The sequence below is a fragment of the Albibacillus kandeliae genome, assembly GCF_003116585.1.
GTDB classification, from domain to species: Bacteria; Pseudomonadota; Alphaproteobacteria; order Rhodobacterales; family Rhodobacteraceae; genus Albibacillus; species Albibacillus kandeliae.
Map to the genome: position 1 here is coordinate 1 of NZ_QEHM01000001.1, position 112,062 is coordinate 112,062.

The following is a 112,062-nucleotide window of genomic DNA, read 5'->3' on the forward strand; positions in this document are numbered from 1 at the left end:
CCCGGGTCTGGCCCGGGACGGGGTGGGTGGCGCGCCCGGGCTTGGCGCCGGGGCCTCGGGTGGTTGGGCGCGCGTTTGGTGCGGGGTCCCGGGGCAGGCCCGGGACGGGGAGGGCAGCGTTAGGCATCGAGGTTCTTCCCGACGATGCGCATGAGGAACATGGCGATGATGTTGGCGAGGATGATGGCGTAGACGCCGCCTGCCGAGCCGAGGCCGACGTTCTGGCTTTCCAGCACGCGCTGGTAGATCAGGTAGGTCAGTGTCCGGGTTCCGAAGGAACCCTGGGTGGTGACGAAGATCTCGGCGAAGACCGCCAGCAGGAAGATGGTCTGGATCAGGATCACGATGGTGATCGCGCGGCTGAGGTGGGGCAGGGTGATGTAGACGAAGCGCGACAGCACCGGTGCGCCGTCCATTTCGGCGGCCTCCAGCTGTTCCGCGTCCAGCGACTGGATCGCGGTCAGCAGGATCAGCGTGGCGAAGGGCAGCCACTGCCACGAGACGATCAGGATGATCGAGAAGACCGAGGCGTCGCTGAGCCAGACGATGGGCTCGGCGCCGAAGAATTTCCAGAGGTGCGCGAAGAGGCCGTTCACGGGGTCCATGAACATGTTCTTCCAGACCAGCGCCGAGACGGTGGGCATGACGAAGAAGGGCGCGATCACGAGGATGCGGACGATGCCCTGACCCCACATGGGCTGATCCAGCAGGATCGCGAGGAGCACCCCGAGGACGATGGTGATGATCAGCACGCCGCCGACGATCCAGAGCGTGGTCAGGACGCTGGGCCAGAAGGCGCTGGAGGTCACGAAGCGGATGTAGTTGTCGAACCCGGCCCAGCCCAGATCGCCACCGCGCAGGGGCAGGTACTTCTTGAACGAGAAGTAGAGGGTCATGATGAGGGGAACGAGCATCCAGCCGAGCAGGAGGATGACCGCGGGGGCCATCATCAGTCGCGCGGCGGATCGGGAATGCCGGGTCGCCATGGTGCACCTCCTCTGGTGACGGACGGACCGTCCGGGGCGGGCGTTTTAAGGTCTTGAAAGAGCCGGGGGCGGCGCGGAGCACCGCACCCCGGCAGGGAGGAAAGCGCTAGTAGCCTGCGGCTTCCATCTCTTCGGCAGTCATGGACTGGGCCTTCTCGAGGGCCTCGTCTGCCGTCTGTTGTCCTGCAAGAGCGGCCGAGAACTCCTGGCCGACCTGGGTGGCGATGCCCGCGAATTCCGGGATCGCGACGAATTGGACGCCGATGTAGGGCACCTCGTCGACTGCCGGATGGGTCGGGTCAGCCGCGTTGATGCTGTCGAGCGTCATCTTGGCGAAGGGCACCTTGGCGTACTCCGGGTTCTCGTAGAGCGAGGTCCGGCTGCCCGGGGGCACGTTGGCCCAGCCCTCTTTCGAGGCCACGAGGTCGAGATATTCCTTGGAGGTCGCCCACTCGATGAACTCCTTGGCTGCGGCCTCTTTCTGGGTGCCTGCGGGGATCGCCAGTGCCCAGGCCCAGAGCCAGTTGCCGCGCTTGCCGAGGCCGGTATCCGGCGCGAGGGCAAAGCCGACCTTGTCGGCCACGGTCGAGTCGTTGGGGTTGGTCACGAAGGAGGCGGCGACGGTCGCGTCGATCCACATCCCGCACTTGCCCTGCTGGAACAGCGAGAGGTTTTCGTTGAAGCCGTTGGTGGACGCGCCCGGAGGGCCGGCTTCGTTCATCAGGTCGAGGTAGAAGTTCAGCGTGTCCTTCCACGGCTGGGTATCGAACTGGGGTTTCCAGTCCATGTCGAACCAGCGCGCGCCGAAGGAGTTGGACATGGCGGTCAGGAAGGCCATGTTCTCGCCCCAGCCGGCCTTGCCGCGCAGGCAGATGCCGTAGATCTCGTTGTCCTTGTCGGTCATCTTGCGGGCGGCGTCCGCGACGAACTCCCAGGTGGGGGCGTCGGGCATTTCCAGACCGGCCTTTTCCATCAGGTCGGTGCGGTACATGATCATCGAGCTTTCGCCGTAGAACGGCGCCGCGTAGAGCGTGCCGTCGACCGACAGGCCGCCGCGCATGGCGGGCAGGATGTCGTCCACGTCATACTCGGCGGGGAGGTCGTCGAGCGCGACCAGCCAGCCCTGCTTGCCCCAGATCGGGGTTTCGTACATGCCGATGGTCATGATGTCGAACTGGCCGCCCTTGGCGGCGATGTCCTGGGTGACGCGCTGGCGCAGCACGTTCTCTTCCAGGGTGACCCATTCGACTTCGTGGCCTGTTTTCTTGGTGAAATCTTCTGTCAGTCCCTGCATGCGGATCATGTCGCCGTTGTTCACGGTCGCGATTGTCAGGGTCTCGGCCATCGCTCCGGTGCCGGCCAGCAATGCCATGGCCGTCGCCGCGCGGAATGCGTGCTTGAGGTACATCCGTCTCCTCCCTTGATTGGATGTGGTGCCGGAAACGCTAGTGGAAAACGCGGCGCGCAGTCAATTTATTTTTTACGCGCGTAAATTTTTAGCTTTCTGCCAGAAAAGGCAACCGCTTAGGCCGAACCGCGCATGACCAGCCGGCCGTCGAACAGCGTGGTGACGCGCGAGGGCGCGCGCTGTCCCGAATCGATCAGGGAGAAAAGGGTCTCGACGCTCTTTTGCGCGATCGAGGTGTAATCCTGCGAGACGGTGGTCAGCCGGGGGCAGGTGAAGCGCGAGAAGGGGTGGTCGTCGTGCCCGGCGACGCGCAGGGTGCAGTCCGGCTCGATCCCGACCTTGCGGCCGAGTTCGAACGCCGCCGAGAGGAAGCCGATGGCGAGGCGGTCGTTGCTGCAGAGCACGGTGTTGGTGGGCAGACGGCCCTCGGAGATCAGCCGGCTGGCGCCGTTGAAGCCGATCTGTTCGAAGTCCCAGCCTTCGCCCTCGACCTGAAGCATGACCGGTTCGAGGCCCAGCCGCTCCATTTTGCCCTTGTAGGCGTTGCGCCGCTTGAAGGCGTTGGGGTTGGGCGGGGTGCGCATCTCGAAGAAGACCGGCGGTTCGCCGGTGCGGCACAGGTAGTCGACGATCAGGCCGATGCTCTGCTCGTTGTCCATGCCGAAGAAGGCCTCGCCCGCGCTCTCGATGCTGTTGTCAAAGAGGACGGTCGGCACGTCGTCGCAGAAGGCCCGGATCTGCTCGCGGTCCGAGAGGCGGCCGAGGGGGGCCATCAGCACCCCGGCGGGCTTGATCGAGCGAAGGCTTTCGATGTTGTTGATCTCCTGCTGCGGGTCGCCGTGCGAGCTGAGCAGGATGGGGCGGAACCCGGTTTCGATCACCAGATTCTCGATGTTGCGGGCGATCTCGGCGAAGAAGGGGTCGGCGAGGTAGGGCACCACGATGCCGACGTTCTTGGTCAGCCGCCGGTTCTGGTTCACCGCGTACATGTTGGGGCGGTAGTCGAACTTCTCCAGCGCCGCCTCGATCCGCTGGCGGGTGGATTCGCGGACGCTCTGAGGATCGTTGAAGTACTTCGAGACCGTCGGGCGCGAGATGCCGCTGACAGTGGCGAAGTCTTCCATGTTCCTGATCTTCGGCTCGTCCATTCTATCCGTGATCTCCCCCGCTGACCTGACCGGCCCTCCCGCCGATCATTTCAAAGATATTTGACGCGCGCAAACTTTTCCAGTTCCCGCACCCGGAGAGAGCGGTATCGGCGCACGCAGGGAATGAAAAGGGGGCAGTCGCCGGGGGCGCCTCAGGTGCGCGGAGCGCTGCGCCGGGTCTGCGAGGGGCTGTGGCCCGACCAGTTGCGGTAGGCGGTGGCAAAGGCCTCGGCGGTTTCGTAGCCCGCGAGCCGGGTGGCCTCGGACACGTTCGCCCCGGCGCGCAGGGCGGCATCGGCGCGGGCGAGGCGGAGCTGGCGCAGGTAGACCATGACCGGCAGCCCGTGGGCGCGCCGGAACAGGCGGCGGGCCGAGGACACGCTCATCGCGCCCGCACCGGCGATGTCGGTGATCGAGGCCATCGGGCCGGGGCGCAGGGCATGGGCCTCCATCCGGGCGAGGCTGGTCTGTTCGCGCGGCGAAAGCGCCTCGTCTTCCTCCAGCAGGCGCTGGAGGACACCGTGGGCCTGCGACATGCCGAAGCTTTCCAGCGCCATGATCTGCGAGGGCGTGAGCCGTCCCGGACCGGGCTGGAGCGCCATCAGGGCTTCGGCCGCGGCCTCGTCCGGGGGCAGGGCGGACCATTCGCGCAGCAGCACGTCGCGCTTGCCCATGAGGCTGTCGCGGGTGACGCCGCGCGCTTCGAGAAAGTCCCAGGACAGCACCACGGCGATGTTGCGCAGCCGTTCGCCCGCGGTGCCGCGCCGGCAGAAGCGCGCGGGGCGGCGCAGGGCCGTGAGCGCAAGGCGGACCGGGGCGTCGGGCGCGCGGGACAGTTGCAGCGGCATGCCGTCGAGTTCGGCGTCGATCCGGCCTTCGAGCACGTAGTGCAGGATCACGTTTGCGGGCCGCGTGACGGTGGTTTCGAAGTCGGAGACGGTGACCGCGTCGAAGATCTTGACCGTCATGCCGGAGGGCATGTCCGCACGGGCCCGCTTGCCCGCCAGAACCACCTGTTCCATCGGCTGGCGCGTGCCGAAACCGGAGTCGACGGGCGAGGCCGGGGCGATATCGGACAGGCGGATCTGTGAGGTCATGTGGCGGTTTCCCGGTGAATTTGGCGCGCGCGAGCAGAAATCTGGCGGGTTCGAAAAGGTTCGGACGTGGCGGAAACCGTGTGCACCTCATAAAAGTATATAAAAATAGTCAGAATATCAAGGAACGGAAATGGCGAACCACGCGCGTACTCCCCTCCATCTTGCCCTGCTGGCGAGCACGGCCCTGGCCGGCCCCGCGCTGGCGCAGGATGCCGTCGATCTGGAACCCATCATCGTCAAGTCGTCGAGCTACGAGACCGAGGACTCCGACAGCTATGCGACCGATCTGATCTCGGTCGGCGAGAAGGCGGCGGTGAGCCCGCGCGAGGTGCCACAGTCGACCACCGTGATCACCAACGCCCAGATCAAGGACGGCGGTTACACCGCGCTGGAGGAGGCGCTGGCCGACGCTCCGGGCATCATGATCCTGAACAACGACGTGGGCCGCTCCTCGATCTTCTCGCGCGGGTACGAGTTCGACTATCTCTACTTCGACGGTCTGCCCGCGCCGGTGAGCTCGATCTACGGCACCCAGCCCGACCTTTCGATCGTCGACCACGTCGAAGTGCTGAAGGGCCCCGCCGGCCTGTTCATCGGCACCGGTGAGCCGGCGGGCGCGATCAACATGCGCCTCAAGCAGGCGACCTCGGTCGCCCGGAAGGGCTATTACACCTTCTCGGCGGACTCGAACGGGCAGTATCGCGGCGAAGTCGACGTTGCGGGCGCGCTGAACGAGTCGGGCACCGTGCGGGGCCGGGCTGTGGTGGCCTATGGCGACGGCGACAGCTTCATCGACATGTCCGAGAACGGTGTGACCTCGATCTACGGTACGCTGGCCTGGGACATCTCGCCCGACACCACGCTGACCTTCTCGCTGAGCCACATGGAGCGGGACATCTCGCCCTACAACGGCCTGCCGAGCTATGCCGACAACTCGCTGATCTGGACCGATGTCGACGCGACGACCGCCGCCGACTGGAACCAGTTCGACAACGAGACCAATGACGCCGTGCTGGCGCTGGAGCACCGTTTCGCCAATGGGACGCGGCTGAAATTCTCGGCTCGGCAGTCCTATCAGGACGCGGATTTCCTCTATGCCTACTCGGGCTCGGCGGCGGCCTCGGACAACACCATTTCCAGCCTGCGCTGGCTGGGGCGCGACTTTGACCAGGACAGCCTTGCGCTGGACGTGCACGCCGACATTCCCTTCTTCCTCGGCGGCTGGGAAGCCAATGCCATCGTCGGTGCAGACTGGCAGAAGGTCAGCAGCACGGCCTACCAGGCTTCGGGCGTGATCTCGGGCTCGTGGGATCTGGATGACTGGGACGTGTCCGACGTGGCGCGCCCGGACGTTTCCTACACCTCGCGGACCGATACCGAGACGACCTCGAAGGGGATCTATTCGCAGCTTCGCCTGAAGCCGAACGACGCCCTGACGCTGATCGGCGGCGCGCGGGTCAGCTGGTATGAAGGCACCTCGACCGCCTACAGCGTGAGCTCGGGCACCATCACCGGCACCACCAGCGAGGACAACTACGACGTGTCTGGCCATGTCACGCCCTTCGCGGGCATGACCTATGACCTGTCGCCCTCGACGACGCTCTACGCGAGCTACTCGGAGATCTTCATCCCGCAGTCCGAGGTGGATTCCGGCGGCAGCCTGCTCGATCCGGTCGAGGGGCAGCAGTACGAGATCGGCGTCAAGGCGCGGGTCTGGAACGCGGTCAACGTCTCGGCGGCGCTGTTCGATCTGACAGAGGTCAACCGCCCGGTGGCCGTGGACGGCGAGAGCTACTACGTGGCGGGCGAGGAAGTCCGTTCGCGCGGGTTCGAGGCGGAAGCCTCGGGTGAACTGCTCGAGGGGCTGCACGTCGCGGCGGGCTATACCTACACCGACACCGAGTACCTGAACGGCACCAGCGAGGGCGAGATCTTCTCGACCTACACGCCGGATCACATGCTCAAGCTGCAGACCATGTACGACATTCAGCAGGGTGCGCTGGCGGGCTGGAGCGTCGGGGGGCGGGTGACGGTCATGTCGTCCTTCTCGTCCCGCGGGATCGAGGCGCCGGGCTATGGCGTGGTCGACCTGATGACCAAGAAGTCGCTGGGCAACGGCGCGCTGGTGCGCCTCGGTGTCTCCAACCTGTTCGACAAGGACTACTATGCCCGCGTCGGCAGCACCTCGGTCTTCAACTTCCGTGGCGCGCCCCGCACCTTCGAGGTCGCCTTCAGCAAGGCGTTCTGAAGACAGCGGAAAGATCAGAGCCATGGCGGATGCCACAGCCGAAACAGGAACCGGAGCCGGTGGCGGAGACGCCGCCGGTTTCACGTCTTCAACTGCCCGTGGGCTTGGAACCGCTTGGGCGCCTGCCGGGGTCACGACCTTCGACGTTGGCCCAGAGGATGCGCCTTTCCGCGTGCTCGTCGCCGCTCCGACCGCGCCAGCCCCGCCCGAGGGGTACGGGTTGATCGTGGCGATGGACGCCGCCTGGACCTTTGGCACGCTGCGCGATGTCGCGGGGCTGCTGGGGGCGGGGCGGGGTGATGCCAGCCGGCCCACGGTGATCGTGGGCGTGGGCTGGCCGACCGATACGCTGGGTGATTTCGAGCGGCGAGGGCCCGACCTCGTCGGCGAGGCCGGGGAGGGGCCGGGGTCTGCGGCGACCCTGCGGGTGGTCGCGGAGGAGATCCTGCCGCGCGTCGCCAATGCCTTGCCGCTGGACCCGTCGCACCGGATGTTGGCCGGTCACAGCTTTGGCGGGGCCTTTGCCCTGCGCGCGCGGGCGCAGCGGCCGGGGCTCTTCAGCCACATCGCGGCGGGCAGCCCGTCGATCTGGACCGATCCTGAGGGATTCTTTGCCACGGCGGCGCCGGACGGCCCCGCGACGCTGATTGCCGTGGGCGAATACGAGGCGGGGGACGCGGCAGAGGCCGCCGGTGCAGATGCCGACCGGGTGGAGCGCCTGCGCGACCGCGACATGTGGGGGCGCGCACATCGCATGTCCGAGGTGCTGGGCGCGCGCTTTGTCGAGATACCGGAGGCCGGACACGGGCAGGCCATCGCGCCCTTCCTCGCGCGCGCGGTGGAGTTCCTGTGGAACGGCTGACCGCCGCGCTCAGTCCGCCGGTTCGGTGCAGGCGCGGCTGAGGGCTTCCACCGCCGCGTCGAGCGAGGCGGTGGGGCGCGGCGCGATGAGGACGAGGCCGGTGGGCGCAAGCCCCGGCGCAGGGGTGATCTCGTGCCGTGCGCCGACGGACTGGACGAGCACGGTTTCACCGCTCTCGGCGTCTTCGACGAGGCCCTTCACGCGGTGCACCGTCTCGGGCAGCGCGTCGAGCGCCGCCTTGAGGCGCGGCAGGTTCACCGGCGTTTCGGGGTTAAGGGTCGCCGTCACGAAGATGTCGGCGTGGCTGCCGTGGTAACCGGGGGCGGTCGGCGACGGGGACGCCTGACCGATCAGCAGGGCGTTCGGGATATTGCCGAACTGGGTTTCGACCAGCCGGGCGCGCGGCGCGACCAGCGCCAGCCACGCCTGCAGGTCGTCGGCCTGATGTTCGTAGAGCAGGTCGGTCTTGGTCAGCGCGATGAGGTCGGCGCTCGCCAGTTGCTGGCGGACGAGGTTTCCCACGTACTTGTCCTGCGCGCGCTTGCGGACGGTTTCGGCATCGGCGGCGACGACGATGGCGTCCAGCCGGAAGCCGGGCCAGTAGCCCACCGTCATGGCGATGCGGGCGGGATCGGCGACGCCGCTGGCCTCGAGCAGGACATGGTCGGGTGGCTGCGGCAGGGCGGCGACCGCGTCCAGCGCGGCCCCGAGGTCATCGCCGATGGAACAGCAGACGCAGCCGTTGGCGAGTTCGACCACGGGCGAGTCGGCGGCTTCGATCAGCCGGGCGTCGACGTTCACCGCGCCGAAGTCGTTCACCAGAACGGCGAGACGCAGCGGGCCGGGCTCGGCCAGCCGCCTGTTGACGATGGTGGTCTTGCCGGAGCCGAGGTAGCCCGAGAGGACCGTGACCGGGATGCGCGGGGTCATGAGGCGATGGGGAAGGGGGTGCCTTCGAACACGGTGCCCCAGATCGGGATGTCGCGCAGGGCGGTGGGGTCAACCGCGAAGGGGTCCTGTTCCAGCACGGTGAAGTCGGCCTTCTTGCCCGCCCGGATCGAGCCGACCTCATCCTCCATCCCAAGCACATAGGCAGCGTCGATGGTGATGGCGCGCATGGCGGCCTCGACCGAGATGCACTCCTCGGGGCAGAGCACCGCACCGCTCTCGGCGATGCGGTTCACCGCGACCCACGCGGAGTTCAGGGGCATGGCCGGGGCCATCGTGAAATCCGAATGCAGGGCGAATTTGACGCCCGCGCGTTCCAGCGAGCCGAGCCGCGCCATCTGGCTGGCGCGCTCGTACCCGATGGATTTCTGCCAGTAGGCCTCGCCCAGTTCGTGCACGTAGTAGACGTTGGCCGAGACGATGGCGCCGAGATCCTTGATGCGCTGGACCTGCTCGGGGTTCGACACGCCGAAATGCTCGATGGTAAAGCGGTGGTTGAAGCGCGGCTTTTCGTCCTGCAGCTTTTGCAGCACGTCCAGCGCCAGTTCCAATCCCATGTCGCCGGTGCAGTGGACATGGATCTGCTTGCCCGCCAGCCAGAAGGCGCGGGCGTAGGTCTCGAAGGCTTCGGGCGCCATCAGCCATTCGCCGTGGTGCCCGTCGATGAAGCCCGGCCCGCGCATCTGCATCAGTTCGGCGAAGAAGCCGCCGTCGGTGAAGAGCTTGATGTTGTTGCCGAAGAACATCTTCTCGGTGCTGCGCTCGGCATATTCCGCGACGCGCCGCACGTCTTCCTCGGGCGAGCCCTCGAAGTTGCCGCGCTGCAGGGCGCGGGGCACCATCTTGGTGCGGAAGGGCGTGTCCTTGGCGCCCATCGTCATGCTGAGCACCTGCCATTCCAGCTGGTCGTTCATCAGCGGATAGGCCAGTTCGCCGATGGTGGTGTGTCCGCCGAGGTGGACTGTGCGCTTAACCAGTTCCAGCCCCTTCATGTAGCGCTGCGGCGCCAGCAGGACCTTGTTCATCGCCTGCACGGCGACGGCCAGCCCGGTTTCAAAGAACCGCCCCGAGGCGAGGTCGATCTGCGGGTGGCGTTCCAGGTCCTCACGCGCGGTGCCCATCCAGGCGATGGCCGCGTCATTGGCGATGATCTCGTGAAACGACCGCTGCCAGACAAAAATCGGCTTGGTCGCCGAAATGGCGTTCAGCGCCTCGCGGTCGACATTGCCGTGCCAGATGCGGTGAAAGCCCCAGGTCACCACGATCTCTTCGTCCGCGCCCTCGTTCGCCACCACCTCGGCCAGCCGCGCGAGGTAGGCCTCGTGGCTGGTGACGGGCGCGCAGGTGCGGTCGGGCAGGACCCATTCCATCGCGGTGATGAAGTGACAGGGCAGGAGGGTCGCGCCCAGTGTCGGGTGCAGGTGCGGGTCGATGAAGCCGGGCATCAGGACATGCCCGGCAAAACGGTTGTCGATGCTGTGGGGATGGGCGTCGAGCCAGGGTTTCAGCGTGTCGAGCGTGCCGACCTCGACGATGCGCCCGTCACGCACGGCGACCGCGGTGGCCTCCGGCATGGGCGCGTTCATGGTGATGATCTTTTTCGCGGTAAAGACGGTGATCTCGGACATCGCGCGGTTCCCTGTCGGAGGATGGTCAGTAGTTGGCGTTGCTGAAGGACCAGGCGATGATCGCGTCGACGGTGCCGGGGTTGTGGCACCAGTGACGGCCCTTGCCGGGCAGTTGGAAGCTGTCCCCGGCCTCCAGCAGGATGGTCTGACCGTCGATCCTGAGTTCGAGCTGGCCGGACATGACGATCCCGCCTTCCTCGCCCTTGCGCTCGCGGCCTTCCTCGCCGGTGCCTGCCCCGGGGGCGAAGGTGGTCAGCACCATCTCGAGACCGCCGGTCAGGTGGGGAGAAAGAAGCTCCTCGCGCACGCCCGACTGGCTGAGGTTGATCTCGCGCCGGTTGCCCCGGCGGACCACGAAATCGGCCTCGGGCGAGTCCTCGGGGGAGGGGGCGGAAAAGAACCAACTGATCGAGACGTCGAGGCGGCGGGCGATCTTGTCGAGGGTGTCCAGCGTGATCGGGCTGACGCCGCGCTCCAGCTCGCTGAGGTGCCCGACGGAGCGGCCGATGGCGTTGGCCAGTTCGGTGAGGGTGAGCCCGCGCGAGCGGCGCAACTCGCGAATCTGGCGCCCTACCGGCTCGCTCGGGCTCTTTTCGAACCCGGCGGCAAAGCTCTTCTTTTCCACGGCTGATTTCATGTTTTTGCCCTGTTTTTCAGATGATTTCCGCTCTTGTGAAAAATTTGTTGCATTTTTTCAGGCTCACGGCAAGAGTTGTGAAAATCAGAGGGCAAATTTTCAGACAACGATAGCCCTCACCACATCCAGCAAGGGAAAACCCATGTTCCAGAGACTTTCCAGAACGTTCCTAGGCGCTTTGCCTGTCGCCCTCGCGCTGTCGGTGGGGGCTGCGCCCGTCGCCCATGCCGAACCGAAGGCGGGCGGGACCCTGACCACCTTTACCTCGGGCTACCGGACGCTGAATCCGGCGGTGCAGTCTGGTGCTTCAACCGGCAGTCCGGGCTCGCAGATTTTCGCGGGGCTGGTGACGGTCGGGCAGGACTACAAGATCCAGCCCTACCTGGCGAAGGACTGGGAGGTCTCTGCCGATCAGCTGACCGTGACCTTCAACCTCGTCTCCGGGGCCAAGTTCCATGACGGTGCGCCGATCACCGGCGAGGACGTGAAATTCTCGCTGGAAACGGTGAAGGCCAACCATCCCTTTGGCGCCGCGATGTTCGGCAATGTCGGCGAGATCGACGTTCCTTCGCCCGAGACGGTGGTCATTCACCTGAACCAGCCGGTTCCGGGCCTGCTGCTGTCGATGCAGCCGCTGCTGATGCCGATCCTGCCCAAGCACGTCTATGGCGACGGGCAGGACATCAAGACCCACCCGCGCAACATGGAGAACGTGGTGGGTTCGGGCCCCTTCAAGGTCGAGGAGAACAACCCGGCGGAGCGCCTCGTGCTGGTCAAGAACGAGGACTTCTTCATCGAGGGACGGCCCTACCTCGACAAGATCGTCTACCCGATGGTCAAGGATCCGCTGACGCGGGTGCTGATGCTGGAAAAGGGCGAGATCGACTTTGCGCCCTTCTCGGGGATCCGTCCGACCGACGTGGCGCGGATCGAGCGGGCCGAGGGCGTGAATCTGACCACCGACGGCTATGACGCCATCGGCTATGTCCATTACTTCGAGATGAACCTGCGCAACGAACCTTTCAGCAACCGCGAGGTCCGCGAGGCGCTGGCTCATGCCATCGACACCGGGTTCCTGTCGAAGGTGATCTTCGGAGGCAAGGCCGTGCCGGGCACCGGGCCGCTGCACACCGGCAACCCGTTCTACTCTGCAGACGTGCCGATGTACGAGCCGGACATGGACAAGGCCGCCGCGATGCTCGACGCCGCTGGCTACCCGGTGAAGGACGGTGTGCGCTTTTCCTTCGTGCTCGACGTGCCGAGCTGGGCGCCGCAGGCGCATGTCCCGATGGCCGAGTACATCCAGGCGCAGCTGGAAAAGCTGAACATCAAGGTCGAACTGCGCAAGGCGCCCGATTTCGGCACCTGGGTCCAGCGGATCAGTAGCTGGGATTACGAGGCGACCATGAACGGGTCGTTCAACTACCCGGACCCGACCATCGGCGTGCACCGTCACTTTGACTGCGACAACATCAAGAACGTGATCTGGGCGAACACCGAGGGTTACTGCAACCCGGAGGTCGACAAGCTGCTGGATGCGGCGGCGGTCGAGGTGGACTTTGACAAGCGCAAAGCGCTCTATGCCGAGCTGCAGAAGACCATCCAGCAGGACCTGGTGTTCATCTACATGCCGCAGGACTTCTCTGCGACGGTCTACAGCGACGCGGTCGGCAACATGCCGGACACGCCCTTCGGTGCGCTGGCGCCGATGTATGACACCTACCTCGACAAGTAACGCGACCCAAGGGAGCGGCCGGCGCGGCCGCTCTCCAACACGGCAAACGGGAGCAGGGACCTTGATCAAGGGCACTCTGGGCAAGACGGCGAACACGGTGATCCTGCTGATCGCCGTTCTCGTCCTGAACTTCGCGATGATCCACGTCGCACCGGGAGACCCGGTAGAGGCGCTGGTGGGCGAGATGGGCGGGGCCACAACCGAGCAGATCGCAGAGCTGCGCGCGCAGTTCGGATTGGATCAACCGCTCTACGTGCAGATCGGCAAGTACCTCTGGAACGTGGCACAGGGCGACCTTGGCTATTCCTATTACTACGACCAGCCGGTGACCTCGCTGATCCTCGACCGGATCGGGCCGACGCTGCTGCTGGTGACCACGGCGCTGTTCTCGGCCATCGTGATCGGCACCGTGCTTGGCGTCTTCTCGGCACAGCGGCGCAACTCGCTGCTCAGCCATCTTGTCACGGTGCTGTCGCTGGCCGGGTTCTCGGCGCCGGTGTTCTGGATCGGCATCATGCTGATCCTGCTGCTTTCGGTCGCCATCCCGATCCTGCCGATCTCGGGGATGACCAGTTCGGAAGTGCCGGAGGGCACCTTCTGGTACATCCTCGATGTGGCGCACCACCTTGTCCTGCCGGCGCTGACGCTGGGGCTGATCTATCTTGCCTTCTACAGCCGCCTGTCGCGGGCCAGCATGATCGAGGTGCTGCAGACCGACTATGTGCGCACCGCGCGGGCCAAGGGGCTGCCGCGGCGGATGGTCATCTACAAGCACGCGCTCAGGAACGCGGTGCTGCCGGTCGTCACCTTTGCCGGGCTCCAGTTCGGGCAGGTGATCTCGGGCGCGGTGCTGGTCGAAACGGTGTTCGCCTGGCCGGGCCTTGGCACGCTGGCCTTCGATTCGATCCTGCGCCGCGACACCACCACGCTGCTTGGCATCCTGTTCTTCTCGGCGCTGATGGTGGTGGTGATGAACATCCTCACCGACATCGTCTATCGCCGCATCGACCCGAGGATCAAAACCGCATGACACTGGTCGAACCCTCCCGCGCGCGGACCGCGCCGCCGCCCCCCAAGGCCGTGTCGCCGGGCCGGCAGGTCTGGCAGATGTTCCGCCGCAACCATTCGGCGATGGCGGGGCTGTTCATCCTGCTGGCGATCATCCTGATCTCGCTGGTTGGCCCCTCGCTCTACACGGTCAATCCGCGCGAGATGGTGTGGATGCCGCTGACCCCGCCGGGCCAGTCCGAGTACGTGCTTGGCACCGACTACCTCGGGCGCGACCTGCTGGCCGGGCTGATCAACGGCGGGCGGGTGACCATCACCATCGGCGTTTTCGCCGCCGTGCTGACCGTGCTGATCGGCGTGACCGTAGGGGCGATGGCGGGGTTCTTCGGCGGGCGGGTCGACAACCTGCTGATGCGCGTGACCGAGTTCTTTCAGGTGCTGCCGAACCTGCTGTTCGCCATGGTTGTCGTCATGCTGTTCGGGCCGACGCTGGTGAATATCTCGGTGGCCATCGGTATCGTGTCGTGGACCTCGACCGCGCGGCTGACCCGGGCCGAGTTCCTGCGCATTCGCGAGATGGACTACGTCAAGGCCGAACGCTCGATCGGGGCGGGCAATGCGCGGTTGATCTGGAAGGTGATCCTGCCGAACGCCGCGCCGCCGCTGATCGTGGTGGCCGCGCTCTCCATCGGCTCGGCGATCCTGTTCGAGGCGGGGCTTTCCTTCCTCGGGCTCAGCGACCCCAACGCCATGAGCTGGGGACGGATGATCGGCGACAACCGGCCCTACATCCTCGACAGTTCGTGGGGCGTGACCTTTCCCGGCCTCGCCATCTTCCTCACCGTTCTTGCCATCAGCCTCGTCGGCGACGGCCTGAACGACGCCATCAACCCGAAACTGAGGCAGCGGCAATGAGCGCCCCCCTTCTTTCCGTCCGCGACCTCGAGATCTCGTTCCGGCTGGGGACCGAGGAAACCGCCGTGGTGCGCGACCTTTCGTTCGACCTCGGCGAGGGCGAGACGCTAGGCATCGTGGGCGAATCCGGCTGTGGCAAGAGCATCACCGCGCTGTCGCTGCTGGGGCTGGTGCCGAACCCGCCGGGGCGGGTGTCGGCCGGGCAGATCCTGTTTCAGGGTCAGGACCTTGTCGGCGCGTCCGAGGAGCAGTTGAACCGCATCCGGGGCAACGAGATCTCGATGGTGTTTCAGGAACCCATGACCTCGCTGAACCCGGTCTATACGGTGGGCGAACAGATCGCCGAGACGGCGCGGGTGCATTTCGGCAGTTCGCGGGCGGAGGCGTGGGATCGGGCGATCGAGATGCTCAAGCTGGTCGGCATCCCCTCGCCGGAGCAGCGCGCGCACAATTTTCCGCACCAGCTGTCGGGCGGGATGCGTCAGCGGGTGATGATCGCCATCGCACTGGTCTGCGAGCCGAAGATCCTGATCGCGGACGAGCCGACCACGGCGCTGGACGTGACCGTGCAGGCGCAGATCTTTGACCTGTTCCGCGAGCTGCAGGACAAGATCGGTGCGGCGATCATCCTGATCACCCACGACATCGGTGTGGTGGCGCAGATGACCAACCGCGTCATGGTGATGTACGCGGGCCGCAAGATCGAGGAGGGACCGGTTGCCGGGTTCATCCGCGACCCGCGCCATCCCTACACGCGCGGGCTGATCTCGTGCATTCCGCGCCTCAGCATGTCGCCCTCGGACATGCCCGATCCGCTGTTCGAGATCCCGGGCGTGGTGCCCGCGCCGCGCGAGCTTGGCGCGCCGGGCTGCGCCTTTGCGCCGCGCTGCCCGCACGCGATGCAGCGCTGCCGGGTGCAGGACCCGGCGCTGTCGCGCATCGGGGAGGGCCGTGCCGTGGCCTGCTGGCTGGAAGAGGAGGTGGCGGCATGACGGCTCTTTCGGTTCGTGACCTGAAGGTTCATTTCCCTGCCGGCAAGGGTAAGGTCGTCCACGCCGTCGACGGGGTCAGCTTCGATATTCCTGAGGGCACGGCCTTTGGTCTGGTCGGCGAGAGCGGGTCGGGCAAGACCACGGCGGCGCTTGCCTGCGCGCGGCTGGTGGAGGCGACGGCGGGCGAGGTGCGGCTGGGCGAGACGGACATCACCACGCTGGCGGGGGACGCCATGCGGCGGGCCCGGCGCGATATCCAGGTGGTGTTTCAGGACCCCTACGCCTCGCTCAACCCGCGCGAGCGGGTGGGGGCCATCGTGCGCCGTCCACTGGACCTGATGAAGGTCGGCACCCCCGCCGAGCGCGAGGCACGGGTGGACGAGCTGTTCGCGACGGTCGGGTTGCGCCCGGACCAGAAGGCGCTGTTTCCGCACCAGTTCTCGGGCGGGCAGCGGCAGCGCATCGGCATTGCCCGCGCGCTGGCGACGCACCCCAAGCTGATCGTCTGCGACGAGCCGGTCTCGGCGCTGGACGTGGCGATCCAGGCGCAGATCCTGAACCTGCTGGCGCGGCTCAAGGCCGAGATGGGGCTCTCCTATCTCTTCATCAGTCACGACCTAGCGGTGGTGCAGCACCTCTGTGACCGGATCGCAGTGATGTACCTTGGCCAGATCGTCGAGACCGGGTCGCGGCGTGAGATTTTCACCAGCCCCATGCACCCCTACACCATGGCGCTGATCTCGGCGGTGCCGTCGCCGGAAACCGGGCTGGCCGGGGTCGAGCGCATCCGGTTGCAGGGTGATCCGCCCAGCCCGATCGCTCCGCCGCCGGGCTGCCGCTTTGCCGGGCGCTGCACCTTTGCGACCGACCACTGCAGCAAGGTGGCGCCGGTGCTGACCGCGACGGGAGGCAACCACGCGGTGGCCTGCCATAGGGCGCAGGACGCCGAGGTGGCGGCTGCCCGGAATGCACTGGTGCAGGGCGCGCCCTCGGGGTGACCATCGCCGCCACCCTGCCAATCCGCTAGAACAGACAGAACCCAATCCCGCCCCGCGATGGGAAGGAGACAAGACCCATGACGAAACCCATTCCATCGCAGGCCAGTGCCGTGATCATCGGCGGCGGTATCGCCGGCTGCTCGGTCGCCTATCACCTGGCCAAGCTCGGCTGGACCGATGTTGTCCTGCTGGAGCGCAAGCAGCTGACCAGCGGCACCACCTGGCACGCCGCCGGGCTGATCGCGCAGCTGCGCGCGACCAAGAACATGACCCGGCTCAGCAAGTACTCGCAGGAACTCTATGGCGAGTTGGAGGCCGAGACGGGCGTTGCCACCGGGTTTCGCCGCAACGGGTCGATCACCATGGCGCTGACGGGGGAGCGGCGGGAGGAGATCCTGCGGCAGGCCTCGATGGCGCGTGCCTTTGGCGTCGAGGTGGAGGCGCTGGGCGAGAGCGACCTGAAGGGGCTTTACCCGCACCTGAACACCGAGGGGTTCGCGGGCGCGGTCTATCTGCCGAAGGACGGGCAGGGCGACCCGGCCAACATCGCGCTGGCGCTGGCCAAGGGCGCGCGGATGCGCGGCGCGACGGTGCAGGAGCATGTGAAGGTCACCGAGGTCCACGAGACCATGAAGGGCGGGCAGCGCGCGGTCTCGGGCGTCTCGTGGGTGGCGGAACAGACCGGCGAGAGCGGGTTCATCGCGACTGATTTCGTGGTGAACTGCGGCGGCATGTGGGCTGCGGAACTGGGTCGAAAGAACGGGGTGAACGTCCCGCTGCAGGCCTGCGAACACTTCTACATCGTGACCGAGAACATCCCCGACCTGGCCCGCCTGCCGGTGCTGCGAGTGCCGGATGAATGCGCCTATTACAAGGAAGATGCGGGGAAAATTCTGCTGGGCGCCTTTGAGCCCGTTTCGAAACCCTGGGCCAAGCACGGTATCCCCGAAGATTTCTGTTTCGACCAGCTGCCCGAGGATTTTGAGCATTTCGAGCCGATCCTCGAAAAGGCGATCAGCCGCGTGCCGCTGCTGGAGAGCGCGGGGATCCATACCTTCTTTAACGGTCCCGAGAGCTTTACCCCCGACGACGCCTATCATCTAGGCGAGGTGCCTGAGGTGCGGGGCTACTACGTCGCCGCCGGGTTCAACTCGGTCGGCATCCAGTCCTCCGGCGGGGCTGGCATGGCGCTGGCGCACTGGATGGAGCATGGTTATCCGCCTTTCGACCTCTCGGACGTCGATATCCGCCGGATGCAGCCCTTCATGGGCAACCGCACCTTCCTTGTCGAACGGGCCAAGGAGACGCTGGGCCTGCTCTATGCCGACCACTACCCTTACCGGCAGAAGGCCACCGCGCGCGGCGTCCGCCGCTCGCCCCTGCACGAGGCGCTGCTGGCGCGCGGGGCGGTGATGGGCGAGACGGCGGGGTGGGAGCGGGCCAACTGGTTCGCCGCCGAGGGGCAAAAGGCGGAATACGCCTATTCCTGGAAACGGCAGAACTGGTTCGGGAACTCCGCCGCCGAGCATCGCGCGATCCGCGAGGGCGTGGGCCTCTACGACATGACCTCCTTTGGCAAGATCATCGTCGACGGGCGCGATGCCGAGACCTTCCTGAACCACGTCTGCGGCGCGCAGATGGCAGTGCCGCCGGGGCGCATCGTCTATACCCAGTTCCTGAACGAGCGGGGCGGGATCGAGGCGGACGTGACCGTGACGCGGTTGAGCGAGACGCGGTATCTTGTCGTCACGCCTGCCGCGACGGTGATCCGCGAGATGAGCTGGCTGGAACGTCACCGGGGCGACCACGCGGTCGCGCTGGTCGACGTGACGGCGGGCGAGGGCGTGATGGCGGTGATGGGGCCGAAGGCGCGCGAGGTCCTGAGCGCCGCCGCGCCCTGGCATGACTGGTCGAACGAGGCACATCCCTTCGGATCCGCGCAGTCCATCGACATCGGGCTGGGGCAGGCGCGGGCGCATCGCGTGTCCTACGTTGGGGAACTGGGGTGGGAGATCTACGCTCCGACCGATCAGGCGGCGCATGTGTTCGAGACGCTGATGGCGGCAGGCGAGGGGCACGGGCTGACCCTCTGCGGGCTGCACGCGATGGATTCCTGCCGGATCGAGAAGGGATTCCGCCACTTCGGCCATGACATCACCGAGGAGGATCACGTGCTGGAGGCGGGGCTCGGCTTTGCGGTGAAGACCGAGAAGCCGGCGTTCATCGGGCGTGATGCGGTGCTGCGCCGGCGCGAGGAGGGGCTGACTCACCGGATGGTGCAGTTCCGCCTGACCGATCCCGAGCCGCTGCTCTACCATGCCGAGCCGATCCTGCGGGACGGGCAGATCGTTGGCTATCTCTCGTCGGGCAACTACGGGCATACGCTCGGCGCGGCGGTCGGGCTGGGGTACGTCCCTTGCAAGGGCGAGGATGCCGCCGCGCTGCTGGCCTCCGGCTACGAGATCGAAATCGCGGGCGTTCGGGTGGCGGCCGAGGCGTCGCTGCGCCCGATGTATGACCCTTCGGGGGCGAGAATGCGCGGCTGAGGCATGGCCCCGAGCCGGGCAGATTGACTATTCGGAGCCCTTATCTATAAGGGCTCCAGCAAGAGAGTGTCCTCAGCCAGCCAACAACGGGGACGCCCTTGTCTTTTCATCCCAGAATGTACGCCGATATCAAGGGGTACGATGTGCTCGGCCAGCCGAGGCATCTTGCGCTGAGCGAGATGATGATCGACGTCTGGACGGTGCAGGGCGCGGCGCGGACCAGCGGGCGCTATGTCTCGATGCATCCCCGCTTTGTCACCATCCTCGATGGCGCGCGGCTGGTGCTCTCCTGTGACAAGGTCGGGCCGGGGCGGCCCTGTGGCGCCTGTTTCGTTCCCGCCGGGGTCGAGCTCTGGGGGCAGTCGGAACGGCCCGGTGCGCTGCGCCACGTGGACATTCACCTGCCGCTGCGCCGCCTGCGCGGGATCGTGGCACCGGGCACCCCGCTGGACCGGCCCGTGTTCCTTGAAGATGCCCAGCCGCTGCGTGCGGTGGCGGCGCGGCTGGCCGAAGCCTGTGCGCCGGGGCCGGGCAGTGCCGAGGCGGAGGCGCTGGCCGCGGAACTGATCCGGCAGCTGTTTCACGAGCAATACGATACGGCGCGCGTTCCGGGGATCACGGCGGCGACGCTGGACCGGCTGCGGACCCACGTGCAGGGCAACCTGAACCGGGGCGTCTCGGCCGAGGCGCTGGCCGATGTGGCCGAGCTGTCGCGGACCCATTTCAACCGCCTGTTCCGCCGTGCGACGGGGCAGTCGCCCTACCAGTGGGTGATGGCGCTGCGCATCGACGCGGCCAAGGACCGGCTGGCGCAGGGCATGCCGCTGGCCGAGATCGCCGGGCTGACGGGCTTTTCCGACCAGGCCCATTTCACCCGCGTCTTCAAGTCGGCGACAGGAGTCACGCCGGGGCGGTGGGGCGGAAGCGGCGCCCTGCTGCCGGGAGCGGGCCGGGATGGGCGGAATCTTCAAGACAATCCTACCTGACTGTTTTTATCAACTACCCTGATCTGCGGCCCGCCAAGGGGGGTGTGGCTGCCGTATACAAGGATAAGAACATGATTGGAGACATTCGCAGCCGCCGCCTCGCGCTGCGCCTGCCGCTGCACGCCATCCTTCTGCTCAGCGCATCCGGCGCGGCGATGGCGCAGACGTCCGACGACGTGGTCGAGCTCGAACCCATCCAGATCCGGGTGCAGGAAGATGCCACCGGGCCGGTGGGGACCGACCCGAACCCGCCGACCGTCACCGGCTCGAAGGTGCCGCTGCGGGTCAGCGAGATCCCGCAGTCGGTCTCGGTTCTGGGGCGCGACGATATCGAGGTGTTCGACGCCAAGCGGGCGAGCGAGGCGCTGAGGTACACGGCCGGCGTGACGACGGATGTCTTTGGCGACGACGAGGATTACGACTGGCTGCGGGTGCGCGGTTTCCAGGCTGACCAGACCGGGGTCTACCTCGACAACGCCCAGAACCTCGCCTTTGCCTTCGGCTCGTTCTTCATCGACCCCTATACGATCGAGCGGATCGAAGTGCTGCGCGGGCCGTCCTCGGCGCTCTACGGCGGGTCGAACCCGGGCGGGATTATCAACTATGTCTCCAAGCGGCCGGGCGGGCACGTCGGCGAAGTCACCCTCGGGGCCAACGACGCGGGTTCGGGCTGGGTCGAGTTCGACATGGGCGAAGACCTTGCCAACGGCAACGCCTATCGATTCACCGGCCGGGTCGAGGGCGGTGACAAGTACGACGACCTGAACACCGGGTTCCGGGGCACGCTGGCGCCGTCCTACAAGTTCACGACGCAGAATGGCACCGAGGTCACCCTGCTGGCGAACGTGCACATCGCGGACGAAAAGCACAACGGCAGCACCTTCCTGCCGTACTATGGCACGGTCGTTCCGACCGAAGAGTTCGGGTACATCGACCCCGACGCCAACTTCTCGGACCCCGACTGGGACAGCTACAGCCGCAGGCAGGCGACGCTCTCGGCCGTGGTCGAGCACGAGTTCGACAACGGGTTCACGTTCACCGGGGTGGGGCGCGTCGGCGTCGCGAGCATCGAGGAAAGCTATTACTATCCATACGGTTACGCGGGCTATGCGCTGGAGCCCTCCGACAGCGACGGCACGCTGAGCCTTGTCGCCTTCGAGCATGACACGCTGGTCCGCACGGCTCAGACCGACCTGCGTTACTACGGCACCGTCCATACCGGGGCGCTGGCGCACAACCTGCTGTTCGGCCTCGATGCGCGGACCTACAAGATCGACGAGACGCAGGCTTCGGGTGGCGGGACCAACACTGTCGTCGGCACCACCGCGCCGGGCGATCCGGGGACGCTGTTCACCTACAAGGACGCGATCACGCGGCAGCAGCAGACCGGCCTCTACGTGCAGGACCAGATCCGCTGGGGCGACGGCTGGATCGCGACCGGCAACCTGCGTCACGACTGGGTGCATACCGAGCAGGAAGGCACGACGAGCTTTGACCGCGACGACAGCGAGACCTCGTGGCGGCTGGCGCTGGCGAAGGAGCTGGGGAACGGGGTCACGCCCTACCTGACCTATTCGAGCTTCTTCAATCCGCTGATCGTCTCGCCCTCGGACGGGGTGACCGAGCCGGAGTTCGGCAAGCAGTTGGAACTGGGTTTCAAGTGGGCGCCCGAGGCGGGCAACTTTGCCCTGTCCGGCGCGCTGTTCCGGATCGACCAGAACAACGTGGTTGCGGGGACCTTCGGGGCCTACAACCAGCTGGGCGAGGTGCGCATGCGCGGCTTTGAACTGGAGGGGCGCTATGACTTCGGCAATGGGTTCAAGCTTGCCGGTGCGCTGACCTTGCTGGACCCGGAGATCACCGCCGACAGCGATGTGACACTGCGGGGCAAGTCGCCGACGCTGGTGCCGGATGTCGAGGTCGCCGTGCGGGGCAGCTATGACTTTACCGGCGCGCTGGACGGGCTGCAGGTTGCGCTGGGCATCCGTCATCGCGGCGAGAGCTTTGCCGATGCTGCCAACACGCTCTCGGTGCCGAGTTCGACGGTCTACGACGTGTCCGCGCGCTACGATTTCCGCAATGGGCTGAGCGGGCAACTGGCGGTGACCAACCTCGCCGACGAGCAGTATGTCACCGGGTGCCAGACCGCCTATGTCTGTTCCTACGGCTCGGGCCGCGAGGTCAGCCTGTCGGTGACCAAGACGTTCTGAAGCCTGCCGGTCTGAGCGGGCCGGGGCAGAGAGAGGGGCGCAGCCAGCGGGTTGCGCCCCTTTTCGTTGCGCTCAGGTCCGGGTGATGCGGATCTGCCAGCAGTTGTTCCGCGCCGAGCGCAGGTCGACGAAAGCGACATCCTCGCGGTCGAGGAGGGAGCCGGCGTAGGCGTCGATCTCGTCTCGCGGGGTGATGCGGCCGGTGCCGTAGATGATGCGCTGGTCGGCCGAGTAGGCCTTGAGCAGGTAGTCCGGCGAGACCACGACATCGGGCAGGCCGGTGCCCTTGGGCGCGCAGCTCTCGGCGCAGAGAAAGATCGGCCCGGTTTCCGCGTAGGGCTGGAGTCCGTCGAAGGGCCGGTAGGCCAGCACCAGCATCTCCTCTCCCTCGGGAATCATCTCGAGGCAGCAGCGGCAGGGCGCGCCGCCTTCGCTGAGTTTGCGCTCGGGCGGGTTGCCGTAGGCATCTGCGGCCCCGGCGCGATAGGCTTCGGCCTGGGCGACTGGCATTCCTCGGTAAGTGGGCATTTTTCGCACTCCTTCAGTGATCTGCGCCTTGGTCGCATGGACGGATGTGGTCGGGCGACCCGAATGCTGATCAATGCGCAGGGAGAGGTGGGGAGATGGGTAAATATATGAATTAACTTATTAAATCATGTTGTTGCCCAGCATTGGAGCGGTTTCATTCAAAAATTACGAAATTTCAGATTGTTTTATAAAATGTGTTGACGCAGCGTTTCGGGCTCTTCTAGGCTCGCCTCAGGTTGCCCGCCGGACGGGCTGGACACGAATTCTACAGGAGAGGTTCATCATGAAGATTGCGGTACTCGGCGGCGGAAACGGCTCGCTGGCAGCGGCCGGTGATTTTGCGCTGGCGGGGCATGACGTCCGCCTGTGGCGCCGGAGCGAGGGCGACGTGGCTGAACATGCCAAGACCGGCAACACCATCACGGTGCGCGATGCCGAAGGCACCCGCACGGGCGAGATGGCCCTGGTGACCTCCGACCTCGCCGAGGCGATGAAGGGGGCGGAGCTGATCCTCTGCCCGATCCCGGCCCATGCGCATGAAGACCTCGCGCCCAAGATCGCGCCCTTCTTCGAGCCGGGGCAGGTGATCTACCTGCCGCCCGGCACGCTCGGCAGCCTGATCTTCGCCTTTGCTGCCGAGAAGGCGGGCACCGCCGAGGGCGTGGCCTTTGCCGAGACCGGCACGCTGCCGTGGCTGGTGCGCAAGCACGGCTTCTCGGAGGTGGTGGTTTCGACCCGCGCCGTGCGCCTGCCGACCGGCGTCTACCCGCTGTCGCTGAAGGATACGGCGCTCAAGACCATCGACGCGGCCTTCCCGGGCGTGATCGAGGATTGCGGCGACGTGCTGTCGGCTGCGCTGATGAACGCCGGGCCGATCATCCACCCGCCGCTGATCATTATGAACGCGGGCCCGCTGGAGCATTTCGAAGCCTGGGACATCCACAACGAGGGCACGCAGGCCTCGGTCCGCCGCACCACCGACCAGCTGGACGCCGAGCGGGTTGCCGTGCGCGAGGCCTTTGGCTATGGCGCGCCGCACTTCCCGCTGGCGGACCACTACCGCGACGGCGAGATGTGGATGTATGACCGCAAGAGCCGGGCGAACCTGAAGGACTCCGGCGACTGGCGCGAGAAGATCGACCTGACCGCCCACCGCTACATGATGGAAGACACCAAGCTGGGCCTGTCGCTGCTGGTCTCGATGGCCGATGCGGCGGGGATCGACGTGCCTGTGGCGCGGTCGCTGATGACGCTCGGCGGCGCGATCAATGGCGAGGACTTCCTCGAGACCGGGCGCCCGCTGGCCAAGCTGGGCCTTGGCGGCAAGACCGCCGAAGAGCTGAAGTCGATCGCCGCCGGAAAGGTCATGGCATGACGACGCCCGTCGCCTGCCTTGGCGCGGGGCGGATGGGGCGGGGCATCGCCATCGTCTTTGCCTACGCCGGACATCCGGTCGACCTGATCGACTTCAAGGCGCGTTCGGCCGAGGACTTCGACCGGCTGGCCGCCGAGTCGATGGAGGAGATCCGCGAGACGCTGGGCATGATCGCGCGGTTCGGTCTGTTCGATGGCTCCGCCGTCGACCAGATCGCCGCCCGTGTCCGGGTGGTGCCGCAGGCCGATGCGCCCGCGGCACTGGGCCGGGCAGGGGTGGTGTTCGAGGCGGTGCCCGAGGTTCTTGGCCTCAAGCAGAAGGCGCTGGCCGATGCGCAGTCGCACATGGCGGCGGACGCGATCCTGGCCTCGACCACCTCGACCATCCTGGTGGACGATCTGGCACCAGCCCTGCCGCGCCCGGCGCAGTTCCTGAACTCGCACTGGCTGAACCCGGCCTTCATCGTGCCGCTGGTCGAGATCTCGGCCGGCCAGCAGACCGATCCCGAGGTCACCGCGCGCCTCTCTGCCCTGCTGGAGAGCGTGGGAAAGGTGCCGGTGCCCTGCGCCGCCAGCCCCGGTTTCATGATCCCGCGCATCCAGCAGGTGGCCATGAACGAGGCCGCCCGCATGGTGGAAGAGGGCGTGGCCACGGCCGAGGACCTTGAAAAGGCGATCCGCTATGGTTTCAGCTTCCGTTTCTCGGTGCTGGGCCTGCTGGAGTTCATCGACTGGGGCGGGGGAGACATCCTCTACCACGCCAGCCAGTACCTCTCGAAGGCGCTCGACAACGACCGCTATGCCGCGCCCGAGGTGATCGACACCAACATGCGCGAGGGACGGATCGGCCTGAAGACCCGGCAGGGGTTCCTGAACTACGAGGGCATGGACATCGCCGCCTATCGCGAGGCTCGCCTCTCGGCGCTGATGGACCGTCTCAAGGCCGAGCAACTGGCCCGACCGCCGGTGCTCGATACGTCCACGAGCGGGGCAGCCTCGGCGTGAATTTCGAAATTTCTCCGGGTTTTGCAAAATACTGTTTGACAGTTCGCGGGCCCGGCGAAAACAATCGGGACGTCAAGACCATCTCCGCGCCGACGGCGCGGTCATAAGCCGGCAAACGGCACCTTTCTCCAACAGGGAGTGAACGCATGTTCAACACTGAAAGACTCCGCGGCGTTCTGGCCGCGACGGCCCTCGGGCTCCTCGGCGCCACCAGCGTTCAGGCAGAAGACGTGCTGCGCGCCGTCACCGCCTTTCCGACGCCGATGTTCTGGTCGCAGGACTTTGCCAAGTTCGCCGAGGCGGTGAACGAGAAGGGCAAAGGCGTGATCCGCATCGACATCGTCGGCGGCCCCGAAGTGATCCCGCCGCCGCAGCAGATGGATGCCGTCAGCCGCGGTGTCATCGACATGCAGTATGGCCCGGCCACCTATCACCTGGGCACCGCTCCGGAGATTGACGCGCTGGTCGGCTCGACCGTGACGCCCGAGACCTTCCGGTCCAACGGCGGCCTCGAGCTGATGCAGAAGATCTTTGGCGAGCGTTTCAACGTCCGCCTGATGGCGATGGCGCAGTCCGGCCTGCAGTTCCACGTCTGGACCGTGGACCAGCCGACCATCGGCGAAGACGGCAAGGTCGACCTCAAGGGCATGCGCCTGCGGTCGCAGCCGATCTACAATGCCTTCTTCGAGAGCATGAACGCGGTGCCCATGTCGGTGCCGGTGCCGGACGTCTACACCGGTCTCGAGCGCCATACCTTCGAGGGTATCGGCTGGCCGGTCGCGGGCGTCATGGACTTTTCGTGGGACGAGTTCCTGAAGTACCGGATCGACCCGGGCTTCTTCAACTCGGACCTCGTGGTGGTGATGAACCCGGCCAAGTACGACGGTCTGAGCGACGAGGCCAAGGCGATCCTCGACGAGGTTGCGGCCGAGTACGAGATCGGGTCGCGTGACCGCCTGGCCCAGACCACGGCAGACACCGACAAGGCGGTGCGCGAAAAGGGCATCGAGATCATCACGCTGGAAGGCGATGCGGCCAAGGCCTACCTCGACACCGCCTTTGACAGCGCATGGTCGCGGCTCAAGGCGTCGGGCAGCCCCTACTACGACGAACTGCGCGAAAAGTTCTACAAGTAAGCGGCATCGGGGCGGTAACGTCCCGCAGATTACCCGCGGCGGGCCGCCTCATGCGGCCTGCCGTCCTGTTCCTGCTACCGGAAAAAGGCGAGATGAGGATCTACGACCGAGTCATCACCGGGCTGGCCGCGCTCGGAGCGCTCAGCCTGCTTTACATCACCTGCGCGATCGTCATCGACGTGATCCTGCGCAACACCGGCTCGGCCCCGTTCCAGTCGACCTCTGCCGTTTCGGAATACATCCTGATGTTCTCGACCATGTGCGCCGCGCCCTGGCTGGTGCGCGAGCAGGGGCACGTCACGGTCTCGGCCTTCACGGGCCAGTTGCCCCCGCATCTGCGCCGTGGCGTCGGCCTGCTGGTTCAGGCGGTGTCGGTGGTGACGCTGGCGCTGCTGGGATGGCGTGCCGGGGCACTCGCGCTGCAGAAGTTCCAGGCCGGAACGGTGGACATGCGCTCGATCAGCATCCCGAGCTGGGTGCTCTTCGCCATGCTCTGCTTTGGCCTGACCCTTTCGGCCATCGAATTCCTGCGCCAGTTGCTGCGCGGACAAGTCTACAACGGCGACGCAGGGGGCGCATGACATGACCTGGATTGCCGCCTCGCTGTTCCTCGTCGGAGGACTGCTGTTCCTGATGTTCCTCGGCCTGCCCGTGGCCGTGGCCTTTCTCGTGATCAACATCGCCGGTGTGATCGTCTTCATGGGCGGTCTCGTGGGCATCGACCAGCTGGTCGCCAATGCCACCGACAGCATCACCACCTTTGCGCTGGTGCCGGTGCCGCTGTTCACGCTGATGGGGGAGATCCTGTTCCACTCGGGCCTCGCGGCGCGGGTGTTTGACGCGCTCGACATGTGTTTCGGCCGGATCCGTGGGCGGTTGAGCTATCTCACCGTCGCAGGGGGCACCATCTTTGCGACCCTCTCGGGGTCGTCGATGGCCAATACCGCCATGCTGGGATCGACGCTGATGCCCGACATGATCAAGCGGGGCTACAAGCCGCATATCATCATGGGGCCGATCATCGCGACCGGCGCGGTCGCCATGATCATTCCGCCGTCCTCGCTCGCGGTTCTCCTCGGGTCGCTGGCCCGGATCGACGTGGGGGCGCTGCTGATCGCCGGGCTGGTGCCGGGGCTGATCCTGATGGCGATGTACGTCATCACCATCCGCATCACGCTGGCCCGCGATCCTGACGCCGCGCCGTCCTATGCGGTGGAGCGTGCGCCGCTGGGCGCCATCCTGAAGGCGCTGGCGCTGAACGTGCTGCCGATGGGTCTGGTGATCTTCTGCGTCATCGGGCTGATCCTGATGGGCTGGGCGACGCCGACCGAGTCCGCCGCCTTCGGCGTGCTGTCGGTGCTGATCCTGACTATCGTCTATCGCAAGCTGTCGCTCTCGGTCATGACCAAGGCGATGATGGGGACGCTCAAGGTGTCGGGCATGATGCTGATGATCATCATCGGTTCCACCACCTTCTCGCAGGTGCTGGCCTTCTCCGGCGCCTCGTCGGGGCTGATCAGCTATGCGACCGGTTTCGGCCTCGGGTTCTACGCGATGCTGGCGGCGATGCTGGTGGTGCTGATCATCCTCGGGATGTTCATGGACCAGCTCTCGATAATGATGCTGACCCTGCCGATCTTCATGCCGCTGGTGAGCGTCTATCAGTTCGACCCGATCTGGTTCGGGGTGATCATGCTGCTGGCGCTCGAGATGTCGCTGGCGACGCCGCCCTTCGGCCTGCTGCTCTTCGTGATGGCGGGGGTTGCGCCCAAGGGGACGACGCTGGGCCAGATCGCCCGCGCGGTGCTGCCCTACCTGCTGTGCACGCTGGTTCTGATCGTGCTGCTGGTGGCGGTGCCGGGGATTGCGACCTGGCTGCCTTCGGTGATGCGCAACTAGGGGGTCAAGCCACCGGCTGCGCCATGTGCAGCTTTTCGATGACCTCGCCGGTGCGGTGGAGGCTGCGGGCGAAAAGATCGACCGCCTCCTCCTCGCGCCGGGCGACGGCATGGTCCGCGATCTGCCGGTGTTCGGCCATGTAGGACTGCTTGAGAAAGGCGCTGCCCGGCGCCTCCGAGAAGAACGGCCAGCGGTAGCGGTGGGTCTGCTGGTAGAGCTGATCCGAGTAGTGCAGCATGTAGTTCGACCCGCTCGCGCTGATCAGGGCGTGGTGGTAGGCCTTGTGCCGGTCTTCCAGCTCGGCCCGTTCCTCCTCGGTCGCTTCGCGGGTCAGCGCCATGGTGCGTTCGAAGGCGCGGGTGAGCGCCAGCATCGAGCCCAGCACCTCGGCCTCCCAGTCGTCGCCGCCGCGCCGGATCGAGCGGCGCAGACCTTCGCAGTCGATCAGCATGCGGGTCTCGATGGCGTCCCACATTTCCTCCATCGAGAAGGTGGCGACGCGGAACCCGCGCGAGGCGAAGTTGTCGACCAGTTGCTCGCTCTGCAGCCGGTTCAGTGCCTCGCGCAGCGGTGTGAAGCTGAGGCCGTAGCGTTCCTTGAGGCCCTGCAGGCGCAGGGGGGTGCCCGGGCGCAGATGGCCCTTGAGGATATCCGAGCGGATGCACTGGTAGGCGTGCTGGCCGAGCGTCCCTTCGGTGGGGCGTTTCGGGGCCGGTGGCGGCATGTCGCCCTGCTGCTTGGGTTTGGCCAAAGAGATTACTCCGCAATTTCGAAAATCTTAGTCGTCTTCGCGATGGGGAGGAACCGGAACCTGCGAAAAATCTGCATTCCCCCGCGGTTCACGGGGTGGGCGTGGCCTTTGCGCCCAAGCGGATTGCAGGCCTAGCGCCAGAGGTGCGAGGCGCTGGCGAAGAGGCCCTGCAGCTTGGAGAGCGTCCGGTTGGCGAGCCCGGGATGCGGGATGCGGCCGGTGGCGAGACATTCGACGATGACCTCGACGGGGCAGGGGTGCCCGTTTTTGGGATCGCGGTAGCGCGGGTAGTCGATCAGCGCGGCGTGGACCAGTCCGGCGAGGGAGGGGCGGGCGGTGCGGCGCGGGGGGATCGGGCCGAGATCGTCGGTTAGGCCCCAGCCGGCGTAGAAGGGGGCGCCGAGCGTCGTCACCCTGACCCCGCGCAACAACGCCTCGAACCCGAGCAGCGAGGTCATGGTCCAGACCTCGTCCACCGCGCCCAGCAGGGTGGCGGGGTCTGCCGCAGTCAGCACCATGTCGGCAGCCCCGGCCCCGGTAGCACCGGTCCGCAGCCCGGCCTCGACGTCGGGGTGGGGTTTGTAGAGGATCACCGCATCGGGGCGGGCCGCCCGCACGGTTTCGAGCAGGGCCTCGTTGGTCCGGACCGTGCCTGCGCCGGTCAGGATCGACTGGTCGTCTTCCACCTGGCCGGGGACCAGTACGCGGTGGCCCTGCGGCAGGTCGGGCGGCGTGCCGCCGAGGTTGTACTTGCTGAGGCCCTTGTCGGTAAGCGAACGGATCAGGCGCTCGGCTCGGCGTTCCTGTGCCGCTGTCAGCGTTGCGCGCCGGGTGATCAACTCTTCGAGGCGGCTGGGGCCGGTCGGATCGTAGTAGATGCCGATGTCGTCGGTCACCAGCGAGAGGGGCGGCACCAGTTCCGCCCCGAGCCCGCGCGAGCGCAGGAAACCGTCCTCGACCCGCGTCGCGCCGGCGTGGTCGCCGGTGGCCTTGCCGGCCCAGACCATGCGGGGCCGCCCGGTGGCATCGGCCTTGGCGTTGTCGTCGGTGAAGATCACCCGTTTCTGCTGGCCGAACATCTGTTGCAGCGCGGGGCGTTTCCACAGGCGCATGCCGCTGGCGACCCAGCCGCGATGATCCTCGCGCCATGCGCGCGCCTCGGCCTCCATCGTGTCGAGCGCGTCTTCCAGCTCGCACAGGCGGTCGCAGTAGGGGTCGTACCAGACCGGGTAGAGCATCATCGCGGCGGCGAAGAGCTGGGGCCGGGTCAGGCGACGTTCGCGGCGCGGCACCGGGTCCTCGTCCTGGGTAAGGCCCCAGCCGGCGTAGAAGGGCTGGCCGAAGACGCGGGGCCGGTGACCGGCGAGGATGGCCTCGAAGCCGAACTGCGAGGAGAGCGTGTAGACCGCGACGGCGCCCTCAAGCAGGGTCCAGGGGCTGACGGGGTCGTCGTAGAGGGTCACGCGGCGGTTGGCATCCTCCGGTCCGTAATAGCCGGGCCGGAAACCTGCGCGCGTTTCGGGGTGGGTCTTGATCAGGATCCGCGCGCCGGGGTTTTCCTCCTGCGCAAAGACCAGCATCTCGCGGAAGCGGGCGTCGTCTCCCCGGCTGGCGAGCACGGAAGCATCGCCGCGGGTCTGGTCGACGACCAGAACGTAGCCGGGTTCGGGCACCGGGGTGGCGGGATCAAAGCCGCTGTACTTGCTCAGGTGGGCCTCCTGCATCCGCGCGATGGCGTCGCGCGCACGGTCGAGCAGCGCGGTGTCGTCCAGCGGGGCGGTGGCGAGCAGGGTTTCGAGGTCGGAGGGCACGGAGGCGTCGAAATGCACCCCGCGCCGGTCGAGGTGCAGCCCGATGGGCGGCTCACCGGCACGGCCGGGGTGGAGCGAGCGCAGGAAGGCATCCTCGACCCGCAGCACCGGCGCGTTGCGTTTCTCGGCGACGGAGAGGCCCCGGTGCGCCGTCGGGCTGTTGCCCCAGACGCCGACCATGTCGCCGGGACCGGGGAGGCCGAGCCGCAGGCGGTAGCCGGAGAGTTGCAGGATGCGGCGCACCCGGCGCTGGGTCAGGAACCCGCCGTTGTAAACGAAAAGCCGGGAGCTCTCGCCCCCGGCCATATCGTTTTCCGCGCCGCGCAACGGATCAGTTGGTCAGGCTGTCGATGCTGGCAATCGGCGTGACCGCGCCCAGCAGCAGCGAGATCGTCTTGGACCACTGCGCATAGGGCGCTTCGGTCACGTAGAGGGTGTCGCCGTCCCGGATCACGAAGTCACGGGCAAGGAACAGGCCGTTGGGTTCCTTCAGGTTCAGCACGTAGATCATGCGCTGTGCACCCTGCAGGTCACCCCGGCCCAGCACCTGGTTGGCGATCTCGGCGGGTTCGTTGCGCATGACGAAGACGCCCGTCGGGTCGGAGGTGGTGGAGACAAGGCCGCCGACCTGCGCGATGGCTTCGAGCGCGGAGAGGTCCTGGGACTCGAAGGGCACGCGGGCCTGCTTGCTGGTGGCGCCGAGGGCGGTGAACGAGCGAGTATCGGTCTCGACGAGGATGCGGTCCCCGGCACGGAGCGCGATGTCGAGCGAGGGGTTGTCGTAGAGGTCCTGGAACCAGATCTTGCCGCGCTGGCTGCCCCGGATCACCGTGATCTCGGCGATCTCGGGCTCAATGGTGACACCGCCCGCCTTGGCCAGCATGGCCGAGAGCGTACGGGTGGGGCGCTCGATCGGGTAGACGCCCTGTGCGCCCACGGAGCCGACGAGCGACACGGTCGAGCCGTCACCGGCGACGCGCCGCACCTCGACCTGCGGGTCGGGGGTCTGTTCCTCGAGCTGCGAGGTGATGATCTCGCGCAGCTGGTTCGGGGTGTTGCCAGAGGCTTTGACGCGGCCCGCATAGGGCACGAAGATGAAGCCGGAGCTATCGACCTGCACTTCCTCAAGCGGGGTGGAGTTGCCGGTGCGTCCGGTCAGCAGCCCGTCATCGACGTTTTCCCAGATGGTCAGGCCAAGAATGTCGCCCGGCCGGATGACATCGGAAGTCAGCTGCGCGGCGCCGGTGAAGTCGCTGGAAAACCCGAGGGCAGGAACGACGGCAGTGGCCCGCGTCACCCGGTCGTTGACCGTGACGATGAAGGAGTCGCCTTCGCGCTGGACCGAACCGGCGTAGATCTGGCGCTTGTTCGGCCCGACCTGAGGCAAGCCGCAGCCCGCCAACAGCGCGATGACTGTCAGCGTCACGACGGACTTCGCCCATCGGTTTTCTTGGAAAATCACTGCCCGGTCTCCTCGACCTGTTTTTCTGCCTCGGTGTTTTTCCGGTATCCCTATCGGATTCCTGAGAAAAAAGCTAGAGGCCGGGCTGGAGGCGGTCAGTTCACCACGCGCAACTGTTGCCGCGGCGCCGCTGTGCCGGATTTCAGCGCATCGTAGGGATCTTCGGGCGAGAGCATCATGTCGACCACGAGGCGCAGGAGCTGGCGCCGCCCGCGCGAGGAGTAGTAGCCGCCGGGCACCTGGCTGGTTTCCAGCAGGTAGCGGCGATAGTCCTTGTAGGCCCGCATGTCGGGGCGACCGGCGCCGCGGAAGAAATCGGCGAGCGGCTGGGTCGAGACGAACTCGGGCTTGTCGTAGACCGCGCGGCCGAAGACCTTGAGCGGGATGCCACGCCACAGCACCTGCTGGCCGGCGGTGGAGTTCACTGTGACCGCGCTGCGGGCGTCGTTCAGAAGCTGCGCGAGCTTGCCGCCACGGACGTAGTGCACTCGGCCCTCGAGCCCGTGTTGGCGGGCGAGGCGGCGCGCCTCTCGGCGCAGGGCGACACGGCCGTTCTCCAGCGGGTGGGCCTTGATGACTAGGTGGTGGTGCTGCGGCGCGCCCGTGGCAAAGCCCTCGAACACCACCGAGAGGAAGTCGGTCATGCGCGAGAAGGGCGAGTGCTGCTGGAACGAGCTGTCGTGTTCGAGCTGCAGCAGGGCGAGGTGATAGGGAAAGCCGCCGTTGCGGATGCGCCGGGTCGCGAAGCGCCGCTCGATCCCGTGGAACGGCATCAGGAGCAGGCGCTGGAGGTAAAGCTGGAACTCGCGCGTCACCGGGAGCTCCCGGTGGGCGCGGAAATTGCGGAAACGCCCGTTCCGGAACATGACGAACCAGTGGTAGAGCGCGCCGTAGAAGACGTGCTGGCGCATGTCGCCCCAGTGCGACGGGGGCAGGGGCGCCTCCAGATCGGACTGCGCCAGCGCCTCCTGCATGTCGGCGATGCTCATGTCCATGAGCCGCGAATTGCCGTTCGAGCCGTCGCGCTCGTAGGTGATCCAGTAGGGGCGCATGTAGCCTTCTTCGAAGACATGCACGCGCAGACCCAGACGGCGGGCGGCGGCGACGGCCTCGGCGTGGATCGGTCGGGTGTCGCCGTAGAGGACGATGTCACTTACCCGGCGCTCGGCAACGATGGTTTCGAAGGTGGCGGCCCAGTTCTCCGGGCTGCCGGTATAGGGGATGAAGCTTGCCCGGTCGGGCCAGAAGGCGCGGTCGCCCGCGTTGAACCCCACGCGCCAGACCTCGGCTCCGGCGGCCCGCAGCATCCGCCCCAGGGACTGGAAGAAGGGCCCGTGCGGCCCCTGCAGGAACAGGTAGACAGGCTGACTGTTGGCGGTCGCGTTCATCATTTCTGCTCGGGTTTGCTCGGTTTGCCCGGGATTGTTTCCCGGATCTGTACTGCCGTTCTAGGGCGAAACTATGACCCGAGAGTGGAAATGACGCAATATCTGGGGCTTGCGGCGAAACCGCCCCGGGACTAACTCAGAGAGGAAGCCAGGTCAGGAGCCAGACCCATGTTCACCGGGATCATCACCGACATCGGCACCGTTCGCGCGGTCGAGAAGCAGGGCGACCTGCGCGCGCGCATCGCCACGTCCTATGACACCGCCAAGATCGATATCGGCGCCTCCATCGCCAGCGACGGGGTCTGCCTTACCGTGGTCGACCTCGGGCCCGACTGGTACGATGTCCAGATCAGCGCCGAGACGGTGTCGAAGACCAACATCGGCGCCAATGGCTGGGCCCCGGGCCAGAAGGTCAACCTGGAACGCGCGCTGAAGGTCGGGGACGAACTGGGCGGGCATATCGTTTCGGGCCATGTCGACGGCGTGGCCGAGGTGATCGACATCCGCGACGAGGGCGACAGCTCGCGCTTTGTCTTCCGGGCTCCCGAGCATCTGGCGCGGTTCATCGCGCCCAAGGGCTCGGTGGCGCTGAACGGCACCTCGCTGACGGTCAATGACGTGGAGGGGCGCGATTTCGGTGTGAACATCATCCCGCATACCAAGGAAGTGACCACCTGGGGTGCGGTGAAGGTGGGCGACCGGATCAACCTGGAGATCGACACGCTGGCGCGCTACGTCGCCCGGCTGCAGGAGGTGATGGCATGAGCGGGACGACCCCCGGCATCGGGCACAACAACGGGCCCAGCATGGAGCGCGGACAGGTCTGGCGCGCCTACCAGTGGCGCAAGGCGCAGAAGGAACTGATGCCTAACACCATCCCGCTGATGGTGGTGAAGATGCGGCTGCGCCGTGCGGCCGAGCTGGGGATGGACTACAAGGCCTATGCCCGGATCCGGCAGGCGACGGGGCAGGACATCATGGGCCTGCTGTTCTCGTCGAACGCGCTGCGCATCATCGGCGACGGGGCAAAGATGCCCGAGGCAGAGGCCCGGGCGCTGGACGCGGTGAAGTCGGCGCAGAAGCTCTCGCTGGTGCATCTGCCGAACCGGCCCGGCCCGGTGCTGCAGGCCAACCCGGTGCTCGACGCGACCGAGGCCGCGCCCCGGTTCACCGACAGCTGGAGCGACATGCGCGTGCGGCTCGAGACCTTCATCCGGTCCCGGCGGCTTCCGGGCAACCAGGTGGTGATCATCGGGGACGCGCCGCTCGAGTCCGAGTGGATGGCAGCGGCGAAGGCGGCGGGATACTTGCAGGCCAACGAATATTTCGGCAGCCAGGCGGGTTGAACGGCGCCGTCGGTTAGCGGCCGTTTTGTGGATGTGAAAAAGGCCGGGGCAGAACCCCGGCCTTTTCGTTTCATCAGCTCTTGCGAGGGGCCTTGGGCCCGTCGTTTCAGCCGCGGGCGTTGCCGACCAGTTTCCAGACGGCGGGCAGCAGCAGGGCGGCCAGCGCCAGCTTGATCGCGTCGCCGATCAGGAAGGGGGTCAGGCCCCAGGCCAGGATCGGCTTGTCCCAGCCGTAGAGCTGGCCGAGCCAGAGCAGGCCGGGGACATAGATCAGCGCGTTGCCGATCAGCATCGCGGCGGCCATGCGGGTGACCGAACGGTCCCAGCCGCGGGCGGCCAGTGCGCCGAGGGCCAGAGTGGCGAGCACGTAGCCGACGAGGTAACCGCCGGTGCCGCCCATCATGTAGGTCAGGCCAGCGGCTTCGGCCGACGAGCCTGCGAAAACGTCAAAGCCCAGGGCGCCGACCAGCATGTAGCCCATGATGGTGACGAGGCCGAGCCGCGCGCCGTAGGCGGCGCCGAGGGTCAGCACGGCGAAGGTTCCCATGGTGATCGGAACCGGCCACATCGGGACCTTGATCTTGGCCGCGATGGCCAGGATGGCGATACCCATCACCACCAGGGCAGCCTGTTTCAGGCGCAGCGCCAGGCCGGTTTTGGGGCCAAGGACCTCGCTCAGCACGCGGTCGGTTGCAGCAAGGGACATGTCGGTTCTCCTGATTGTTCCTCATCCTCGGCGGACTTGATGCCCCAGATGCGGCGGCGCGGCAAGCGGGAACCGGGGCGGGTGGCGCCTTGCTTGATACAGGTCAAGGCGGCGGGGGCGGGCCTGCGTCAGGGTAGGGGCGACTCGACCTTGCGGGGCAAATTCAAAGGAAAGACGGCATATCATGGGGTTCTTCTCGAAAATCATCCGCAGCGCGGACCTGACCAAGGGCATGGCGGACCGGCTGGGCCTTGACCTGGGCACGATGGTGACCCGGCACGGCGAACCGGCGGCGCTGGGCTATCGCGGCGCGGTGATGCGGTGCAGCGCCTGCACCCAGCAGTCGGCCTGCGCGGTGCTGCAATCGACCAATACCCATCTCGACCATGCGCCGGGATACTGCCGCAACCGGGCCGATTTTGCCCGCTTCGACCGTTACCTGAACGGCTGAGGTCCGTTGGGGGGCGTGCCGGCCTCCGCATCGGGGGCGAACGTGCTGATCATGGCATAGTTCTTGCGGGGGCCGGTCACACGCCACGTGGTTTCGAACCGCGGCCACTGGCCGAAGCGGTAGCGCACCCGGTAGGTATCGGGCGCGCACCAGTGTTCGGCCCCGCCGCCGCCGGGCGGAACGTGGTGAAACAGCCGCCCGTCCTCGAACCAGACGCTCAGGTCCGGCTTCCAGAGATAGCGCCGCTGGGCCCTGATCGGGGGTTGCCCGGCGAGGTGGAGAAAGCCTTCCTCGTGGTAGGCGAGATCCGCGCCGGACGGGGTCCATTCCGCGATACCATCGAAGCGCGCCTGAGGCTGTCCAGCCTGGAGGATCCGCCGCGCGATGGTCCAGCGACCGGCGAAATCCGCCAGGACCCGGGGGCGCAGCCCCTCGACCCCCTGTATTTCCGGGGCATTCCGCCTCAACACGCCTCTCCCGACCTTGCCGCTTGGCCGCCACCGGTTTATGAGGCGGCTCATACCTCCCAATCACAAAACGGTGCCGCTGCCAATGATCCCCCGCTATTCCCGCCCCGACATGGTCGCCATCTGGTCTCCGGAAACCAAGTTCCGCATCTGGTACGAGATCGAGGCCCATGCCTGCGACGCGATGGCCGATCTGGGCGTGATCCCGCGCGAGAACGCCGACGCGGTGTGGAAGGCCAAGGACGTGGAATTCGACGTGGCGCGCATCGACGAGATCGAGGCGGTGACCAAGCATGACGTGATCGCCTTTCTGACCCACCTTGCCGAGCACGTGGGCAGCGAGGAGGCCCGTTTCGTGCACCAGGGCATGACCTCGTCGGACGTTCTGGACACCTGCCTGAACGTGCAGCTGGTGCGCGCCTCCGACATCCTGCTGGACGGCGTCGACAAGGTACTCGCCGCGCTGAAGAAACGCGCCTACGAGCACAAGGACACCGTTCGCGTGGGTCGTTCGCACGGCATTCATGCCGAGCCGACCACCATGGGCCTGACCTTTGCCCGTTTCTACGCCGAGATGGACCGCAACAAGAACCGGCTGGAAAAGGCCCGCTGGGAAATCGCCACCGGCGCGATCTCGGGCGCTGTCGGCACATTCGCCAACATCGACCCCGCGGTCGAGGAGCATGTCTGCGAGAAGCTGGGCCTGCGCCCCGAACCGATCAGCACGCAGGTGATCCCGCGTGACCGCCACGCCATGTTCTTTGCCACGCTGGGCGTCATCGCTTCCAGCATCGAGAACATCGCCATCGAGATCCGCCACATGCAGCGCACCGAGGTACTGGAAGGCGCCGAGTTCTTCTCGATGGGGCAGAAGGGCTCCAGTGCCATGCCGCACAAGAAGAACCCGGTGCTGACCGAGAACCTGACCGGTCTGGCCCGCCTTGTCCGCATGGCGGTAATCCCGGCGATGGAGAACGTGGCCCTCTGGCATGAGCGCGACATCTCGCACTCCTCGGTCGAGCGCGGCATCGGGCCGGACGCGACCATCACGCTGGACTTCGCGCTGCACCGTCTGGCCAGCGTCGTCGACAAGATGCTGATCTTCCCCGAGAACATGCTCGACAACATGAACAAGTTCCCGGGTCTGGTGATGTCGCAGCGGGTGCTGCTGGCGCTGACGCAGGCGGGTGTAAGCCGCGAGGACGCCTATTCGATGGTGCAGCGCAACGCGCTGAAGGTCTGGGAAGAGCGGCTCGACTTCCGCGAACTGCTGCTGGCGGACGAGGAAGTGGTCAAGGCACTGGGTGTCGAGGCCATCAACGAGAAGTTCGACATGGGCTATCACACCAAGCACGTGGACACGATCTTCAAGCGCGTGTTCAAGGACTGAACAGGTTGCGCCGCCATCTCGGCGGCGCACCGCACGCTTTCGCGAGGCCGGGTGAAAAGCGTTTGAGAGTGATCCGAACCGGGGTAGCCTGTCGTAAGAAGAACAAGATCAGGACAGGATCAACCCTCGGAGGTACTCTCAATGACCCTCAAGACAGTTCTTTCGGCCCTCGCACTCTCCCTTATTCCCGTCATCAGCTATGCCCAGTGCTCTGGCCACGAGCAGCAGGCCCAGTCCTGCGCGCAGGGCTTTGTCTGGGACGTCGAGCAGCAAGCCTGCGTTGATCGCGCATCCAGCTGAACCTTTTTGCGAGGTCGTACGACTAACAGTTATCCCGGCCCCGGAACTTGGTCTTGACCTGCATCCGGGACCGGGCTGAGTTGAGTTACGCTTTTCAGGAGATACCCATGCGTTTCGTTCTTGCCCTCGCCCTCGCAGCTGCCCCGGGCCTCGCCTTTGCCGCCGGTGGTGGCGGGTCCGAGCCCAAGCCGACCGAAACCACGCAGAAATGCGAAGGCACCCAGGTCTGGGATGAGAAGACCAAGACCTGTATCGACGCCAAGGATTCACGGCTCGATACCGATACCCTCTACGGGGCCGTGCGCGAACTGGCCTACGCCGGTCGCCTCGAGGATGCCCAGGGCGTGCTGCGCGCGATGCCGGACCAGACCGACGACCGTGTCATGACCTACTGGGGCTTTACCCACCGCAAGATGGGCCACCTGACGCTGGCCAACATGTTCTACGAGCAGGCCATCGAGAAGAACCCGAACAACATCCTCGCCCGTTCCTACATGGGGCAGGGGTTTGTCACCGAGGGCCGCGTCGAAGAGGCCATCGCACAGTGGCGCGAGATCATGGCGCGCGGCGGCGAGGGCACCTGGGCCGAGGCCTCGCTGCGCGAGTCGATCCGGACCGGGATCACCTACAGCTACTGATCGTCTTTCAGCCTTTCTTTACCCGGGCTCGGGTAAAGTGCCTGTCATCCCTCTAAGGGCAGACAGGCAAGGGCGGTCACATGCAGGGCGACGGCGGTATTCCGGGTCTCCCGGCGATGGCAGGGCAGTTCGGCGGGGGCGCAACAGCAATGGCTGCGCCCCCCAGCACGCTCGACCGGCGGGCCAAGGCCGCGATCGTGGTGCGGCTGCTGCTGAACGAGGGCGCGGATCTTCCGCTGGAGGATCTGCCGGAGGAACTTCAGGCCCGGCTGACCCACCAGATGGGCAGCATGGGGCTGGTGGATCGCGCCACGCTGGATGCCGTGGTGGAAGAATTTGCCGACATTCTCGAAGGCGTGGGGCTGTCCTTTCCCAAGGGCATCGCCGGGGCGCTCTCGGCGCTGGATGGCAAGATCAGCCCGCAGACGGCGGCGCGCCTGCGCAAGGAAGCGGGCGTGCGGCAGTCGGGCGATCCGTGGGAGCGGTTGCGGAGCATGCCGGTGGAAGACCTTGTGCGGATCGCCGAACAGGAAAGCACCGAGGTCGCGGCGGTGCTGCTCTCCAAGCTCGACACGCCCCGGGCGGCGGAACTGCTGGGCAAGCTGCCCGGCCCGCTGGCGCGGCGCATCACTTATGCGGTGTCCCAGACCGGGTCTGTCACGCCGGACGCAGTGGACCGGATCGGCCTCTCGCTTGCCGCGCAGTTCGAGGACAAGCCGCCGGCGGCCTTTGCGGACGAACCGGGCGCGCGGGTTGGCGCGATCCTGAACGTTTCGGCGGCCAGTACGCGTGACGACATGCTGACCGGGCTGGAGGAGACGGACGCGGCCTTTGCCGAGAGGGTGCGGCGCAACATCTTTACCTTTGCCCATATCTCGGTGCGGGTCCGGCCCAAGGATGTGCCCGTCGTAGTGCGCGCGGTGGAGGCCGACACACTGGTGACCGCGCTGGCCGGGGCCACGGACGAGCAGACCTCGGGGGTGGCGGAATTCCTGCTCGGCAACATGTCGCAGCGGATGGCGGATAACCTGAGAGAGGAGGTCGGCGACCGCGGCAAGGTCAAGCCGAAGGACGCGGAGGCGGCGATGAACGCGGTCGTGGGCGCGATCCGTCAGCTGGTGGAACAGGGCGAGATCGAGATGGTCGACCCCGACGAGTCCCTGGAAGAGGACGCCTAGGCACCGCGTGACGATGGACAGGGCGGGTTTTCGCCCCTATCAGACCGGCATGACAGTGAACGAGATGACGGTCGGCGGCCCGCGAACGACGGGCGGCGCGACATGACCCAGGCCGTTGTTCCGGCCCGCAATACCCGTGCGATCCTGATGATGATCGCCGCGATTTTCTGTTTCTCGGTCATGGACATGAGCGTGAAGGGCCTTGCCCCGAGGGTGGGGGTGCTGCCTGCACTCTGGGTTCGCTACGCGGGGCAGATGCTGCTGGTGCTGGTTCTTGTAGCGCCGCGCCTGCGCAGCGTCGCGCGGACCGAACACCTGGGCATGCAGCTGTTGCGCTCGGTGCTGATCATGATGGCGACGGCCTTTTTCTTTCTGGGTATCAGCCTGATCCCCCTGACCGATGCCTCGGCGCTGATGGCGACCAACCCCGTCCTGATCACGCTTGGCGCGGCGCTGTTCCTGGGGGAACGGCTGGGCCCGCGCCGGATTGCGGGCATCGCGGTTGCTGTGACCGGGGCGCTGGTGATCATCCGCCCGGGCAGCGACGTCTTCTCGCCCGCCGCGCTGCTGCCGCTGGCGGCGGCGGTCAGCTATTCGTCCTACGTGCTGCTGACCCGGCGTCTTGGGCCGGGCGAGGATGCCTGGACCTCGCTGTTCTACACCGGTGCCGTGGGGGCGGTGGTACTGACGCTGGTCATCCCCTTCGTCTGGCAGCGCCCGGATGCCATCGCGCTGGGCCTGATGGGCCTGATCGCGGTCTTTGGAACCGTTGGCCAGCTGGCGCTGATCCGCGCCTTCAGCGAGGGGGAGGCGGCGATGCTGGCGCCCTTCGCCTACCTCAATCTCGTCTTCGCCGGCTTCTGGGGCATGACCCTCTATGGCGAGGTGCCCGACCTGTGGACCGTCGCCGGTACCCTTGTGATCGCGGGGGCCGGTCTCTATGTCTGGTACCGCGAAACCTACCGAGTGACCTGACGCCCTTGCCCGCAGAACTCTCACAGCTCTCGACGCGCCAAAAGGCCGGGTACTACTGCTCGAACCTGCTGTTGCGCGGTCTGATCGGTGCGGCCCTGCTGGTGCCCTACAAGGCGCGGGTGCCGATGATGGGCTGGTTCGTCTCGCGCATCCTCGGGCCGCTGGCGGGCGGGCGGCGGCGCGTGCGCGCCAACCTCGCGATGGTGTGCCCGGAGATGCCGGAGGACGAGGTCGCGCGCATGTGCATCGCCGTGCCCGACAACGTGGGGCGCAGCCTGATCGAGCTTTACTCCGGTCAGCAGTTCATCGACCGGGTGAAGAACTCGCCGATCAGCGGACCGGGGCTGAAGGCGCTGGAAGAGGCCCGCGCGGCGGGCCGCCCGGTGATCCTGATGACCGGCCATTTCGGCAATTACGATGCCGCGCGCGCTGCGCTGGTGGGGCGGGGCTTCGAGATGGGCGCCCTCTACCGGCGCATGGCCAATCCCTATTTCAATGAGCATTACGTGCGGCGAATGAGTGCCATCGCCAAGCCGATGTTCGAACAGGGCCGCCGGGGCATGATCGAGATGGTCCGCCACCTCAAGGAGGGCGGGATCATCGCCATCGTGGGTGATCTGCACGTGCAGGGCGGCACGCCGATCGACTTTTTCGGCAAACCCGCGATCACCTCGACGGTGCCCGCCGAACTGGCGCTCAAGCAGAAGGCGGTGATGATCCCGGTCTACGCCGTGCGCCAGCCGAGCGGGCTGGACTTCGAGGTGGTGATGTTCGACCCGATCCCGCCGAGCGACCCGGTCACCATGACCCGCGCGGTGAACGAGGGTCTCGAGGCGCTGGTGCGCCAGCACATGGACCAGTGGTTCTGGGTCCACCGCCGCTGGAAGGCGTGACCTAGGCCGGAACGCTGCGCGCCGAGTGGTCCTGCCCCATCAGGGCCGCGTCGAAGGGGTAGGAGATCAGGTTCTCGTAGCCCGTCTCGGTGATCAGGACCTGCTCTTCCAGCTTGATGCTGAAGCTGCCGCCGACCTCGCCCACCGCCGCCTCGACACAGAGCACCATGCCTGGCTCCAGCGGGTAGTCGTAGGCCCCGGCGACCGCGTTGTCGGGATAGACCAGCAGGGGCCACTCGTCGCAGAGGCCGACGCCGTGCATGAAGCAGCCATATTTCTGGGCCTGGAACCGGTCGTCGAGCCGGTGACAGTTGGCGATGAGGTCGGGGATCATCGCGCCGGGCTTGAGCATTTCCATGTTGGTCATGATGTGCTCGTGGGCGTGGCGCATGGCATAGACCATGTCGGCAGGCGGCGCCGCGTCCCCGATCCACCAGCTGCGCGAGATGTCGACGCAGATGCCGTAGCTGCCGATCAGGTCGGTGTCGAAGCTGACGATCTCGTTCTGGTTCACGATGCGGGGGCCGCATTCCTGAAACCACGGGTTGGTGCGCGGCCCGGAGGCCAGCAGCCGGGTTTCGATCCATTCGCCGCCGCGCCGGATGTTCTCGGCATGGAGCACGGCCCAGATGTCATCCTCGGAGGTATTGCCCAGTGGGACGTTGGTGCGGGCATAGGCCTCCATCGCGGCGACGGCGGCCTCGCAGGAATGGATGGCACAGCGCATGGCGAGGATCTCGTCGGGGCCCTTCACGGCGCGGGCCTTTTCGGTCACTTCCTCGCCCTCGAAAATCTCGAACCCCTGCGCCTCGAGCGCGCGGAGCCCGTGCAGCATCAGCTTGTCGGCGGCGAGCCGCATGTTGCCGGGGGAATGTTCGGCCATCAGCACCCGCACCTCGTTCGAGAAGGCATCGGCGGCCACGTCCACCTTGTCGCCCCGGTCGAAGTAGAACAGGTCGGCGCCGGAGCGCTGTTCGCGCACCAGCGGGTTGAAGGTCGAAAGGAAGGGCGAGTTCTTGTAGTCCCAGAGCACCATGTAGCCGTCGGCGCAGAGCAGCAGGGCGCGGAACGGGTTATGCGCGTTCCAGAGCTGCATGTTGGTGCTGTCGGTGGCGTAGCGGATGTTCAGCGGGTCGGTCAGCAGCAGGCCGCCATAGCCCCGGTCCACGATGAAACGGGTGAGGCGTTTCCAGCGGTATTCGCGCATGGCGGGCAGGTTCGGCAGGGTCAGCCCGGCCTCGGCCCATTCGCCATAGGCCAGCCGGGTCGGGCCGATCTCGATGCGGTCGGCGTCGTTCGGCGTGCCGTCGCCCAGGGTTGCGCCTCGGGTCGGGTCGATCTTGCGGCTGTCGCGGTAGGGCTGTTGCATCCGTCTGGTCCTGCTGGTTTTTCACCATCTTGGGCAGGACGCTGCGGCACGGCAGGCCCGTTACCGACGCTTTCGTCGTTTTCCTGCCGACAGCTGCGCCGGGCCGTGCTAACCGATGGCCATGACGACGATCCTGCAATCCTCCATTCCCTACGATGTCTCCGACCTTCGCCGGCTGCCGGCGGTCCAGCCCCTCGACATGGCGGACTGGCTGATCGAGGACGATGCCTTTGCCGGGCAGATGGCCCTGCGCGACCAGTTGCTGGCCGAGCGCCGCGAAGCGGTGCTGGCGATGGACGAGAGCGTGCGCCCGGCGGCGGAAGAGCTGCTCGACATGGTTCTGGAGCGGGTCTACCCCGGTGCGGGGGCACGGGTCATCCGGCGCGATGGCGTCGAGGTCGAGATCGACCGGGATGCCCCGCTGCTGACGCTGGGGCGGCTGGTGCAGGAGGATTTCAACCTGCTGGACAAGGTCGGCGACGAACATGTCCTGAAGGGGTCGGTGCTGTGCTTTCCGGCGGGCTGGACGCTTGCCGAGAAGTTCATGAAACCGATGGTGCGCATTCACCAGCCCGTCGCGGTCTATGACGAGAATGTCGCCGCACGGGTGCAGCGGCTGTTCGACGGGGTACAGCCGGACCGACCGCTGTGGCGGTTCAATGCGCTGTGGTACACGCGGCCCGAACTGTTCCTGCCGCGATCCGAGACCGACAAGCGGCACAAGGTCAGTCCCGAGCTTGCCTCCTACCTGCGCAGTGAAAGGCAGTCGATCCTGCGCCTGCCAAAGACGCGCGTGGTGGTCTTTTCCATCCATACCTTCGTGATGGCGCGCGGGGCCGTGACCGGCTCGCCCGAGCTGTCGACGGTCGCCTGACCCTCTGACCGGAACGAGATCGCCCCGGCGAAGTTTTTCGCCGGGGCGCCACCTGTTGCCGGTAGGGAGGGAGTCAGAGCGGTAGGTGGTGTGCAACCTTTTCGAGGGCGCCGGAGCCGATCACCATCGAAACGAAGCCGGTGAGTGCCAGCACATGCGTGTTGAGCCGGAGATCCTCGCCCTTGATCAGGTTGACGGCGGCCATCGACACGGCGACGGGGCCGGAGAGGAAGGCGAGCATCCCGGTCATGCCCCAGATGGCGAGGCGCTGGACGTCGCTTTGCGTGTCCTCGTCATCCTCGTTGGCCGGAACCAGTTCCTGAAAGGCGTGCTGGCTGCGGAAGGCGGCGCGCAGCCCCTCGTGCCCCATCAGGCGGATGTTGCGCGGCTGCGCTGCGGCGCGCACCGGCGCCGGTGTCTCGTCGGGGTGCGACGGCGCCACGGCACCGGGCGAGATGTTCGAGAAGGCATCGAGGAACTGCTCGGTGGTGAGCAGCGTCAGCGGGTCGAGCCATTCGACCATGCTGACATCGAACTGCTCGGTCATGCGGTAGAGCATGACAACGAGAAGCAGCTCGGAGATGTCCGGATCGTCGCGCAACGGATCGGCCGGGGTCAGCTCGATGGTCACACGCCACTGCCGCTGCGGATCGCGCTTGGCGTTCGGTGCGGCGGCCGCAAAGCCGGGAAGGGTGATGCCGCGCTGGCCGTGGTCGCCGATCGCCATGCTCTGGGTCAGCGAGAGGTGCGCGCGGTAATGCGTTGCCGTCACCTGGGCATCGCGGATGCCCTGGCGGTGCTTGCGTTCGACCGGATGGCCGTAGTCTTCCATCGTCGAGGCGACGATCTTGATCAATCGCTCGATCACGCTGTCTTCGCGTCCGAGGACGATAAGACCGCCGTGATACGTGTTGTCCTGAGTCATGGTCCCACCCTTTGGTGCGTTCTGCCCGATGTGGATAAGTTTACTCAGAAAGATGGGTGAATCTTTGTCGGATTAGGGAAAGTTTGCGGCATTTAGGGACTGGCGTTGAATTGGAGAAATACTGGAAACAGCCTGTTTGCCTGTTTCTGACGGTAAATATGGCGATGATCTGTCCGTACTTTGGGTGAATTGTGGCATCGGCGGGGAACAGCCGGTGAATCCTGCCACAATCCTGTTCGATTCAGGACGGGCAAAACCGCCTGCTTCGCGGTGCTGAAACGGGTGTGAAAAGAGGGCCGGATGGCCCTGTCGCGGGGGCCGTTCCGATGCCTAGTCGGGCATCTCCACCCCGTCGATTCCGTTGGAAAAGGCGGATTCGATGACCTTCTGGGGGATGTTCAGCAGCGGCAGGCCGACCCAGAGGAACAGGCCGATCGCCACGAGGATCATCCAGGAGGGGAAGGCCCCGGAGCTGGTCGGTGCCGCGACGCGGGACGAGGCCGTCTCGGGGAACAGCCAGTCCTCTTCGGATTCGGTTGAATCGCTCGATCCCTGCGTCGCGCCATAGCCGGGATGGGCGAGGAAGATACGCTCTGGCACCGAGCTGCCGGTGGCCGGCGGGGCGGACCAGAACGAGGCGATGATCTGTTCGTGCGCGGTATCGTGACGGATGTAGAGGGTCAGCCCCGGCACTTCCGTCAGCCTGTCGCCATCCTCGAGCGTAAGCCGCCCCCTCATGTGTTCGTTGAGCAGGGTGTCGAGCAGGAGCAGCCGCATCGAGTTCGGCACGTCGGTGGGAATGCCTTCGAGGACCAGCGTCTTGCCGATCAGCAGGCGGGACTGGTGCGCGATCATCCCCGAACCCGACTGGCCGTAGGGCCCGGTGCGTTCGCCTACCGGGGCGGGGTGAACCAGCATGGCAGGGGCGAGGGCGGTGCCGAAGCCCGAGATATCCTCGGGCATCAGGAACCTGTCGGACGAGCAGACATGGGCCGCCTTGCAGGCCGCGGCGGCATGCACCAGCTTGATGAGGTTCTGCAACGCCTCGACCCGCACGGTGATGTCGACCGGGGTCGGGGGCGCGAAGGCGACCGGGGTGGGGCCGTCGCCAACCGAGATCTGCACATGGGCGCGGTTGTCGCGCAGCATGGTCGCGATGTCGGCGGGCTCGGCCATCGGGGCCGCGAGAGCGCGTTCGAACCCGGCCTCGCCCAGCGGACCCTCGTGCAGCGCGATGGAGGCGTGCAGGGTTTCGTTGCTGAACAGGGCAAAGCGGTCCGAAGACATCGGGCTGAGCGCGAGGGAGGGCATGCCGAGGCGGCGCAGGAGACCGTTCAGGGTCAGCAGAATGCGATCGAAATCCAGGCCCGGAAGAGAGGCGTAGATCAGGTTGGCCTGGGTCGTGACTTTTTGGTTCGACATCTCGCGCGGGGCCCGGAAATGGTAATAACGAAAGGGTTTTTGGCGTCGCGACAGGATGCCCCCGAAAGATGGCAAGCATGGGGCAAATCGGGGCGTCCCAGCAGAAAATATGCGACTGGCAGATATCTGCCGATGTCCCGCGCCTTGGCGTTTGGGCAAAAGAAAAGGGCGGGGAAAACCCCGCCCTCGTACCGTCCGTTCGGACCGGCTGTTACTCGCGGTTGCCCATGAGCTGCAGCAGGAACATGAACATGTTGATGAAGTCCAGGTACAGGTTCAGCGCACCCATGATCGCAGCCTTGCCCAGCCACTCGCTGTCGCCACCGTGGGCGTGTGCGAGGTAGGTGTTCTTGATGTTCTGCGTGTCATAGGCGGTCAGGCCGGCGAAGATCAGAACGCCCAGCACCGAAATCGCGTACATCATCATCGGCGACTGCAGGAACAGGTTGACCAGCGACGCCACGATCAGGCCGATGACGCCCATGATCAGGAAGCTGCCGAAGCCGGACAGGTCCTTCTTGGTGGTGTAGCCCACCAGCGACAGGCCCGCGAAGGCGATAGCGGTGATCAGGAAGACCTGAGCGATCGAGTAGCCGGTGAAGACCAGGAAGATCGAGCTGAGCGAGATGCCCATGACGGCGGCAAACGCGTAGAAGACGAGTTGCGCGGTCGCGGCCGACATGCGGTTGATCCCGGCGGAGAAGCCGAAGACGAAGAGCAGGGGGGCGAACATCACCACCCATTTCAGCGGCGAGGCGTAGAGAGCGTAGCCGAGACCGGTCAGGTACTCGTTCGCGCCGATCTGGTATTCGGTCGGCGTGGCGCTGACGGCAAGGCCGGACAGTGCCCATGCGGCGGCGAAGGTGATCAGCATGCCCACGGACATGGTGCCGTAGACTTTGTTCATGTGGGCGCGCAGCCCTGCGTCGATATCCGCACCGCGTACGCCAGCCGTTGTCCGGCCTGCTACGCGGGTCGTGTCAAATTGAGCCATTGGGGTCTCCCTTCCAGACAACGAGGGCCGGGGGCGGCTGCCACCCGGCGATCATCGCAAATATCGGGGGGGATTGTGGCCAAATCAAGAGCTTGCGTAACAAATAAACGCAGTTGTTATCGTTGAAAATTTTCAAACGAAACGCCCCGCAGATGCGGGGCGTTCAAAGTGGGCAGTCAATCATTGTGTTTGACCGCAATCAGTTACGCCAGCCGGTCGGTGCGTCCCAGAAGGCGCGGCGGGATTCGGCAAAGGCTTCGCCGCGGGTGATGCCGATGTCGTGCAGGGCGGCGGAGTCGAGCTTGCCGAGGGTCTGACGCTGGCGCCAAACGCCGTAAAAGTGGCTGAAAAGCGCGATGAGGGAGGCGCGGCGGACGGTCTTGCGGCCGCGTGCGATGGTATGGGCCATGATGGTTTCCTTTTTCAGGTCGTGATGTGTTGGGGGTCGTGAATCAATTTCCTTGATGTATATGGAGAGTTGTGGTTCATTTTGAAAACGAATGTTTTTGAAATCATACATCAAGGATCGTGATGATGCGGAATCTCGATGTGACCACCCTGCGCTCCTTTGTCGCCGTTGCGGATTACGGTGGTGTGACACGCGCTGCCGGATTCCTGCACCTGACCCAGTCCGCCGTATCCATGCAGCTGAAAAGGCTTGAGGAATTGCTCGGCGTGGACCTGCTGGACCGCTCTGGCCGGGGCATTGCGCTGACCGCCTCGGGCGAGCAGTTGCTGACCTACGCGCGCCGTATGGTTGCGCTGAACGACGAGGTGATCGGCCGCCTGACCGATCAGGCCTACGAGGGTGAAGTGGTGCTGGGCGTGCCGCACGACATCGTCTACCCGGCGATTCCCCGTGTGCTGCAGCAGTTCAACGCCGCTTTCCCGCGCTTCAAGGTGCAGCTTGTCTCGTCCAACACGCGGGCGCTGAAGGAGCAGTTCGCGCGCGGGGAATGCGACCTCATCCTTACTACCGAACCCGAGCGGATGCCCGGCTCGGAATGCCTCGCGGTGAAGAACCTCGTGTGGGTCGGCGCCATCGGCGGCTCGTCATGGCGCAAGAAGCCGCTGGACCTTGTCGTCGGCAGCCACTGCATCTTCCGGGGTCTGGTGCTCCGGGCGCTCGACAATGCCGGGGTCGAGTGGAACATCGCGGTGGATTCGGAATCGGACCGCACGCTGGAGGCTACGGTCTCGGCCGACCTCGGCGTGCAGGCGTTGCTGGAAGGCACCCAGCCGCCGCACCTCGAGGTGGTCGACCACGGGGGCACGCTGCCGACGCTGCCGCAGCACTACATCAACTTCTACGGCGGTGACACCGGAGGCGAGGTGCGCGAGACGCTGGGCCGTCTGCTGCGGCAGGCCTTTGACGAGAGCCATCGCGCGCGCCTCAAGGTCGCGGGCTGAGGGCGGTTCAGGCCGCGTAGAAGGTGGCGGTGGCCGTGGCGACGATCTTGCCGCTGTCCTCTTCGGTCATCTCGGCGCGGCAGAAGGCCAGCGAGCGACCCGAGCGTACCACCTCGGCCCGGCACAGGATCGCGCTGCCCCGGCCGGGGCGCATGAACTGGGTGTGCAGGTCGGTGGTGGCATAGAGGCGAAGCTCTCCGGCCTGGGCGATGGCGGCCAGAACCATGACAGTATCGGCGAGCGCCGCAAGGGCCTGCCCCGAGACGATCCCGCCGACGCGGGCGAGGTGCTCGCCCAGCGGCATGCGCACCAGCGCGTGCTCGGCGTCGATGGCCAGCACCTCGGGCTTGAGCGCGCGCACCCAGTCGGCAAAGTTGTCTTCCAGAATCTTGTGGGCCTCGTCCGGCGTCATTGCGTCCCCTCCTGTGGTCCGCCGCAAGCTAGCGGCGGTTTGGGAGTGTGTCGACGGGGCAGGGGCGGGTCACGCTATTTCGGCGCGGTGAGGGGGGCGGGCGTTGCCTCGATCACGTCTTCGCCGCTGCCATCCTCGATGGGGATCTCCTCGTCCGCGCTGGCGCTGGCGGCAATGGCTTCGGTCTCGTCGGGCACCGGCTCGGCCTCTGGCGCCGGTTGCGGCGCATGGGCGTTCTGGCAGTCGAGCACCGCCTGAAACGCGCTGCGCGAGCCCTTGAGCGTGAAGACCCCGAGCTTGGTGTCGCCGTAGGACCAGCTCATCCGCATCTCGCGCTGGAATTCCTCGATGAAGGTTTCGGCCTTGTTCATGGAGGCGTCGATGAGGATGTTCAGACCCGGCGAGTCATCCATGTGTACTCCGCGCATGTCGAGCGTCCAGGGCTCCTCGTCGCCGAACATGAGGGTGACCGGGTAGGTCACGTCGGGCTCGATCGATTCCCAGCGGTCGTCCAGGACGGTCAGGTCGAGGGCGGGCTTCTCCTCGCGGGTGTCGAACCCGATAAAGAAGTCGGTGTGATCGAAGCGTGCGTAGGCGAGGCAGCCCTCGGTGGCCGAGTAATAGCTGATGTCCCAGTTGCCGATGACGGACCAGCGCTCGGGTGCGGCGACCGAAGGGACCGCGAGACAGCAGAGCGCCAAACCGGCGGCGCAACGAAACAGAAAGGCCATGAACCCTCCGCACTACAGGAACCAGGCATCGACTATGTCCGATTATCGGTCTGGCGGAAAGGCCGGGGGGCGGGCTCAACCTCGGGCTGTGGTGCGGATTTTCGCTTTGATTTCTTGATTATGCATTAAATATCAATGTGTTGAATTTTGAGATGGCCCCCGGAGCAGCGGCGGACTGCCGCGCGGGATCTGATCAAATTTCGGAAACAATCGGCTGGGTTCGCCGGTCATCGTATGGCCAAACCGCACCAAGGCGCTCTCGCGCCTCTGCGGGAATGCTTTTCGATCAGGGGGTTAGCCCTCGCGCTGCGGCGTCCAGTTCTCACCCATCGCCACGATGCAGGAGGTGCCGTTGGCGTAGGTGACGATCAGCGTCCAATTGCCGGTGGGCCCGGTCCAGACCTCCATGATCTGCTCGGGATCGCGGATGCCGGTGGCGCTGCGATGCGCCTCGTACTGGCGCTGGAGTCGTTCATGCAGGGCGGGGGTGGGCTCGCATATGACTTCGGCGATGGGCGAGCGCGCCTGCGCCGCCACGCCGAGGAACGAGAGGATCAGGGCCATGCGGATCATGCTGCGAACGTAACAGATTCATGACGAAATGTATATACCTTTGCTATCGTTTGTAGGCGCATGGAGCTGCTTGTGGGCGGTTGGCGCAAATGGTATACTATCGCATACAATTAACCTTCTCAGAGGTAGGTGATCATGAGCGGAACCGATTGGAGCCCCGCGAGCTATGCCCGTTTCGGCGATCTGAGGCTGCGCCCGGCGCTGGACCTTCTGGCGCGAGTCGGTGATCTGCCACAAGGCGCGGTCTGCGATCTTGGCTGTGGCAACGGGCCGGTCGGCCCGGCGCTCGCCGCTCGCTTCGGCACCGAGCGTGTGCTGGGCGTCGACAATTCCCCCGCGATGCTGGAAGTGGCCCGCAAGACCGGGGCCTACGGCGCGCTGGAGGAGGCGGATATCGCCAGTTGGACGCCCGACGCGTCGCTTGCGCTGATCTACTCCAACGCGGCGCTGCAGTGGCTGGGGGATCACGAGTGCCTGCTGCCCCGTCTCGTCGGACTGCTTGCGCCCGGTGGCACGCTGGCGGTCCAGATGCCGCATCAGAACCCGGCGCCGTCGCATCGCCTGTGGCACGACCTTGCCGCTGATCTCTTTCCGGGCCGTTTCGACCCGGCGACCAGCCCGGGGATCCTCGCGGCCGAAGACTATGACCGCATCCTTGCGCCGCTGGGCACGCTTTCTCTCTGGGAAACCGAGTATTTCCAGCGGCTTCCTGCGGCGGAGCAGGGGCACCCGGTGCGGCACTTCACGATTTCCACCTTCGCCCGCCCGGTCCTTGCCGTTCTGGACGAGGCGGAGCAGGCGCAGATCATCGCCGCCTACGACGCGGCGGTCGCGGCGCATTATCCATGCGCGCCAGACGGCACCGCGCTGTTCCCGTTCCGGCGCCTGTTCTTTACGCTGGACATCGGCTGAGGCACGGGGTGGACTGCGGCCTATCCGGTGAAGGGGGCCCCAATGTCAGTCTATCGCAAAACCCAGTATCTCGCAGAGGTGACCTGGCTGGGTCATGTCCCGGCGTCGAAGGATTCGCTGAGGGCCGAGGCGGTCGAGACGCTCGACCTTGGCTTTGCCGGTGACCGGGGCGCGCGGCACGAGGGGGAGAACCGCCCCTCCTGTTCGCGGGTGACCATGCTCTACCCCAAGGGTACCGAGATCAGGAACGTGCGCCAACTGACCATCCTGTCGGCGGAAGAGATGGCGGATATCGCCGAGGGGGTGGGGCTCGACGTGCTGGACCCGCGCCTGCTCGGGGCGTCCATCGTGCTGAAGGGAATACCGGACTTTACCCATGTTCCGCCCTCGTCGCGCCTGCAGGCGCCGTCGGGGCTGACTCTGACCATCGACATGGAGAACCTGCCCTGCCATTTGCCCGCGCGCGAGATCGAGGCGGACGAGCCGGGGCACGGGAAGGCGTTCAAGTCCGCGGCCAACGGGCGGCGGGGGGTGACCGCATGGGTCGAGCGGCCGGGTGCACTGGCGCTTGGCGACAGGCTGGAGCTTTTCGTGCCGGCCCAGCGGGGCTGGGAACCGGAGCTCTCGCTCGACGTCTGAGGCGGGTTACTCCGCCGGGGCCTGAACCGGCTGCAGGGTGTCCGACAGCGGCCGCTCGATCATCAGCATGGCCACCGCGCTGGCGACGCAGGCCAGGACCGCCGAGGTCCAGAACACCGGGTGCAGGGCGTTGGAAATGCCGTCGACCACGGCCTGACGGGTCACGTCGTCCATCGCCGCGATCTGTTGGGCGCTGAGGCCGCGCGGATTGACGCCCGGCAGCACGTGGCCCAGATGCCGGCTGAGACCGGCGGCGAAGAGCGCCCCGAAGGCCGAGGTTCCGAGCGAGCCGCCGATCAGGCGGAACATGTTGGCGCTGGCGGTGCCGATCCCGACCATCGAGCGGGGCACGGCATTCTGGATCGCGGTCACGCCGACCCCCATCACCGGCCCGATGCCGAGGCCGGTCATCAGCATGAACAGCACGATCAGCGCGCCATGCGTGTCGGGGCCGATGGCGGCCATGCAGGCCATCGCGACGGCCAGCAGGAGGGTCGAGAACACGGGCAGGTACTTGTAGCGCCCGGTGCGCGACATGAACTGTCCCGAGAGGGTGGAGGCCGTGATCAGCCCGAGCATCATCGGGAAGACGAACATGCCGGAGGTGGCGGGCGAGACGCCTTTCACCACCTGCATGAAGAAGGGCACGAAGGTGATGGTCGAGAACATCGCCGTGCCGATGATGAAGCCGACCGAGTTCGAGACCACGAAGTTGTTGATGGTGAAGAGGCTCAGCGGCAGGATCGGTTCGACCGCGCGCCGTTCGGTCAGGATGAAGGCGACGAGCGCCAGCAGCGCGGCGCCGATCATGGCCAGCATGGTGGGGCTGGACCACGGCAGCATGCGCCCGCCGGTGCTGGCGACGAGGACCAGCAGTGCCAGCGTCAGGGCGAGGCAGAAGGCGCCCTGCACGTCGATGCTGGGCCGTCCGCGGGGCGGGGCCTTTTCAAGGATCACGGTCAGGATCCCGAGGACGATGGCGCCGATCGGCAGGTTCAGCAGGAAGATCCATGTCCAGTGGAAGTGCTGGACGATGAAGCCGCCGACCAGCGGCCCGATCACGGTCGAGACGCCGAAGACGGCGCCGAGCGCGCCCTGAAAGCGGCCACGCTGGCGGGGCGGCAGGACGTCGGCCACGGTTGCCATCGAGACGACGATGAGGCCGCCGCCGCCGATGCCCTGAACCGCGCGTCCGGCGACCAGCATCCAGATGTTGGGGGCGGCGGCGCAGATCAGCGATCCGAAAAGGAACACACCGATGCCCGATTGCAACACGATCTTGCGACCGAAAAGGTCACCCAGCTTGCCGAAAACCGGCGCTCCGACGGTGGCGGCGAGCAGGTAGGCGGTGATGACCCAGGTGATCTGGTCCAGCCCGCCAAGCTCTCCGACGATGGTGGGAAGGGCGGTGGTGACGACCGTCTGGCCAAGCGAGGCGAGGAAGAGAGTTACGGCCACAGCGCCATAAACAAGGCGGATTCGGGTCCAGTCGAGTGCGGGGGCGTCGGAATTGGCGTCCTGGGACAACGTAATATCCTTGGGTCAAATCGTGCCCGAGACTGCCCGGTCTTGGGCGCCGGGGGTCTCGGGCGTCGCTATGAGGGGAAGTCACTGTTGCGACACTCCTGATATCTGCCACGTACAGATGTATGTCAACTGCATGTATTGTGCTTTGCTCGCTTTTCCGTGATGATGGGCAAAATAGCGCTCTAGGAGTCCACGATGCCCAACCGAGACGTCGCGATGACCGAGTTCCTGTCGCATGCAGGAATCACGAGCGAGACCACTGCTGCTGCCCTCGATATCGACGGGGTGATCCAGCGATGGCGACGCAGGGTCATCAAGAGGGAGTTGGGCAGTCACGCGCTGCGCGCGCTGGAGCTGGACAGCGAGATCGACCTTGCCCAGCTCGACGTGCTGATCGCCATCTGGGCGCCGGCCAACGAGTTCGGCGAGGACCAGGGGCGCGAGACGATGATCGCCACGGTGGCCGAGCGGCTGGGGATCGACCCCTCGCGCGCGTCGCGGCTGGTCAGTGACCTGATCGGCAAGGGCCTTGCGCGGCGGGCGGTCAGCCAGCAGGACGCGCGGCGGACCATCGTGGAACTGACTGCGCGCGGTCATGCGATCGTGACGGCGGTGCGGCATTTCAAGTTCCTCGTGATGGGTGAATTCCTCTCGGGCTGGACGCAGGAGGAGATCGACACCTTCCTGCCGCTGTTCGAGCGGTTCAGCGCATGGGCCGACGAGGCCGGGGGCATCGGGCCGGAGCGCTTTCCGGAGCAGGTTGGTGAGATCGTCGAGAGCCTGCGCCTTGCGGGGGCGGAGAGCGAACGCTCGGCCTGAACGGGCGCACACCGCCGAATGTGAGGGACGCATCGTCGGGGATGTTCCCTTTTCGTTTCGCCTGACCTACATCTTGCATCATGGTCATGGTTCCCGAGGTCATCAGTCAGTGGTTTGCCGGGCGCGGGTGGGAGATTCATTCCCATCAGCGTGAAATGCTTGCGCGGGCGGAGGAACCGGCCACGCTGCTAATCGCGCCGACGGGCGGGGGCAAGACGATGGCGGGTTTCCTGCCGACCCTTGCGGAGCTTGCCCTTGATCCGAAGCCGGGCCTGCACACGCTCTACGTCTCGCCGCTGAAGGCGCTTGCCGCCGACATCAAGCGCAACCTCACCACGCCGGTCGAGGAGATGGGGCTGGCGCTGCGGATCGAGGACCGCACCGGCGATACCTCGGCGACCCAGAAGAAACGCCAGAGGGTCGATCCGCCGCATATCCTGCTGACCACGCCCGAGAGCCTTGCGCTGCTGACCTCTTACGAGGATGCGCCGCGCATCTTTGCCGGGCTGAAGCGGGTGGTGGTGGACGAGATCCACGCGCTGGCCGAGAGCAAGCGGGGGGACCAGCTGTTCCTTGCGCTCGCGCGGCTGCAGCGGCTCTGCCCGGATTTGCGGCGCGTCGGACTGTCGGCCACGGTCGAAGACCCGCCCGCCATCGCGCGACTGCTGGCGCGTCACCCGGACCGCTGCGAGATCGTCGAGGCCGATCCGGGACCGGCCCCGGATATCTCGATGCTGGTGACGGAGGAGCGACCGCCCTGGGCCGGGGGCGGGGCGGCCTATTCGATTCCGGCTGTGCTCGAGCAGGTGCGGCGGCACAAAACCACGCTGATCTTTCACAACACCCGGGCGCAGGCCGAGATCTTCTTTCACAACCTGTGGCTCGCCAACGACGAGGGGCTGCCCATCGGCATTCACCACGGCAGCCTCGACCGCGCCCAGCGGCAGCGCGTGGAGGCCGCGATGGTGCGGGGCGAGCTGCGCGCCATCGTCTGCACCGGGACGCTGGACCTCGGGATCGACTGGGGCGATGTGGACCTGATCATCCAGATCGGGGCGCCCAAGAACGTGAAGCGGCTGGTGCAGCGGATCGGCCGGGCCAATCACCGTTACAATGCGCCGTCCAAGGCGATCCTGGTGCCGGCCAACCGCTTTGAAGTGGTGGAGTGCGTAGCCGCGCTGGAAGCGGTGCAGGCCGGGGCGCTGGACGGGGACCCGAGGGGGCCCGGTCCGCGCGACGTGCTGTGCCAGCAGATCCTGATCACCGCCTGCTCGGGGCCGTTCGATGCCGACGCGCTCTATGCCGAGGTGATCACCTCGGGGCCTTTCGCCTCGCTCACCCGGCCCGAGTTCGATGCCTGCCTCGATTTCTGTGCCACGGGTGGCTACGCGCTTGCCGCCTACGACCGCTGGCAACGGCTGTTGCAGCGTCCCGACGGCCTGTGGCAGCTGCGCGACCCGCGCGCGGCGGCACGCATTCGCATGAATATCGGCACGATTCAGGATACCGACACGCTGAAGGTGCGCCTGCGCCGCAACCGGGGCGGCAAGCCGCTGGGAGAGATCGAGGAGGGGTTTGCCGCCTCGCTGACGCCCGGAGATACCTTTCTGATCGGCGGGCAGGTCGTGCGCTACGAGGGGCTGTGGGAGATGACCGTGGAGGTCACCCGGCGCGCCGACAAGAAGCCCAAGATCGCCACCTTCATGGGCACGAAGTTCGCCACATCGACCCAGCTCTCGGCGCGCATCCTCGACATGTTCGCGCAGGAGCGCTGGCCGCAACTGCCCGCGCATACCGCCGAATGGCTGGCCCTGCAGCGCGAGGTGTCGCGCCTCCCCGAGCGGGGGAGGCTGCTGATCGAGAGCTTTCCCCATGATGGGCGCGAACACGTCTGCGTCTATGGCTTCGCCGGGCGCAACGCCCAGCAGACGCTGGGCCTGCTGCTGACCAAGCGGATGGAGGAGATGGGACTTGCCCCGATGGGGTTCGTGGCCACCGACTACGCTACGCTGATCTGGGGTCTCGATGCGCTGACCGACCCGGCGCCGCTGTTCGACCGAGCGGCGCTGCGGGACGGGCTGGAGACATGGCTTGCCGGTAACGCGGTGATGAAGCGCACCTTCAAGGCCAGTGCCACCATCGCCGGACTGATCGAGCGCAATACGGGCGGGCAGAAGAAGAGCGGGCGGCAGGCGACCTTTTCCTCGGACATCCTCTACGACACGTTGCTTAAGTACGACCCTGACCACCTGATGATGCAGATCACCCGCGAGGAGGCGCGGCGGGGTCTCGTCGATTTCGGGCGGATCGAGGAGATGCTGGACCGGGTCGGCCACCGGGTCGATCACCTGCGTCTGGAGCGCATCACGCCGCTGGCCGCGCCGCTGTTGCTGGAGATCGGCAAGGTGCCGGTGGCGGGGGCTGCGGATGAGCGTCTGCTGGCAGAGGAAGCCGCGCGTCTGCTGGATACCGCGGGGATCGTGGATCTGGCGCCGGGGGGCTGAAAACTCTTGCAAAACACCGCGCGCTCGGCAACGAACACAGCATGAACACCTGTCAGATCACCCTCGCCGGGGCCGAGCTGCTGGCCCTCGGGTCCGGCGCGCTCTGGTGGCCGGATAAGTCGCTGCTCTGCGTATCGGACCTGCATTTCGGCAAGTCGGAACGCATCGCCCGGCGGGGCGGCGCGGTGCTGCCACCCTATGACACCCGCGATACGCTGAACCGGCTGGCCGCCGACCTGCTGGCCACCGGCGCCAAGACGGTGGTCTGCCTTGGCGACAGTTTCGACGATCTCGACGCCGCCGCCGGGCTGGCCGAGGAGGAGCGGCTGTGGCTGGTGCGCCTGCAGGCCGGGCGCCGCTGGGTCTGGATCGAGGGCAACCACGATCCTGGTCCGGTCGCCCTTGGGGGGACGCATCTGGCCGAGCTGCCGCTGCCGCCCGTGACCTTCCGCCATATCGCGCGGCCCGGGGCCAGCGGCGAGATTTCGGGGCATTATCACCCCAAGGCGCAGGTGAAAACGCGGGCGCGGACGATTTCGCGGCCGGCGTTCCTGGTCGACAAGGACCGGATCGTCATGCCGGCCTATGGCACCTACACCGGCGGGCTGCGCAGCCACGACGCGGTGCTGACGACGCTGATGCGGCGCGAGGCGCTTGCGATCCTGACGGGGCCGCAGCCGCAGGCCGTGCCGATGCCGCGCTGAAACGGGGGAGAGGGATATGGACGAGAACCTGAAGGCGCGGATCGAGGAAAGCTTTGCCGCGCAGACGATGATGCAGACGCTGGGGGCCGAGGTCGCCTCGGTCACGCCGGGCGAGGTGCAGATCACCGCGCCGATCCTGCCGATCGCCCGGCAGCAGCAGGGGTTCGGCCATGCGGCGCTGACCTTTGCGCTAGGGGATACGGCTGCGGGCTATGCCGCGCTGACGATGATGGAGCCGGGGCGCGACGTTCTGACGGCCGAGATCAAGATCAACCTCATGAACCCGGCGCGCGGTGCGCTGCTGCGGGCGACGGGAAGGGTGATCAAGCCCGGCCGCCGGCTGGTGGTGGTCAGCGCCGAGGTTCATGCCGAGGACGAGAACGGGGCCGAGACGCTGGTGGCGCTGTTGCAGGGGACGATGGTGCCGGTCTGAGGGACGCACACGAAGAGGCGCGCCCCGCAAGGAGGCGCGCCACTATCGCTGTCGGTGCCGTTATTTGACGATCAGCTCGTCCTTGACGAACATGTTGGCCCAGGCCCGGTCGATCAGGTCGGGGCTCATCTGGTAGGGCAGGCCCTCGAACTCGCAGATGGCGATCATCTGGTCGATCAGGAAGACCGGCTGATAGTTGGCATAGACGTTGCCGATGGTCGGGTACTTTTCCTTCAGCAGGTGCACCAGCGCGCGTTCGTCCAGCGGCATCCCCTTCTTGCGCGCGACCAGCGCGAAGATCTTGAGGAAGTCCTCCTGGCTCGGCCCGTCGATCTTGATCTTGAAGAAGATCCGGCGCAGTGCGGCCTGGTCGAAGATCTCGTTCGGGTGGAAGTTGGTCGAGAAGATGACCAGCGTGTCGAAGGGCACCTCGAACTTCTCGCCCGACTGCAGGCCGAGGATGTCCTTGCCCTCTTCCAGCGGCACGATCCAGCGGTTGATCAGGGCCTGCGGCGGTTCTTCCTGACGGCCAAGGTCGTCGACGATGAAGATGCCGCCGGTCGACTTGAGCTGCAGAGGTGCCTGGTAGGTCCGCGCGGTGGGGTTGTAGACGAGGTCGAGCATCTTGAGCGAGAGCTCGCCCCCGGTGACCACGGTGGGCCGCTCACAGCAGACATAGCGGCTGTCGAACCGCTTGGCCCGGCGCAGCGAGGTCATGTCCTCGCGGACCTCCTCGACGGCGGTGTGAACGATGGGGTCGTAGACGGTGATCACCTGGCCCGAATACTCGATGGCGCGCGGCACGTAGATCCGGTCGCCGAGCGCGTCGCGGATGCCGTTCGAGATTGACGACTTACCGTTGCCCGGGGGGCCGTACATCAGGATCGAACGGCCGGCGCTGACGGCGGGGCCGAGGTGGTTCAGAAGGGTGGGCGGCAGCACGAGGTGGCCCATGGCGCGGGTCAGCTGCTCGCGCGTGATCTGGATGTTGCGGATCGACTGGCGTTCGACCTGCTCGGAGTAGACCTCGAGCGGCACCGGCATGGCGCCGAAGTATTCGGACTGGCTGAGCGCATCGAGCGCACGGGCCTTGCCCGCGTCGGTCAGCTGATAGCCCATCTCGTTGCCGGAGTTGGCGTTCAGCGTGCCCATCGCCTCCAGCAGGCGCTGTTCGCGCGCCATGTCGATCAACTCCTGTGTCACGGGAATCGGCAGGCAGATGGCGTCAGCGGTCTCGCTCGCCGTGGTGGTGTTCTTGCGGAACATGGTCTTCAGCAGGATATCCCGCATCATGACTGTGGGCAGGCGCATTTCCTGCAGGTTGCGCGGCGGCGGGGGCGCCAATACGCCGCTGGCTGCAATGTTCATGGGGCTCTCCGGCTTCCTTGCGTCGCAAGGGCCTTCCTGCTGTGTCTTGATGGTTTTTTTATGGCCGGGGGAGGATTTTTGCCGCCCGTTTCCGGGGAGGCGGGGGCTACCTGCCGTAGATCGCGCCAAGGATCAGGTAGAGGCCGAGCGTGCCGCCCAGCGAGAAGCCCATCGGGAACTTCCAGCCCATGTGCCAGCTTTTCCAGCCCGGCGCGATGCGGCGCAGCGGGGTGTACTTGACGAGGCGGTGGGTGGCGAAGGCGGCGAGCAGGTTGGCGGCAAAGAGCGCCAGCAACAGCCGCAGGTCGCTGCCCGCCACGAAGGGCGCGGCGGCGGCGAGGAACTTGGCATCGCCCGCGCCCATCGCGCCACCGGCGCTCAGCAGGAACCCCAGTGCCAGCACGGCGACCATCTGGCCGATGCGCCAGCCGTAGACGGGCAGGGGCAGGACGAAGAGGCCAACCACGACAAAGACCGCCGCGAGCAGGATCACGGAGGGGTTGGTGATGCGCATTTCGCGCAGGTCGGTGAAGCAGACGTAGAGGCAGATCGGGAGGCAGAACGGCAGAAACCACCGTGCCGAAAGCACGGTGATATGCATCAGGCCCTGATGGCCCGAGAGCTCCTCGAAGGCGCCCATCGGGTCAGGCGTTTTCCAGAGCCTGCAGGGCCCTCACGGCCTCGTCGAAGTGCTGCGGGTTGGTGTCGATGGCTTCGCGCAGAAGCTGCTTGCCGGTTTCCACGTCGCCCTGCTTGATCGCCGAGAGGGCGAGCGTATGCAGCAGGTGCGCGCGCTCGTTCTGGTCCATCGGGATCACCGGGATGGTGTAGTTTCGCTGGGCGCCACGGGCCAGAACGAGGTTGTTCTTGGCGGTGTAAAGCGTCGGATCCTGCCGGACCGCGTCGCTGAACAGGCGTTCCGCGTCGGCATAGGCGCCGCGGGTCAGCTTGGAGTAGCCCCAGTTGTTCATGACACCGGCGGGCTGGGTGGTGAGCCCCACGGCGGTCTCGTAGAAGCTGTCGGCGGCCTTCCAGTTCTTGTTGGCGTCGGCGACCATGGCTTCGAGCTTGTAGCGCTTGAAGGTCTCGTAGGTGGGCGGAACGCTGTCGAGCGTCGCCTCGGCATCCTTCCAGTCGCCGTTGCGGATCAGCGCATCGGCGTAGTCGACCTTGTCGGCGTCGGTGACGCCGTTCATGCCGACCACCTTTTTCCACGCGATCGCGGCCTCGGTGTTGCGCTTGGCGCGCACCAGAGACACGGCAAGGCCGCGCTGGAGGTCGATACGGTCGGGGGATTCCTTGGTCGAGCGGGCGAAGTAGTTCACCGCCTCGTTGGGATCGGCCACCGTCAGCATCACCTCGTTGAGGTTGTTGGCGTCGACGACGTTGACCTCCTGAAAGGCCTTTTCGACTGTTTCCTTGCCATCCTCGGCGCAGCCGGACAGCACAAATGAACCCGCAACGATTGCTGGAATCAGGAAAATCTGGCGCATTTTTGCGTCCCTTGCTGCTCTTGCCTCAATACTGGCTTTTCTTCAGCAGGTAGTCTCCGCTCCCGCGCTGAACCAGTTTATAGTATGCCTCTTCGGGCTCAGTATTAGCAGGATTTTCAATTTTTGCGAGCGCTAAGCGCAAATTGTCACGGATTGAGTCACTTTGGCCATTGTCCAGCGCGTAGGCCTTGTGAAAGAGCTGCCGCGCTTCGAGCACCTTGCCCTGTTCCATCAGCACAACGCCGAGGTTGTTGAGCGGCGCGGGCCAGTCGGGGGCGTCCTCGACCGCGCGGCGCAGCAGTTTCTCGGCCTGACCGAGGCGGCCCAGACCGAGATTGGCGGTCCCCATACCACTCAGGATCTCGGGCGTCATGCCTTCCTTGAGCGCGGCGCGGGTGAAGGCGTCCATCGCCAAGTCGTACTCGCCCGCCTGCATCAGGCGGTTGCCGACCTCCACGCCGCTGACGGTCTCTCCGCGCGGGTCGACGCCGGGCGCAAAGGGCCCCCTGTCGCCCACGTCGATACGGTCCGGCACACAGGCAGAGGCCGCCGTCAGGACGGCGGCCAGCAGCGAGGCCAAGGCCAGAGGGTGCAGGTGCACACCCGATGTTTGCATGGGTTACTTGCTCATGTTGCCCAGGTTCGCGATGCCATTCGCGGAGGGTCCGACAAGGATGATCAGCAGCGGCGGCACCGTCAGCATCATTGTGGCGAGGGTCATCTTGGTTGGCAACTTGTTTGCAGCTTCCTCGGCGCGCATCACGCGCTTGTCCCGCATCTCGCTGGCGAAGACACGGAGCGCTTCGGAGATCGAGGTACCGAAGGTGGCCGACTGGATCAGCACGGTCACGAAGGACGAGATGTCCTGCACGCCGCAGCGTTCGCCCATGTCGCGCAGAACGGCGGATTTCTCCTTACCGGCCTTCATCTCGTAGGCGACCATCTCGAACTCGTCGGCGAGGGCGGGGTAGGAGGCGTGCAGTTCGCGCGCCACCCGCACGATGGCCTGGTCCAGCGACTGGCCGGCTTCGACGCAGACCAGCAGCATATCGAGCGAGTCCGGGAAGCCGCGGGTGATGGCCTCCTTGCGCTCCTCGATGCGGCGGGTGATCCAGTATTTCGGCAGGTAGTACCCGGCGCCACCTGGGCCGAGGATGTACATCATGGTCTGCTGGGTATCGAACTCCTTGCCGCCCGCGAGGTAGGTCACGTAGACCAGACCCGCGATCAGGCCGAGGACACCGAGGACGAACTGCGCGAAGTGGAAGAAGCGCACGGCGTCCTTGGACTGGTAGCCCGCCTGGCGCAGCTTGAGCTGCATTTCCGAGAGCTGCTTGACATCCTTGGGTTCGAGGAAGGTCGCGAACTTCTGAAGCTGTTCGTTGCGCCCGCCCTGACGCAGACGCTCCTTCTGGGGGCGCGTCTTGTCGTTGTCATTGGCGCTGCGCTTGAGTTTCTTCAGCGGATCCTCGGGCTGGTTCATCATCAGCGCGAGCACGCCCAGCACCATGAACAGGCCGAGCACGCCCATGATGATCAGCGGGCCGAAGGGGCCGAGCTGGCCAGTCAGGAAGGTATTGATGTTCTCGAGGAAGCCCATGGATTTCTCCTCACACCTTGATGTTGGTCAGCACGCGCATCACGATGAGGTTCAGCGTCAGCAGGATGCCCACGACAAAGCAGGCGGGGATGAAATAGGGGTGGTCGATCACCTCGTCGTAGTAGCCCGGGTCGTTGACCAGGATCACGGCGAGGCAGAGCAGCGGGAAGGCCGACAGGAACTTGCCCGACCACTGCGCCTCGGCGGTGATGGCCTTGACCCGGCGGAACAGGCGGAAGCGGGCACGGATCACCTTGGCGAGGCCCGCGAGGATCTCGGCGAGGTTACCGCCCGACTGCTGCTGGATGGTAACCGCGACCGAGAGGAAGCGGAGATCCTGCATGTCGAGCCGTTCGGCCATGTCCTTGAGCGCCTCGCCCACGTCGCGGCCATAGGCGGCCTCGTCGGCAATGATGCCGAACTCGGTCGCCAGCGGATCCTCGATCTCCTTCGAGACGATGGTGATCGCCGAGGAGAAGGGGTGGCCGACGCGCAGGCTGCGCACCATCAGTTCGACGGCGTCGGGAAGCTGTTCCTCGATCATGCTCATCCGCTTCTTGGCCTTCTTGTTGACCCAGAAGTAGATGCCGCCCGTGCCGATCCCGACCGAGGCGATCAGGCGCAGGGCGACCGGGGCCTCGGTTCCGATGGTGAGGCCGAGGAAGGCAAGGCAGGACACGCCGACCATGAGCATGATCAGCTGGCGCGGGGTAAAGGCGATGGCGGCCTTCTGGGCGCGGTCCGCCAGCAGGGAATAGAGCGGAATCGAGCGCGCCGACATGTGCTGGCGCATCTCCTTGCGGAGTTGTTCCAGCACCTGTTCGCGCCCGGTGCCCTTGTCGAGCATCTCGAGACGCCGGTTCACGCGGCTGTTCAGGCTGATGGATTTGCCGAAGGCCACCAGGTAGACGCCTTCGACCAGGACGATGACCCCGATGAAGATCAGGCCATAGATGATTGGTTCAGCAGGGATTTGCATCAGCGATGATCCATTACGGTGGGTTCGTAGATCGAGGCGGGGAGGTCATAGCCCCACATGCGGAAGCGTTCGGAGAAGTTCGAGCGCACGCCGGTGGCGGTGAAGTGGCCGATGATCTTGTTGTCCGGGGTCAGTCCGACCCGTTGGTACTTGAAGATCTCCTGCATCGAGATGACGTCGCCTTCCATGCCGGTGATCTCGGTGATCGAGGTCATGCGGCGCGAGCCGTCCTGAAGGCGGCTGGCCTGCACCAGAAGGTTCACGGCCGAGGAGATCTGAGAGCGCATGGCCTTCAGCGGCATGTCGACACCGGCCATCGCGATCATGTTTTCAAGGCGGGAAATGGCGTCGCGCGGGTTGTTGGCGTGGATCGTGGTCATCGACCCGTCGTGGCCGGTGTTCATGGCCTGCAGCATGTCGATGACTTCCTCGCCGCGCGTTTCGCCGACGATGATACGATCGGGACGCATCCGCAGGGCGTTCTTGAGACAGTCTCGGGGGCTGACCTCGCCCTTGCCTTCCACGTTGGGCGGACGGCTTTCCATCCGGCCGACGTGCACCTGCTGGAGCTGAAGTTCCGCGGTATCCTCGATGGTGAGGATGCGTTCGGAGTTGTCGATAAAGGAGGACAGCGCGTTGAGCGTGGTCGTCTTACCCGAACCGGTACCGCCAGAGACGATGATGTTGAGGCGCGTGGCCACGGCGGCTTGCAAATATGCAGCCATTTCCTCCGTGAAGGCGCCGAAATTCACAAGGTCGTCGATGCCGAGCTTGTCTTTTTTGAACTTTCGGATGGAAACCAGCGATCCATCCACAGCCACCGGGGGCACCATCGCGTTGAAACGCGAGCCATCGGCGAGGCGGGCGTCGACGTAGGGGTTGGATTCATCGACGCGACGGCCCACGGCGGAGACGATTTTGTCAATGATCCGAAGGAGGTGGCGCTCGTCCTTGAAGGTAACGTCCGAGAGTTCGAGCTTGCCCGAGCGTTCCACGAAGACCTGGTGCGGGCCGTTGACGAGAATATCGTTGACCGTGTCGTCCTGCAGCAGGGTTTCGAGCGGGCCGAGGCCCGTCACCTCGTCGTAAAGTTCCTTGTTCAGCGTCTGACGGTCATCGCGGTTCAGGACGATGCCCTTTTCCTCGAGTAGTTCGCCCGCGATCGAGGAAATCTCGGCGCGGAGTTCCTTTTCGGTCGCGTGTTCCAGTGCCGCGAGGTTCAGGTTGTCGAGCAGCGCGCGGTGCATCTCGAGCTTGATCTCACCCATGCGCTCCTTGCGCTTGCGTTCCTTGTCCATTGCGTTGGGCTGTGCGGCCACGGCGACGGGACGGCGCAGCGATTGCTGGGCCGCGGTTTGGATCTGGGGCGCGGCCGCGGGAGCGGCGGCGGGCTTGGCATCCGCGATATTGGCGACCTTGGCCGGGGCGGGCTTGGCCGGGGCAGAGGCGGGTTTCTTGTACTTCGAAAACATCTGGAGCTCGCCTTGCTGGGTTAGGCCGCCTGGGCCTCGTTACGTCCGAGTTCGTGCAGGGATTGCGCCAGCTTGGCGATTTCCTTGCGCAGGGGGTTCTTGGAGGCTGAGGAGGCCAGCGGGAGGCCGTGATCGGCGCCCTGGACCACGGGCTTGCCGCCGTCCGGAAGCTGGAGGTCGATCGAGATCCCGAGGGATTCGGCCATCCGCTTGACCCGGCTCTTGCCCGAGAGGTCGGTGAACTTGGGTGCCTTGTTCAGAGCAAAGCGCAGCTTGTTGAAGGGCAGGTCCTCGGACTGGAGCGCCCGCTTGAGCCGCAGCGCGTTCTGGGCCGAGCGCATGTCGAGCTCGATCAGGGCGAAATAGACGTGGGCCGCCTGCAGCACCGTTTCCGACCAGTGCATCAGCGCCGTCGGCATGTCGATCACCACGTAGTCGAAGTGGGCGCGCGCCATGTCGATGACCCGCTGCACATCCTCGGGGGTGATCACGTCCAGCGGCACGAGGTCGGCGGGCGAGGTCAGCACGTGGAGCTTGTCTTCGTAGCTCAGCAGGGCCTGGCCGAACATTTCGGCGTCGAGGTTCTCGCTGTCCGAAAGCATCTCGAAGACGACTTCGCGGCGGGGCAGGTCAAGGTAGGTGGACACCGCGCCGAACTGGAGGTCGAGGTCGATCAGACAGACCGAGGGCGCGTTCTCCTTGGTAATGTTTGCCAGTTCCCAGGCGAGGTTGACGGCGAGGGTCGTGGAGCCACAGCCACCGGCGAGCCCGTGGGTGACCAGAAGGGCGCCTTCCTTGGATGCGCCGCTACTCAGCCGCGTGGTCGCGTGGCCGGCCTCGGAGGGGGCGTGGGTATCTTTCTTGAGGCGTTCGATGGCGGACTGCAGCTCGCGCTCGGGGAGCGGGTAGGGGACGAACTCGTCGGCGCCCTTGCGCAGCAGCTGATGCAGTGCGGCCGGGGTCACATCCTCGGCGATGAGAATCACGCTGATGTGCCGTGCCTTGGCCTGCGAGATGATCTCGCCCATCAGGACGAGGTTGTCCTCGTCCTCCCCGTCGATCGCAAGTGCGATGAATTCGAGCGTTTCCGCCTCGGGTTGGCTGAAGAAAGCCAGCGCTTCGGCGAATCCGAGGTCGCCCCAGCTTTCGCCAAGTGCTGTTTCCATGTCCTCGATCAGGAGATCGAAGTTCTGGACGTCGCGGCTGACCGTGCAGGCGACGATCGGATTGGTTTCGGGTTGCGGCATTCCGCTGCTCATTGCCTTCATCCTTTGTTCCAAGGGACGCAAGGACGTGCGGGCAATGTTAGAGCGCCCTCCACCCGCTTCGTTCAGCGTCTTCGACGTGGCGGCTGTTGCCGGTCACACGTCGCCCGTTGGAGCGAATTTGCAGGGTAATCTGGGCAATAATTGGGCCAGAAATAACCAATTGTAGGGAAGGGGGCGACGATGCACCCCCGGTCCACAGGTTATTCTTGCGACTGGAGGCCGTTGCCGCTGGAAGACCCGGTGAGGGTGCTCACCGTGGTCGCGCTTTCCACGTATTCGCGGTAAACGATCTGTGCGTATTTCCCATCCAGAACAGTGGGATGGCGCTGAACGAAGCCCGAGACCTCGGTCACGGTGCGGCGATTGCGCCGTTCGCGGTCGGGGGTGTCGATCACCGGGCGGGTTTCGCCGTAGGAGACCAGCGCCTCGAGTCGCGAGCGGCTGATGCCGCGCTGGGACAGGTAGGCGACGACCGCATTGGCACGGCGCTGGCCGAGGCTGCGGTTGTAGGCGGAGCTGCCGACCTTGTCGGTGTGGCCGTAGACCCGGAAGCGGACCTCGGGGAACTGACGGATCCAGTTGGCCTGACGGTCGAGCGCCAGACGGGCGTCGGCGTCGAGGAAGGCGCTGTCGAAGTCGAAGTTCACCGTGTCGGGAACCTCGGCCGCAAAGCGCTGGCCCAGGCTGACGGCGTAGTCGAGCTCGCCCCGCATCACCAGCTCGTTGTTCTGCGTGGCGTTGCCGAAGCTGTTCATGTCGAGGTTGTGGCCGGCTTCCTGGTCACAGCCAGCGAGGGCGGTGGCCAGTACGGCGAACGTGATGATCTTGCGCATCTGCGGGTCCTTCCGCTCAGTCCAGAACATAGCCGTAGGAGCCGCTGAAATCCTGCTTGGCCACCTCTCCCACGGCACCCGTCGAGCGGGCACGCTGGGAAGTCTGGCCGAACAGGAACAGATCCTTTTCGCTCGGCGGTTTCACACGGTCGGTGGGCAGGGCGAAGGCTTCGCCCCGGGTGGGAGAAACAAGATGGGCGGTGATGATGATCACCAGTTCCGTCTGGCTGCGTTCGTAGGCCGAGCTGCGGAACAGCGCGCCCAGAACCGGCACATCCCCGAGCCAGGGCAGCTGGCCGACCGAGTCGAGGAAGTTGTCTTGCATCAGGCCCGCGATGGCGAAGCTCTCGCCGTCACGCAGTTCCACGGTCGACGAGGTCTCGCGCCGGGTGAAGGCGTCGACGCTGAAGCCGTTGTAGGTGACCGCATTGGTCGGGTCGAGCGAGGAGACGGCGGCCATCAGTTCGAGGTTGATGACGTCCTTGTCGACCACGCGCGGGGTAAAGTTCAGCTCGATGCCGAAGGGCTTGTACTGGATGGTGACGCTGTTGTCGTCCTGTGCCACCGGGATCGGGTATTCGCCACCGGCGAGGAACTTGGCCTCCTGCCCCGACAGGGCGGTGAGGTTCGGTTCGGCCAGGGTGCGGACCACGCCTTTTTCTTCGAGCGCTTCGAGCAGCAGGCCCACCTGCACCGATCCTGCGTTGAAGCCGAAGAGGATGGCGCCGGTGTTGTCGTTGCTCGTGGGGATGTTGCCGCCAAGGCTGTTGCCCAGCGATGTCTGGTTGTTCAGGGTGCCGGTCCCGCCATTCACGCCGGTATCGCCGCCGAAGATCGACCCGTTCACCCCGAGGGAGGAGCTGAGCGATTTGGAGACGGTGCGCTGCATCTCGGCAAAGCGGACCTTGAGCATCACCTGCTGCACGCCGCCGACACTCATCAGGTTCGAGACACGTTCGGGGGCGTAGCGTTCGGCAAGGTCGAGCGCGCGCTGGAGGCGCTGCGCGCTGGACACCACGCCGGAGAGCACGATGCCGTCATTCGCGGTGCGGACCTCGATGTTCTCGCCGGGGAGAATCTGGCGCAGGCGTTCCTTGAATTCGCTGACGTCGGCCGCGACTCGCACGTCGACGTTGGTGATCAGCTGGCCGGCCGCGTTCAGCAGCGTCAGCGTGGTCAGACCCGGCGACTTGCCGAGCACGTAAATGGTGCGGTCCGACAGCGACGAGATGTCGGCGATGCCCGGGTTGGCGATGCTCAGTTCCGAGAAGGGAACGTCGCTCTCGACCACGATCGCGCGGTTCATCGGGACATCGAGCGTCGATGCGACGCCCTGACGGACCACCCGCACGGTTTCGGCGTGTGCCCCGGCGATGAATACGGGTTGCGCTAGGACGAGCCCCAGCAGGGCCGCCTTCAGGGTGTCTTTCAATGTCATGTGACCTGCCTCTCCGATCACGCCTCGATGCCGGGTCTTTGTTGCCCGTTTCCCGCGCAGTCTGCGGTAGATTGGTTTTTAACGCAAGAATCAAAGGTTTCCGCTGATATTCTTATGTGGATAACCGGCAACAATAGAAAAACGGGGCCCGGTCTGACCGGGCCCCGTGCTCGTAAAAGTTGTGGATTTTCATCAGTTTGTGCAGGGGATCGGGATATCCATCACCTCTGCGCCGCGGCGGGTGCGGATGGTGCAGACGCGCTCTTCGGCCTTTTCGGGGGCGGCTTCAACCTCTCCGAGACCCAGCAGCGAGCGCTGGTCGACCTCGATGGCGGAAGCGATGGTATCGTCCTCGGCGCCCACCAGCGACAGCGACAGGCGACCGGTGCTCTGGGCCTGGGCGAGGGAGGCGACGTCGGCCGGCTTGGCGGCGACGGTCACGGTCCGCGCGATGGTGGTGGAGCCGATATCGCCGTTGGCGCTCTGGTCCACCGCGATCAGCTGGATGTTGGCCTGGATCAGGCGGGTCACGTCACCGCGGGAGCCATCCTCGATGCCGCGGAGGCTGCCGGTCCAGTAGACATCGACCCGGTCACCGGGGCGCAGGAAGCCCGAGACGCCCGAGGCCACGTCGACCTTGATGGCGAAAGCGCGCATGCCACGCTCGAGGCGCGAGGTGATGCCGGCATCTTCGCCGGGCTCGGTCACCTTGACGGCCATGATCGGCTCGTCCTTCTCCATCGTGCGCAGCACGACGCGCATGTCCTTCTGGTCGGGCGGGAACAGCTTGTCCTTGTCGCGGTAGGTGCCCTCGGGGATGGCATTCACCGGCCACTTGACCGCGCGGACGCTGTCCTTGGTCAGCTGTTCGCCGTAGCGAAGCGGCTTGGCCGCCACGAAGACATCGACGGTCGGCACCACGGCGTCACGTGCGGCGCGTTCCCGGGCCAGTTCCTTCTGATAGGCGGTGATGTAGTTCTTGGCCATCATCACCGCGCCACCCGCGAGGGCGACGCCGACGATCAGGACCAGTCCGAAAATGGCGCGCATGGTTCCACCTTTCCCAGTATCCGGGGTCTCCGGGGCTGAAATTCTTGCGGCTCTACCCCGGGGTCAGTCCCCTCGGGGCAGGCCGAGCCTGCCTTGCAGTGTCCTAGCCATTCAATGTGGCCAAATCGTGGTGTTGGAATGACCCGCTGGCGGTAATCCTGCGGATAATCCTGTTTTGTCTCCTGTCCGTGGATGTTCGGACAGGGGGCGGTCATTCGCCCGGCGTGATGTCGGTGAGATACTCGCCGACGCTGACGCCGACGCCGCCGGAACCTTCCTGGATTGCGGTAAAGGCCGCTCCGGCCAATGCCACCACTGCAGCCGTCAGGACGACCCAGTCGACCGTGACAGCGCCGTCTTCCCGCTCCAGAAAGCGTTTGATTTTATTTAACATTGTAACCTCTCGGGTTGGCGAAAACAGTGTCGTTCAGTCGGGCTTTGCTTTGAGGTCGGCTGCCCCCACGGCTCCGGTCCTCGTAAACCCGGGTCTTGTCTTGATATTAAGGCTGCCGAATTGGGCAGCATTGGGGCGCGATAGGCGCCGAAACTTGTGCTTTTCGATCTATTTTTGTGGCGGTTGCCTCGGCAAAACGGGGTCTGCCAAAAGCGGCCTCCACCTCAAGTAAAGGCCGCGCCCGGGGCTCCGGGCGCGGCCTCTGGCATCAGTCTGCGAGTAAGAGTTACTCGGGTGCCTGGTTCTCGATGAAGGTACCGGTGGACTCGGTCAGGCTGGTGGCGCCATCGGAGATCGCGGTGTAGGCGGCACCGGCCAGGGCAACAACGGCTGCGGTCAGAACGACCCAGTCAACGGTCACGGCGCCGTCTTCGGACTTACGGAATTTGTTGATGAGCTTCATCATGTCTTGTCCCTCCAAAGGATCAAACTTGGTTACGTTTAGCGCGACGTCTGATGCCGAACCGTCTCTCTCTTGGCCCGGGATCGTTGCGATGAGAGAGGTATCGCCGTGATGCGTGGCAGGAATTGGGCCAAATACGGGAATTTTCAAAGCAGGGCATGTTTTCGCGGGGTTTCAGGTCAAGTGTCTGATTTTTAATAATAAGATTAACTCGCGCGCGCCGGGGTCGCCGCGAAAGCGATGCAAATCCGCGCCAAAACTGGCAAAAGTGACAGGATCGGGGCAGGAATTTCTGGCGAGAGGCCCCGGATTGGGCGAGAAAAAACAAAAAAGACAAGAGCAGTTAGGCAGGCAATGTTCAGGCGTTCAGTTCTCCTGTGCTGCCTGGGGCTGTCCCTGGCCCAGGCCGGGACCGCATGGCCCGAGACACCGGGGGCGTTTCCGGAGTTTCAGGCCAAGCGCGTGACAGCGCCGGGAGCCAAGACCGCAGCGGTGCCCGATCCGGCGCGCCGCCGCATCACCGTGCAGATCGACCCCAAGGAACAGGCGGAGCGGCTGGCCGCGCTGCCCAAGTTCCCCGCGGCCACACCGAAGATCGACAGCGACGCCGCCGAAGGGCCAAGGCCGCCCGCGCAGGCAGGGGGCAGCTACGACTGGTTCTGGGACGCGGTCTCGCCCGCGATGGCCGACAGCGGCCCCGGGCGGCTCGACACGGCGCTGCGCGCCATTGCCGGCTCCGGCCGGGTCCGCGCGCCGCGCCTGCAGGACCTTCAGGACATCGCCCGCGCGCAGGGCGCCTCGATCCTCGGCTCGACGGTCGGCACCTCTGTCTCCCCGGCACTGGTGCTGGCGGTGATCTCGGTGGAATCCGCCGGCCGCTCGAATGCGGTCAGCCACGCGGGGGCCGCCGGGCTGATGCAGCTGATGCCCGACACGGCCACCCGCTTCGGCGTCTCCGACCGCCTCGTGGCACAGCAGAGCATCGCCGGCGGGGTCAAGTACCTCGACTGGCTGATGAGGGAATTCGACAACGACCCGATCCTGGTGCTGGCGGGCTACAACGCGGGGGAGGGCGCGGTGAAGAAGCACGGCGGCGTCCCGCCCTATGCCGAAACCCGCGACTATGTCCCGAAGGTATTGGCCGCCTTCCAGATCGCCAGCGGCCTCTGCCGGACCCGGCCCGAGCTGATCACGGATGGCTGTGTCTTCGTGGCGATGAACTAGGGGGCGCCGCCCCCTCTTGGCCTTCGGCCAATTCACCCCGGGGATATTTCGGACCCAAAGAAGACCATATCAGATTTCTTTGGGTGAGAAGTATCCCGGGGGAGCCGCGCATGGCGCGGCGGGGGCAGAGCCCCCCGACTGGTCAGCCGCCCCGCGATGGCGGAGCGGCCCTGTCCTGTCAGACCAGCGTCGCCCTGGTCGCGGCGCGGAGTTCGTCCTCGGTCACGCCCTCGGCGCATTCGACGATCTTCAGCCCGCCTTCGACCACGTCCAGCACGCCGAGGTTGGTGATGATGCGGTCGACCACGCCCTTGCCGGTCAGCGGCAGGGTGCATTCCTTCAGCACCTTGGACTCGCCGGCCTTGTTGGTGTGGTCCATCACAACGATGACCTTGCCGACACCGGCGACGAGGTCCATGGCGCCGCCCATTCCCTTGACCAGCTTGCCCGGGATCATCCAGTTCGCGAGGTCGCCATTCTCGGCCACTTCCATCGCGCCGAGGATCGCGGCCGCGATCTTGCCGCCGCGGATCATGCCGAAGGACATGGCGCTGTCGAAGTAGGAGGTGCGCGACAGTTCGGTGATGGTCTGCTTGCCGGCGTTGATCAAGTCCGGATCCTCTTCGCCCTCGAAGGGGAAGGGGCCCATGCCCAGCATGCCGTTCTCGGACTGGAGCGTGATGTCCTTGTCGCCCACGTAGTTCGCCACCAGCGTCGGGATGCCGATGCCGAGGTTCACGTACATGCCGTCTTCGAGCTCTTGTGCCGCGCGGGCGGCCATCTGGTTACGGTCCCAGGGCATCAGGCTTCCTCCTTCTTGCGCGTGGTGCGCTGTTCGATCCGCTTCTCGTGCTCGCCCTGGATGATGCGGTGCACGTAGATGCCGGGCAGGTGGATGTGGTCGGGGTCGATCGAGCCGCGCGGGACGATCTCCTCGACCTCCACGATGCAGATCTTGCCGCACATGGCCGCCGGCGGGTTGAAGTTGCGTGCGGTCTTGCGGAACACGAGGTTGCCGGTGTCGTCGGCCTTCCACGCCTTGACGATCGAGAGGTCGGCGAAGATGCCTTCCTCGAGGATGTAGTCCTGGCCGTTCCAGGATTTCACTTCCTTGCCCTCGGCGATCTGGGTGCCCACGCCGGTCTTGGTGTAGAAACCCGGAATGCCGCAGCCGCCGGCGCGCATGCGCTCGGCGAGGGTGCCCTGCGGGTTGAATTCCAGCTCGAGCTCGCCCGAGAGATACTGGCGCATGAACTCGGCGTTCTCGCCCACGTAGGAGGACATCATCTTCTTGACCTGCTTGGTCTGCAGCAGCAGGCCAAGGCCGAAATCGTCGACGCCGGCGTTGTTGGACGCCACGGTCAGCTCCTTCGTGCCGGCATCGCGGATCGCCGCGATCAGCAGTTCCGGGATGCCGCAGAGCCCGAATCCGCCGGCCGCGATCAGCATCCCGTCGAACAGCACGCCCTCCAGCGCTTCCGCCGCCGAGCCATATATCTTCTGCATGGAAAACTCCCCAAGATCCTCTGGTCCAGAGCTATGTGCAGCCCTGCCGACCTAGAGTCAACGCGAATGGCGCCAAAGCGCGACAGATCCGGAAAGCGGGAGAAAGGTTGCGCGAAATAATGCTATCCGGCGCCTTGCGACGCCGGATGCAGACCAGGGAAATTAGGGGCGCGGGTCAGCTCTCGGCTGACTTGCCGGCTGCCGGTTTCTTGGCGGTTGCCTTCTTCGCGGCGGGTTTCTTCGCCGCCGGTTTCTTGGTGGCCGCCTTCTTCTTGGCCGGGGTCTTCTTGCCTGACTTGGCGGCGCGTTCCTCGATGAGCTGGACGGCCAGTTCCATGGTCACCGCGTCGGGCTCCACGTCCTTGGGCAGGGTGGCATTGACCTTCTCCCACTTCACGTAGGGGCCGTACTTGCCGTCGTAGATACCCACCGGTCCGCCCGCGTCCGGGTGGTCGCCCAGCTCGCGGATCGGGGTCGCGGCGGCGCCGCGTCCCTTGCGGGAGGCGAGCTTCTCGGCCAGCAGCTGCACCGCGCGGTTCATGCCGACGGTCCAGACGTCCTCGAGCGTTTCGAGGTTGGCGTTGGTGCCGCCCCGGTCGGAGGTGGTGTCGGCGTGCTTGAGGTAGGGCCCGTAGCGCCCGATGTTGGCCCAGACGTTCACCCCGTCCTCGGGGTGCGGCCCCAGCAGGCGCGGCAGTTCGAGCAGCCGGACGGCCTGATCCAGCACCAGCTCCTCGGGCACCCATTCCTTGGGCACCGACTGGCGCGGCGGCTTCTTGTTGTCCTCGGTGACGGCGCCGCGCTGCACGTAGGGGCCGAAGCGGCCCTTGAACAGGCGGATCTCGTCGCCCTGGTCATCGCCCAGAAGCTTGCCCTCGGGCGGGATGGCGCTGGCCTCGGCCTCGGCGTTCGGGGGGCCGAAGGGGCGGGTGTAGCGGCATTCGGGGTAGTTCGAGCAGCCGATGAAGGCGCCGCCCGAGCGCGCGGTGCGCATCGACAGGCGCCCCGAGCCGCAGACCGGGCAGGCGCGCGGGTCGCTGCCGTCTTCGGTGGGCGGGAAGAGGTGCGGCTCCAGCACCTCGTTGATCTTTTCCAGCACGTCGGTGATGCGCAGCTCGCTGGTCTCGGCCAGCGCCGCCGAGAAGTCGCGCCAGAAGCGGTTCAGCACCTGCTTGTACTCGGCCTCGCCTGCGCTGACGAGGTCGAGCTCGTCCTCCAGCCCGGCGGTGAAGTCGTAGCTGACGTACTTGCGGAAGTAGTTCTGCAGGAACGCCGTCACCAGCCGCCCCTTGTCCTCGGGGATCAGGCGGTTCTTGTCCTTGCGGACATACTCGCGGTCCTGGATCGTGGTGACGATGCTGGCATAGGTCGAGGGGCGGCCGATGCCGAGCTCTTCCATGCGCTTGACCAGCGTCGCCTCGGTGTAGCGCGGGGGCGGCTGGGTGAAATGCTGTTCGGGGGTGACGGCGTTCTTGTCGGCCTTGTCGCCCTGATGGATCTGGGGCAGGCGGTTCTCGTCCTCGTCGCCCACGTCGTCGCGGCCTTCCTCGTAGACCTTGAGGAAGCCGTCGAAGAGGACGACCTGGCCGGTGGCGCGCAGTTCGATCTGGCCGTCGGCGCTGCCGACATCCACGGTGGTGCGTTCCAGCCGGGCGGATTCCATCTGGCAGGCCAGCGTCCGTTTCCAGATCAGGTCATAGAGCTTGCGCTGATCCGCGTCCTTCAGCCCCAGCGCTTCGGCGTCCGAGGTCATGTCGGTGGGGCGGATGCACTCGTGCGCTTCCTGTGCGTTCTTTGCCTTGTTCTTGTAAAGGCGCGGCGCGGCGGGCACGTAGTCCTTGCCGTAGCGGTCGGTGATCGCGGCGCGCGCGGCCTGCACCGCCTCGGGCGCCATGTCGATGCCGTCGGTCCGCATGTAGGTGATGTGCCCGGCCTCGTAGAGCCGCTGCGCCGCGCTCATGGTCTGGCGCGCGCCCATGCCGAACTTGCGGCTGGCCTCCTGCTGGAGCGTCGAGGTCATGAAGGGGGCGGAGGGGTTGCGCGAGGCGGGCTTGGCCTCGACCGAGGTCACTGTCAGGTCGCGCGAGCTGATCGCCTGCACCGCCATCTCGGCCTGCGTCCCGTTCTCGATGTCGTAGCGGTCGAGCTTCTTGCCGGCGAGCACGGTCAGCCGGGCCTCGAACTCCTGCCCGCGCGGGGTGCTCAGCAGGGCCTTGACCGACCAGTATTCACGGGCCCGGAAGGCCTCGATCTCCATCTCGCGCTCGACGATGAGGCGCAGGCAGACGGACTGCACCCGGCCCGCGGACTTGGCGCCCGGCAGCTTGCGCCAAAGCACCGGCGAGAGGTTGAATCCGACGAGGTAGTCGAGGGCGCGGCGGGCGAGGTAGGCCTCGACCAGCGGCATGTCGACCTGGCGCGGGTTCTTCATCGCCTCGCCGACCGCATCCTTGGTGATGGCGTTGAAGGTCACCCGGCTGACCGGGGTGTCCTTCTTGATCGACTTGCGCTTGGTCAGCGCCTCCTGCAGGTGCCAGCTGATCGCCTCGCCCTCGCGATCAGGGTCGGTTGCGAGGATCAATTCGCCGTCCTCGGCCAGCGCGTCGGCGATGGCTTTCACGTGTTTCCGGCTGTCCGAACTGACTTCCCACAGCATGTCGAAATCATGGTCCGGATCGACGGAACCATCCTTCGGCGGCAGGTCGCGGACGTGCCCGTAAGAGGCGAGAACCGTGTAGCCGGGGCCGAGATACTTGTTGATCGTTTTGGCTTTGGCTGGAGATTCTACAACAACTACGGGCATTTAACTGCTGACCTCATGTGGGGCGTTCGGGCCGTTCTATGGCCGGGCAACATGTGGGGTGCAAGGGGGGATTGTCAATCAGTCCCTAAAACGCAGGGACCAGAGCGGCGTCACGTCCGCCCCGGATGCACGCAGAACGGGCAGAACCGGGCTGCCGGATTTGGCCGGGCGGGACTCAACCGAGGCGCGAGAGCAGGCCGCCCGCGCGGCGCTCGATCCGGCCGTCAAGCTCGAGGTCGACGAGCGCGGTGCCCACCTCACCGGCCTCGGCGGCGAGGTCGCGGATCAGCTGGTCCTCGGCCATCGGCGAGGGGCCGATCCGGTCGAGGATCTGCTGGTGCAGCAACGCGGTCTCGCGCAGGCTGCGCCGCTCCGGCGGGGCGTTGGGCAGGTCCGCAGGCGCGCGGGCCGAGGGGGTCACGGCGGGGGCGATCGGAGAGAGGGCGGCGAGGATGTCCTCGCCCCGGCGCACCAGCGTGGCGCCATCGCGGATCAGCATGTTGCACCCGGCGGCGCGGGCGTCGAAGGGATGGCCGGGCACCGCCATCACCTCGCGCCCGAGATCCAGCGCGTCGCGCGCGGTGATCAGGCTGCCCGACTTCGCCGCGCCCTCCACCACCACGACGGCGCGCGACAGGCCGGCGATGACCCGGTTGCGGGGCGGGAAGTGGCGGGCCTGCGGCTGCAGGCCCATGGGCTGGTCCGACAGGCGCAGCCCCGACCGGGCGATCTGAATCCCGAGCTCGCGGTTCTCGCCCGGATAGATGACGTCGACCCCGCCGGCCATCACCGCGATGGTGCCGCTTTCCAGGGCCGCGAGGTGGGCGGCGGCGTCGATCCCGCGGGCGAGGCCCGAGACCACCACGTAGCCCTCGGCGCCGAGGTCGCGGGCGAGGGCCCGGGCCATCCGGGTGCCGAGCGACGAGGCGTTGCGCGCCCCGACCAGCCCGATGGCCGGGCGACCCAGCAGGGCGGGGTCACCGATTGCCCAGAGCAGCGGCGGCGGGTCCTCCACGTCGGCCAGTGCGGGAGGGTAGTCGGCGCCGCCAAGGCACAAAAGCCGCGCTTTGGCGGCTTTTGCGGCCTTGAGCTCGGCGTCGATGGCGCCGGGAGGACAGACTTCGTAGTCCTCGAGCCCGGCGGCGCGCGCCACTTTGGGCAACGCGGCAAGCGCGTTCTGCGCTGAGCCATGCTCGGCCATCAGCCGGTAGAATGTCGACCGGCCGACCCGGCGCGAGCGCAACAGGCGAAGCCACGAAACCCGGTCGTCTTCCGTGGTGGGTGGGAGTGGGGGGTGAGTGGAAGAATGCAATTCTCCGGTCATCCGTGGCTCCACCTGATTGCGGAATCAGATCTAGCGCGAGACTGGTTAACTTTGGGTAAACCAGAAGCTGAACCGAGGCCTGCTTCTTTGGGGTCCAAATATCCCGGGGGTGAATTGGCCAGAGGCCAAGAGGGGGCAGCGCCCCCTCGCGAACCGGTCAGGCGAGCCGCTTGAGCAGGATCTGTACTTCGGCCGGGACGCTGCCCGTCGCGGTGTCGACCTCCACCACCTCGCGGCGGTCGAGGCGCCAGCCCTGTCGTTCGTAGAAGTGCAGGGCGCGATCGTTGCCGATGACGCAGTCGAGCCAGGCCTCGCGGATGCCCTTGGCGGCGAGGCGCGCTTCGCCGTCCGCCAGCAGCGCCGCGGCAAGTCCGGTGCCGCGCGCTGCCGGGGCGACGAAGAGCTGGTAGAGCTCGTCCTCGCGGATCACGCAGAACCCCACCGGCGCGCCCTCGGGCCCGGCCACCCGCATGTCGTCGCCGAACTTCGCCATGCGCGCCGCGAAATCCCCGGGCGTGCGCAGCTTGACCAACTCGGGCGCCGCGAGGTGCCCGTGCGCCTCGTGCCAGGTGTCGTGCCAGAGCCGGGCCGCTGCCGGCAGGTCCGCCGGAGTGGCCGGGCGAGGGGTCATGCCGCCGAGCCGCCGACGGTCAGCCCGTCGATCAGAACGGTGGGCTGGCCGACGCCGACCGGCACCCACTGGCCGTCCTTGCCGCAGTTGCCGAGGCCCGGGTCCAGCGCCATGTCGTTGCCGAGCGCGCGGATCTTCTGGAGCGAGGTCGCCCCATCGCCGATCAGCGTGGCGCCCTTGACCGGGGCGCCGACCTTGCCGTCCTTCACCCGGTAAGCCTCGGTGCAGGAGAACACGAACTTGCCGTTGGTGATGTCGACCTGGCCGCCGCCGAAGCCCACCGCCCAGATGCCGTCCTTGATCTCGGCCACGATGTCCTCGGGCGCGGCGTCGCCGCCCAACATGTAGGTGTTGGTCATGCGCGGCATCGGCTTGTGCGCGTAGGATTGCCGCCGCCCGTTGCCGGTCGGCTCCACGCCCATCAGGCGGGCGTTCTGGCGGTCCTGCATGAAGCCGACGAGGATGCCGTCCTCGATCAGCACGTTCCTGCCCGAGGGCGTGCCCTCGTCGTCCACGGTGATCGAGCCGCGCCGGTCGGGAATGGTGCCGTCGTCGAGCACGGTGACGCCGGGCGCGGCGATGCGCTGGCCCATCAGCCCGGCAAATGCCGAGCTGCCCTTGCGGTTAAAATCGCCTTCGAGCCCGTGGCCGATGGCCTCGTGCAGCAGGATGCCGGGCCAGCCCGGCCCCAGCACCACCTCCATCACGCCCGCAGGGGCGGGGACCGCGTCGAGGTTCACCAGAGCGATTCTCAGCGCCTCGCGGGCCTTGGCCTGCCAGTCGGCAGGGTCGATCAGCCCGTCGAGGCCGACTCGGCCTCCGCCGCCCGCGGTGCCGCTCTCGCGCCGGCCGTTCTGTTCGACGATCACCGAGACGTTGACGCGGGTCATCGGGCGCACGTCGCGCACCTGCACCCCGTCGGGGCGGAGAATCTCGACTTCCTGCAAGGAGGCGCCCAGCGAAGCCGAGACCTGCACCACGCGCGGGTCGAGGTCACGGGCGAAGGCGTCGATCTCGCGCAGGGTTTCGATCTTGACCGGAAAGCTGGCGCTCGCGATCGGGTCCTCGTCGGTGTAGAGGCGCTTGTTGGTGGGGCGGGGCGCCTCGGCAAGGGTGCCGCCACCGGCGCCAACCGCCAGCCGGGCCGTCTCGGACGCGCGTTTCAGGGCGGCGATGGACAGTTCGGTGGAGTGGGCATAGCCCGCCACTTCGCCGCGAACGGCGCGCAGGCCAAAGCCCTCGGAGGCGTCGTAACTGGCGCTTTTCAGGCGTCCGTCGTCGAAGACCAGCGATTCCGAACGGCGCCGCTCGACGAAGAGTTCACCGTCGTCGGCACCGTCGGTTGCGGCCCGCAGGGTGGCGAGCGCCTCGTCGTGCGCAAGCACGGAATCGAAGGGGCGAAAAGCGCTGTCTGTCATGGGCTGTGGCCTCCAGGTCTTGATCCAGATCAAAAAAGCGCCGTTTTGACGCAAGCGAATGTCTTTATTCGTATCGCGGAATATGGTTTTAACATCCAGCAAAGACAACGGGGCCGGGGAGGGGCTTCATGAACAGATCTGCCCGCTTACTCCAGATGACAGCTAATCGCGATCAATAGATCAGGAACGGACATGAAAACTGCATTCACGCTTTCGGGGCTGATCACCGCCCTTTCAGCCCTGCCTGCGTTGGCGCAGGACGGGGGAGAGATCGTCGGCAAACCGCACGACGCGGGCATCGGGTTCCAGCCCGCGGTCTCCGAGCTGGCCGTGCGCCAGCAGAATCTCGACCACCTGATCCTGGTCATCATCACCCTGATCGTGCTGTTCGTCACCGGCCTGATGGTCTACGCGATCGTGCGCTTCAACCGCCGGGCCAACCCCACGCCTCGGGCCTTCACGCACAACACCCCGCTGGAAATCGCATGGACGATCATCCCAGTCTTCGTGCTGGTGCTGATCGGGGCATTCTCGCTGCCGGTGCTGTTCGCCCAGCAGGAGATTCCCGAGGGTGACATCACCATCAAGGCGATCGGCAACCAGTGGTACTGGAGCTACGAGTACGTTGACGACGAGTTCACCTTCGATAGCTACATGATCGGCCAGCCCGCCACCGGCGGCAACTACCAGCTGACCCCCGAGGTCGAGGCCCAGCTGACCGAGGCAGGCTATACCCGCGACGAGTTCCTGCTGGCCGTCGACCAGCCGCTGGTCGTGCCGGTTGGCAAGATCATCGTGGTGCAGGTCACCGCGGCGGACGTGATCCATTCGTGGACCGTGCCGGCCTTTGGCGTGAAGCAGGACGGCGTTCCCGGCCGACTGGCCGAACTGTGGTTCCAGGCCGACAAGGAAGGCACCTTCTTCGGTCAGTGCTCCGAGCTCTGCGGCAAGGACCACGCCTACATGCCGATCACCGTCAAGGTCGTGAGCGAGGAAGCCTATCAGGAGTGGCTGAAGGGCGCGATCGAGGAATTCGCCGGCACCCCGCGCACCGAGCGCGTGGCGCTGGCCGACTGACACGGGAGGCCGGGTTTTCGCGAGGGGCGGGCGAGGAGCGCGCCAGCCGCGGAGCCCGGATCACACCACGGGGCGCGTGACGTTCACGCGCCTCTCTACCCACCTCCGGGGACGGCGACGATCCGTCCCCCCACGTTTCGAGAAGCAGATGTCCGACGCCAGCATTCAGCCGCAAGCACAGATCGGGGAGGCCGGGTTCGGCGACTATTTCGCGCTGCTCAAGCCGCGCGTGATGTCGCTCGTGGTCTTTACCGCCTTCGTTGGGCTGATGGCGGCGCCGGTTCCGGTGCATCCGATGATCGGCTTCTGCGCGATCCTGTTCATCGCCGTGGGCGGCGGCGCCTCGGGCGCGCTGAACATGTGGTGGGATTCCGATATCGACCGCATCATGCGCCGTACCCGCAACCGTCCGATCCCCTCGGGCCGGGTGGAACGGGGCGAGGCGCTGGGGCTCGGCATCGCGCTGTCGGGTTTCTCGGTCGTTATGCTGGCGCTGGCCGCGAACATCCTCGCAGGCGCGCTGCTGGCCTTCACCATCTTCTTCTACGTTGTCGTCTATTCGATGTGGCTCAAGCGCTCGACGCCGCAGAACATCGTCATCGGCGGCCTCGCCGGGGCCTTCCCTCCGCTGATCGGCTGGGTCGCGGCGACGGGCGAGATGGCGATCGAACCCTGGCTGATGGTGGCGCTGACCTTCATGTGGACGCCGCCGCACTTCTGGGCGCTCGCGCTGTTCATGCGCTCGGACTACGACGATGCGGGCGTGCCGATGCTGACCGTGACGCATGGCCGCCGGGCGACCCGTATCCATATCCTCGTCTACACCGTGCTGCTGGCCGCACTGGCTGTCGGCATGGGCTTCACCTCGATCGGCGGTCCGGTCTACCTCGCCGTTGCCGTGGTGCTGAACCTGCTGTTCCTTTTGGGCGCGCTGCGCATCGCGCGGCGTGACGAGGCGGACAGCGAGGCAGACAATTTCGCGGTCGAGCGGCGTTTCTTCAAGCTTTCGCTGCTCTACCTCTTCCTGCACTTCGGCGCGATCCTTGCCGAGGCGATGCTGAAACCCTGGGGCCTGGGAGGTTGGGCATGAGCCTGAAACCGCTGCATGAGATTCACCACCGCCGCTTTGGCCGGAACCTCGGGCTGGGCCTTGTGCTCGCAGCCTTTGTCGCCATCGTCTTTGGCCTGACCATCGCCAAGGTGACCAGCGGCGACTTCCAGGCCAGCATGTCGCAGATGGAGCAGAAGTAATGGCCGCGCGCCAGCCGAACCCGGGCAGAACCGTCCTGATGCTGGTGGGCATCGTCGTCTTCATGGGCGCGATGGCCTGGGCGTCGGTTCCGTTCTACAGCTGGTTCTGCAAGGTCACCGGCTTTGGCGGCACCACCAGCGTGGCAGAGCAGGGCGCGGACAAGATCCTAGACCGCACCATCAAGATCCGTTTCGACGCGAATACCGATCCTGACATGCCGTGGGAGTTCAAGCCGGTGCAGCGGACCATGGAGATCCGCATCGGCGAGACCGGGCTGGCCTTCTACGAGGCACACAACCCGACCGACCGCACCATCGCGGGCACGGCCAGCTACAACGTCTTCCCCTACGAGGCGGGCGGGTACTTCGACAAGATCCAGTGCTTCTGCTTCAACGAGCAGGTGCTAGAGCCGGGTGAGACGGTGCAGATGCCGGTGACCTTCTACGTCGATCCCGCGATGGTCGACGACATAGACGCGAAGCACATCAACTCGATCACGCTGAGCTATACTTTCTACGAAACCGAACTGCCCGAAGGGTATGCCGCCCTTGACGGGAAAGATAAAACCAATCTGAACTAACGCCGCAAGGTCTAGGGACAAGGTGAGGGACACTTAATATGGCGCATGTAAAAAACCACGATTACCACGTTCTGCCCCCCTCGGTGCACCCGTTCATCGGGGCCGTCGGCGGCTTTCTCATGCTGCTGGGGGCGGTCTTCTGGATGCACGGCATCACCGCCGTCCTGTTCTGGATCGGCCTTGTCGTGGTGCTCTATACCATGTTCACCTGGTGGAGCGACGTGGTTCAGGAGAGCCACGTGGGCGACCACACCCCGGTGGTGCGGATCGGCCTGCGTTATGGCTTTATCCTGTTCATCATGTCCGAGGTGATGTTCTTCTTTGCCTGGTTCTGGTCGTTCTTCAAGCACGCCATGTATCCGATGGAGACCTACGCGGGCTCGCTCTACGAGAAGCCCGAGATCCACGCGATCGACCCCTTCCACCTGCCGCTGATCAACACCCTGATCCTGCTGCTGTCGGGCTGCGCGGTGACCTGGGCGCACCACTCGCTGGTGCATGGCAACGACCGCAAGGGGCTGATCAATGGCCTGGCCATCGGCATTGTCTTCGGCATCGCCTTTACCGTGCTGCAGGGCTACGAGTACGGCGTGCTGATCATGCACGACGGCTGGCAGTTCGGCGGGGACGAGTTCTATTCGAACTTCTTCATGGCGACCGGCTTCCACGGGGCCCACGTGATCATCGGGACCATCTTCCTGACAGTCTGCCTGATCCGCGCGATCCGGGGCGATTTCACGCCCGAGAAGCACGTCGGCTTCGAAGCCGCCGCATGGTACTGGCACTTCGTCGACGTGGTCTGGCTGTTCCTGTTCTTCGCGGTCTACATCTGGGGCACCTCCGGATTGTGATCCCTGCGGATTGCGGGTTTAACTTCCGCAATCCTGAGCTTATCAAGCAAGGCGCGCCCCGGACGGAGCGCGCCTTTTCCTTTAGATCGGTCTGTCCCTCCTGATGAACCGCCTTTTGTTCCTGCTGACCTTCGGAGCGATCGGAGCCGCGATCCTCGTCGCGCTGGGCGTCTGGCAGGTGAAGCGGCTGGATTGGAAGCAATCGCTGCTGGCCGAGATCGAGGCGCGCATCGACGACGCCCCGGTGGCGCTGCCCGCCCGGCCTGATCCCGAAACCGACAAGTACCTTGCCGTCGATCTCACGGGGACCATCCTGCCGGGAGAGTTGCAGGTTCTGACCTCGCGCAAGCAGCAGGGGCCGGGGTTCCGCATCATCGCGCCGTTCCGGACGGAAGACGGGCGGCGCATCCTGCTGGACCGCGGTTTCGTGGTCGAGGAGGACCGTGCCTCGGTGCGTGAGATCGGGGCCGCGACGCTGACGGGCAACCTCGTCTGGCCCAATGAGACCGACAGTTTCACCCCGCCACCCGACGCGGCGACGCACACCTGGTTCGCCCGCGACGTCGCCGCCATGGCGCAGGCGCTCGAGACCGAACCGGTCATGGTCGTCGCCTCGTCCGAGACCGATCCGGGCATCGAGCCCTGGCCGGTCGGGACCGAGGGGATTCCGAACGACCACTTGCAATATGCGATCACCTGGTTTTCGCTGGCCCTCGTCTGGGTCGCGATGACCCTCTATTTCCTGTGGCGCCCACGCGCCCGCAACACCGGCTGAGAGACATGAAATACATCTCGACCCGCGGGAAGGCTCCCGCGCTGACCTTCGAAGACACGATGCTGACCGGGCTCGCCTCGGACGGCGGCCTTTACGTGCCCGAGGTCATGCCGAAGATGACCAAGGACGAGATCGCCGCGCTGCGGGGCCTGTCCTATGAGGAGGCGGCCTTTCGGGTGATGCGTCCCTTTGTCGGCGACACCTTCACCGACGAGGAATTCAAGGCGATCATCGCGCGCGCCTATGCCGGGTTCGGCCACGCTGCCCGCGCACCGCTGGTACAACTCGACAGCAACCACTTCCTGCTGGAGCTGTTCCACGGGCCGACGCTGGCTTTCAAGGACTTTGCCATGCAGCTGATCGGACAGCTGTTCCAGGCCGCGCTGAAACGCCGGGGCGAGCGGGTGACCATCGTTGGCGCCACCTCGGGTGATACCGGCTCGGCCGCTATCGAGGCCTTCAAGGGGCTCGACAATGTCGATGTCTACATCCTGTATCCGCATGGCCGGGTGTCCGAGGTGCAACGCCGCCAGATGACCACGCCCTCCGAGGCGAACGTTCATGCGCTGGCGGTCGATGGGGATTTCGACGATTGCCAGGCCGCGCTGAAGGACATGTTCGCCGACGCGGATTTCCGCACCGGCGTCAAGCTTGCCGCCGTGAACTCGATCAACTGGGCGCGCGTGCTCGCGCAGGTGGTCTATTACTTCACTTCCGCCGTGTCGCTGGGCGCGCCGGACCGCAAAGTGAGCTTCACCGTGCCCACGGGCAACTTCGGTGACATCTTCGCCGGTTACGTGGCCAAGCAGATGGGCCTGCCCATCGACCGGCTGGTGGTTGCGACCAACCAGAACGATATCCTGCACCGCTGCCTGTCGGGGCAGGGCTACCACAAGGGGCCGACCCATCCATCGATTAGCCCCTCGATGGACATCCAGGTGTCTTCGAACTTCGAGCGTGCGCTGTTCGACGCCTACGGGCGCGACGCGGCGGCCGTGGCGCAGCTGATGGACGAGCTGAAGCAGGGCGGCTTCGACGTGAGCCAGGGCGCGATGGAAGCGCTGCGCGAAAGCTTCGACTCGGGCCGCGTGTCTGAAGCGGAAACCTCGGAGACCATCACCGAGACGCTGAAGGCCAGCGCCGAGCTGATCTGCCCGCATACCGCGGTGGGCGTGAAGGTCGCCAACGACCAGCGCGTGCCGGAGGTTCCGATGATCACGCTCTCTACCGCGCACCCGGCCAAGTTCCCGGCGGCGGTCGAGGCGGCGACCGGGATTCATCCGCCTCTTCCCCCCGCGATGGCGGATCTGTATGAGAGGCCGGAACGGGTAACCCGCATCAGCAGGGAGCTGGCGGTGCTCAAGGACCACATCAGAGGACAAATCCCCGCGTGACAGTCAGACAGGATCAACTGGCCAACGGCTTCCGTATCGTTTCAGAAAACATGCCGGGGCTGCAATCGGCCTCCATCGGCATCTGGGTGAGCGCGGGTGGCCGGCACGAGCGGATCGAGCAGAACGGCATCGCGCATTTCCTCGAGCACATGGCGTTCAAAGGCACGAAGAAGCGGACCTCGCTGCAGATCGCCGAGGCGATCGAGGACGTGGGCGGCTACATCAACGCCTACACCAGCCGCGAGGTGACGGCCTATTACGCACGGGTGCTGGAGGCGGATGTGCCGCTTGCGCTCGACGTGATTGCCGACATCGTGCTGAACCCCGTCTTCGATCCGAACGAAATCGAGGTCGAGCGGGGCGTGATCCTGCAGGAGATCGGCCAGGCCTATGACACGCCCGACGACGTGATCTTTGACTGGCTGCAGGAAGAGAGCTATCGCGACCAGGCCCTGGGCCGGACCATCCTCGGGCCTGCCGAGCGCGTCAGCGCCTTCTCTCGGGATGACCTCGCCGGGTTCGTCGGGGAGCACTACGGGCCGGGCCAGATGATCCTTGCCGCCGCCGGTGCCGTCGATCACGACGCACTGGTGCGGACCGCCGAGGAGCTGTTCGGCCACATGAAGCCCAAGCCGGGGCTCGAGCTGAACCGGGCGGTCTTTACCGGCGGCGAGGCGCGTCACGGCAAGGCGCTGGAGCAGGCGCATTTCGCGCTGGCGCTCGAGGGGCCGGGGTATCGTGACGACAAGATCTACACCGCCCAGATTTATGCCAACGCCCTTGGCGGCGGCATGTCCTCGCGCCTGTTTCAGGAGATCCGCGAGAACCGCGGGCTCTGCTACACCATCTTCGCCCAGACCGGTGCCTATGCCGATACCGGGTCGATGACCATCTATGCCGGGACCAGCGCAGGCCAGATCGCCGAACTGGCCGGTCTGACCATCGACGAGATGAAGCGCGCGGCAGAGGACATGAGCGAGCAGGAGATGGCGCGGGCGCGGGCCCAGATGAAGGCCGGGATGCTGATGGGCCTTGAAAGCCCGTCGAACCGGGCCGAGCGACTGGCGCGCATGGTTCAGATCTGGGGCGCGGTGCCGTCGCTGGAGGATACCATCCTCAAGATCGACGCCGTCACCACCAGCGACGTCCGGACCTTCGCCGAATACGTGGCCGACGAGGCGCCCGCCGCGCTGGCGCTCTACGGTCCCATCGACACTGCGCCGACGCTGGCGGAGCTGCAGGAGAGGCGCGCCGCCTGACGGCATGCCGGAAGATCTGCTGATGCTCTTGCCAAAACGAAAGCTGCGGATCGAGACGGATCGATTGACCCTGCGGCCGCCGGTTCACGGGGATTTCCGCCCGTGGGTGGCGCTGCGGCAGCGGAGTCAGGCGTTTCTGACGCCATGGGAGCCAACTTGGGCGCAGGATCACCTGAGCCGCAAGGCCTTTACCAACCGGGTCTACTGGGCGCAGCGCTCCATCGCGAACGGCTCGGCCGTGCCGCTGTTCCTGCTGCGCCGCGAGGACGAGGCGCTGGTGGGGGCGATCACCCTCGACAACATCCGGCGGGGACCGGCGCAGGCCGGAACGCTGGGCTACTGGACCGGCGAGCCCCATGCCCGGCAGGGTTACATGCGCGAGGCGATTGGCGCGTTGGTGCACCATGCCTTCACCCGCATGGACCTGTCGCGGATCGAGGCGGCCTGCCTGCCCGAGAACGCGGCCTCGCGCGGGCTGCTGGAGAGTTCCGGGTTCAAGTACGAAGGGGTGGCGCAGAGCTACCTCCAGATCTCCGGGCGCTGGCGGACCCACGTGCTCTATGCGGCGCTGCGGTCCGACCGGCGTGGAAAGACCGGGGTCGGCTGACCGGGCGCGGAGCGGCTGCACAATCCCTGTGCGGGCATCCACATACCGGCGGGCTCCGCGAACGACTAGGTTCGCCTGCGAAAGACGGAGGCAGTCATGGAAGTCGGACTTTACACCTTTGGCGATGTCGGCACCGATCCGGTCAGCGGACATGTGGTCGGCCCGCAGGAGCGGCTCAATAACCTGATGGAAGAGATCGAGCTGGCCGATCAGGTCGGGCTCGACGTCTTCGGGCTGGGCGAGCATCACCGGCCCAACTATGCCATTTCGTCGCCTGCGGTGACGCTGGCCGGCGCGGCGCGCACGACCAAGCGGATCCGCCTGAGTTCGGCCGTATCGGTGCTGAGCTCGGACGATCCGATCCGCGTGTTCCAGCAGTTCTCGACGCTCGACAACCTCAGCAACGGCCGCGCCGAGCTGATGGTGGGACGGGGCAGCTTCATCGAGAGCTTTCCGCTCTTCGGCTACGACCTCGACGACTACAACGCGCTGTTCGAGGAAAAGCTGGCGATGCTGCTGGCGATCAACGACGCCGAGCGCCTGAACTGGCCGGGGACGGAGTTTACCCACGAGGTCGGCGGTGTCGGGGTCTATCCGCGCCCGGTGGGAGAAGAGCTGCCGATCTGGATTGCCGCCGGGGGCACGCCGCAGAGCATGGTACGCGCCGGGGCGCTGGGGCTGCCGCTGGCGCTCGCGATCATCGGCGGCCAGCCGCGGCGGTTCGCGCCTCTGGCAGACCTCTACCGCAAGGCGGCGGCGCAGGAGGGCAATTCCGACAAGGCGCGGGTCTCGCTCAACGTGCACGGCTTTGTCGCCGAGGACGGCAAGGCGGCGGCTGACCTGTTCTTCCCCGCGCAGAAGGCGGTGATGGACCAGATCGGCCGCGAGCGCGGCTGGGGACCGCAAAGCCGGGTGCAGTTCGATGCCGGGATGGGGCCGGAGGGCGCGATGTTCGTGGGCTCTCCCGCGCAGGTGGTCGACAAGATCCTTGGTCTGAAGGAAGATCTCGGGTTCGACCGGGTCTGCATCCAGATGGCCATCGGGGTGATCGACCACAAGGAAATGCTGAAGGCCATCGAGGTCTTGGGCACCAAGGTCGCGCCCGAGCTTCGCAAGGCGGGCTAGGTCCGCTCAGTCGCGACCGGCGCGTGCCAGCCCGTGGGCAACGAGCCGGTCGATGACCTCGGCGTAGGGTACGCCGCTGGCCTCCATCACCTTGGAGTACATGCTGATATCTGTGAATCCGGGGATCGTGTTCAGTTCGTTCACGAGGATACGCATGTCTGCCGTGACGAAGAAATCGGTCCGCGCCATGCCATCGCATCCAAGCGCGTGGAAGGCGCGGGCGGCGAGGTCGCGCATCTCGGCCTCGACCTCGGCGGGCAGGTCGGCGGGCACCATCAGCGCGGCGCCATCGGCGTCGATGTACTTGGCATCGAAGCTGTAGAACCCGTGGCTCTCGGCCGGTGCGATCTCGCCCGGGCGCGAGACGAAGAGGCTGCCGTCGGGCGCCTCCAGCACCGCGCATTCGATCTCGCGGCCCCTGATGAACTCCTCGACCAGTAGCTTGCGGTCATAGCGGAAGCCCACCGCGAGAGCCTCGTCATACTGCACGGCGGTCGAGACCTTGCTGACGCCGAAGGATGACCCCTGTCGCGCGGGTTTCACGAAGACGGGCAGGCCGAGCGTGTTCTCGACCTCCGCGAAGGAGGACACCGCCGCGCTGTGGACGGTGAGGGCACGGGCGACGGGCAGACCGGCAGCCGCCAGCAGACGCTTGGCGATGTCCTTGTCGAGCGCGGTCGCCGACCCGAGGATGCCACAGCCTGCGAGGGGTACGCCCGCGACCTCGGCCAGTCCCTGAACCGAACCGTCCTCGCCGGGCAGCCCGTGGAGGACCGGGAACAGGATGTCGACCGGAGGCATCTCACCGCCCGGCACTGCGACGATCCGGCCACCGCCCCCGGGGATCAGGGCGAGTTCGGGTCCGTCTGCGGGCTTGCCGAGCACGCCACCCTCGAAGGTGGCGGGCCGCCAATGCCCGTCGCGGTCGATGAAGACGGGGACGGGCTCGTAGCGGTCGGGGTCGAGCGCCTGCATCACGTTGGTGGCCGAGAGGACCGATACGTCATGTTCGGCGGAGCGGCCCCCGAACAGCACGGCGATGCGAATCTTGCGGGAGGTGTCTGTCACGGGCGCTCCGGTGTTTCGGCCCGCTCGGGGCAGTTCAGTGACCCTATCGCGTCGGAGGCGGGGATTGAAGCGGGCGGGCGCCGGGGTGGCGGGGTTTTTCCGATGGCCTGCTCGTGCGCCGTGCCGAAGAAATGACCGGCGCGCGCGGGCGGGGAGCGGATCCTGTCGCCTTCACGAGAATGTGCGCGGGGCGGCGGACGGAGGCGGGCTAGGCTGGGGCCATGCGACATCTGGTTCTCGCCGCGCTGATCGGACTGGCCGCGCTGCCCGCCTCGGGGCAGGACCGGCGCCCGAGCCATTGCATCGCCATCGCGGACGCGGCACCGGGGATCGAGTACCTGCACAAGGCGGCGTGGAACGACCCGGTCCCGGCCGATATGGTGCGGCTGAACTACATCGCCCACGCCAGTTTCCTCATCGGTACGCCCGGCGGGCTGACCGCCGTCACGGACTACACCGGGTTCTTCGGGGCCACGCAGCTTGTCCCGGACGTGGTGACGATGAACCATGCGCATGACAGCCACTGGACCGACCGCCCCGATCCGGAGATCACCCACGTGCTGCCGGGATGGGGCGATTTCGGCGAGGGTGTGCTGCATCACCTCGACCTGGGCGAGATGCTGGTGCGCAACGTGCCGACCGATATCCGCTCGCCCTATGGCGGGGTCGAGCTGAAGGGCAATTCGATCTTCGTGTTCGAGGTCGGCGGGCTCTGCATCGGGCACCTCGGGCATCTGCACCACGTGCCCAACGACGAACAGTTCGCGGCGCTGGGGCGGCTCGACGTGGTGATGGCGGCGGTGGACGGGGGCATGACCATGTCGCTGCCAGAGATGATCACGGTGGTGCAGCGGCTGAAATCCTCGATCGTGATCCCGATGCACTGGTTCGGCGAGGGCACGCTGGAGCGCTTCCTGACCGGCATCGCCAGCGATTTCGACGTGGTACGGACCGAGGACTCGGAGCTGCTGGTGAGCCTGCGCACCCTGCCGGCGCGGCCAACGGTGATCGTGTTGCAGCCGCAGTACCTGGTGGACTGAGGGGGCGGTGCCACGCGGCGCGGTTTTTGTCGCACGAATGGCACTTCGGGGCGCGATCGCAGAACTCTGAATTCACTCGGCTAATCCATCGCGCGGAGGTGTGGCGCACAGCGGGCAGAGCTTGCGTAACGAAGCGGAAACGGGCATTCAGTGAGCATGACGCTGAACCCCTGCGAAGGGGCGGTTGCAGAGCGGATCGCCGCGCGCCTCCCCAGTGAAGTCTTCCGCCCCGTCGAGGCGCGGTATCTCGAAGAACCCCGCGACCTCCACCGTGGGCTTGCGGGTCTGCTGGCCCTGCCGCGCACGGCCGAGGAAGTGGCCGCACTGATCCGCGCCGCGGGCGAGGAGCGGGTGGGGGTGGTGCCCTACGGCGGCGGCACCGGGCTGGTCGGCGGGCAGGTGCAGGTCGAGGGACCGGCACCGCTGGTGCTGTCGCTGGAACGCATGTCGACGGTGCGTGCGGTCTACCCCGAGGAGAACGTGCTGGTGGCCGAGGCCGGGACCATCCTGGCCGACGTGCAGGCGGCCGCCCGCGAGGCGGATCGGCTGTTTCCCCTCTCGCTGGCCTCGGAAGGGTCGGCGCGGATCGGCGGCAACCTCTCGACCAATGCCGGCGGGGTGAACGTGCTGCGCTATGGCACGGCGCGCGAGCTGGTGCTGGGGCTGGAGGCAGTGCTGCCGGACGGAACCATCTGGAACGGCCTGACACGGCTGCGGAAAGACAACACCGGCTACGACCTGCGCCACCTGCTGATGGGGGCCGAGGGCACGCTGGGCGTGATCACCGCGGCGGCGCTGAAGCTTTCGCCCATCCCGGCGGAACGGGGCGTTGCCCTGCTGGTGGTGGAGAGCCCGGCGGCGGCGCTGTCGCTGCTTTCGCTGGCGCAGGACATCGTCGGTGACGGCATCAGTGCCTTTGAACTGATGAGCCGTGAGGGGCAGGAGTTTCTGGCGGAGACCATGCCGGAGGTGCGGCGGCCCTGGGCCGAGCCGCCGGACTGGTGCGTGCTGATGGAACTCGGGCTGTCACGGGGACGCGACCCGGAGGAAACGCTTGGCGCGGTCTTCGAGGCGGCGCTGGAGCAGGGGCTGGTCAGCGACGGCCTGATCGCCCAGTCGGAGGGGCAGGCCCGCGACTTCTGGAACATGCGCGAGCATATCCCCGAGGCCAACCGCCACGTCGGCTCGGTGTCGAGTCATGACATCTCGCTGCCCTTGGGGGCGGTGGCCGGGTTCATCGACGAAGCGCGGGAGGCGCTGGCGAAGATCGGGTCGTTCAGGATCAACTGTTTCGGTCACCTCGGCGACGGCAACCTGCATTACAACGTGTTTCCGGCCAAGGGGTTGACCCGCGCCGACTATGTCGACGTGAAGGCGCAGGTGGCGCGGCTGGTCTATGACATGGTGAACGCGCGGGGCGGCAGCTTCAGCGCCGAACACGGCGTGGGACGGGCCAAGCTGGACGAGCTTGAGCGCTATGGCGACCCGGCCAAGCTGGCGGCGATGCGCGCGATCAAGACCGCGCTGGACCCGAAGGGCATCATGAACCCGGGTGTGATGCTGCGCTGAGGCGGGGGCGGTTACTCGCCCTCGAACTCGCAGAGCACGTGGACGTCCATGCCCATGTCTTCCAGCACCTTGCGGCCGCCGAGATCGGGCAGGTCGATGATGAAGGCGCAGGAGACGATCTCGCCGCCGAGGCGTTCGATCAGCTTGATCCCGGCGGCGGCGGTGCCGCCGGTGGCCAGCAGGTCGTCGACCAGCAGGATCTTCTCGCCCGGCTGGATCGCGTCATCGTGGATTTCGACGACGGCCTCGCCGTATTCGAGCGTGTAGGCCTGCGAGATGGTGGCGCCGGGCAGCTTGCCCTTCTTGCGGATCGGGACGAAGCCGACCGAGAGCTGGTGCGCGATGGCGCCGCCGAGGATGAAGCCCCGGGCCTCGAGCCCCACGACCTTGTCGATGCGTTCACCGGCGTACGGGTGCAGCATCTGGTCGATCGCCATGCGGAACCCGCGGGGATCGGCGAAGAGCGTGGTCACGTCCCGGAACATGATCCCTTCGTGCGGGAAATCGACGATGGTGCGGATGTAGTCGCGGACGGATTTCGTCTTGGGCATGGGGTCCCCGTTAGCCTGTCTTCATGAGCCGGTCTTGCCGGATCAGGGTTTGGCACCAGCGGGGACGGGTTGCAAGGAAAAGCCTGTCAGGACCGGTAGGAGATTCTCAGGTTGCGATAGAGCGTGTCGGCCAGCCAGCGCAGGTGCGGGCGGTTCCAGTCCAGGCGTTCGCGCACGAGGAAGGTTTTTGCTGCGTTAAGAGGCATTTGCATTTCCCTTTCAATTGGTGTTCTGTCAAAGAAATATCTACAAGTCCTATACAATGTATATACATTGTCGGGTCGCGAAAATCAAGATTTCGAGGATGTGCGGTGGCCAAGAAAGACGCCAAGGACAAGGGCTCGAAAGGCTCGAAAAAGAAGAACGCCCAGCTGATCCTGCGCCTCGACAAGGAGGAGCGGGACGCCTTCGTCGAGATGTGCAAGGAACTGGACACCAGCGCCGCGCGCGAAATCCGCCGGTTCATCCGGGGTTTTCTGAAAGAGCATGACGGCACCGAGGAGGCATGGTCTCCGGAGCCGCCGGTCGCTGCGGCGCCCGTCGCAGAGGCGCCCGTGGTGGAGGCCCCTGTCGAAGAGGCACCTGCCACAGAGGACTGACGCGGTCAGCCTGCCGGGCGGCGCAGCAGTGCGGTCAGCACACCCATTCCGATCAGTGTCGCGCCCCCGGCGCGGGTCAGTCCGGTGATGACCCGGGGCCGTCCAATCGTGGTGCGCAGTCGGTCCGCCAGCAGCGCATAGGCCAGCGCGTTGAGCCCGGCGAGGCCGACGAAGGTGGCGATCAGGATCGCGAATTGCGGCGCGAGCGGCGCATCGGGGCGCACGAACTGCGGCACGAAGGCGATGAAGAAGGCAATCGACTTGGGGTTCAGGGCGGTCACCACGGCGGCGTGCCGGAACACCCCGGAGGCGGTGACGTCGCGGTTGGCGGTGCGGGCCTCGAGACCTTCCGAAGGGGCCGAGCGCAACAGCTTGATGCCGAGCCAGACAAGGTAGGCTGCGCCGACCCACTTGAGCGCGGCGAAGAGCATGGCCGATGTCATCACCAGCGCTCCGAGCCCGAGAAGCGAGGCGCTCATGGCGAGGAAATCACCAAGGCTGACGCCGAGCGCCGAGGCGACGGCGACCGAGCGGCCTTTGGAGAGCGCGTAGCTCAGGACCAGCAGGACCGTCGGCCCCGGGATCAGCAGAAGCGCGGTGGTGGCGGCAACGAAGGCGAGCCAGAGATCGAGGGGCATGGGCGTATCCTTTTCGGTGGTTCGCCCGAGCAAGCCACGGTTCGGATCAGAAGCCAAGCGCCGGTTTGCTGACCATCAGTGCAAAGATCGCCATCAGCGCGAGGAAGGCGGGCCAACCGAGGGCGAACCAGATCCGGCAGGCGCGCAGTGCCTCGGGCGGGAACGAGCCGTTCGCGGTGAGATCGCGAATGCGGGTCTGGAGGTGCACGACCGGGGCCCAGCAGAGAAAGGCGAGGGCGTAGAGCACGTAGGTCGCCAGCAACCAGGGCTCGGTCAGGGACCAGCCCTGGAGGTGGATCAGCCACAGACCGGTCGCGGGCTGGATCACCCCTGCGGGCGTGGTGAAGAGCCAGTCGGCCATGACGACACCGCGGGCGACCTGATGGATCACGCGGCCATCGCGGCTGCGCATGGCCCAGACCATCTGGAAGGCGGTGCCGATGCCGGTGCCGAACAGGACGGTGGAGGAGAGGATGTGAAGCCACTTCGCCAGCAGGTAGGGGTCCATCAGCGTTCATCCTCCAGCACGGCGTGGATCAGCAGCAGGGCGAGGATCGGCAGGTTCTTGAGCAGCCCGCCGAGCGGCAGGAGCCAGAGGGCGGGCGCAAGTATGGTGAAGGCGAGGGTGTAGAGCGCGACAAGCGCGACCTGGAGCCATGCCATGAGGCGCGGCCGCCAGTTACGCAGGAGCGCGAGTGCGATGGCAAGGTCGGCCAGGCCGCCGAGGCGGGCAAGCGCGATAAGGGCCGCCGCCGGCAGGGCGGTCGGGCCGAGCAGGGGCAGGAACTGAGCGGCCGGGAGGAACAGGCCAAGCAGGCCGGAGACGATCCAGAGGAGCGCGAGCGTAAGCCGCAGGAGCGGGCGCAGCAGGTAGAGCCGGGCGTGCCAGAGGTCCTGTGTTCCTGCCGGGCGGCTGCGGTGAAAGGTCGAGAAGGGGCGGCCGGGCGTCGTCAGCGCCTCGGAGGTGGGTGCGAGGACACCGGCGGAGAGCTGGTCGACCGCGGTGCGCGAGATCGGGACGAGGCGGAGGGCATCCCCGACGCTGCCGAGTGCGCGGGCAAGGGGGAGGGGCAGGCGCAGCAGTGGCGCGCGGGAAAGGCCCAGCCAATTGCGATAGGCGCGGGTCATGTCGGCGAGAGTCAGGGTCTCGGGGCCGCCAACGGCGTGAGGGCCGGGGGGCGGCGGATTGCGGAGGCAGTCGCGGATCACCGTGGCGAGATCGTCGGCATGGATCGGGTTGAACGGCTGGTCGCCCCTGCCGACCACGGGTGTCACGAGGGGAAAGGCCGCGAAGGCGCGCAACAGCGAACTGCCGCCGTAGGAGGTATCGCCAAGGACAAGCCCGGGGCGGAGGATGGTGACGCCATGATCGCGGGCGATCTTTTCGCCCACGCGGCGGTGGCTGGCGAAGGGCGTCTCGGCGGTCTCGATGCCGATGGCGGAGATCAACAACGCGGTGCAGGTGTCTGGCAGTGCGAGATAAAGCGCCTGTGGGGCAAGCTGGTGGACAGCCGTAAACGCGGCTTCGGACCCGTTCAGGAGACCGGCGGCATTTACCACGTGATCAACCCCGGCGAGGTGCGGGCGCCAGAACGCGGGGTCGTGGGTGGCCGGGTCCGTCAGGTCGGCCCGGAGGGTGGCAAACCCCATCTGGTCGAGCCGGGCGGTGCGGCGGGCGGAGGCGATGACGTGCCAGCCCTCGCGGCGCAGGGCAAAGGCGATGTGGCGGCCTATGAATCCGTCCGCGCCGAGCAGCAGAACAGTAGCAGGGGAACTGGCCGTCACCATGAGGTGCCGCGAGTGCCCGATCTGGTCGTGTGCTCTGACGTCCTCTGGCCGGGGTTTGGTGCGGTCCTCATGCCTTGTCCTTTCGGCGGCGGATCAGGCCATGAAACGGCATGATCCGCCGGGCTGCAATGCCGGTTCGAGCCCGCCGCTTGTGTCAGAGCACCCGGCCCGCCACTGCGTCGAGCTTGGCCAGCAGGGCCGGGTCGCGCTTGTCGGGAGCGGTGAGGATCGCGTACTCCAGCGCCCGGTCGCACCCGTGGGGGCAGGGCGCGCGCTCGGGACCCAGCAGGGCGGGTAGGCGCGCGACGAGGGAGCGGCCCTTGTCGGCATTGTCCTGCAACGTCTTGATGATCTCGGTGATGTCCACCGCGCCGTGGTCGGGGTGCCAGCTGTCGAAGTCGGTGATCATGGCGACGGAGGCATAGCAGAGCTCGGCCTCGCGGGCGAGCTTGGCTTCGGGCATGTTGGTCATGCCGATCACGTCGGCGCCCCAGCTTTCGCGGTACATCTTGGACTCGGCGACCGAAGAGAACTGCGGACCCTCCATCGCGAGGTAGGTGCCGCCGTCATGCACGGTGATCCCTGCGTCTATGGCGGCGGCGAGGCAGGCCGCCGAGAGGCGCGGGCAGGTCGGGTGCGCGACGCTGACGTGCGCGACGCAGCCGGTGCCGAAGAAGCTCTTCTCGCGGGCGAAGGTGCGGTCGATGAACTGGTCGATGATGACGAAATCGCCGGGCGCCATCTCTTCCCGGAACGAGCCGCAGGCCGAGACCGAGATGACATCGGTCACGCCCAGCCGTTTCAGCGCGTCGATGTTGGCGCGGTAGGGAACGGTGGTGGGCGAATGGACGTGTCCGCGACCGTGGCGGGGCAGGAAGGCCATCTTCACCCCGTCCAGCGTGCCGGTCAGGATCTGGTCGGAGGGCGCGCCCCACGGGGTCTCCACCGTGGTCCATGTCGGGTTTTCCAGCCCGTCGATCTCGTAGAGCCCCGAGCCGCCGATTACGCCGAGATAGGTCATGTCGCCCCCTGTGCTTGCCTGTTCGGGCGAACCTTAGCGCCCGTTGGCGGGGCTGCAACGGGATTATGGGGAGATGGGAGGGACGGGGGCTGGGCGTGCCGGAGGATTGGGCACCGCCAGCGCGGATCACTCGGGCCGGGGCGCGACCCGCCGTTTCTGGAAGCCGGTCTTGGACTGTTCGAAGCCCGCGCGCTGGTAGAACCCGAGCGTTTCCGGCCGGGTGGACCCGGTCATCAGCATGAGCTTGTAGCAGCCAGCCTGCCACGCGGCCTCCGTGGCATGATCCATCAGGCGCTGGCCGATGCCGCGGTTGCGGTAAGCGGCATGGGTGACGACGTTCTCGATCAGCCCGTAGGGCGCGCCACCACGGGTCAGGTTGGGGATGACGACCAGCGTGCAGGAGGCGACGGGCGTCGCGTCTGACAATGCAAGGAAGATCGCGCTCCCCTCGTAGCGCATCAGGTGTTCCAGCGCGGCCTCGGCCTGCGGCCCGCTGGGGCGCTCGTCGCCCGGATTGAGGTGCTGGTAGAGGTCGAGCAGGGCAGGCAGATCGGCAGGCCCGGCGCTGCGGATGGTCAGATCGGAGGGGGACATCGGGAAAACCTCAGTGGAATCGTGCCTTGGCCACGGTTCGGCACAGCGCCGGGCGTGGAGAAATCTAATGGTAATGCTGGCCTTTCATGCTGCATTGCAGTAAACGCGCGGCGCCCGCAACGCCACAGCCAAAGGAAATCCGATGCCCCGAGCCATTCTGGCCTCGTTCGCACAGCGTCTTGCCTCGCAGGACCTGAACCTTCTTCCGGACGAGAAGCTGACCGGAGACCGGATCAGGACCGAGCTGCTTTCGGGCCTGACGGTGGCGCTGGCGCTGGTGCCTGAGGCAGTGGCTTTTGCCTTCGTCGCCGGGGTGCACCCGCTTGTCGGTCTCTACGCGGCCTTCCTCATCGGGCTGGTGACGGCGCTGATCGGCGGGCGGCCGGGCATGATCTCGGGCGCGACGGGCGCGCTGGCGGTGGTCATGGTGTCGCTGGTGGCCGAGCACGGGGTCGAGTACCTGTTCGCCACCGTGGTGCTGATGGGCATCCTCCAGATCATCGCGGGGCTGATGCAGTGGGGCAAGTTCATCCGGCTGGTGCCGCATCCGGTGATGCTCGGCTTCGTCAACGGGCTTGCCATCGTAATTTTCCTTGCGCAGCTGACGCAGTTCAAGGTGCCGGGGTCGACCGAGGTGTCGGGGCATGGCGCCGGTGGCGGCGAATGGCTGAGCGGGATGCCTCTCTACATGATGCTGGGGCTGGTGGCGCTGACCATGGCGATCATCTACCTGACGCCGAAGGTGACCCGGATCATTCCCGCGCCGCTGGCCGGGATCGGGATTGTCGCCGCACTGGTGATCGGCTTCGGGCTCGATGTGCCGCGCGTGGGCGACATGGCCTCGATCAAGGGCAGCCTGCCGAGCTGGCACGTGCCGATGGTTCCGATCAACTGGGAGACCATCAAGATCATCCTGCCCTATTCGATCATCCTTGCGGCCATCGGCCTGATCGAGAGCCTGCTGACGCTGAACCTCGTGGGCGAGATCACGGGCAAGCGCGGCGGGGCGAGCCAGGAATGTGTGGCGCAGGGCCTTGCGAACGTCATCACCGGCTTCTTCGGCGGCATGGGCGGTTGCGCCATGATCGGCCAATCGATGATCAACGTGAAATCCGGGGGGCGGACCCGCATCGCGGCGGTGGCCGCGGCGCTGTTCCTGCTGGTCTTCATCCTCTACGCCGCGCCGCTGATCGAACTGATCCCGCTGGCGGCGCTGGTGGGCGTGATGTTCATGGTGGTGATCGGGACATTTGCGTGGAATTCGTTCAAGATCCTGCGCCGCGTGCCCCTGACCGACGCCGTGGTGATCGTGCTGGTGACCGTGGTGACGGTGTTCGAGGACCTCGCGACAGCGGTTGTCTTCGGCGTCATCGTCTCGGCGCTGGCCTATGCTTGGAACAACGCGCGGCGCATCCACGCCCGCAGCCACTACACGCCCGAGGGCGCGCGGGTCTACTCGGTGCAGGGGCCGCTGTTCTTTGGCTCGTCTGACGGTTTCGTGGAACTGTTCGACCCCGAAGGCGACCCAGGAACGGTGATCGTGGACTTTGCCGACAGCCGTGTCGTTGACCAGTCGGCCCTGCAGGCGATCGAGGCGGTTGCCGCGAAGTACGAGGCGCAGGGCAAGCGTATCGTTCTGCGTCACCTGAGCCGCGACTGCCACCGGCTGCTCAAGAAGGCGGGGCACCTGATGGTCGACAGCGACGACGACCCGGATTACGGGCTGGCGGTGAACTACGGTGTCCGCACCGGGATCCTCGGCGGGCACTGACGACGGCATCTCGCGTGTCCGCGCGCCGCTGTTACCTGGCGGTGGTCGCGGGCCGAGCGATAGCGATAAGCGCCATCGAGGCCACCGACAGCAGCGCTCCGAGGAGGAAGGGCGCGGCTGATCCCTGGGTCTGCCAGAGGAAGCCGGCTGCGGTATTGCCGATCAGCACGACGACCCCGGTCACGAGGTTGAAGGTGCCGAAGGCGCTGCCCTTGAGGTGGTTGGGCGTCGCGGCTGCGATCATCGCGCCGAGGAGCCCCTGCGAAAAACCCATGTGGAGCCCCCAGAGGATGGTGCCCGCGACGTAGGCCCAGACCGTCGTGGCGAACGCGAGGACGAGGTGTGCCGCGACGAGGAAGGCGAGGCCGGCGATCAGCAGGCCCGAGGTTCCGATGCGGTCGGACAGGCGCCCGACCGGATAGGCGGTCAGGCCGTAGGCGGCGTGCATCACCACCAGCGACAGGGGCACCCAGGCCGGGACAAAACCCGCCTCGAGCGCCTTGAGCAGCACGAAGGCCTCGCTGAACCGCGCCAGCATGATCACCGCCGCGATGCCGATTACCGACCAGACTGCGCGGTTGAGGCGGAGGCTGTCGGCAAGCCGGAAGGCGCTGCCAGCGGCGGGCGCATCGCTCTCGGGCGCGCGCACGGCGACGACAAGCACCAGCACCGAGAGCGCGGCGGGCAGGGCGGCCACCCAGAAGACGGCGGGAATGTCCCCGGCCAGCAGGAGCATGGCTCCGATGGCGAGCAGCGGGCCGACAAAGCCGCCCACGGTGTCGAGTGACTTGCGCAGGCCAAAGCTCGCGCCCCGGATCTCCGGCGGGGTGACCGCCGCGATGATGGCGTCGCGGGGCGTGCCCCGGATGCCCTTGCCCACACGGTCCATCGCCTTGGCGAGGACGATCTGGTCGACGCTGACAGCCAGCGGGAAGATCAGGCGCGACAGGGCACCGATGCCGTACCCGAGCACTGCGAGGGTCTTGGCGCGGTGGCTGTAGTCGGAGAGCAGGCCGGAGAGGTACTTGGTGGCGGTGGCGACGGCGACCGAGAGCCCCTCGATAAAGCCGATGGCGAGGACCGAGGCGCCGAGACCGCTGGCAAGGTAGAGCGGCAGCAGCGCATTCACCATCTCGGACGAGACATCCATCAGCAAGCTGACGATCCCCAGCATCCAGACGGTTACGGGGATGGCGGGGCGAGACGACGGCGTGGCCGTTTCCGCAGCATGGGGAAGTGTCATTCGGGGGCCTGTGTGCAATGCGCCCGGCGTTCAAAGCACATCGGCAGGGGAAAGGCCAAGGAGGTTGTGGCGGCTGCCAACTCGCGATCAGCTGGTGAGGGCGGAAATGCCCATCCACAGGCCCATCGCGACCATCATCAGGTTCTCGGTCAGCGAGATGAAGCCTAGGGGGACGTTGCTGTTGCCGCCCACGCAGGCGCATTTGAGGTCGCGTTTGTCGACGTAGACGGCCTTGATCACCGAGACGGCGCCGATGGTGCCGATGACAAGGGCAATGGGCGCCGAGAGCCAGTTCAGCGCCCCGGCGATCATGAGAAGGCCGGCCAGGGTTTCGGCGAAGGGATAGAGGTAGCCATAGCGCACCCAGCGCCGCGCCAGCAGGTCGTAGTTGAGGAACATGGTCGAGAAGCTCTCGACATCCTGCAGCTTTTGAACGCCGAGCAGGGTCATGGCGATGGCGATGAACCACTGCGGCACGCGGGGCGATAACAACGCTCCGGTGGCCGTCCAACTGACTGCAACCGCCATCAGCAGAGCGACCGAGAAGATCGCGATGACGGGCTGGTAGCTGGTGCCGTCCTCGGAAGCGGGGCGCGTGTGGCCGAAGTAGTCGCGCAGGTCGTCGTAGCCCCCAATCCGCTCGCCGCCGATCCATGTCTGTGGCGTGGTGCCGACCCCGTGCCGTTCCATGAAGGCCTCTGTTTCCTCGCGGGTTTCGAGCCAGTGGTCCTCGATCTCGAACCCGTTTCGTTCAAGCAGGTCCTTGGCCTTGAGACCATAGGGGCAGAGGTGGTCGGGCATCACCATCCGGTAGAGGACGGCTGTCTTGCGGGTGTCGTCAAAGGCCATGAAAGCTCCTCCAACAGGGGTAGCGGCTTGCAGGGATCAACGGTGGAGACGGGGCCGGGGTTCCGGCTGTGACGGTTCAAGTCGTCGGGAGCGGGCGCGGAAATCCTCGGCTTCTATGACACAGGGCCAATTATTTCTGAGAAGACTGTCGCAATGGTCCCGGTTTTCGGCGAAGACTTTCGCAAAATATAACAAATGTCCGACAGGTCACCCACGCGATGTTCCGATCAATCGTCGAAAATGCGCCCGCCTGCATATTGGCCGTCGATGAAACAGGCACTGTCACCTACTGCAACAAGAGCGCGGAACAGCTGTTCGGGCATCGCGTCAAGACCGTGCGAGGCGCGCCGATTGCGGCGCTGATGCCGGGGGCCGAGATGCGTGACGGTCAGTTGATCCTTGCCACCCAGCATTCGGACTTCGGGGTCAACCAGACCATTCTCGAGACCCCGGACAAGGGCACGCGGTACCTCGAGGTGCGGCAGAGCCGGTACAGCGAAGACAACGGGCCGTTGCTGAACATCGTGCGGCTGGCCGACGTATCGCTGCGGGTGCAGGCCCAGATGGCTCTGCGGGCACAGGAACAGCGCTGGAACGTGGCGCTGCGGGGCAGCCAGATCGGGGTATTCGAGTCCGATCTTCTGACCGGCGAGGGCAAGGCGACCGACACCTGGTTCCACCTGCTGGGGGTCGAGGACCCCGAGGGCCACGATTCAGACGCCTTGTGGCACGCGGGGGTGCACCCGGACGACCGGCTGAGGGTGATCGAGGCCGACGCGGCCTGCGAGGACGGGCTGACGGAGCGGTCGGAGACCAAGTACCGTATCCTGCACAAGGACGGGACCTGGCGCACCATGCACTCGGTCCTGATGGTGGCCGAGCGTGACAGCATGGGCAAGGCGGTGCGCCTGCTTGGGACGATGAGCGACATTACCGAGCTGCAGCAGGCGACCGACAGGGCGCGGGCGCGCGAGGAGGAACTGCGGCAGCTGATCGAGCGCACGCCGATCCCGATGACGGTGATGACCCGGGGCGGGCGGTTCCTGATCGTGAACGAGGCCTGCGAGCGGCTGCTGGGATACTCGGCCGATGAATTGCAGCGCCAGACCCTGTGGAGCCTGACAGACAACGAGGCGCTGGCCGAACTTCAGCGTGAGGTCGCCGAGATGCAGGACGACGGCAGCGGCGTCCATTCGTCCGAACGGGTCTACGAACGGCCCGACGGCACCAAGGTCGACTTTGCCATCCGGGTCACCAAGCTCAGCGACAACCGCCGGGGGCGTGGCTACCTCGTTGCGCAGATGCTGGACATCACCGAGCAGAAGCGGGTCGACCGGCTCAAGGACGATTTCATCGCCACGGTGAGCCACGAGTTGCGGACGCCGCTGGCGTCGATCTCGGGCGCGCTGGGCCTGCTGCGGGTCAAGGCCGGGGACGCGCTGGACGAGCAGTCACGGCACCTGCTGGAGATCGCGGGCCGCAACGGGCAGCGCCTCAAGGAACTGGTGGACGACCTGCTCGACTTCCAGCGCCTTGCCACTGGCGGCCTGTCGCTGGAGATGGAGCCGGTCGAGATCCTTTCGGTGGTTCAGCAGGCGGTCGAGGAGACCCAGCCGCTGGCGCAGAAGTTCGACGTCAGTATCCAGATCGAGACCGAGGACAGCCTGTTCCGGGCCGAGGCCGATCCCAAGCGGCTGAAGCAGGTCATCGTCAACCTCCTGTCCAACGCGGCCAAGTTCTCGCCCTCGCAGGACCGGGTGCTGGTCAAGGTGCAGCGGGCGGGCGGCGATTGCCATGTCGCGGTGACCAACCACGGGCGGGGCATCTCGCCCGAGTTCCGGCAGCACATCTTCCGCCCGTTCTCGCAGCAGGCGGTGCCGGAGACGCGCGACAGGGAAGGATCGGGCCTTGGCCTCGCGATCACCAAGGGGCTGGTCGACCGGATGCACGGCAGGATCGGTTACGACTCCGTCCCGAACGAGCGCACCACCTTCTGGGTGCGCTTCCCGATGAGCCGGGACGAGGGCGAGATCAGTCGTCGGGCCGGGTGAGTTCGAACAGGTCCTTCACCACGGTGTAGTCCCGGTAGCCGAGGCGCGAGAGGGGCTGGAAGGTGGTGATGTCGAAGCGACCGTTCACGAGGGTGTCGTCGCGGATGTGGATCCCGGTGACCTCTCCCAGAACGAGGCGGTTCATCTCGCCGGGCAGGGTGACGACCTGGGTCAGCTTGCATTCCAGCACCGCAGGCGCCTTGGCGACATAGCCGCAGTTGATGGTCTCTGCCTCGGCCATCTCGATCCCCGCATGGACGAATTCGTCGGTGTCCTTCGGCAGGGTCTGCGAGGTGGCGTTCATCTTGTCGCGCATGGCGTACTCGACGATGTTCACGCAGAAGACACCGGTTTCGAGGATGTTGGCGACGCTGTCCTTGCCCTCGGCGCGGTCGGATTTGCCCGAGGTCGAGGAGAACATGACCTGCGGCGGGACATAGGCGACGGCGTTGAAGAAGGAATAGGGAGCAAGGTTGTTCGAGCCATCCGCGCCGCGGCTTGAAATCCAGCCGATCGGACGGGGGGTGACGATGGCGTTGAATGGATTATGTGGCAGGCCGTGGCCGTCCTCGGGGCGGTAGAACATGAATGGCTCCTGATGTTTGCCCCAGAGGTAACGTCATGCTAGGGCGAAGGCCACCGCTAAGAGGTCAGGACATTGAACGAACCCAGGATCGAGCTGAGGCCGGAAACCAAAGAAGACTGGTGGGAGGTCGAAGCGCTGCTCGATCTCTGCTTTGCCCCGGGCCGTACGGCGCTGTCCTCGTACCGATTGCGCGACGATATTCCCCCTGTGGAGGGGCTATCGCTGGTCTCTCACGACGAATTGGGCATCCTGACCGGGGCGATCCGCTTCTGGCCCGTCCGGGTGGCGGGGCAGCCCGTGCTGCTGCTGGGGCCGGTGGCGGTGCACCCGACTCACCAGGGCGAGGGGCTGGGCGCCCTGCTGATCCGCAGCAGCCTTTACCGAGCCGCGGCCAAGGGCTGGGAACGGGTCCTGCTGGTGGGGGATGCGCCCTATTACCGGCGGTTCGGGTTCACCAAGCTCGACAAGGTCGTCATGCCGCCGCCGACCAACCCGGACCGGGTGCTGGGGCAGGAACTGGTGTTCGGGGCCTGGAAGGGTGTCGAGGGGCCGGTGACGCGCTGGGATACCGTGACGGATTGAAACCGGGCGGCGCGATGCCAATCTCTTAGCTGTCCCATCGGAGGGTGGCATGAGCGATATCGAACTGATCGAACCCGTGGACCGCGAGGCAGAGCTGGATCGGCTGGCGGCGCGCTACCGTGCGGCGGACAGCGTGGGCATCCGTCTTTTGAACATGGTGGGAGGACAGGCCGAGGGGCTGCTGGAGCGCTTGCCGCGCCCGGTTCGCTCCGGCCTCGACGGCGCGACCGAGAAGGCGCTGACGCTGGCTCTCGCCGCGGCACGCAGATCGCGGGGCCGCATCCCGGACCAGCGCCCCTGGGTCAATACCGCCCTGACCACGGCGATGGGTGCCGCTGGTGGGTTCGGCGGTTTGCCGAGCGCGCTGGTGGAACTGCCGATGACCACGACCGTCCTGATGCGCGCGATTCAGGCGGCGGCGGCGGAAAACGGGTTCGACCCCTCGCTGGAGAGCGTCCAGTTCGACTGTTTGCGCGTTTTCGGATCGGCCGGGCCGCTGGAGCGCGACGACGGCGCCGATCTGGCCTTTGTCTCGCTGCGGCTGACGCTGAGCGGTGGCGCGGTGCAGAAGCTGATCAGGACAGTGGCGCCCAAGCTTGCCGTGGTGCTGGGCCAGAAGCTTGCCGCGCAGACCGTGCCGGTCCTTGGTGCCGTTGCGGGCGCGACCGCAAACTACCTCTTCACGCGCTATTATCAGGAAGTCGCGCAGGTGCATTTCGGGCTGCGACGCCTTGCGATCAACGCCGATTGCAGCGAGGCCGAATTGATCGCGGCGCTGCGCGAGCGGATGGACAAGAGCATTGCGCGGTGAAGGCGCTTCAGAGCGCCTGACACCTGTGGATAGGGGTAAAAACTCTCCCGAACGCCAAACTTTGTGGTGATTGAGCCGCGCGGGTCTGCTTAGACTTGGTCAGATGAAGTGATTCCGAGTGCTTCCATATGTCCAAGCAACTGCTGATCCAGCCCTTCGCCGCGCGTGGTCTGGTCATGCGCAGCCAGTACGGCGCGCTGTGCTACCGGCAGGACGGACGCAAGCTGCGGATCCTTCTCATCACCACCCGCCGCACCGGGCGGTGGATCATTCCCAAGGGCTGGCCGGTCGAGGGGATGGAGCCGAACCATTCCGCTGCCGTGGAGGCCTGGGAAGAGGCGGGCGTTGTCGGTACCGCGCTGGACCAGTGTGTCGGCATCTACACCTATACCAAGTGGACCGCCGGCATGGTCGGACAGCCCTGCGCGGTGATGGTCTATCCGCTGCCGGTGCGTTCGGTCTCGGCGAACTTTCCCGAAAAGGGACAGCGGCGGCAGAAGTGGTTCTCGCCCAAGAAGGCCGCGGCCCGCGTCGCGGAACCCGAACTGGCCCGGTTGCTGCGGGATTTCGATCCGCGCGGTTTGCGCTAGCGCGACTTGAAGTTGACGGCTCGATGAATATTTTATGAATCAAGATACTAATCGAGCCGACAGATGATCCAGTATTCGTTGAAATGCGCCGATGGGCACCGCTTTGACAGTTGGTTTCAGTCCGCTGAAGCCTACGACAAGCTGGCGCGTGCGGGCATGGTGCAATGCGCGGTCTGCGGCGGTTCGGATGTAGAGAAGGCCGTGATGGCGCCCCGCGTGAATGCGGGCAAGGCCGAGCCAGAGCGCCCGCTGAGCGCCCCGGCGAGCCCGGCCGAACAGGCGATTGCCGAGCTGAAACGCAAGATCGCCGAAAGCTCGGATTATGTCGGACGCGACTTCGCGCGCGAGGCGCGGGCCATGCACGAGGGCGATGCGCCCGAGCGGCCCATTCACGGCGAGGCGCGTCTCGACGAGGCCCGGTCGCTGATCGAGGACGGCGTGCCCGTGATGCCGCTGCCCTTCCTTCCGGATCGAAAGGCAAACTGATGCAGGTACTGATCACCGGCGCCAATCGCGGCGTCGGGCAGGCGCTGGCGGCGCTCTATCGCGACGCGGGCCATACGGTCATTGGAACGGCGCGCGACGGCTCTGGCGACGAGTTGCTCGATGTGACCGACCCCGGCCAGCAGGCCGCGCTGGGCAAGCGGCTGGAGGGTCAGCCGATCGACCTGCTGATCTGCAATGCGGGCGTCTACCTCGACAAGGGGCAGAAGCTTGACGGCGGCTTTCCCGCCGACATGTGGGCGCGCGAGTTCGCGGTGAACGTGACCGGCGTCTTTCTGACCGTGCAGGCCCTGCTGCCGAACCTGCGGCTGGCAAAGGATGCAAAGATCGCCATCATCTCGTCCCAGATGGCCTCGCACGAGCGGGCGCCGGGCGGCAGCTACATCTACCGCGCTTCCAAGGCGGCGGCGCTGAACCTTGGGCGGAACCTGTCGAGCGACCTCAAGCACCAGGGCATCGCCGTGGGCATCTACCACCCGGGCTGGGTGCAGACCGACATGGGCGGGCAGGCGGCGGAGATCACCGTCTCGCAGGCCGCCGCAGGGCTGGCCGGGCGGTTCGACCACCTGTCGCTTACCACGACCGGCTGTTTCGAGACCTGGGACGGCCGCGCGCATCCCTACTGACGGCGAGGGTCCGCCGCCAAGGTAGACAAGTTGCGACGACTTGGCGAAGGTGCGCCCGACAGGGGAGGACCAGCATGTCGGGATCGTCGGACAGGGTCGAGGCGTTCTACGCCGGGGCAAAGGACTGGAAGCTGGAGTTGCTGGCGCTGCGGAAGCTGTTGCAGGACAGTCCGCTGCAGGAAGAGTTCAAGTGGCGTTCACCCTGCTACACGATCGAGGGCGGCAACGTCGCGACCGTCTGGGGGCTGAAGGACGGCTGCGTCCTGTCTTTCTTCAAGGGCGTTCTGCTGAAGGATCCGGAAGGCATCCTTGAAGCGCCGGGCGAAAACTCGCGCTCGGTCCGCCTGTTCCGGTTCACCGAGGTCGCGGAACTGGAGAAGCGGGCGGGGGTGCTCGCCGACTACATCCGCGAGGCTGCCGAGAACGAGAAGGCTGGCCTGAAGGTCGTATTCCCCAAGGATGATCTGGATTACCCGCAGGAACTGGTCGAGCGGCTGGAGACCGAGGAAGACCTGCGCGAGGCTTGGGACAAGCTGACCCCGGGACGGCAGCGCGGCTACGTGCTGCATTTCTCCGGGGCCAAGCAGTCCGCCACCCGCGAGGGGCGCATCGACAAGGCCACGCCGCGCATCCTCGAGGGCAAGGGCATGCACGATCGCTGAGGTCTCGGGTGGGGGCGCCCATTTGATTCCGGTTGCTCTTGTCCCGCGCCTTGCGTAAAGCGTGCGCGTTCTACGTATTTAGGGAAGTCTCATGCCCGTTCTCGTGATGAAATTCGGTGGCACCTCGGTCGCAACTCTGGACCGGATCAAGCGGGCTGCCAAACGCGTGGGCGTCGAGGTGGCCAAGGGCTACGACGTGATCGTCATCGTCTCGGCCATGGCCGGCAAGACCAACGAACTGGTCGGCTGGGTGAACGAGACCTCGCCGATGTTCGATGCGCGTGAATACGACGCGGTTGTGTCGAGCGGCGAGAACGTCACCGCCGGCCTGATGGCGCTGACCCTGCAGGAAATGGATATCCCGGCGCGCAGTTGGCAGGGCTGGCAGGTGCCGGTCAAGACGACGTCGAGCCACAGCGCCGCGCGCATTGAGGAAATCCCGTCGGACAACATCATGGGTCGCTTCGCGCAGGGCATGAAGGTGGCCGTGGTCGCGGGGTTCCAGGGTGTCAGCCCCGAGGGCCGGATCACCACGCTGGGCCGGGGTGGCTCGGACACCACGGCGGTTGCCTTCGCGGCGGCCTTCAATGCCGAACGTTGTGATATCTATACGGATGTGGACGGCGTCTATACCACCGACCCGCGCATCTGCGAGAAAGCGCGCAAGCTGGACAAGATCGCCTTCGAGGAAATGCTGGAGCTGGCCTCGCTGGGGGCCAAGGTGCTGCAGACCCGCTCGGTCGAGCTGGCGATGCGCTACAAGGTGCGCCTGCGGGTGCTGTCGAGTTTCGAAGAACAGTCCGACGAAGCGGGGACGCTCGTCTGTGATGAGGATGAGATCATGGAATCCAATGTGGTGGCCGGTGTGGCCCATTCGCGTGACGAAGCCAAGCTGACCCTTCTCTCGGTCGCCGACCGTCCGGGGATCGCGGCGACCATCTTCGGCGCGCTCTCCGATGCAGGGGTGAACGTGGACATGATCGTCCAGAACATCTCGGAAGAGGGTCGGACCGACATGACCTTCTCCTGCCCGACCGACCAGGTGAAACGGGCCGAGAAGGCGCTGGCCGAGGCCAAGACCGGCGGCGTTCTGAACTTCTCGGAAGTCGTCGCGGATACCGACGTCTGCAAGGTTTCGGTGGTCGGGATCGGCATGCGCTCGCACACGGGCGTGGCGGCCAAGATGTTCAAGGTGCTCTCGCAGGAAGGCATCAACATCAAGGTGATCACCACCTCCGAGATCAAGATCTCGGTCCTGATCGACCGCAAGTACATGGAACTTGCCGTTCAGGCCCTGCATGACGCGTTCGAACTGGATAAGGCGGCCTGAACTGGCCCGCGGGGCCGCGGCGCGCTGTATGCGTGCCCGGCCGCGATTGATTTCTAAGCATTTTTCCTGACTGCCGACTGCTATTCATCGAACCGCTCTTGCTTTCCGCAAGGAGAGGGCGGTAATTCCGTTTCTCTTTCCGCCTGTATGTGCTCTATAGTCCTGGGCCGGGAGAGACGCCTGAAGTTGTGAAGGGACGCCGGTCAACATCATGTCCGAGCGCACGGAGACCGAGAGCCGCAAGCTGCTGAGGCGGCTGAGGGATACGATGGCCAGCGACGTTGCCGGGCAGGCGCGGCTGGACCAGATCACGCATCTGATCGCCGACAGCATGGGGACCGAGGTCTGCTCGGTCTACCTGTTCCGCGACGAGGAGACGCTGGAGCTTTGCGCCACCGAGGGCCTGAAGCCCGAGGCGGTGCACCAGACCCGTATGCGCCTTGGCGAGGGCCTTGTCGGTCGTGTCGCGCGGACCGGGCAGGTGGTGAACACCCCGAATGCCCCTGCCGAGAAGGGGTTCCGCTACATGCCGGAGACCGGGGAAGAGCGTTATTCCTCCTTCCTCGGCGTACCGATCCAGCGGCTGGGCGAGAAGCTTGGCGTTCTGGTGGTCCAGTCCCGCGATGCGCGGGAGTTCTCGGAAGACGAACAGTACGCGCTGGAAGTCGTGGCGATGGTGCTGGCCGAGATGACCGAGCTTGGCGCTTTTGTGGGCGAGGGCGCGGCGCTGTCGGCACGGCACCAGCAGGCGGTGCTGCTTCGGGGCGGAACCGGGCAGGAGGGCGCGGCCGAGGGCCATGTCTGGCTGCACGAGCCCCGAGTGGTGGTCGCGAATCCCATCGCGGACGATCCCCAGAAGGAACTGCTGCGCCTGAATGAGGCGGTGGAGGAGCTGCGGGTCGGCGTCGACAAGATGCTGGAGATGTCCCAGACCGCCGACAAGGAACAGATCCAGGTTCTGGAAGCCTATCGGATGTTCGCCAATTCCAAGGGCTGGATGCGCCGGATGGAAGAGGACATCGGTCGGGGCCTGTCGGCCGAGGCGGCGGTGGAGAAGGAACAGAGCCAGGCGCGGGCGCGCATGGAGCAGGTGCAGGACGCCTACCTGCGCGAGCGTCTGAGCGACCTCGATGACCTGTCGAACCGGCTGCTGCGTATCCTGACCGGGCAGGGGGCCGAGACCGGGGCGGAGATGCCGCCGGACCCGATCCTGATCGCGCGCAACATTGGGCCGGGCGAACTGCTGGAATATGGCCGGTCGCTGCGCGGCATCGTGCTCGAGGAAGGCTCGGTCGGGAGCCACGCAGCCATCGTCGCGCGGGCGCTGGCGATCCCGCTGGTGGTGCACGCGCACCGGATCACCACCGAGGCGCTGAACGGCGATCACATCATGGTCGACGGGGACCAGGGCCTCGTGCACCTGCGGCCCGACGATACGGTGGTCAGCGCCTTCCGCGACAAGATCGCCATGCAGGCGCAAGCGCAGGAGCGCTTTGTCTCGATCCGCGACAAGCCCGCGACGACGCTGTGTGGCACGACCATCGGGCTCCACATGAATGCCGGTCTGATGGCCGATCTCCCCTCGCTGGAGCATTCCGGCGCCGAGGGGGTGGGGCTGTTCCGGACCGAACTGCAGTTCCTCGTGCGCAACCAGATGCCCAAGCGGTCGGAGCTGAGCGCGCTCTATTCGCGCGTGCTCGACTCGGCGCAGGGCAAGCGGGTGGTGTTCCGGACGCTGGACATCGGCTCGGACAAGGTTCTGCCCTACATGAAGCCCAACGACGAGCCGAACCCGGCGCTGGGCTGGCGGGCCATCCGTGTCGGGCTCGACAAGCCGGGCGTGATGCGGATGCAGTTGCAGGCCCTGCTGCGCGCGGCCAAGGGGCGGCCCCTGACGGTGATGTTCCCCTTTGTCGCGCAGTTCGAGGAGTACCGCGCCGCGCGGGCCGAGCTGGACAAGACCATCGCGCGCGAGAAGATCCTTGGCCACGTCCTGCCCGAAACCATCGAGGTGGGGGCGATGCTGGAGACGCCATCGCTCGCCTTCGCACCGAAGAAGTTCTTTGACGAGGTGGAGTTCCTGTCGATCGGCGGGAACGACCTCAAGCAGTTCTTCTTTGCCGCCGACCGCGAGAACGAGAGGGTGCGCCGCCGCTACGACACGCTGAACGTCAGCTTCCTGAGCCTGATCGAACGGATCGTGGAGCGCTGCGAGGAATCGGGCACGGCGCTGAGTTTCTGCGGCGAGGACGCGGGGCGACCCATCGAGGCGGCCTGTTTCGCGGCCATCGGCATCCGCATGCTGTCGATGCGGCCCGCCTCCATCGGTCCGGTCAAGAGCCTGCTGCGCCGTGTCGATCTGGTCGAACTGCGCAAGGTGATCAACGAGGCGCGTGACAGCGGCGAACAGTCAGTGCGTCCGGCGGTGGTGAACTACCTCCGCGCGCTGGGCTGAGGACTTCCCTGGCGGGACGACCGGCGCCCTTGCTGGTAGCGCCGGTCCGGTTGATCGCAGATCCTGTCAGAGAGACGGTGGCTGGACCGTGAGCGTGATCTTGCGGTCGAAGGACAGCGCGATTCCCGAGGGCTGGTACGCAGGCCAGGGCAGGCCGGTGGACCCGTTCGGCGCCCCGGTGCCGGCGAAGGCCGCGAAAGCTCCGCCAAAGGACCTTGCGACGGCATCCATCTCGGAACCGTCGGCCCCCGCGAGCATCGGCGCGCCGTTCCAGTCGGCGAGATTGCCGAAGAGGAAGGGCAAGTCGATGCAGTGGCAGGCGGCGATCTCGGCGTTCGGCGACTGCCAGGCAAAGATGTAGGTCCAGGCTTTGCCGCCCGCCGTCACGTGGCCGTCGGCGCAGTGGAAGGTAGCTTCGACAAAGCGCTTGTCCGAGCCGTAGTCGATCAGTACGGCGCGGTCGTCCGGCGGGTTGCGCATGGCGCGGGCGCGGGCCAGAGCCCCTTCGGTATTGTCCGGGTAATCCTCGGCGAAGCGCTGACGGAGGAGGGCACTGGCGTTGGCGGCAAAGGCCTGATCCTGGAAGTGGAAGGCCGCGTGTTCCTCGCGGGTGACGCCCAGCACCGTGGGGCACCAGGCGGCTTTGCCGGCT

Annotated in this window: 109 protein-coding genes (1 of these 109 only partly in view); 56 read left to right on the forward strand and 53 right to left on the reverse strand. The window is 66.1% G+C overall.

Annotation, left to right across the window (positions count from 1 at the left end):
* Window positions 1–119 precede the first annotated feature (119 nt).
* The 4 genes from DDT93_RS00005 to DDT93_RS00020 all read right to left on the reverse strand — a co-directional run bounded on the left by DDT93_RS00005 (window position 120) and on the right by DDT93_RS00020 (window position 4,639).
* The gene (locus DDT93_RS00005) at window positions 120–986 is read right to left on the reverse strand and encodes a carbohydrate ABC transporter permease (protein ID WP_109463748.1); all 867 of its coding nucleotides are present in this window, start codon (window positions 984–986) and stop codon (window positions 120–122) included.
* A 106-nt stretch (window positions 987–1,092) separates the two neighbouring features.
* Window positions 1,093–2,394, reverse strand: coding sequence for an ABC transporter substrate-binding protein (locus DDT93_RS00010; protein ID WP_109463749.1), 1,302 nt, complete (start codon window positions 2,392–2,394; stop codon window positions 1,093–1,095).
* 116 nt (window positions 2,395–2,510) lie between these two features.
* Complete coding sequence (locus tag DDT93_RS00015) at window positions 2,511–3,542, reverse strand: LacI family DNA-binding transcriptional regulator (protein ID WP_109463750.1); 1,032 nt, start codon at window positions 3,540–3,542, stop codon at window positions 2,511–2,513.
* A 152-nt stretch (window positions 3,543–3,694) separates the two neighbouring features.
* Entirely contained in the window at window positions 3,695–4,639 is a 945-nt protein-coding gene (locus DDT93_RS00020) for a helix-turn-helix transcriptional regulator (protein ID WP_109463751.1), read from the reverse strand.
* 130 nt (window positions 4,640–4,769) lie between these two features.
* Here DDT93_RS00020 and DDT93_RS00025 point away from each other — a divergent pair, with 130 nt between their 5' ends.
* Window positions 4,770–6,887 (forward strand): TonB-dependent siderophore receptor, encoded by a 2,118-nt coding sequence (locus DDT93_RS00025; RefSeq protein ID WP_109463752.1) that lies wholly within the window; start codon window positions 4,770–4,772, stop codon window positions 6,885–6,887.
* 22 nt (window positions 6,888–6,909) lie between these two features.
* A complete protein-coding gene (locus DDT93_RS00030; protein WP_109463753.1) occupies window positions 6,910–7,749 on the forward strand; it encodes an alpha/beta hydrolase in 840 nt (279 codons plus the stop codon).
* A gap of 9 nt (window positions 7,750–7,758) precedes the next feature.
* Here the strand turns inward: DDT93_RS00030 and DDT93_RS00035 are convergent, their stop codons facing one another.
* From DDT93_RS00035 to DDT93_RS26340, 3 genes are read right to left on the reverse strand one after another with little or no spacing between them, the layout of a single operon-like run.
* Window positions 7,759–8,679: a CobW family GTP-binding protein gene (locus tag DDT93_RS00035; protein ID WP_109463754.1), complete on the reverse strand. Its 921-nt coding sequence runs from the start codon at window positions 8,677–8,679 to the stop codon at window positions 7,759–7,761.
* Complete coding sequence (locus tag DDT93_RS00040; protein WP_109463755.1) at window positions 8,676–10,325, reverse strand: amidohydrolase; 1,650 nt, start codon at window positions 10,323–10,325, stop codon at window positions 8,676–8,678. The genes DDT93_RS00035 and DDT93_RS00040 overlap by 4 nt, the downstream gene beginning before the upstream one ends.
* 25 nt (window positions 10,326–10,350) lie before the next feature.
* On the reverse strand, window positions 10,351–10,962 hold the full coding sequence (locus DDT93_RS26340) for a helix-turn-helix domain-containing protein (RefSeq protein WP_157960050.1): 612 nt from the start codon (window positions 10,960–10,962) through the stop codon (window positions 10,351–10,353).
* 142 nt (window positions 10,963–11,104) lie between these two features.
* Between DDT93_RS26340 and DDT93_RS00055 the strand changes: the two genes are divergently transcribed.
* From DDT93_RS00055 to DDT93_RS00090, 8 genes are all read left to right on the forward strand, one after another.
* Window positions 11,105–12,697, forward strand: coding sequence for an ABC transporter substrate-binding protein (locus tag DDT93_RS00055; protein WP_157960051.1), 1,593 nt, complete (start codon window positions 11,105–11,107; stop codon window positions 12,695–12,697).
* A gap of 61 nt (window positions 12,698–12,758) precedes the next feature.
* Complete coding sequence (locus tag DDT93_RS00060; protein WP_232825328.1) at window positions 12,759–13,727, forward strand: ABC transporter permease; 969 nt, start codon at window positions 12,759–12,761, stop codon at window positions 13,725–13,727.
* On the forward strand, window positions 13,724–14,620 hold the full coding sequence (locus tag DDT93_RS00065) for an ABC transporter permease (protein WP_109463758.1): 897 nt from the start codon (window positions 13,724–13,726) through the stop codon (window positions 14,618–14,620). The genes DDT93_RS00060 and DDT93_RS00065 overlap by 4 nt, the downstream gene beginning before the upstream one ends.
* On the forward strand, window positions 14,617–15,612 hold the full coding sequence (locus DDT93_RS00070; protein WP_109463759.1) for an ABC transporter ATP-binding protein: 996 nt from the start codon (window positions 14,617–14,619) through the stop codon (window positions 15,610–15,612). Before DDT93_RS00065 ends, DDT93_RS00070 begins: the two co-directional genes overlap by 4 nt.
* A complete protein-coding gene (locus tag DDT93_RS00075; protein ID WP_109463760.1) occupies window positions 15,609–16,610 on the forward strand; it encodes an ABC transporter ATP-binding protein in 1,002 nt (333 codons plus the stop codon). Before DDT93_RS00070 ends, DDT93_RS00075 begins: the two co-directional genes overlap by 4 nt.
* 77 nt (window positions 16,611–16,687) lie before the next feature.
* Entirely contained in the window at window positions 16,688–19,156 is a 2,469-nt protein-coding gene (locus tag DDT93_RS00080) for a GcvT family protein (protein ID WP_109463761.1), read from the forward strand.
* A gap of 116 nt (window positions 19,157–19,272) precedes the next feature.
* Window positions 19,273–20,142, forward strand: a complete 870-nt coding sequence (locus DDT93_RS00085; RefSeq protein ID WP_109463762.1) for a helix-turn-helix domain-containing protein — start codon at window positions 19,273–19,275, stop codon at window positions 20,140–20,142.
* A 71-nt stretch (window positions 20,143–20,213) separates the two neighbouring features.
* A complete protein-coding gene (locus DDT93_RS00090; RefSeq protein ID WP_109463763.1) occupies window positions 20,214–22,352 on the forward strand; it encodes a TonB-dependent siderophore receptor in 2,139 nt (712 codons plus the stop codon).
* A 72-nt stretch (window positions 22,353–22,424) separates the two neighbouring features.
* Here DDT93_RS00090 and DDT93_RS00095 read toward each other — a convergent pair whose 3' ends face one another.
* The gene (locus DDT93_RS00095) at window positions 22,425–22,880 is read right to left on the reverse strand and encodes a DUF1203 domain-containing protein (protein WP_109463764.1); all 456 of its coding nucleotides are present in this window, start codon (window positions 22,878–22,880) and stop codon (window positions 22,425–22,427) included.
* Window positions 22,881–23,163: 283 nt separating this feature from the next.
* Between DDT93_RS00095 and DDT93_RS00100 the strand changes: the two genes are divergently transcribed.
* The 5 genes from DDT93_RS00100 to DDT93_RS00120 all read left to right on the forward strand — a co-directional run bounded on the left by DDT93_RS00100 (window position 23,164) and on the right by DDT93_RS00120 (window position 28,294).
* Window positions 23,164–24,255 carry an NAD/NADP-dependent octopine/nopaline dehydrogenase family protein gene (locus DDT93_RS00100; RefSeq protein WP_109463765.1) on the forward strand — a complete coding sequence of 364 codons (1,092 nt, stop codon included), beginning with the start codon at window positions 23,164–23,166 and terminating at the stop codon, window positions 24,253–24,255.
* Window positions 24,252–25,259, forward strand: a complete 1,008-nt coding sequence (locus DDT93_RS00105) for a 3-hydroxybutyryl-CoA dehydrogenase (protein ID WP_109463766.1) — start codon at window positions 24,252–24,254, stop codon at window positions 25,257–25,259. The genes DDT93_RS00100 and DDT93_RS00105 overlap by 4 nt, the downstream gene beginning before the upstream one ends.
* Window positions 25,260–25,405: 146 nt before the next feature.
* Window positions 25,406–26,395: a TRAP transporter substrate-binding protein DctP gene (gene dctP, locus DDT93_RS00110; RefSeq protein WP_109463767.1), complete on the forward strand. Its 990-nt coding sequence runs from the start codon at window positions 25,406–25,408 to the stop codon at window positions 26,393–26,395.
* Window positions 26,396–26,487: 92 nt separating this feature from the next.
* Window positions 26,488–26,976: a TRAP transporter small permease gene (locus DDT93_RS00115; RefSeq protein ID WP_109463768.1), complete on the forward strand. Its 489-nt coding sequence runs from the start codon at window positions 26,488–26,490 to the stop codon at window positions 26,974–26,976.
* Between the two features lies 1 nt (window position 26,977).
* Window positions 26,978–28,294 carry a TRAP transporter large permease gene (locus DDT93_RS00120; RefSeq protein WP_109463769.1) on the forward strand — a complete coding sequence of 439 codons (1,317 nt, stop codon included), beginning with the start codon at window positions 26,978–26,980 and terminating at the stop codon, window positions 28,292–28,294.
* A 4-nt stretch (window positions 28,295–28,298) separates the two neighbouring features.
* On the opposite strand, the gene DDT93_RS00125 is transcribed toward DDT93_RS00120, so the two are convergent.
* The 4 genes from DDT93_RS00125 to DDT93_RS00140 form a co-directional block, all read right to left on the reverse strand.
* On the reverse strand, window positions 28,299–29,045 hold the full coding sequence (locus DDT93_RS00125; RefSeq protein ID WP_109463770.1) for a GntR family transcriptional regulator: 747 nt from the start codon (window positions 29,043–29,045) through the stop codon (window positions 28,299–28,301).
* Between the two features lie 131 nt (window positions 29,046–29,176).
* Window positions 29,177–31,162 carry a capsular polysaccharide biosynthesis protein gene (locus DDT93_RS00130; protein ID WP_109463771.1) on the reverse strand — a complete coding sequence of 662 codons (1,986 nt, stop codon included), beginning with the start codon at window positions 31,160–31,162 and terminating at the stop codon, window positions 29,177–29,179.
* Window positions 31,163–31,187: 25 nt separating this feature from the next.
* On the reverse strand, window positions 31,188–32,318 hold the full coding sequence (locus tag DDT93_RS00135; RefSeq protein ID WP_109463772.1) for a polysaccharide biosynthesis/export family protein: 1,131 nt from the start codon (window positions 32,316–32,318) through the stop codon (window positions 31,188–31,190).
* A gap of 95 nt (window positions 32,319–32,413) precedes the next feature.
* Window positions 32,414–33,706: a capsule biosynthesis protein gene (locus DDT93_RS00140; protein WP_109464711.1), complete on the reverse strand. Its 1,293-nt coding sequence runs from the start codon at window positions 33,704–33,706 to the stop codon at window positions 32,414–32,416.
* Window positions 33,707–33,874: 168 nt separating this feature from the next.
* Between DDT93_RS00140 and DDT93_RS00145 the strand changes: the two genes are divergently transcribed.
* Together DDT93_RS00145 and DDT93_RS00150 are read left to right on the forward strand one after the other, a co-directional pair.
* Entirely contained in the window at window positions 33,875–34,471 is a 597-nt protein-coding gene (locus DDT93_RS00145) for a riboflavin synthase (RefSeq protein WP_109463773.1), read from the forward strand.
* The gene (locus DDT93_RS00150; RefSeq protein ID WP_109463774.1) at window positions 34,468–35,052 is read left to right on the forward strand and encodes a hypothetical protein; all 585 of its coding nucleotides are present in this window, start codon (window positions 34,468–34,470) and stop codon (window positions 35,050–35,052) included. The genes DDT93_RS00145 and DDT93_RS00150 overlap by 4 nt, the downstream gene beginning before the upstream one ends.
* A 106-nt stretch (window positions 35,053–35,158) precedes the next feature.
* Here DDT93_RS00150 and DDT93_RS00155 read toward each other — a convergent pair whose 3' ends face one another.
* Window positions 35,159–35,758 (reverse strand): biotin transporter BioY, encoded by a 600-nt coding sequence (locus DDT93_RS00155; protein ID WP_109463775.1) that lies wholly within the window; start codon window positions 35,756–35,758, stop codon window positions 35,159–35,161.
* A gap of 184 nt (window positions 35,759–35,942) precedes the next feature.
* Between DDT93_RS00155 and DDT93_RS00160 the strand changes: the two genes are divergently transcribed.
* Window positions 35,943–36,209, forward strand: coding sequence for a DUF6455 family protein (locus DDT93_RS00160; protein ID WP_109463776.1), 267 nt, complete (start codon window positions 35,943–35,945; stop codon window positions 36,207–36,209).
* On the opposite strand, the gene DDT93_RS00165 is transcribed toward DDT93_RS00160, so the two are convergent.
* Window positions 36,194–36,676, reverse strand: coding sequence for a DUF6314 family protein (locus DDT93_RS00165; RefSeq protein WP_232825329.1), 483 nt, complete (start codon window positions 36,674–36,676; stop codon window positions 36,194–36,196). The genes DDT93_RS00160 and DDT93_RS00165 overlap by 16 nt on opposite strands.
* Window positions 36,677–36,761: 85 nt before the next feature.
* Between DDT93_RS00165 and purB the strand changes: the two genes are divergently transcribed.
* The 6 genes from purB to DDT93_RS00195 all read left to right on the forward strand — a co-directional run bounded on the left by purB (window position 36,762) and on the right by DDT93_RS00195 (window position 42,050).
* The gene (gene purB, locus DDT93_RS00170) at window positions 36,762–38,066 is read left to right on the forward strand and encodes an adenylosuccinate lyase (protein WP_109463777.1); all 1,305 of its coding nucleotides are present in this window, start codon (window positions 36,762–36,764) and stop codon (window positions 38,064–38,066) included.
* Window positions 38,067–38,207: 141 nt separating this feature from the next.
* Complete coding sequence (locus DDT93_RS00175; RefSeq protein ID WP_109463778.1) at window positions 38,208–38,366, forward strand: carbohydrate-binding module family 14 protein; 159 nt, start codon at window positions 38,208–38,210, stop codon at window positions 38,364–38,366.
* Window positions 38,367–38,473: 107 nt separating this feature from the next.
* On the forward strand, window positions 38,474–39,004 hold the full coding sequence (locus DDT93_RS00180) for a tetratricopeptide repeat protein (protein ID WP_109463779.1): 531 nt from the start codon (window positions 38,474–38,476) through the stop codon (window positions 39,002–39,004).
* Between the two features lie 149 nt (window positions 39,005–39,153).
* Window positions 39,154–40,182 (forward strand): flagellar motor switch protein FliG, encoded by a 1,029-nt coding sequence (locus DDT93_RS00185; protein WP_232825330.1) that lies wholly within the window; start codon window positions 39,154–39,156, stop codon window positions 40,180–40,182.
* 102 nt (window positions 40,183–40,284) lie between these two features.
* On the forward strand, window positions 40,285–41,157 hold the full coding sequence (locus DDT93_RS00190) for a DMT family transporter (protein ID WP_109463781.1): 873 nt from the start codon (window positions 40,285–40,287) through the stop codon (window positions 41,155–41,157).
* Window positions 41,158–41,162: 5 nt separating this feature from the next.
* Window positions 41,163–42,050 (forward strand): lysophospholipid acyltransferase family protein, encoded by an 888-nt coding sequence (locus DDT93_RS00195; RefSeq protein ID WP_109463782.1) that lies wholly within the window; start codon window positions 41,163–41,165, stop codon window positions 42,048–42,050.
* A 1-nt stretch (window position 42,051) separates the two neighbouring features.
* Here DDT93_RS00195 and dddP read toward each other — a convergent pair whose 3' ends face one another.
* A complete protein-coding gene (dddP, locus tag DDT93_RS00200; protein ID WP_109463783.1) occupies window positions 42,052–43,419 on the reverse strand; it encodes a dimethylsulfonioproprionate lyase DddP in 1,368 nt (455 codons plus the stop codon).
* 121 nt (window positions 43,420–43,540) lie between these two features.
* Between dddP and DDT93_RS00205 the strand changes: the two genes are divergently transcribed.
* Window positions 43,541–44,293 (forward strand): heme-dependent oxidative N-demethylase family protein, encoded by a 753-nt coding sequence (locus tag DDT93_RS00205; RefSeq protein WP_109464713.1) that lies wholly within the window; start codon window positions 43,541–43,543, stop codon window positions 44,291–44,293.
* Between the two features lie 73 nt (window positions 44,294–44,366).
* On the opposite strand, the gene DDT93_RS00210 is transcribed toward DDT93_RS00205, so the two are convergent.
* The 4 genes from DDT93_RS00210 to DDT93_RS00225 form a co-directional block, all read right to left on the reverse strand.
* Entirely contained in the window at window positions 44,367–45,218 is an 852-nt protein-coding gene (locus DDT93_RS00210; RefSeq protein ID WP_109463784.1) for a hypothetical protein, read from the reverse strand.
* Between the two features lie 330 nt (window positions 45,219–45,548).
* The gene (locus DDT93_RS00215; protein WP_109463785.1) at window positions 45,549–46,640 is read right to left on the reverse strand and encodes a hypothetical protein; all 1,092 of its coding nucleotides are present in this window, start codon (window positions 46,638–46,640) and stop codon (window positions 45,549–45,551) included.
* 211 nt (window positions 46,641–46,851) lie between these two features.
* Complete coding sequence (locus DDT93_RS00220; RefSeq protein ID WP_109463786.1) at window positions 46,852–47,634, reverse strand: Bax inhibitor-1/YccA family protein; 783 nt, start codon at window positions 47,632–47,634, stop codon at window positions 46,852–46,854.
* Between the two features lie 199 nt (window positions 47,635–47,833).
* A complete protein-coding gene (locus DDT93_RS00225; protein ID WP_232825331.1) occupies window positions 47,834–48,154 on the reverse strand; it encodes a DUF1127 domain-containing protein in 321 nt (106 codons plus the stop codon).
* Between the two features lie 14 nt (window positions 48,155–48,168).
* Between DDT93_RS00225 and DDT93_RS00230 the strand changes: the two genes are divergently transcribed.
* A complete protein-coding gene (locus DDT93_RS00230; protein WP_109464714.1) occupies window positions 48,169–49,044 on the forward strand; it encodes a LysR family transcriptional regulator in 876 nt (291 codons plus the stop codon).
* 7 nt (window positions 49,045–49,051) lie between these two features.
* On the opposite strand, the gene DDT93_RS00235 is transcribed toward DDT93_RS00230, so the two are convergent.
* The 3 genes from DDT93_RS00235 to DDT93_RS00245 form a co-directional block, all read right to left on the reverse strand.
* On the reverse strand, window positions 49,052–49,456 hold the full coding sequence (locus tag DDT93_RS00235) for a PaaI family thioesterase (protein ID WP_109463788.1): 405 nt from the start codon (window positions 49,454–49,456) through the stop codon (window positions 49,052–49,054).
* A gap of 74 nt (window positions 49,457–49,530) precedes the next feature.
* Window positions 49,531–50,187, reverse strand: coding sequence for a hypothetical protein (locus DDT93_RS00240; protein ID WP_109463789.1), 657 nt, complete (start codon window positions 50,185–50,187; stop codon window positions 49,531–49,533).
* A gap of 294 nt (window positions 50,188–50,481) precedes the next feature.
* Window positions 50,482–50,760 (reverse strand): hypothetical protein, encoded by a 279-nt coding sequence (locus DDT93_RS00245; protein WP_109463790.1) that lies wholly within the window; start codon window positions 50,758–50,760, stop codon window positions 50,482–50,484.
* A gap of 135 nt (window positions 50,761–50,895) precedes the next feature.
* On the opposite strand from DDT93_RS00245, the gene DDT93_RS00250 reads away from it, so the two are divergent.
* The gene (locus tag DDT93_RS00250; protein ID WP_109463791.1) at window positions 50,896–51,672 is read left to right on the forward strand and encodes a methyltransferase domain-containing protein; all 777 of its coding nucleotides are present in this window, start codon (window positions 50,896–50,898) and stop codon (window positions 51,670–51,672) included.
* Between the two features lie 42 nt (window positions 51,673–51,714).
* The gene (locus tag DDT93_RS00255; protein ID WP_109463792.1) at window positions 51,715–52,311 is read left to right on the forward strand and encodes an MOSC domain-containing protein; all 597 of its coding nucleotides are present in this window, start codon (window positions 51,715–51,717) and stop codon (window positions 52,309–52,311) included.
* Window positions 52,312–52,317: 6 nt separating this feature from the next.
* On the opposite strand, the gene DDT93_RS00260 is transcribed toward DDT93_RS00255, so the two are convergent.
* Entirely contained in the window at window positions 52,318–53,838 is a 1,521-nt protein-coding gene (locus DDT93_RS00260) for an MDR family MFS transporter (protein WP_232825332.1), read from the reverse strand.
* Between the two features lie 195 nt (window positions 53,839–54,033).
* Here DDT93_RS00260 and DDT93_RS00265 point away from each other — a divergent pair, with 195 nt between their 5' ends.
* The 4 genes from DDT93_RS00265 to DDT93_RS00280 all read left to right on the forward strand — a co-directional run bounded on the left by DDT93_RS00265 (window position 54,034) and on the right by DDT93_RS00280 (window position 58,298).
* A complete protein-coding gene (locus DDT93_RS00265) occupies window positions 54,034–54,657 on the forward strand; it encodes a MarR family winged helix-turn-helix transcriptional regulator (RefSeq protein WP_232825333.1) in 624 nt (207 codons plus the stop codon).
* Between the two features lie 80 nt (window positions 54,658–54,737).
* Entirely contained in the window at window positions 54,738–57,161 is a 2,424-nt protein-coding gene (locus DDT93_RS00270) for a ligase-associated DNA damage response DEXH box helicase (protein ID WP_109463794.1), read from the forward strand.
* A gap of 41 nt (window positions 57,162–57,202) precedes the next feature.
* Complete coding sequence (gene pdeM / locus DDT93_RS00275; RefSeq protein ID WP_109463795.1) at window positions 57,203–57,865, forward strand: ligase-associated DNA damage response endonuclease PdeM; 663 nt, start codon at window positions 57,203–57,205, stop codon at window positions 57,863–57,865.
* Between the two features lie 16 nt (window positions 57,866–57,881).
* Entirely contained in the window at window positions 57,882–58,298 is a 417-nt protein-coding gene (locus DDT93_RS00280; protein ID WP_109463796.1) for a PaaI family thioesterase, read from the forward strand.
* Window positions 58,299–58,358: 60 nt separating this feature from the next.
* On the opposite strand, the gene DDT93_RS00285 is transcribed toward DDT93_RS00280, so the two are convergent.
* From DDT93_RS00285 to DDT93_RS00345, 13 genes are all read right to left on the reverse strand, one after another.
* A complete protein-coding gene (locus DDT93_RS00285) occupies window positions 58,359–59,666 on the reverse strand; it encodes a P-loop NTPase family protein (protein ID WP_109463797.1) in 1,308 nt (435 codons plus the stop codon).
* Window positions 59,667–59,772: 106 nt separating this feature from the next.
* Complete coding sequence (locus DDT93_RS00290; protein ID WP_232825334.1) at window positions 59,773–60,306, reverse strand: prepilin peptidase; 534 nt, start codon at window positions 60,304–60,306, stop codon at window positions 59,773–59,775.
* A 4-nt stretch (window positions 60,307–60,310) separates the two neighbouring features.
* Complete coding sequence (locus tag DDT93_RS00295; protein ID WP_109463798.1) at window positions 60,311–61,159, reverse strand: tetratricopeptide repeat protein; 849 nt, start codon at window positions 61,157–61,159, stop codon at window positions 60,311–60,313.
* A 25-nt stretch (window positions 61,160–61,184) separates the two neighbouring features.
* Entirely contained in the window at window positions 61,185–61,739 is a 555-nt protein-coding gene (locus tag DDT93_RS00300) for a tetratricopeptide repeat protein (RefSeq protein WP_232825335.1), read from the reverse strand.
* Window positions 61,740–61,778: 39 nt separating this feature from the next.
* A complete protein-coding gene (locus tag DDT93_RS00305) occupies window positions 61,779–62,759 on the reverse strand; it encodes a type II secretion system F family protein (RefSeq protein ID WP_109463800.1) in 981 nt (326 codons plus the stop codon).
* Window positions 62,760–62,769: 10 nt separating this feature from the next.
* Window positions 62,770–63,738, reverse strand: a complete 969-nt coding sequence (locus DDT93_RS00310; protein WP_109463801.1) for a type II secretion system F family protein — start codon at window positions 63,736–63,738, stop codon at window positions 62,770–62,772.
* Entirely contained in the window at window positions 63,738–65,210 is a 1,473-nt protein-coding gene (locus tag DDT93_RS00315; RefSeq protein ID WP_109463802.1) for a CpaF family protein, read from the reverse strand. Before DDT93_RS00315 ends, DDT93_RS00310 begins: the two co-directional genes overlap by 1 nt.
* Before the next feature lie 20 nt (window positions 65,211–65,230).
* A complete protein-coding gene (locus DDT93_RS00320) occupies window positions 65,231–66,469 on the reverse strand; it encodes an AAA family ATPase (protein ID WP_109463803.1) in 1,239 nt (412 codons plus the stop codon).
* 209 nt (window positions 66,470–66,678) lie between these two features.
* Window positions 66,679–67,311, reverse strand: a complete 633-nt coding sequence (locus tag DDT93_RS00325; RefSeq protein WP_109463804.1) for an OmpA family protein — start codon at window positions 67,309–67,311, stop codon at window positions 66,679–66,681.
* A gap of 16 nt (window positions 67,312–67,327) precedes the next feature.
* Window positions 67,328–68,749, reverse strand: a complete 1,422-nt coding sequence (locus tag DDT93_RS00330; RefSeq protein WP_109463805.1) for a type II and III secretion system protein family protein — start codon at window positions 68,747–68,749, stop codon at window positions 67,328–67,330.
* A gap of 192 nt (window positions 68,750–68,941) precedes the next feature.
* On the reverse strand, window positions 68,942–69,799 hold the full coding sequence (gene cpaB / locus DDT93_RS00335) for a Flp pilus assembly protein CpaB (RefSeq protein WP_109463806.1): 858 nt from the start codon (window positions 69,797–69,799) through the stop codon (window positions 68,942–68,944).
* A 211-nt stretch (window positions 69,800–70,010) separates the two neighbouring features.
* Window positions 70,011–70,193, reverse strand: coding sequence for a hypothetical protein (locus DDT93_RS00340; protein WP_109463807.1), 183 nt, complete (start codon window positions 70,191–70,193; stop codon window positions 70,011–70,013).
* 286 nt (window positions 70,194–70,479) lie between these two features.
* Window positions 70,480–70,659, reverse strand: a complete 180-nt coding sequence (locus DDT93_RS00345) for a hypothetical protein (protein ID WP_109463808.1) — start codon at window positions 70,657–70,659, stop codon at window positions 70,480–70,482.
* A gap of 351 nt (window positions 70,660–71,010) precedes the next feature.
* Between DDT93_RS00345 and DDT93_RS00350 the strand changes: the two genes are divergently transcribed.
* Window positions 71,011–71,880: a lytic transglycosylase domain-containing protein gene (locus tag DDT93_RS00350; protein WP_109463809.1), complete on the forward strand. Its 870-nt coding sequence runs from the start codon at window positions 71,011–71,013 to the stop codon at window positions 71,878–71,880.
* A gap of 178 nt (window positions 71,881–72,058) precedes the next feature.
* Here DDT93_RS00350 and DDT93_RS00355 read toward each other — a convergent pair whose 3' ends face one another.
* The 6 genes from DDT93_RS00355 to tldD all read right to left on the reverse strand — a co-directional run bounded on the left by DDT93_RS00355 (window position 72,059) and on the right by tldD (window position 79,562).
* On the reverse strand, window positions 72,059–72,682 hold the full coding sequence (locus tag DDT93_RS00355) for a CoA transferase subunit B (protein ID WP_109463810.1): 624 nt from the start codon (window positions 72,680–72,682) through the stop codon (window positions 72,059–72,061).
* A complete protein-coding gene (locus DDT93_RS00360) occupies window positions 72,682–73,386 on the reverse strand; it encodes a CoA transferase subunit A (RefSeq protein ID WP_109463811.1) in 705 nt (234 codons plus the stop codon). The genes DDT93_RS00355 and DDT93_RS00360 overlap by 1 nt, the downstream gene beginning before the upstream one ends.
* Before the next feature lie 175 nt (window positions 73,387–73,561).
* Window positions 73,562–76,189 carry a type I DNA topoisomerase gene (topA, locus tag DDT93_RS00365; protein WP_109463812.1) on the reverse strand — a complete coding sequence of 876 codons (2,628 nt, stop codon included), beginning with the start codon at window positions 76,187–76,189 and terminating at the stop codon, window positions 73,562–73,564.
* A 175-nt stretch (window positions 76,190–76,364) separates the two neighbouring features.
* Window positions 76,365–77,513, reverse strand: a complete 1,149-nt coding sequence (dprA, locus tag DDT93_RS00370; RefSeq protein WP_109463813.1) for a DNA-processing protein DprA — start codon at window positions 77,511–77,513, stop codon at window positions 76,365–76,367.
* Between the two features lie 157 nt (window positions 77,514–77,670).
* Window positions 77,671–78,144, reverse strand: coding sequence for a GNAT family N-acetyltransferase (locus DDT93_RS00375; RefSeq protein ID WP_109463814.1), 474 nt, complete (start codon window positions 78,142–78,144; stop codon window positions 77,671–77,673).
* Entirely contained in the window at window positions 78,141–79,562 is a 1,422-nt protein-coding gene (gene tldD, locus DDT93_RS00380) for a metalloprotease TldD (RefSeq protein ID WP_109463815.1), read from the reverse strand. The genes DDT93_RS00375 and tldD overlap by 4 nt, the downstream gene beginning before the upstream one ends.
* Before the next feature lie 192 nt (window positions 79,563–79,754).
* On the opposite strand from tldD, the gene coxB reads away from it, so the two are divergent.
* From coxB to DDT93_RS00425, 10 genes are all read left to right on the forward strand, one after another.
* The gene (coxB, locus tag DDT93_RS00385; RefSeq protein ID WP_109463816.1) at window positions 79,755–80,639 is read left to right on the forward strand and encodes a cytochrome c oxidase subunit II; all 885 of its coding nucleotides are present in this window, start codon (window positions 79,755–79,757) and stop codon (window positions 80,637–80,639) included.
* A 148-nt stretch (window positions 80,640–80,787) separates the two neighbouring features.
* The gene (gene cyoE, locus DDT93_RS00390) at window positions 80,788–81,729 is read left to right on the forward strand and encodes a heme o synthase (protein WP_109463817.1); all 942 of its coding nucleotides are present in this window, start codon (window positions 80,788–80,790) and stop codon (window positions 81,727–81,729) included.
* On the forward strand, window positions 81,726–81,890 hold the full coding sequence (locus tag DDT93_RS26680; protein WP_198654746.1) for a hypothetical protein: 165 nt from the start codon (window positions 81,726–81,728) through the stop codon (window positions 81,888–81,890). The genes cyoE and DDT93_RS26680 overlap by 4 nt, the downstream gene beginning before the upstream one ends.
* Complete coding sequence (locus tag DDT93_RS00395) at window positions 81,890–82,471, forward strand: cytochrome c oxidase assembly protein (RefSeq protein WP_109463818.1); 582 nt, start codon at window positions 81,890–81,892, stop codon at window positions 82,469–82,471. Before DDT93_RS26680 ends, DDT93_RS00395 begins: the two co-directional genes overlap by 1 nt.
* A 38-nt stretch (window positions 82,472–82,509) precedes the next feature.
* Window positions 82,510–83,322, forward strand: a complete 813-nt coding sequence (locus DDT93_RS00400) for a cytochrome c oxidase subunit 3 (protein ID WP_109463819.1) — start codon at window positions 82,510–82,512, stop codon at window positions 83,320–83,322.
* 103 nt (window positions 83,323–83,425) lie between these two features.
* Window positions 83,426–84,097 (forward strand): SURF1 family protein, encoded by a 672-nt coding sequence (locus tag DDT93_RS00405; protein ID WP_109463820.1) that lies wholly within the window; start codon window positions 83,426–83,428, stop codon window positions 84,095–84,097.
* A 5-nt stretch (window positions 84,098–84,102) separates the two neighbouring features.
* Entirely contained in the window at window positions 84,103–85,491 is a 1,389-nt protein-coding gene (gene thrC, locus DDT93_RS00410; RefSeq protein ID WP_109463821.1) for a threonine synthase, read from the forward strand.
* Window positions 85,488–86,750: a M16 family metallopeptidase gene (locus tag DDT93_RS00415; RefSeq protein WP_109463822.1), complete on the forward strand. Its 1,263-nt coding sequence runs from the start codon at window positions 85,488–85,490 to the stop codon at window positions 86,748–86,750. The genes thrC and DDT93_RS00415 overlap by 4 nt, the downstream gene beginning before the upstream one ends.
* 22 nt (window positions 86,751–86,772) lie before the next feature.
* Window positions 86,773–87,357, forward strand: a complete 585-nt coding sequence (locus DDT93_RS00420) for a GNAT family N-acetyltransferase (RefSeq protein ID WP_109464717.1) — start codon at window positions 86,773–86,775, stop codon at window positions 87,355–87,357.
* A 96-nt stretch (window positions 87,358–87,453) separates the two neighbouring features.
* Entirely contained in the window at window positions 87,454–88,482 is a 1,029-nt protein-coding gene (locus DDT93_RS00425; protein ID WP_109463823.1) for an Atu2307/SP_0267 family LLM class monooxygenase, read from the forward strand.
* 6 nt (window positions 88,483–88,488) lie between these two features.
* Here DDT93_RS00425 and DDT93_RS00430 read toward each other — a convergent pair whose 3' ends face one another.
* Window positions 88,489–89,550: a D-alanine--D-alanine ligase family protein gene (locus DDT93_RS00430; RefSeq protein WP_109463824.1), complete on the reverse strand. Its 1,062-nt coding sequence runs from the start codon at window positions 89,548–89,550 to the stop codon at window positions 88,489–88,491.
* 221 nt (window positions 89,551–89,771) lie between these two features.
* Here DDT93_RS00430 and DDT93_RS00435 point away from each other — a divergent pair, with 221 nt between their 5' ends.
* A complete protein-coding gene (locus DDT93_RS00435) occupies window positions 89,772–90,590 on the forward strand; it encodes an MBL fold metallo-hydrolase (RefSeq protein ID WP_109463825.1) in 819 nt (272 codons plus the stop codon).
* Between the two features lie 156 nt (window positions 90,591–90,746).
* A complete protein-coding gene (locus DDT93_RS00440; RefSeq protein WP_109463826.1) occupies window positions 90,747–92,159 on the forward strand; it encodes an FAD-binding oxidoreductase in 1,413 nt (470 codons plus the stop codon).
* Window positions 92,160–92,170: 11 nt separating this feature from the next.
* On the opposite strand, the gene DDT93_RS00445 is transcribed toward DDT93_RS00440, so the two are convergent.
* Window positions 92,171–92,710, reverse strand: a complete 540-nt coding sequence (locus tag DDT93_RS00445) for an adenine phosphoribosyltransferase (protein WP_109463827.1) — start codon at window positions 92,708–92,710, stop codon at window positions 92,171–92,173.
* Window positions 92,711–93,021: 311 nt separating this feature from the next.
* On the opposite strand from DDT93_RS00445, the gene DDT93_RS00450 reads away from it, so the two are divergent.
* A complete protein-coding gene (locus DDT93_RS00450) occupies window positions 93,022–93,309 on the forward strand; it encodes a hypothetical protein (protein ID WP_232825336.1) in 288 nt (95 codons plus the stop codon).
* Window positions 93,310–93,314: 5 nt separating this feature from the next.
* Here DDT93_RS00450 and DDT93_RS00455 read toward each other — a convergent pair whose 3' ends face one another.
* The 5 genes from DDT93_RS00455 to DDT93_RS00475 all read right to left on the reverse strand — a co-directional run bounded on the left by DDT93_RS00455 (window position 93,315) and on the right by DDT93_RS00475 (window position 97,350).
* On the reverse strand, window positions 93,315–93,947 hold the full coding sequence (locus tag DDT93_RS00455; RefSeq protein ID WP_109463828.1) for a LysE family translocator: 633 nt from the start codon (window positions 93,945–93,947) through the stop codon (window positions 93,315–93,317).
* Between the two features lie 46 nt (window positions 93,948–93,993).
* On the reverse strand, window positions 93,994–94,455 hold the full coding sequence (locus DDT93_RS00460) for a DUF2269 family protein (protein WP_109463829.1): 462 nt from the start codon (window positions 94,453–94,455) through the stop codon (window positions 93,994–93,996).
* Window positions 94,455–95,732 (reverse strand): DoxX-like family protein, encoded by a 1,278-nt coding sequence (locus tag DDT93_RS00465; protein WP_198654747.1) that lies wholly within the window; start codon window positions 95,730–95,732, stop codon window positions 94,455–94,457. Before DDT93_RS00465 ends, DDT93_RS00460 begins: the two co-directional genes overlap by 1 nt.
* A gap of 157 nt (window positions 95,733–95,889) precedes the next feature.
* Window positions 95,890–96,756, reverse strand: a complete 867-nt coding sequence (locus DDT93_RS00470) for an S-methyl-5'-thioadenosine phosphorylase (RefSeq protein WP_109463831.1) — start codon at window positions 96,754–96,756, stop codon at window positions 95,890–95,892.
* A gap of 126 nt (window positions 96,757–96,882) precedes the next feature.
* Window positions 96,883–97,350, reverse strand: coding sequence for a GNAT family N-acetyltransferase (locus DDT93_RS00475; RefSeq protein ID WP_109463832.1), 468 nt, complete (start codon window positions 97,348–97,350; stop codon window positions 96,883–96,885).
* A 142-nt stretch (window positions 97,351–97,492) separates the two neighbouring features.
* On the opposite strand from DDT93_RS00475, the gene DDT93_RS00480 reads away from it, so the two are divergent.
* Entirely contained in the window at window positions 97,493–99,121 is a 1,629-nt protein-coding gene (locus DDT93_RS00480) for a SulP family inorganic anion transporter (RefSeq protein WP_109463833.1), read from the forward strand.
* A 31-nt stretch (window positions 99,122–99,152) separates the two neighbouring features.
* Here the strand turns inward: DDT93_RS00480 and DDT93_RS00485 are convergent, their stop codons facing one another.
* The gene (locus DDT93_RS00485) at window positions 99,153–100,364 is read right to left on the reverse strand and encodes an MFS transporter (RefSeq protein ID WP_109463834.1); all 1,212 of its coding nucleotides are present in this window, start codon (window positions 100,362–100,364) and stop codon (window positions 99,153–99,155) included.
* An 87-nt stretch (window positions 100,365–100,451) separates the two neighbouring features.
* Entirely contained in the window at window positions 100,452–101,213 is a 762-nt protein-coding gene (locus DDT93_RS00490; protein ID WP_109463835.1) for a MauE/DoxX family redox-associated membrane protein, read from the reverse strand.
* A 218-nt stretch (window positions 101,214–101,431) separates the two neighbouring features.
* On the opposite strand from DDT93_RS00490, the gene DDT93_RS00495 reads away from it, so the two are divergent.
* Window positions 101,432–103,264, forward strand: coding sequence for a sensor histidine kinase (locus DDT93_RS00495; protein ID WP_109463836.1), 1,833 nt, complete (start codon window positions 101,432–101,434; stop codon window positions 103,262–103,264).
* Here DDT93_RS00495 and DDT93_RS00500 read toward each other — a convergent pair.
* Window positions 103,245–103,850 carry a flavin reductase family protein gene (locus DDT93_RS00500; RefSeq protein ID WP_109463837.1) on the reverse strand — a complete coding sequence of 202 codons (606 nt, stop codon included), beginning with the start codon at window positions 103,848–103,850 and terminating at the stop codon, window positions 103,245–103,247. The two genes, DDT93_RS00495 and DDT93_RS00500, sit on opposite strands and share 20 nt — an antisense overlap.
* A gap of 72 nt (window positions 103,851–103,922) precedes the next feature.
* Here DDT93_RS00500 and DDT93_RS00505 point away from each other — a divergent pair, with 72 nt between their 5' ends.
* The 8 genes from DDT93_RS00505 (at window position 103,923) to ptsP (ending at window position 111,410) form a co-directional block, all read left to right on the forward strand.
* The gene (locus DDT93_RS00505; protein WP_232825337.1) at window positions 103,923–104,432 is read left to right on the forward strand and encodes a GNAT family N-acetyltransferase; all 510 of its coding nucleotides are present in this window, start codon (window positions 103,923–103,925) and stop codon (window positions 104,430–104,432) included.
* 49 nt (window positions 104,433–104,481) lie between these two features.
* Window positions 104,482–105,243 (forward strand): EcsC family protein, encoded by a 762-nt coding sequence (locus DDT93_RS00510; RefSeq protein WP_109463838.1) that lies wholly within the window; start codon window positions 104,482–104,484, stop codon window positions 105,241–105,243.
* A 128-nt stretch (window positions 105,244–105,371) separates the two neighbouring features.
* Complete coding sequence (locus tag DDT93_RS00515; RefSeq protein ID WP_109463839.1) at window positions 105,372–105,833, forward strand: NUDIX hydrolase; 462 nt, start codon at window positions 105,372–105,374, stop codon at window positions 105,831–105,833.
* A gap of 63 nt (window positions 105,834–105,896) precedes the next feature.
* Window positions 105,897–106,319 carry a DUF1178 family protein gene (locus tag DDT93_RS00520; RefSeq protein ID WP_109463840.1) on the forward strand — a complete coding sequence of 141 codons (423 nt, stop codon included), beginning with the start codon at window positions 105,897–105,899 and terminating at the stop codon, window positions 106,317–106,319.
* A complete protein-coding gene (locus DDT93_RS00525; RefSeq protein ID WP_109463841.1) occupies window positions 106,319–106,963 on the forward strand; it encodes an SDR family oxidoreductase in 645 nt (214 codons plus the stop codon). The genes DDT93_RS00520 and DDT93_RS00525 overlap by 1 nt, the downstream gene beginning before the upstream one ends.
* Before the next feature lie 74 nt (window positions 106,964–107,037).
* Window positions 107,038–107,625, forward strand: coding sequence for a YdeI/OmpD-associated family protein (locus DDT93_RS00530; protein WP_109463842.1), 588 nt, complete (start codon window positions 107,038–107,040; stop codon window positions 107,623–107,625).
* 91 nt (window positions 107,626–107,716) lie between these two features.
* On the forward strand, window positions 107,717–108,955 hold the full coding sequence (locus tag DDT93_RS00535; RefSeq protein WP_109463843.1) for an aspartate kinase: 1,239 nt from the start codon (window positions 107,717–107,719) through the stop codon (window positions 108,953–108,955).
* A gap of 211 nt (window positions 108,956–109,166) precedes the next feature.
* A complete protein-coding gene (ptsP, locus tag DDT93_RS00540) occupies window positions 109,167–111,410 on the forward strand; it encodes a phosphoenolpyruvate--protein phosphotransferase (RefSeq protein ID WP_109463844.1) in 2,244 nt (747 codons plus the stop codon).
* A 66-nt stretch (window positions 111,411–111,476) separates the two neighbouring features.
* On the opposite strand, the gene DDT93_RS00545 is transcribed toward ptsP, so the two are convergent.
* Window positions 111,477–112,062, reverse strand: partial view of a carboxylesterase family protein gene (locus DDT93_RS00545; RefSeq protein WP_109463845.1) — the final stretch only. Its footprint extends 884 nt past the window's final position; only the last 586 of its 1,470 coding nucleotides appear in the window; the start codon falls outside the window, past its right edge; its stop codon occupies window positions 111,477–111,479.

Coding starts and splice junctions, on each gene's coding strand:
- DDT93_RS00005 (WP_109463748.1), bottom strand. CDS start 986: ATGGCGACCCGGCATTCCCGATCCGCCGCGCGACTGATGATGGCCCCC.
- DDT93_RS00010 (WP_109463749.1), bottom strand. CDS start 2,394: ATGTACCTCAAGCACGCATTCCGCGCGGCGACGGCCATGGCATTGCTG.
- DDT93_RS00015 (WP_109463750.1), bottom strand. CDS start 3,542: ATGGACGAGCCGAAGATCAGGAACATGGAAGACTTCGCCACTGTCAGC.
- DDT93_RS00020 (WP_109463751.1), bottom strand. CDS start 4,639: ATGACCTCACAGATCCGCCTGTCCGATATCGCCCCGGCCTCGCCCGTC.
- DDT93_RS00025 (WP_109463752.1), top strand. CDS start 4,770: ATGGCGAACCACGCGCGTACTCCCCTCCATCTTGCCCTGCTGGCGAGC.
- DDT93_RS00030 (WP_109463753.1), top strand. CDS start 6,910: ATGGCGGATGCCACAGCCGAAACAGGAACCGGAGCCGGTGGCGGAGAC.
- DDT93_RS00035 (WP_109463754.1), bottom strand. CDS start 8,679: ATGACCCCGCGCATCCCGGTCACGGTCCTCTCGGGCTACCTCGGCTCC.
- DDT93_RS00040 (WP_109463755.1), bottom strand. CDS start 10,325: ATGTCCGAGATCACCGTCTTTACCGCGAAAAAGATCATCACCATGAAC.
- DDT93_RS26340 (WP_157960050.1), bottom strand. CDS start 10,962: ATGAAATCAGCCGTGGAAAAGAAGAGCTTTGCCGCCGGGTTCGAAAAG.
- DDT93_RS00055 (WP_157960051.1), top strand. CDS start 11,105: ATGTTCCAGAGACTTTCCAGAACGTTCCTAGGCGCTTTGCCTGTCGCC.
- DDT93_RS00065 (WP_109463758.1), top strand. CDS start 13,724: ATGACACTGGTCGAACCCTCCCGCGCGCGGACCGCGCCGCCGCCCCCC.
- DDT93_RS00070 (WP_109463759.1), top strand. CDS start 14,617: ATGAGCGCCCCCCTTCTTTCCGTCCGCGACCTCGAGATCTCGTTCCGG.
- DDT93_RS00075 (WP_109463760.1), top strand. CDS start 15,609: ATGACGGCTCTTTCGGTTCGTGACCTGAAGGTTCATTTCCCTGCCGGC.
- DDT93_RS00080 (WP_109463761.1), top strand. CDS start 16,688: ATGACGAAACCCATTCCATCGCAGGCCAGTGCCGTGATCATCGGCGGC.
- DDT93_RS00085 (WP_109463762.1), top strand. CDS start 19,273: ATGTACGCCGATATCAAGGGGTACGATGTGCTCGGCCAGCCGAGGCAT.
- DDT93_RS00090 (WP_109463763.1), top strand. CDS start 20,214: ATGATTGGAGACATTCGCAGCCGCCGCCTCGCGCTGCGCCTGCCGCTG.
- DDT93_RS00095 (WP_109463764.1), bottom strand. CDS start 22,880: ATGCCCACTTACCGAGGAATGCCAGTCGCCCAGGCCGAAGCCTATCGC.
- DDT93_RS00100 (WP_109463765.1), top strand. CDS start 23,164: ATGAAGATTGCGGTACTCGGCGGCGGAAACGGCTCGCTGGCAGCGGCC.
- DDT93_RS00105 (WP_109463766.1), top strand. CDS start 24,252: ATGACGACGCCCGTCGCCTGCCTTGGCGCGGGGCGGATGGGGCGGGGC.
- dctP (WP_109463767.1), top strand. CDS start 25,406: ATGTTCAACACTGAAAGACTCCGCGGCGTTCTGGCCGCGACGGCCCTC.
- DDT93_RS00115 (WP_109463768.1), top strand. CDS start 26,488: ATGAGGATCTACGACCGAGTCATCACCGGGCTGGCCGCGCTCGGAGCG.
- DDT93_RS00120 (WP_109463769.1), top strand. CDS start 26,978: ATGACCTGGATTGCCGCCTCGCTGTTCCTCGTCGGAGGACTGCTGTTC.
- DDT93_RS00130 (WP_109463771.1), bottom strand. CDS start 31,162: ATGGCCGGGGGCGAGAGCTCCCGGCTTTTCGTTTACAACGGCGGGTTC.
- DDT93_RS00140 (WP_109464711.1), bottom strand. CDS start 33,706: ATGAACGCGACCGCCAACAGTCAGCCTGTCTACCTGTTCCTGCAGGGG.
- DDT93_RS00145 (WP_109463773.1), top strand. CDS start 33,875: ATGTTCACCGGGATCATCACCGACATCGGCACCGTTCGCGCGGTCGAG.
- DDT93_RS00150 (WP_109463774.1), top strand. CDS start 34,468: ATGAGCGGGACGACCCCCGGCATCGGGCACAACAACGGGCCCAGCATG.
- DDT93_RS00155 (WP_109463775.1), bottom strand. CDS start 35,758: ATGTCCCTTGCTGCAACCGACCGCGTGCTGAGCGAGGTCCTTGGCCCC.
- DDT93_RS00160 (WP_109463776.1), top strand. CDS start 35,943: ATGGGGTTCTTCTCGAAAATCATCCGCAGCGCGGACCTGACCAAGGGC.
- purB (WP_109463777.1), top strand. CDS start 36,762: ATGATCCCCCGCTATTCCCGCCCCGACATGGTCGCCATCTGGTCTCCG.
- DDT93_RS00175 (WP_109463778.1), top strand. CDS start 38,208: ATGACCCTCAAGACAGTTCTTTCGGCCCTCGCACTCTCCCTTATTCCC.
- DDT93_RS00180 (WP_109463779.1), top strand. CDS start 38,474: ATGCGTTTCGTTCTTGCCCTCGCCCTCGCAGCTGCCCCGGGCCTCGCC.
- DDT93_RS00185 (WP_232825330.1), top strand. CDS start 39,154: ATGGCTGCGCCCCCCAGCACGCTCGACCGGCGGGCCAAGGCCGCGATC.
- DDT93_RS00190 (WP_109463781.1), top strand. CDS start 40,285: ATGACCCAGGCCGTTGTTCCGGCCCGCAATACCCGTGCGATCCTGATG.
- dddP (WP_109463783.1), bottom strand. CDS start 43,419: ATGCAACAGCCCTACCGCGACAGCCGCAAGATCGACCCGACCCGAGGC.
- DDT93_RS00205 (WP_109464713.1), top strand. CDS start 43,541: ATGACGACGATCCTGCAATCCTCCATTCCCTACGATGTCTCCGACCTT.
- DDT93_RS00210 (WP_109463784.1), bottom strand. CDS start 45,218: ATGACTCAGGACAACACGTATCACGGCGGTCTTATCGTCCTCGGACGC.
- DDT93_RS00215 (WP_109463785.1), bottom strand. CDS start 46,640: ATGTCGAACCAAAAAGTCACGACCCAGGCCAACCTGATCTACGCCTCT.
- DDT93_RS00220 (WP_109463786.1), bottom strand. CDS start 47,634: ATGGCTCAATTTGACACGACCCGCGTAGCAGGCCGGACAACGGCTGGC.
- DDT93_RS00225 (WP_232825331.1), bottom strand. CDS start 48,154: ATGTATGATTTCAAAAACATTCGTTTTCAAAATGAACCACAACTCTCC.
- DDT93_RS00230 (WP_109464714.1), top strand. CDS start 48,169: ATGCGGAATCTCGATGTGACCACCCTGCGCTCCTTTGTCGCCGTTGCG.
- DDT93_RS00235 (WP_109463788.1), bottom strand. CDS start 49,456: ATGACGCCGGACGAGGCCCACAAGATTCTGGAAGACAACTTTGCCGAC.
- DDT93_RS00240 (WP_109463789.1), bottom strand. CDS start 50,187: ATGGCCTTTCTGTTTCGTTGCGCCGCCGGTTTGGCGCTCTGCTGTCTC.
- DDT93_RS00245 (WP_109463790.1), bottom strand. CDS start 50,760: ATGATCCGCATGGCCCTGATCCTCTCGTTCCTCGGCGTGGCGGCGCAG.
- DDT93_RS00250 (WP_109463791.1), top strand. CDS start 50,896: ATGAGCGGAACCGATTGGAGCCCCGCGAGCTATGCCCGTTTCGGCGAT.
- DDT93_RS00255 (WP_109463792.1), top strand. CDS start 51,715: ATGTCAGTCTATCGCAAAACCCAGTATCTCGCAGAGGTGACCTGGCTG.
- DDT93_RS00265 (WP_232825333.1), top strand. CDS start 54,034: ATGCCCAACCGAGACGTCGCGATGACCGAGTTCCTGTCGCATGCAGGA.
- DDT93_RS00270 (WP_109463794.1), top strand. CDS start 54,738: ATGGTCATGGTTCCCGAGGTCATCAGTCAGTGGTTTGCCGGGCGCGGG.
- pdeM (WP_109463795.1), top strand. CDS start 57,203: ATGAACACCTGTCAGATCACCCTCGCCGGGGCCGAGCTGCTGGCCCTC.
- DDT93_RS00280 (WP_109463796.1), top strand. CDS start 57,882: ATGGACGAGAACCTGAAGGCGCGGATCGAGGAAAGCTTTGCCGCGCAG.
- DDT93_RS00285 (WP_109463797.1), bottom strand. CDS start 59,666: ATGAACATTGCAGCCAGCGGCGTATTGGCGCCCCCGCCGCCGCGCAAC.
- DDT93_RS00290 (WP_232825334.1), bottom strand. CDS start 60,306: ATGGGCGCCTTCGAGGAGCTCTCGGGCCATCAGGGCCTGATGCATATC.
- DDT93_RS00295 (WP_109463798.1), bottom strand. CDS start 61,159: ATGCGCCAGATTTTCCTGATTCCAGCAATCGTTGCGGGTTCATTTGTG.
- DDT93_RS00305 (WP_109463800.1), bottom strand. CDS start 62,759: ATGGGCTTCCTCGAGAACATCAATACCTTCCTGACTGGCCAGCTCGGC.
- DDT93_RS00310 (WP_109463801.1), bottom strand. CDS start 63,738: ATGCAAATCCCTGCTGAACCAATCATCTATGGCCTGATCTTCATCGGG.
- DDT93_RS00315 (WP_109463802.1), bottom strand. CDS start 65,210: ATGTTTTCGAAGTACAAGAAACCCGCCTCTGCCCCGGCCAAGCCCGCC.
- DDT93_RS00320 (WP_109463803.1), bottom strand. CDS start 66,469: ATGAGCAGCGGAATGCCGCAACCCGAAACCAATCCGATCGTCGCCTGC.
- DDT93_RS00325 (WP_109463804.1), bottom strand. CDS start 67,311: ATGCGCAAGATCATCACGTTCGCCGTACTGGCCACCGCCCTCGCTGGC.
- DDT93_RS00330 (WP_109463805.1), bottom strand. CDS start 68,749: ATGACATTGAAAGACACCCTGAAGGCGGCCCTGCTGGGGCTCGTCCTA.
- cpaB (WP_109463806.1), bottom strand. CDS start 69,799: ATGCGCGCCATTTTCGGACTGGTCCTGATCGTCGGCGTCGCCCTCGCG.
- DDT93_RS00340 (WP_109463807.1), bottom strand. CDS start 70,193: ATGTTAAATAAAATCAAACGCTTTCTGGAGCGGGAAGACGGCGCTGTC.
- DDT93_RS00345 (WP_109463808.1), bottom strand. CDS start 70,659: ATGATGAAGCTCATCAACAAATTCCGTAAGTCCGAAGACGGCGCCGTG.
- DDT93_RS00350 (WP_109463809.1), top strand. CDS start 71,011: ATGTTCAGGCGTTCAGTTCTCCTGTGCTGCCTGGGGCTGTCCCTGGCC.
- DDT93_RS00355 (WP_109463810.1), bottom strand. CDS start 72,682: ATGCCCTGGGACCGTAACCAGATGGCCGCCCGCGCGGCACAAGAGCTC.
- DDT93_RS00360 (WP_109463811.1), bottom strand. CDS start 73,386: ATGCAGAAGATATATGGCTCGGCGGCGGAAGCGCTGGAGGGCGTGCTG.
- topA (WP_109463812.1), bottom strand. CDS start 76,189: ATGCCCGTAGTTGTTGTAGAATCTCCAGCCAAAGCCAAAACGATCAAC.
- dprA (WP_109463813.1), bottom strand. CDS start 77,513: ATGACCGGAGAATTGCATTCTTCCACTCACCCCCCACTCCCACCCACC.
- DDT93_RS00375 (WP_109463814.1), bottom strand. CDS start 78,144: ATGACCCCTCGCCCGGCCACTCCGGCGGACCTGCCGGCAGCGGCCCGG.
- tldD (WP_109463815.1), bottom strand. CDS start 79,562: ATGACAGACAGCGCTTTTCGCCCCTTCGATTCCGTGCTTGCGCACGAC.
- coxB (WP_109463816.1), top strand. CDS start 79,755: ATGAAAACTGCATTCACGCTTTCGGGGCTGATCACCGCCCTTTCAGCC.
- cyoE (WP_109463817.1), top strand. CDS start 80,788: ATGTCCGACGCCAGCATTCAGCCGCAAGCACAGATCGGGGAGGCCGGG.
- DDT93_RS26680 (WP_198654746.1), top strand. CDS start 81,726: ATGAGCCTGAAACCGCTGCATGAGATTCACCACCGCCGCTTTGGCCGG.
- DDT93_RS00395 (WP_109463818.1), top strand. CDS start 81,890: ATGGCCGCGCGCCAGCCGAACCCGGGCAGAACCGTCCTGATGCTGGTG.
- DDT93_RS00400 (WP_109463819.1), top strand. CDS start 82,510: ATGGCGCATGTAAAAAACCACGATTACCACGTTCTGCCCCCCTCGGTG.
- DDT93_RS00405 (WP_109463820.1), top strand. CDS start 83,426: ATGAACCGCCTTTTGTTCCTGCTGACCTTCGGAGCGATCGGAGCCGCG.
- thrC (WP_109463821.1), top strand. CDS start 84,103: ATGAAATACATCTCGACCCGCGGGAAGGCTCCCGCGCTGACCTTCGAA.
- DDT93_RS00420 (WP_109464717.1), top strand. CDS start 86,773: ATGCTCTTGCCAAAACGAAAGCTGCGGATCGAGACGGATCGATTGACC.
- DDT93_RS00425 (WP_109463823.1), top strand. CDS start 87,454: ATGGAAGTCGGACTTTACACCTTTGGCGATGTCGGCACCGATCCGGTC.
- DDT93_RS00435 (WP_109463825.1), top strand. CDS start 89,772: ATGCGACATCTGGTTCTCGCCGCGCTGATCGGACTGGCCGCGCTGCCC.
- DDT93_RS00440 (WP_109463826.1), top strand. CDS start 90,747: ATGACGCTGAACCCCTGCGAAGGGGCGGTTGCAGAGCGGATCGCCGCG.
- DDT93_RS00445 (WP_109463827.1), bottom strand. CDS start 92,710: ATGCCCAAGACGAAATCCGTCCGCGACTACATCCGCACCATCGTCGAT.
- DDT93_RS00455 (WP_109463828.1), bottom strand. CDS start 93,947: ATGCCCCTCGATCTCTGGCTCGCCTTCGTTGCCGCCACCACCGCGCTT.
- DDT93_RS00460 (WP_109463829.1), bottom strand. CDS start 94,455: ATGGACCCCTACCTGCTGGCGAAGTGGCTTCACATCCTCTCCTCCACC.
- DDT93_RS00470 (WP_109463831.1), bottom strand. CDS start 96,756: ATGACCTATCTCGGCGTAATCGGCGGCTCGGGGCTCTACGAGATCGAC.
- DDT93_RS00475 (WP_109463832.1), bottom strand. CDS start 97,350: ATGTCCCCCTCCGATCTGACCATCCGCAGCGCCGGGCCTGCCGATCTG.
- DDT93_RS00480 (WP_109463833.1), top strand. CDS start 97,493: ATGCCCCGAGCCATTCTGGCCTCGTTCGCACAGCGTCTTGCCTCGCAG.
- DDT93_RS00485 (WP_109463834.1), bottom strand. CDS start 100,364: ATGACACTTCCCCATGCTGCGGAAACGGCCACGCCGTCGTCTCGCCCC.
- DDT93_RS00490 (WP_109463835.1), bottom strand. CDS start 101,213: ATGGCCTTTGACGACACCCGCAAGACAGCCGTCCTCTACCGGATGGTG.
- DDT93_RS00495 (WP_109463836.1), top strand. CDS start 101,432: ATGTTCCGATCAATCGTCGAAAATGCGCCCGCCTGCATATTGGCCGTC.
- DDT93_RS00500 (WP_109463837.1), bottom strand. CDS start 103,850: ATGTTCTACCGCCCCGAGGACGGCCACGGCCTGCCACATAATCCATTC.
- DDT93_RS00510 (WP_109463838.1), top strand. CDS start 104,482: ATGAGCGATATCGAACTGATCGAACCCGTGGACCGCGAGGCAGAGCTG.
- DDT93_RS00515 (WP_109463839.1), top strand. CDS start 105,372: ATGTCCAAGCAACTGCTGATCCAGCCCTTCGCCGCGCGTGGTCTGGTC.
- DDT93_RS00520 (WP_109463840.1), top strand. CDS start 105,897: ATGATCCAGTATTCGTTGAAATGCGCCGATGGGCACCGCTTTGACAGT.
- DDT93_RS00525 (WP_109463841.1), top strand. CDS start 106,319: ATGCAGGTACTGATCACCGGCGCCAATCGCGGCGTCGGGCAGGCGCTG.
- DDT93_RS00530 (WP_109463842.1), top strand. CDS start 107,038: ATGTCGGGATCGTCGGACAGGGTCGAGGCGTTCTACGCCGGGGCAAAG.
- DDT93_RS00535 (WP_109463843.1), top strand. CDS start 107,717: ATGCCCGTTCTCGTGATGAAATTCGGTGGCACCTCGGTCGCAACTCTG.
- ptsP (WP_109463844.1), top strand. CDS start 109,167: ATGTCCGAGCGCACGGAGACCGAGAGCCGCAAGCTGCTGAGGCGGCTG.